Annotated in this window: 109 protein-coding genes and 2 pseudogenes (1 of these 111 only partly in view); 74 read left to right on the forward strand and 37 right to left on the reverse strand. The window is 67.1% G+C overall.

Annotation, left to right across the window (positions count from 1 at the left end; translation table 11 throughout):
* Positions 1-132: 132 nt before the first annotated feature.
* Positions 133-795: a ferredoxin-NADPH reductase gene (locus C0012_RS06505; RefSeq protein ID WP_110589372.1), complete on the forward strand. Its 663-nt coding sequence runs from the start codon at positions 133-135 to the stop codon at positions 793-795.
* A 58-nt stretch (positions 796-853) separates the two neighbouring features.
* Complete coding sequence (locus tag C0012_RS06510) at positions 854-1360, forward strand: flavin reductase family protein (protein WP_110589371.1); 507 nt, start codon at positions 854-856, stop codon at positions 1358-1360.
* A gap of 1 nt (position 1361) precedes the next feature.
* Here the strand turns inward: C0012_RS06510 and C0012_RS06515 are convergent, their stop codons facing one another.
* Entirely contained in the window at positions 1362-2954 is a 1593-nt protein-coding gene (locus C0012_RS06515) for a cation:proton antiporter domain-containing protein (protein WP_232527810.1), read from the reverse strand.
* A 60-nt stretch (positions 2955-3014) separates the two neighbouring features.
* Here C0012_RS06515 and pepN point away from each other — a divergent pair, with 60 nt between their 5' ends.
* Positions 3015-5522 (forward strand): aminopeptidase N, encoded by a 2508-nt coding sequence (pepN, locus tag C0012_RS06520; protein ID WP_110589370.1) that lies wholly within the window; start codon positions 3015-3017, stop codon positions 5520-5522.
* A 45-nt stretch (positions 5523-5567) separates the two neighbouring features.
* Here the strand turns inward: pepN and C0012_RS06525 are convergent, their stop codons facing one another.
* Together C0012_RS06525 and C0012_RS06530 are read right to left on the reverse strand one after the other, a co-directional pair.
* Positions 5568-6578: an NADP-dependent oxidoreductase gene (locus C0012_RS06525; RefSeq protein WP_110589369.1), complete on the reverse strand. Its 1011-nt coding sequence runs from the start codon at positions 6576-6578 to the stop codon at positions 5568-5570.
* A gap of 39 nt (positions 6579-6617) precedes the next feature.
* Positions 6618-7004, reverse strand: a complete 387-nt coding sequence (locus C0012_RS06530) for a DUF1304 domain-containing protein (protein WP_110589368.1) — start codon at positions 7002-7004, stop codon at positions 6618-6620.
* Positions 7005-7064: 60 nt separating this feature from the next.
* Here C0012_RS06530 and C0012_RS06535 point away from each other — a divergent pair, with 60 nt between their 5' ends.
* Positions 7065-7643 carry a TetR/AcrR family transcriptional regulator gene (locus tag C0012_RS06535; protein WP_110589367.1) on the forward strand — a complete coding sequence of 193 codons (579 nt, stop codon included), beginning with the start codon at positions 7065-7067 and terminating at the stop codon, positions 7641-7643.
* 37 nt (positions 7644-7680) lie between these two features.
* Here C0012_RS06535 and C0012_RS06540 read toward each other — a convergent pair whose 3' ends face one another.
* A complete protein-coding gene (locus tag C0012_RS06540) occupies positions 7681-8280 on the reverse strand; it encodes a TetR/AcrR family transcriptional regulator (protein WP_162621868.1) in 600 nt (199 codons plus the stop codon).
* 140 nt (positions 8281-8420) lie between these two features.
* On the opposite strand from C0012_RS06540, the gene ftsE reads away from it, so the two are divergent.
* From ftsE to C0012_RS06575, 7 genes are all read left to right on the forward strand, one after another.
* Entirely contained in the window at positions 8421-9446 is a 1026-nt protein-coding gene (ftsE, locus tag C0012_RS06545) for a cell division ATP-binding protein FtsE (protein WP_110589450.1), read from the forward strand.
* Positions 9443-10354 carry a permease-like cell division protein FtsX gene (gene ftsX / locus C0012_RS06550; protein ID WP_110589365.1) on the forward strand — a complete coding sequence of 304 codons (912 nt, stop codon included), beginning with the start codon at positions 9443-9445 and terminating at the stop codon, positions 10352-10354. Before ftsE ends, ftsX begins: the two co-directional genes overlap by 4 nt.
* A 66-nt stretch (positions 10355-10420) precedes the next feature.
* Complete coding sequence (gene smpB, locus C0012_RS06555; RefSeq protein WP_110589364.1) at positions 10421-10897, forward strand: SsrA-binding protein SmpB; 477 nt, start codon at positions 10421-10423, stop codon at positions 10895-10897.
* Positions 10898-10958: 61 nt separating this feature from the next.
* Positions 10959-11144 (forward strand): DUF1918 domain-containing protein, encoded by a 186-nt coding sequence (locus C0012_RS06560; RefSeq protein ID WP_110589449.1) that lies wholly within the window; start codon positions 10959-10961, stop codon positions 11142-11144.
* A 52-nt stretch (positions 11145-11196) separates the two neighbouring features.
* Complete coding sequence (locus tag C0012_RS06565) at positions 11197-11667, forward strand: prepilin peptidase (RefSeq protein WP_232527811.1); 471 nt, start codon at positions 11197-11199, stop codon at positions 11665-11667.
* Positions 11664-12770, forward strand: coding sequence for a YihY/virulence factor BrkB family protein (locus C0012_RS06570; RefSeq protein WP_162621867.1), 1107 nt, complete (start codon positions 11664-11666; stop codon positions 12768-12770). The genes C0012_RS06565 and C0012_RS06570 overlap by 4 nt, the downstream gene beginning before the upstream one ends.
* 41 nt (positions 12771-12811) lie before the next feature.
* Entirely contained in the window at positions 12812-13411 is a 600-nt protein-coding gene (locus C0012_RS06575) for a CYTH domain-containing protein (protein WP_110589361.1), read from the forward strand.
* A 532-nt stretch (positions 13412-13943) separates the two neighbouring features.
* On the opposite strand, the gene lpdA is transcribed toward C0012_RS06575, so the two are convergent.
* Positions 13944-15341 carry a dihydrolipoyl dehydrogenase gene (lpdA, locus tag C0012_RS06580; RefSeq protein WP_110589360.1) on the reverse strand — a complete coding sequence of 466 codons (1398 nt, stop codon included), beginning with the start codon at positions 15339-15341 and terminating at the stop codon, positions 13944-13946.
* A gap of 45 nt (positions 15342-15386) precedes the next feature.
* Positions 15387-16112, reverse strand: coding sequence for a copper resistance CopC family protein (locus C0012_RS06585; protein ID WP_162621866.1), 726 nt, complete (start codon positions 16110-16112; stop codon positions 15387-15389).
* A 152-nt stretch (positions 16113-16264) separates the two neighbouring features.
* On the opposite strand from C0012_RS06585, the gene C0012_RS06590 reads away from it, so the two are divergent.
* The 3 genes from C0012_RS06590 (at position 16265) to C0012_RS06600 (ending at position 18114) form a co-directional block, all read left to right on the forward strand.
* Positions 16265-16738: an FHA domain-containing protein gene (locus tag C0012_RS06590; RefSeq protein ID WP_110589447.1), complete on the forward strand. Its 474-nt coding sequence runs from the start codon at positions 16265-16267 to the stop codon at positions 16736-16738.
* Complete coding sequence (ftsR, locus tag C0012_RS06595; RefSeq protein WP_110589359.1) at positions 16738-17436, forward strand: transcriptional regulator FtsR; 699 nt, start codon at positions 16738-16740, stop codon at positions 17434-17436. Before C0012_RS06590 ends, ftsR begins: the two co-directional genes overlap by 1 nt.
* A 135-nt stretch (positions 17437-17571) precedes the next feature.
* Positions 17572-18114, forward strand: a complete 543-nt coding sequence (locus tag C0012_RS06600) for a MerR family transcriptional regulator (protein ID WP_110589358.1) — start codon at positions 17572-17574, stop codon at positions 18112-18114.
* Between the two features lie 556 nt (positions 18115-18670).
* Here C0012_RS06600 and C0012_RS06605 read toward each other — a convergent pair.
* Positions 18671-19486 (reverse strand): ParA family protein, encoded by an 816-nt coding sequence (locus tag C0012_RS06605; RefSeq protein ID WP_110589357.1) that lies wholly within the window; start codon positions 19484-19486, stop codon positions 18671-18673.
* A gap of 81 nt (positions 19487-19567) precedes the next feature.
* Here C0012_RS06605 and C0012_RS06610 point away from each other — a divergent pair, with 81 nt between their 5' ends.
* From C0012_RS06610 to def, 3 genes are all read left to right on the forward strand, one after another.
* Complete coding sequence (locus tag C0012_RS06610) at positions 19568-22975, forward strand: pyruvate carboxylase (protein ID WP_110589356.1); 3408 nt, start codon at positions 19568-19570, stop codon at positions 22973-22975.
* Between the two features lie 63 nt (positions 22976-23038).
* On the forward strand, positions 23039-24940 hold the full coding sequence (locus C0012_RS15680; protein ID WP_232527812.1) for a nucleotide-binding protein: 1902 nt from the start codon (positions 23039-23041) through the stop codon (positions 24938-24940).
* Positions 24937-25428, forward strand: coding sequence for a peptide deformylase (gene def, locus C0012_RS06620; RefSeq protein WP_110589355.1), 492 nt, complete (start codon positions 24937-24939; stop codon positions 25426-25428). The genes C0012_RS15680 and def overlap by 4 nt, the downstream gene beginning before the upstream one ends.
* A gap of 226 nt (positions 25429-25654) precedes the next feature.
* Here the strand turns inward: def and C0012_RS06625 are convergent, their stop codons facing one another.
* Positions 25655-27484, reverse strand: coding sequence for an AMP-dependent synthetase/ligase (locus tag C0012_RS06625; RefSeq protein WP_110589354.1), 1830 nt, complete (start codon positions 27482-27484; stop codon positions 25655-25657).
* A gap of 202 nt (positions 27485-27686) precedes the next feature.
* Between C0012_RS06625 and C0012_RS06630 the strand changes: the two genes are divergently transcribed.
* Positions 27687-28397 carry a lysophospholipid acyltransferase family protein gene (locus tag C0012_RS06630; RefSeq protein ID WP_110589353.1) on the forward strand — a complete coding sequence of 237 codons (711 nt, stop codon included), beginning with the start codon at positions 27687-27689 and terminating at the stop codon, positions 28395-28397.
* A gap of 64 nt (positions 28398-28461) precedes the next feature.
* The gene (locus tag C0012_RS06635) at positions 28462-29799 is read left to right on the forward strand and encodes a class II 3-deoxy-7-phosphoheptulonate synthase (protein ID WP_110589352.1); all 1338 of its coding nucleotides are present in this window, start codon (positions 28462-28464) and stop codon (positions 29797-29799) included.
* Positions 29800-29852: 53 nt separating this feature from the next.
* Here the strand turns inward: C0012_RS06635 and pknB are convergent, their stop codons facing one another.
* On the reverse strand, positions 29853-31844 hold the full coding sequence (pknB, locus tag C0012_RS06640; protein ID WP_232527813.1) for a Stk1 family PASTA domain-containing Ser/Thr kinase: 1992 nt from the start codon (positions 31842-31844) through the stop codon (positions 29853-29855).
* 41 nt (positions 31845-31885) lie between these two features.
* Positions 31886-33127: a LysM peptidoglycan-binding domain-containing protein gene (locus C0012_RS06645; RefSeq protein ID WP_110589351.1), complete on the reverse strand. Its 1242-nt coding sequence runs from the start codon at positions 33125-33127 to the stop codon at positions 31886-31888.
* A 141-nt stretch (positions 33128-33268) separates the two neighbouring features.
* Between C0012_RS06645 and C0012_RS06650 the strand changes: the two genes are divergently transcribed.
* A complete protein-coding gene (locus C0012_RS06650) occupies positions 33269-33622 on the forward strand; it encodes an Rv2175c family DNA-binding protein (protein WP_408631133.1) in 354 nt (117 codons plus the stop codon).
* A 25-nt stretch (positions 33623-33647) separates the two neighbouring features.
* On the opposite strand, the gene C0012_RS06655 is transcribed toward C0012_RS06650, so the two are convergent.
* Positions 33648-34763 carry a polyprenyl synthetase family protein gene (locus C0012_RS06655; protein WP_110589350.1) on the reverse strand — a complete coding sequence of 372 codons (1116 nt, stop codon included), beginning with the start codon at positions 34761-34763 and terminating at the stop codon, positions 33648-33650.
* A 68-nt stretch (positions 34764-34831) separates the two neighbouring features.
* Between C0012_RS06655 and C0012_RS06660 the strand changes: the two genes are divergently transcribed.
* The 25 genes from C0012_RS06660 to C0012_RS06780 all read left to right on the forward strand — a co-directional run bounded on the left by C0012_RS06660 (position 34832) and on the right by C0012_RS06780 (position 62127).
* The gene (locus tag C0012_RS06660; RefSeq protein ID WP_110589349.1) at positions 34832-35218 is read left to right on the forward strand and encodes a DUF3040 domain-containing protein; all 387 of its coding nucleotides are present in this window, start codon (positions 34832-34834) and stop codon (positions 35216-35218) included.
* A gap of 336 nt (positions 35219-35554) precedes the next feature.
* Complete coding sequence (mraZ, locus tag C0012_RS06665; RefSeq protein ID WP_110589348.1) at positions 35555-35986, forward strand: division/cell wall cluster transcriptional repressor MraZ; 432 nt, start codon at positions 35555-35557, stop codon at positions 35984-35986.
* A 106-nt stretch (positions 35987-36092) separates the two neighbouring features.
* Complete coding sequence (rsmH, locus tag C0012_RS06670) at positions 36093-37037, forward strand: 16S rRNA (cytosine(1402)-N(4))-methyltransferase RsmH (protein WP_110589347.1); 945 nt, start codon at positions 36093-36095, stop codon at positions 37035-37037.
* On the forward strand, positions 37034-37609 hold the full coding sequence (locus C0012_RS06675; RefSeq protein ID WP_110589346.1) for a hypothetical protein: 576 nt from the start codon (positions 37034-37036) through the stop codon (positions 37607-37609). Before rsmH ends, C0012_RS06675 begins: the two co-directional genes overlap by 4 nt.
* Positions 37610-37645: 36 nt before the next feature.
* The gene (locus C0012_RS06680) at positions 37646-39442 is read left to right on the forward strand and encodes a peptidoglycan D,D-transpeptidase FtsI family protein (RefSeq protein ID WP_110589345.1); all 1797 of its coding nucleotides are present in this window, start codon (positions 37646-37648) and stop codon (positions 39440-39442) included.
* 31 nt (positions 39443-39473) lie between these two features.
* Complete coding sequence (locus tag C0012_RS06685) at positions 39474-40886, forward strand: UDP-N-acetylmuramoyl-tripeptide--D-alanyl-D-alanine ligase (RefSeq protein WP_110589344.1); 1413 nt, start codon at positions 39474-39476, stop codon at positions 40884-40886.
* Complete coding sequence (gene mraY, locus C0012_RS06690) at positions 40883-41995, forward strand: phospho-N-acetylmuramoyl-pentapeptide-transferase (RefSeq protein WP_110589343.1); 1113 nt, start codon at positions 40883-40885, stop codon at positions 41993-41995. Before C0012_RS06685 ends, mraY begins: the two co-directional genes overlap by 4 nt.
* Complete coding sequence (murD, locus tag C0012_RS06695) at positions 41992-43536, forward strand: UDP-N-acetylmuramoyl-L-alanine--D-glutamate ligase (protein WP_232527814.1); 1545 nt, start codon at positions 41992-41994, stop codon at positions 43534-43536. Before mraY ends, murD begins: the two co-directional genes overlap by 4 nt.
* Complete coding sequence (gene ftsW, locus C0012_RS06700; protein ID WP_110589341.1) at positions 43502-44713, forward strand: putative lipid II flippase FtsW; 1212 nt, start codon at positions 43502-43504, stop codon at positions 44711-44713. The genes murD and ftsW overlap by 35 nt, the downstream gene beginning before the upstream one ends.
* Before the next feature lie 9 nt (positions 44714-44722).
* On the forward strand, positions 44723-45814 hold the full coding sequence (locus C0012_RS06705; protein ID WP_110589340.1) for a UDP-N-acetylglucosamine--N-acetylmuramyl-(pentapeptide) pyrophosphoryl-undecaprenol N-acetylglucosamine transferase: 1092 nt from the start codon (positions 44723-44725) through the stop codon (positions 45812-45814).
* Positions 45811-47205 (forward strand): UDP-N-acetylmuramate--L-alanine ligase, encoded by a 1395-nt coding sequence (murC, locus tag C0012_RS06710; protein WP_110589339.1) that lies wholly within the window; start codon positions 45811-45813, stop codon positions 47203-47205. Before C0012_RS06705 ends, murC begins: the two co-directional genes overlap by 4 nt.
* Before the next feature lie 7 nt (positions 47206-47212).
* A complete protein-coding gene (locus tag C0012_RS06715) occupies positions 47213-48187 on the forward strand; it encodes an FtsQ-type POTRA domain-containing protein (RefSeq protein ID WP_162621865.1) in 975 nt (324 codons plus the stop codon).
* A gap of 165 nt (positions 48188-48352) precedes the next feature.
* The gene (gene ftsZ / locus C0012_RS06720) at positions 48353-49552 is read left to right on the forward strand and encodes a cell division protein FtsZ (protein ID WP_110589337.1); all 1200 of its coding nucleotides are present in this window, start codon (positions 48353-48355) and stop codon (positions 49550-49552) included.
* The gene (locus tag C0012_RS06725; RefSeq protein WP_110589336.1) at positions 49549-50226 is read left to right on the forward strand and encodes a YggS family pyridoxal phosphate-dependent enzyme; all 678 of its coding nucleotides are present in this window, start codon (positions 49549-49551) and stop codon (positions 50224-50226) included. Before ftsZ ends, C0012_RS06725 begins: the two co-directional genes overlap by 4 nt.
* A 35-nt stretch (positions 50227-50261) precedes the next feature.
* Complete coding sequence (locus C0012_RS06730; protein WP_110589335.1) at positions 50262-50726, forward strand: cell division protein SepF; 465 nt, start codon at positions 50262-50264, stop codon at positions 50724-50726.
* Between the two features lie 74 nt (positions 50727-50800).
* Positions 50801-51106: a YggT family protein gene (locus tag C0012_RS06735; RefSeq protein ID WP_110589334.1), complete on the forward strand. Its 306-nt coding sequence runs from the start codon at positions 50801-50803 to the stop codon at positions 51104-51106.
* A 38-nt stretch (positions 51107-51144) separates the two neighbouring features.
* Positions 51145-51768 carry a DivIVA domain-containing protein gene (locus tag C0012_RS06740; RefSeq protein WP_110589333.1) on the forward strand — a complete coding sequence of 208 codons (624 nt, stop codon included), beginning with the start codon at positions 51145-51147 and terminating at the stop codon, positions 51766-51768.
* Positions 51769-51781: 13 nt separating this feature from the next.
* Complete coding sequence (gene lspA / locus C0012_RS06745) at positions 51782-52348, forward strand: signal peptidase II (RefSeq protein ID WP_110589332.1); 567 nt, start codon at positions 51782-51784, stop codon at positions 52346-52348.
* Complete coding sequence (locus C0012_RS06750) at positions 52341-53270, forward strand: RluA family pseudouridine synthase (RefSeq protein ID WP_110589331.1); 930 nt, start codon at positions 52341-52343, stop codon at positions 53268-53270. The genes lspA and C0012_RS06750 overlap by 8 nt, the downstream gene beginning before the upstream one ends.
* Before the next feature lie 143 nt (positions 53271-53413).
* Positions 53414-53986 carry a GNAT family N-acetyltransferase gene (locus C0012_RS06755; protein WP_110589330.1) on the forward strand — a complete coding sequence of 191 codons (573 nt, stop codon included), beginning with the start codon at positions 53414-53416 and terminating at the stop codon, positions 53984-53986.
* Between the two features lie 316 nt (positions 53987-54302).
* Positions 54303-57815: a DNA polymerase III subunit alpha gene (gene dnaE / locus C0012_RS06760; protein ID WP_110589329.1), complete on the forward strand. Its 3513-nt coding sequence runs from the start codon at positions 54303-54305 to the stop codon at positions 57813-57815.
* Positions 57816-57887: 72 nt separating this feature from the next.
* Positions 57888-59264 carry a hypothetical protein gene (locus C0012_RS15685; protein WP_232527815.1) on the forward strand — a complete coding sequence of 459 codons (1377 nt, stop codon included), beginning with the start codon at positions 57888-57890 and terminating at the stop codon, positions 59262-59264.
* A 34-nt stretch (positions 59265-59298) separates the two neighbouring features.
* Complete coding sequence (gene hisD, locus C0012_RS06770) at positions 59299-60600, forward strand: histidinol dehydrogenase (RefSeq protein WP_110589328.1); 1302 nt, start codon at positions 59299-59301, stop codon at positions 60598-60600.
* Positions 60601-60638: 38 nt separating this feature from the next.
* Complete coding sequence (nrdR, locus tag C0012_RS06775) at positions 60639-61100, forward strand: transcriptional regulator NrdR (protein WP_110589327.1); 462 nt, start codon at positions 60639-60641, stop codon at positions 61098-61100.
* Positions 61101-61104: 4 nt separating this feature from the next.
* A complete protein-coding gene (locus tag C0012_RS06780; RefSeq protein ID WP_110589326.1) occupies positions 61105-62127 on the forward strand; it encodes a quinone-dependent dihydroorotate dehydrogenase in 1023 nt (340 codons plus the stop codon).
* Positions 62128-62143: 16 nt separating this feature from the next.
* Here C0012_RS06780 and C0012_RS06785 read toward each other — a convergent pair whose 3' ends face one another.
* The gene (locus tag C0012_RS06785; protein WP_110589325.1) at positions 62144-62710 is read right to left on the reverse strand and encodes a DUF3043 domain-containing protein; all 567 of its coding nucleotides are present in this window, start codon (positions 62708-62710) and stop codon (positions 62144-62146) included.
* A 47-nt stretch (positions 62711-62757) separates the two neighbouring features.
* On the opposite strand from C0012_RS06785, the gene C0012_RS06790 reads away from it, so the two are divergent.
* The 6 genes from C0012_RS06790 to C0012_RS06815 all read left to right on the forward strand — a co-directional run bounded on the left by C0012_RS06790 (position 62758) and on the right by C0012_RS06815 (position 68744).
* The gene (locus tag C0012_RS06790; protein WP_110589324.1) at positions 62758-64212 is read left to right on the forward strand and encodes a dipeptidase; all 1455 of its coding nucleotides are present in this window, start codon (positions 62758-62760) and stop codon (positions 64210-64212) included.
* Between the two features lie 49 nt (positions 64213-64261).
* The gene (erpA, locus tag C0012_RS06795; protein WP_110589323.1) at positions 64262-64627 is read left to right on the forward strand and encodes an iron-sulfur cluster insertion protein ErpA; all 366 of its coding nucleotides are present in this window, start codon (positions 64262-64264) and stop codon (positions 64625-64627) included.
* Between the two features lie 161 nt (positions 64628-64788).
* Positions 64789-65700, forward strand: a complete 912-nt coding sequence (gene ctaC, locus C0012_RS06800) for an aa3-type cytochrome oxidase subunit II (protein WP_110589322.1) — start codon at positions 64789-64791, stop codon at positions 65698-65700.
* A 2-nt stretch (positions 65701-65702) separates the two neighbouring features.
* Positions 65703-67421: an aa3-type cytochrome oxidase subunit I gene (gene ctaD / locus C0012_RS06805; RefSeq protein ID WP_110589321.1), complete on the forward strand. Its 1719-nt coding sequence runs from the start codon at positions 65703-65705 to the stop codon at positions 67419-67421.
* Positions 67421-67840, forward strand: a complete 420-nt coding sequence (gene ctaF / locus C0012_RS06810; RefSeq protein ID WP_110589320.1) for an aa3-type cytochrome oxidase subunit IV — start codon at positions 67421-67423, stop codon at positions 67838-67840. Before ctaD ends, ctaF begins: the two co-directional genes overlap by 1 nt.
* A gap of 64 nt (positions 67841-67904) precedes the next feature.
* A complete protein-coding gene (locus tag C0012_RS06815; RefSeq protein ID WP_110589319.1) occupies positions 67905-68744 on the forward strand; it encodes a UbiA family prenyltransferase in 840 nt (279 codons plus the stop codon).
* Here C0012_RS06815 and C0012_RS06820 read toward each other — a convergent pair.
* The 7 genes from C0012_RS06820 to ctaE form a co-directional block, all read right to left on the reverse strand.
* Positions 68722-69924, reverse strand: coding sequence for an FAD-dependent oxidoreductase (locus C0012_RS06820; protein ID WP_110589318.1), 1203 nt, complete (start codon positions 69922-69924; stop codon positions 68722-68724). The two genes, C0012_RS06815 and C0012_RS06820, sit on opposite strands and share 23 nt — an antisense overlap.
* Complete coding sequence (locus C0012_RS06825) at positions 69921-70625, reverse strand: methyltransferase domain-containing protein (protein WP_110589317.1); 705 nt, start codon at positions 70623-70625, stop codon at positions 69921-69923. The genes C0012_RS06820 and C0012_RS06825 overlap by 4 nt, the downstream gene beginning before the upstream one ends.
* Positions 70622-71716: a type III polyketide synthase gene (locus C0012_RS06830; protein WP_110589316.1), complete on the reverse strand. Its 1095-nt coding sequence runs from the start codon at positions 71714-71716 to the stop codon at positions 70622-70624. Before C0012_RS06830 ends, C0012_RS06825 begins: the two co-directional genes overlap by 4 nt.
* A gap of 113 nt (positions 71717-71829) precedes the next feature.
* Complete coding sequence (qcrB, locus tag C0012_RS06835) at positions 71830-73530, reverse strand: cytochrome bc1 complex cytochrome b subunit (protein WP_110589315.1); 1701 nt, start codon at positions 73528-73530, stop codon at positions 71830-71832.
* Positions 73527-74582, reverse strand: coding sequence for a cytochrome bc1 complex Rieske iron-sulfur subunit (qcrA, locus tag C0012_RS06840; protein ID WP_110589444.1), 1056 nt, complete (start codon positions 74580-74582; stop codon positions 73527-73529). The genes qcrB and qcrA overlap by 4 nt, the downstream gene beginning before the upstream one ends.
* 35 nt (positions 74583-74617) lie before the next feature.
* On the reverse strand, positions 74618-75421 hold the full coding sequence (gene qcrC, locus C0012_RS06845; protein ID WP_110589314.1) for a cytochrome bc1 complex diheme cytochrome c subunit: 804 nt from the start codon (positions 75419-75421) through the stop codon (positions 74618-74620).
* 21 nt (positions 75422-75442) lie between these two features.
* Entirely contained in the window at positions 75443-76111 is a 669-nt protein-coding gene (ctaE, locus tag C0012_RS06850; protein WP_110589313.1) for an aa3-type cytochrome oxidase subunit III, read from the reverse strand.
* 176 nt (positions 76112-76287) lie between these two features.
* Here ctaE and trpD point away from each other — a divergent pair, with 176 nt between their 5' ends.
* From trpD to ilvA, 4 genes are read left to right on the forward strand one after another with little or no spacing between them, the layout of a single operon-like run.
* On the forward strand, positions 76288-77349 hold the full coding sequence (gene trpD, locus C0012_RS06855; RefSeq protein ID WP_110589312.1) for an anthranilate phosphoribosyltransferase: 1062 nt from the start codon (positions 76288-76290) through the stop codon (positions 77347-77349).
* A gap of 56 nt (positions 77350-77405) precedes the next feature.
* Positions 77406-77972 carry a LemA family protein gene (locus C0012_RS06860; protein ID WP_110589311.1) on the forward strand — a complete coding sequence of 189 codons (567 nt, stop codon included), beginning with the start codon at positions 77406-77408 and terminating at the stop codon, positions 77970-77972.
* A 48-nt stretch (positions 77973-78020) separates the two neighbouring features.
* A complete protein-coding gene (locus C0012_RS06865) occupies positions 78021-79226 on the forward strand; it encodes an AI-2E family transporter (RefSeq protein ID WP_232527816.1) in 1206 nt (401 codons plus the stop codon).
* On the forward strand, positions 79223-80458 hold the full coding sequence (ilvA, locus tag C0012_RS06870) for a threonine ammonia-lyase (protein ID WP_110589309.1): 1236 nt from the start codon (positions 79223-79225) through the stop codon (positions 80456-80458). Before C0012_RS06865 ends, ilvA begins: the two co-directional genes overlap by 4 nt.
* Positions 80459-80519: 61 nt before the next feature.
* Here the strand turns inward: ilvA and greA are convergent, their stop codons facing one another.
* On the reverse strand, positions 80520-81005 hold the full coding sequence (gene greA / locus C0012_RS06875) for a transcription elongation factor GreA (RefSeq protein WP_110589308.1): 486 nt from the start codon (positions 81003-81005) through the stop codon (positions 80520-80522).
* A 55-nt stretch (positions 81006-81060) separates the two neighbouring features.
* Positions 81061-81453, reverse strand: a complete 393-nt coding sequence (locus C0012_RS06880; RefSeq protein ID WP_110589443.1) for a DUF4307 domain-containing protein — start codon at positions 81451-81453, stop codon at positions 81061-81063.
* A gap of 74 nt (positions 81454-81527) precedes the next feature.
* Between C0012_RS06880 and C0012_RS06885 the strand changes: the two genes are divergently transcribed.
* Complete coding sequence (locus C0012_RS06885) at positions 81528-81827, forward strand: hypothetical protein (RefSeq protein ID WP_110589307.1); 300 nt, start codon at positions 81528-81530, stop codon at positions 81825-81827.
* Here the strand turns inward: C0012_RS06885 and trhA are convergent.
* Positions 81811-82503 (reverse strand): PAQR family membrane homeostasis protein TrhA, encoded by a 693-nt coding sequence (trhA, locus tag C0012_RS06890; protein WP_110589442.1) that lies wholly within the window; start codon positions 82501-82503, stop codon positions 81811-81813. The genes C0012_RS06885 and trhA overlap by 17 nt on opposite strands.
* A gap of 135 nt (positions 82504-82638) precedes the next feature.
* Between trhA and C0012_RS06895 the strand changes: the two genes are divergently transcribed.
* Both C0012_RS06895 and C0012_RS06900 read left to right on the forward strand, forming a co-directional pair.
* The gene (locus C0012_RS06895) at positions 82639-83427 is read left to right on the forward strand and encodes an isoprenyl transferase (RefSeq protein WP_232527817.1); all 789 of its coding nucleotides are present in this window, start codon (positions 82639-82641) and stop codon (positions 83425-83427) included.
* Between the two features lie 248 nt (positions 83428-83675).
* Positions 83676-84965 (forward strand): PhoH family protein, encoded by a 1290-nt coding sequence (locus tag C0012_RS06900; RefSeq protein ID WP_232527858.1) that lies wholly within the window; start codon positions 83676-83678, stop codon positions 84963-84965.
* A gap of 75 nt (positions 84966-85040) precedes the next feature.
* On the opposite strand, the gene C0012_RS06905 is transcribed toward C0012_RS06900, so the two are convergent.
* From C0012_RS06905 to xseA, 5 genes are read right to left on the reverse strand one after another with little or no spacing between them, the layout of a single operon-like run.
* The gene (locus C0012_RS06905; protein ID WP_110589304.1) at positions 85041-86429 is read right to left on the reverse strand and encodes a class II fumarate hydratase; all 1389 of its coding nucleotides are present in this window, start codon (positions 86427-86429) and stop codon (positions 85041-85043) included.
* A gap of 16 nt (positions 86430-86445) precedes the next feature.
* Positions 86446-87105, reverse strand: coding sequence for a carbonic anhydrase (locus C0012_RS06910; RefSeq protein ID WP_110589303.1), 660 nt, complete (start codon positions 87103-87105; stop codon positions 86446-86448).
* Entirely contained in the window at positions 87102-87752 is a 651-nt protein-coding gene (locus C0012_RS06915; RefSeq protein ID WP_110589302.1) for a DUF4245 family protein, read from the reverse strand. The genes C0012_RS06910 and C0012_RS06915 overlap by 4 nt, the downstream gene beginning before the upstream one ends.
* Positions 87752-87991, reverse strand: a complete 240-nt coding sequence (locus C0012_RS06920) for an exodeoxyribonuclease VII small subunit (RefSeq protein ID WP_408631134.1) — start codon at positions 87989-87991, stop codon at positions 87752-87754. The genes C0012_RS06915 and C0012_RS06920 overlap by 1 nt, the downstream gene beginning before the upstream one ends.
* A gap of 10 nt (positions 87992-88001) precedes the next feature.
* Positions 88002-89294: an exodeoxyribonuclease VII large subunit gene (xseA, locus tag C0012_RS06925; protein WP_110589300.1), complete on the reverse strand. Its 1293-nt coding sequence runs from the start codon at positions 89292-89294 to the stop codon at positions 88002-88004.
* A gap of 52 nt (positions 89295-89346) precedes the next feature.
* Between xseA and C0012_RS06930 the strand changes: the two genes are divergently transcribed.
* From C0012_RS06930 to C0012_RS06940, 3 genes are all read left to right on the forward strand, one after another.
* A complete protein-coding gene (locus C0012_RS06930; RefSeq protein ID WP_110589299.1) occupies positions 89347-90390 on the forward strand; it encodes a 4-hydroxy-3-methylbut-2-enyl diphosphate reductase in 1044 nt (347 codons plus the stop codon).
* Complete coding sequence (locus C0012_RS06935; protein ID WP_110589298.1) at positions 90387-90920, forward strand: DUF6264 family protein; 534 nt, start codon at positions 90387-90389, stop codon at positions 90918-90920. Before C0012_RS06930 ends, C0012_RS06935 begins: the two co-directional genes overlap by 4 nt.
* A gap of 70 nt (positions 90921-90990) precedes the next feature.
* The gene (locus C0012_RS06940) at positions 90991-91941 is read left to right on the forward strand and encodes a D-alanyl-D-alanine carboxypeptidase family protein (protein ID WP_162621864.1); all 951 of its coding nucleotides are present in this window, start codon (positions 90991-90993) and stop codon (positions 91939-91941) included.
* 55 nt (positions 91942-91996) lie between these two features.
* On the opposite strand, the gene fbaA is transcribed toward C0012_RS06940, so the two are convergent.
* Entirely contained in the window at positions 91997-93028 is a 1032-nt protein-coding gene (fbaA, locus tag C0012_RS06945) for a class II fructose-bisphosphate aldolase (RefSeq protein WP_110589296.1), read from the reverse strand.
* Between the two features lie 171 nt (positions 93029-93199).
* Here fbaA and glpX point away from each other — a divergent pair, with 171 nt between their 5' ends.
* From glpX to C0012_RS06975, 6 genes are all read left to right on the forward strand, one after another.
* On the forward strand, positions 93200-94201 hold the full coding sequence (gene glpX, locus C0012_RS06950; RefSeq protein ID WP_110589295.1) for a class II fructose-bisphosphatase: 1002 nt from the start codon (positions 93200-93202) through the stop codon (positions 94199-94201).
* Between the two features lie 94 nt (positions 94202-94295).
* Positions 94296-94496 (forward strand): UDP-N-acetylmuramyl pentapeptide phosphotransferase, encoded by a 201-nt coding sequence (locus tag C0012_RS06955; protein ID WP_110589294.1) that lies wholly within the window; start codon positions 94296-94298, stop codon positions 94494-94496.
* A gap of 38 nt (positions 94497-94534) precedes the next feature.
* On the forward strand, positions 94535-95632 hold the full coding sequence (gene ychF / locus C0012_RS06960; RefSeq protein WP_110589293.1) for a redox-regulated ATPase YchF: 1098 nt from the start codon (positions 94535-94537) through the stop codon (positions 95630-95632).
* On the forward strand, positions 95629-97179 hold the full coding sequence (locus C0012_RS06965; RefSeq protein ID WP_110589292.1) for a type I restriction-modification system subunit M: 1551 nt from the start codon (positions 95629-95631) through the stop codon (positions 97177-97179). Before ychF ends, C0012_RS06965 begins: the two co-directional genes overlap by 4 nt.
* Entirely contained in the window at positions 97176-98372 is a 1197-nt protein-coding gene (locus C0012_RS06970; RefSeq protein WP_110589291.1) for a restriction endonuclease subunit S, read from the forward strand. The genes C0012_RS06965 and C0012_RS06970 overlap by 4 nt, the downstream gene beginning before the upstream one ends.
* Entirely contained in the window at positions 98372-101716 is a 3345-nt protein-coding gene (locus C0012_RS06975) for a type I restriction endonuclease subunit R (RefSeq protein WP_110589441.1), read from the forward strand. The genes C0012_RS06970 and C0012_RS06975 overlap by 1 nt, the downstream gene beginning before the upstream one ends.
* On the opposite strand, the gene C0012_RS06980 is transcribed toward C0012_RS06975, so the two are convergent.
* Both C0012_RS06980 and C0012_RS06985 read right to left on the reverse strand, forming a co-directional pair.
* Positions 101653-102285, reverse strand: a complete 633-nt coding sequence (locus tag C0012_RS06980) for a hypothetical protein (RefSeq protein WP_162621863.1) — start codon at positions 102283-102285, stop codon at positions 101653-101655. The genes C0012_RS06975 and C0012_RS06980 overlap by 64 nt on opposite strands.
* Before the next feature lie 222 nt (positions 102286-102507).
* Positions 102508-103763, reverse strand: a pseudogene (locus C0012_RS06985) (IS3 family transposase).
* Positions 103764-103991: 228 nt separating this feature from the next.
* Here C0012_RS06985 and C0012_RS06990 point away from each other — a divergent pair.
* Positions 103992-104189, forward strand: coding sequence for a hypothetical protein (locus C0012_RS06990; RefSeq protein ID WP_232527818.1), 198 nt, complete (start codon positions 103992-103994; stop codon positions 104187-104189).
* A gap of 9 nt (positions 104190-104198) precedes the next feature.
* Here the strand turns inward: C0012_RS06990 and C0012_RS15865 are convergent.
* Together C0012_RS15865 and C0012_RS07000 are read right to left on the reverse strand one after the other, a co-directional pair.
* Positions 104199-105063 (reverse strand): annotated as a pseudogene (locus C0012_RS15865) (IS5 family transposase).
* Between the two features lie 188 nt (positions 105064-105251).
* Positions 105252-106301, reverse strand: a complete 1050-nt coding sequence (locus C0012_RS07000) for a serine/threonine-protein kinase (protein WP_110589288.1) — start codon at positions 106299-106301, stop codon at positions 105252-105254.
* A gap of 23 nt (positions 106302-106324) precedes the next feature.
* Here C0012_RS07000 and C0012_RS07005 point away from each other — a divergent pair, with 23 nt between their 5' ends.
* The 4 genes from C0012_RS07005 (at position 106325) to C0012_RS07020 (ending at position 109059) form a co-directional block, all read left to right on the forward strand.
* Positions 106325-106774 (forward strand): hypothetical protein, encoded by a 450-nt coding sequence (locus C0012_RS07005; protein WP_110589287.1) that lies wholly within the window; start codon positions 106325-106327, stop codon positions 106772-106774.
* Positions 106775-107852: 1078 nt separating this feature from the next.
* Positions 107853-108086: a FitA-like ribbon-helix-helix domain-containing protein gene (locus tag C0012_RS07010; RefSeq protein ID WP_110589286.1), complete on the forward strand. Its 234-nt coding sequence runs from the start codon at positions 107853-107855 to the stop codon at positions 108084-108086.
* On the forward strand, positions 108083-108508 hold the full coding sequence (locus tag C0012_RS07015; protein ID WP_110589285.1) for a type II toxin-antitoxin system VapC family toxin: 426 nt from the start codon (positions 108083-108085) through the stop codon (positions 108506-108508). Before C0012_RS07010 ends, C0012_RS07015 begins: the two co-directional genes overlap by 4 nt.
* Positions 108505-109059 carry a GNAT family N-acetyltransferase gene (locus C0012_RS07020; RefSeq protein WP_110589284.1) on the forward strand — a complete coding sequence of 185 codons (555 nt, stop codon included), beginning with the start codon at positions 108505-108507 and terminating at the stop codon, positions 109057-109059. The genes C0012_RS07015 and C0012_RS07020 overlap by 4 nt, the downstream gene beginning before the upstream one ends.
* A gap of 104 nt (positions 109060-109163) precedes the next feature.
* On the opposite strand, the gene C0012_RS07025 is transcribed toward C0012_RS07020, so the two are convergent.
* The 3 genes from C0012_RS07025 to C0012_RS07035 form a co-directional block, all read right to left on the reverse strand.
* The gene (locus C0012_RS07025; protein ID WP_110589283.1) at positions 109164-109376 is read right to left on the reverse strand and encodes a helix-turn-helix transcriptional regulator; all 213 of its coding nucleotides are present in this window, start codon (positions 109374-109376) and stop codon (positions 109164-109166) included.
* Positions 109377-109378: 2 nt separating this feature from the next.
* The gene (locus tag C0012_RS07030; RefSeq protein ID WP_232527820.1) at positions 109379-109882 is read right to left on the reverse strand and encodes a hypothetical protein; all 504 of its coding nucleotides are present in this window, start codon (positions 109880-109882) and stop codon (positions 109379-109381) included.
* Positions 109883-110240: 358 nt separating this feature from the next.
* Positions 110241-110819 (reverse strand): dihydrofolate reductase family protein, encoded by a 579-nt coding sequence (locus C0012_RS07035; RefSeq protein WP_110589281.1) that lies wholly within the window; start codon positions 110817-110819, stop codon positions 110241-110243.
* A gap of 58 nt (positions 110820-110877) precedes the next feature.
* On the opposite strand from C0012_RS07035, the gene C0012_RS07040 reads away from it, so the two are divergent.
* The gene (locus tag C0012_RS07040) at positions 110878-111402 is read left to right on the forward strand and encodes a winged helix-turn-helix transcriptional regulator (RefSeq protein ID WP_232527821.1); all 525 of its coding nucleotides are present in this window, start codon (positions 110878-110880) and stop codon (positions 111400-111402) included.
* Between the two features lie 94 nt (positions 111403-111496).
* Here C0012_RS07040 and C0012_RS07045 read toward each other — a convergent pair whose 3' ends face one another.
* Together C0012_RS07045 and C0012_RS07050 are read right to left on the reverse strand one after the other, a co-directional pair.
* The gene (locus C0012_RS07045) at positions 111497-111955 is read right to left on the reverse strand and encodes a 3-keto-5-aminohexanoate cleavage protein (RefSeq protein WP_198411092.1); all 459 of its coding nucleotides are present in this window, start codon (positions 111953-111955) and stop codon (positions 111497-111499) included.
* A 15-nt stretch (positions 111956-111970) separates the two neighbouring features.
* The gene (locus tag C0012_RS07050; protein WP_110589279.1) at positions 111971-112381 is read right to left on the reverse strand and encodes a VOC family protein; all 411 of its coding nucleotides are present in this window, start codon (positions 112379-112381) and stop codon (positions 111971-111973) included.
* 23 nt (positions 112382-112404) lie between these two features.
* On the opposite strand from C0012_RS07050, the gene C0012_RS07055 reads away from it, so the two are divergent.
* Positions 112405-113073: the 5' portion of a helix-turn-helix transcriptional regulator gene (locus C0012_RS07055; protein ID WP_232527822.1), read on the forward strand. Its footprint extends 417 nt past the window's final position; 669 of the gene's 1086 nt are visible here — the first part of the coding sequence; its start codon is at positions 112405-112407; its stop codon lies off the right edge, out of view.

The following is a 113073-nucleotide window of genomic DNA, read 5'->3' on the forward strand; positions in this document are numbered from 1 at the left end:
GTATGACGTGGATTACGGGGTGTTGTTCGCGGGGTTGGTGATCTCGGTGGTGCCGATCGCGGTGATCTTCTTGCTGGGTCAGCGGTTCTTCGTCGAGGGCATCGCGACGAGCGGGATGAAGGGCTGAGCCCCATGCGCCGCATCTCCCATTCGATGTACGAGTCGCTGTTCAGCGTCGCTCAGCTCGTCCTGGTGACGAACGCGCTGCTGCTCGTTATGTGCGCGCCGCTGATCGTGCTGCTCGCCACGACGGATCCGTCGCTGTCGTGGCCGCTTCTCGCGGCCGCGGCGGCGCTCACGGGCCCGGGCATCGCGGGAGCCTTCGCCGCGTTCCGCGCGCACCGGGAGGGGGAGCGGGGCGTCATCCGGCCGTTCTTCCGGGGCGTCGCGCGGAGCTGGGCGCGCGCCCTCGCCGTCAGCGCGATCGTCTCGGCGATCGTCGTCGTCGCCGTCGTCGACCTGTTCGTACTCGTTCCGACGGGGCCCGGAGCGCTCGCGGGCCCCGTGCTCGTCGTGATCGCCGTCATCGCGCTCGCGACGGGCATGGTCGCGATCGCGGCGCTCGTCGAGGCGCCGTCCGCACGGCTGCTCGATGTGCTGCGGGCCTCGGCGGCGACGGCCGTGCGGCGCTGGCCGTTCTCGCTGGCCTCTCTCGCGGTCGCGGCGGCGCAGATCGGCGTGTTCGTGATGGCGCCCGCGCTCGCTGTCGGCATCACGGCTGCGGCGTGCCTCTACGTCGTGTGGGCGGGAGCCCGGTACAGCCTGCAGCCTGTCCTGCGCCCGGCGGCGGCCTGACGCCGCGGGGTCCGCGTTCTCGGCGCCCTCTCGCTCGGAAGCGAGTAGCGTCGAGAGCATGCAGGAGAATGCACCCACCCTCGCCGACGACTTCAAGACGGTCTTCCGCTACCACCCGCTTGCCGTGACGCTCGTTACGGCGGTGACACCCGATGGTCCGGTCGGGCTGACGGCGTCGAGCGTATCCTCGGTCGCTGTCGACCCGCCCGCGCTCTCCTTCTCCGTGACGCGCGCGACGGGGACGGCGGGTGCGCTGCTCGGCGCCGACAATCTGCAGGTGCACTTCCTCACGCCGGACCACCTCGACACGGCGGGCCAGTTCGCGCGCTCGGGCGGCGAGCGCTTCGTCGACGGGCAGGGGTGGAGCTTCGACCCCGACGGTGCTCCTCGCCTTGCCGGGACCCGCGCGCGTCTGACCGGCCGGATCATCGACACCGTCGCGGTCGGTGGATCCGTTCTCGTGGTGGCCGAGGTGACGGGTGTCGACGCGGGGGCGCAGGATGATCCGCTGCTCTACGTCGACCGGCGCTTCCACCGATTCGATCCCGAGCACGCGGGTCTCTGAGTCAGTCGGAGAGGTCTTCGAGGGATTCCATCGTCTGGTCCGCGAGGGCGGTGCCGGCGCTGCCATAGAGATGGAAGACGGCGTCGGCGCCATGTGCGATCAGTTCTTCACGGTCGTGGTCGCTGCGGACGACGGCAGCGACGGTGCCGGAGAACCCGCTCTCACGGAGCATCTCGAGCGCGTCGAGGTTCGAGGTGTGGAACGGCATAGCGAGGATCGCGATCTTGATCTGATGTGAGCTCGTCACGCGGTTCCAGAAGTCTGAGTCCGTGGCATCGGCCTGCACGACGTCGAGGTCGGCCTCGCGCAGGCTCTTCACGCGCATCGCGTCGTGTTCGACGCCGATCGTCGCGATCCCATGCTCATCCCGCAGACGCACGAACGCGGCGCGTCCCACGCGCCCCATGCCGAGCACGAGAGCCGTCGCGTGCCCGATGTCGATCGGGCGATCCTCCGGATGCATGCGCGCCGGGTTCTGTGTGGGCATTCGGGATGCGAGCGCCTCCGCGATGCGCACGCCGCGCGCGTTGAGCAGGGAGGACAGCACGAAGCTGATCGCGACGGCGAGGGCGAGAACCGTCACCCAGTCGTCGGTGATGAGGCCGAGAGCAGACCCCGTCACGGCGACGATGAGCCCGAACTCCGAGTAGTTCGCCATGACGAGAGAGGTGAGCCACGACGTCCGGTGTCGCATGCCCATCGCCCACAGGAGCCCCACGTACATGAGGGTCTGCAGGGGAAGCAGGAGCAGCACGAGTCCTGCCATCCCGACGTGCTCCATCGTGGGCACGCCACCGAGCCCGATGTCCAGGAAGAACGCGATGAGCAGAAGCTCCTTCACGCTCAGCAAGCGGTGAGACAGGCCGCTCGCACCGTGGTGGCTTGCGAGGAGCACCCCGATGATGAGCGCGCCGAGATCGCCCTTGAGGCCGACCGCCTCGAACAGGGCGTATCCCGGGACGAGCGCGAGGACGATGCCGTAGAGCACCTCGAGATCGGGCGAGTCGATGAGATCCCAGACGCGCCGGAACACCCAGGCGGCGGGAATCAGGCCGACGAGAGCGAGCGCCCAGGGCGAGGGCATCTCGCCCTTCGCGATCGTGAGGAACGCGACGGCGGCGATGTCCTGCATGACGAGCACGCCGATCGCGATGCGGCCGTAGGTCGCGGTGACGTCGGAACGATCGTCGAGAACCTTGACGACGAACACGGTCGACGAGAACGACAGTCCGAATCCGAGAAGCGCCCAGGTGCCGAGGTCCGTGCCGTCCAGGAGGCCGACCCCGAGAGTCGCGAGGAACGCGAAGAGGCCGATGCCGAGCGCCGTCGACACGAGCATGTGCGTGCCGTTGGTCAGCCAGATCTCCTTGCGTATGAGGGTGCGCACATCGAGCTTGAGCCCGATGCCGAACAGCAGGAGCGTGACGCCGAGACTCGCTGCCTCCTCGACGAGAGGGAGATCGTCGATGCCGCTCGCGCCGAGCGCGAAGCCGGCGGCGAGGAAGCCGACGAGTGGGGGAAGGCGCAGCAGGACAGCACCGAAGCCGAGCGCGAAGGCGACGGCCAGGTAGATAGCGGCCGTCATCGTGAACATATGCGGATTCTATGACAGCGGGCGGGCGGGGAGCACGCGTGTTCTCCATACGATGGGGGGATGAGCGCACATCTCGCAGCCAATCTCTCCCGCGAGGAGACGGCCTCTCGTTCCGCCGCGATCCGGCCTGACGGCGTCCGCGTCGAGCTGGACGTCTCGGGCGCTCGCGCGCCGGAGAACACCGGCTTCCTCACGACGACCACCCTCCGATTCGGAGCGACGAGAGATTCGACCTGGATCGACTTCCTCGGCGAGGACGTGCACAGGGTCGTCGTCAACGGCGTCGATCATCCTGTGATCTGGGACGGAGCGCGCATCACGGTCTCCGGCCTGTCGGAGGCGAACGAGGTGCGCATCGAGGCGACGGGCGCTTACAGCCGCTCGGGCGAGGGCCTGCATCGTTTCGTCGATCCGGTTGACGGCGAGACGTATCTCTACACGCAGTACGAACCCGCCGACTCCCGTCGCGTCATGGCCTGCTTCGAGCAACCCGACATGAAGGCGGCCTACACCTTCGTCGTGACGGCCCCGGCCGGGTGGCATGTGCTCTCGAATCAGCGCTCCGTGCTCACGACCGGCGGTGGCCAGGCGCAGACCGTCGAGTTCGCGCCGACGCTGCCGATCTCGTCGTACATCACGGCGATTGCGGCCGGCCCGTATCACCGCGTCGCATCTGAGTGGAGCGGTGGCGGCCAGAGGATCGAGCTCGGCGCATTCTGCCGCGCATCGCTCGCCGAACACCTCGACAGCGACGAGATCTTCGAGGTCACTCGTCAGGGGCTCGATTTCTTCTCCGAGGCTTTCGCGGTGCCGTATCCGTGGGGCAAGTACGATCAGATCTTCGTTCCCGAGTACAACCTCGGCGCGATGGAGAACCCCGGGCTGGTGACGTTCACCGAGAGCTACGTCTTCCGCGGGGCGTCGACCGATGCGCAGCATGAGGCTCGCGCGAACACGATCCTGCACGAGATGGCCCATATGTGGTTCGGCGACCTCGTCACGATGACGTGGTGGGATGATCTCTGGCTGAAGGAATCTTTCGCCGACTACATGGGCTCCCACGCGTCGGTCGCCGCGACGAGGTTCTCCGATGCGTGGGCATCCTTCGCGAACCGCCGCAAGGCTTGGGCCTATGAGCAGGATCAGCTGCCGACGACGCACCCGATCGTCGCCGACATCCCCGATCTCGAGGCCGCGAAGCTGAACTTCGACGGGATCACCTACGCGAAGGGCGCGTCCGTCCTCAAGCAGCTCGTTGCGTTCGTCGGCGAAGAATCGTTCTTCGAAGGCGCACGGGCGTACTTCCGCGATCACGCATACGGCAACACGACTCTCGACGACCTGCTGCGTGCCCTCGAGTCGGCGTCGGGTCGCGATATGCGCGCCTGGTCGGCGGCGTGGCTCGAGACGACGGGCGTCTCGCTGCTGAGCCTGGAGCGCACCGACGACGGCGTCGTCCTGGAGCAGACGGATCCGCGGCCGCACCGACTGCGCCTGGGCCTGTACGCCTGGCGTGACGGTGCTCTGGTGCGCGGCGACAGCGTTGATCTCGACATCGTCGATGAGCGCACGCCGGTTGATCTCCCGCTTCTGGACGGCGAGGAGGCGGCCCTCGTCCTCATCAACGACGGAGACCTCACCTACGCGAAGGCGCGCCTCGACGCGCGCTCGCTTCGCGCCGTCGAGCGGGGCCTGTCGTCGATCGACGACGCGCTCGCTCGGGGACTCGTCTGGTCGGCGCTGTGGAACGCGACGCGCGACGGCGAGCTGGCAGCGTTGCGCTACCTCGAGATCGTGCGCCGCCATGCGCCGGCGGAGACGAACGTCGGACTCCTCGCGGGCACACTCGGGAACGCCGCGCACGCGGTCGAGCACTTCGTCGCTCGGGAATCGCGCGACGATGCCCGGGCGATGTGGCTCGAGACGAGCTGGGAAGGCCTAGAGGCAGCAGCCCCGGGAAGCGACGCGCAGCTCGCGTGGGCGCGGGCGGTCGGGCGTGCGGCATCGTACGCGGTCGGGCGTGCCGAGGAGTTCAGGAGGATCCTCGCGGGGGAGGACGCGGGGCCGGAGGGTCTGCCCCTCGACGCGGATCTGCGCTGGATCTGGACGCAGGCGCTTGCTTCGACGGGCTACGCGGACGAGGGAACGATCCGAGCCGAGCTCGCGCGCGACGACACGATGTCGGGCCGTACAGCGTCGATCGAGGCCCTCGCCTCGCGGCCGGACGCCAAGGCGCGCGCTGCTGCATGGGAGGCCGCCTGGACCGATGCGAGCCTCACGAACGACCATCTGGGGGCGACGATCTCGGGGTTCCGCGCCGGCGGGCGGCGTGATCTCATCGCGCCGTTCGACGAGAGGTACTTCGCCGCAATCGGGGACGCGTGGAAGACGCGCTCCATCGAGATCGCTCGGCGGCTCGTACGCGGATTGTTCCCCCAGACCGACTCGCTCGATCTTGTGGATGCGTGGCTCGAGGACAATGCGGACGCGCCAGGTTCCCTGCGCCGACTCGTGATCGAGCAGCGCGACCATCTCGCGCGCGATCTGCACGTGCGCTCGCTGCAGTAGCGAACCTGCGCAGGGCGGAGCCCGGTGGCCCCGCCCTGCGTGCGATCAGATGCGGACGAGCATCTTGCCGGTGTTCGCGCCGCGCATCATGTCGAGGAACGCGTCGACGGAGTTTTCGATCCCGTCGACGATCGTCTCGTCGTATGCGATGCGCCCCTCGGACAGCCACGCGCCCATCCGCTCCTGGAACTCAGGAGCGGCCGAGAGGTGATTGCCGATCGTGAAGCCCTCGAGGCGCAGTCCGCGCGTGACGATGTTCGCGAGGTTGTCGGGCCCGGGAACGGGCCCTCCGGAGTTGTACGAGGCGATCGCGCCGCACAGCGCGGCCCGTCCACCGTCCTCGAACGCGTCGAGGGCCGCCTCGAGGTGATCCCCTCCGACGTTGTCGAAGTAGACGTCGATGCCCTCCGGGGCGGCGTTCGCGAGCTGTTCGCGGACGGGGGCGGCCTTGTAGTCGAAGGCTGCGTCGTAGCCGTACTTCGACGTGAGCAGCTCGACCTTCTCCGGGCTGCCGGCCGAGCCGATGACGCGCTTCGCCCCGAGGAGGCGTGCAATCTGTCCCGCGGCAGTGCCGACGGCGCCTGCGGCGCCCGAGATGAACACCGTGTCGCCCTCCTTCATCTCGGCGATACGGGTGAGGCCGACGTAGGCGGTGAGGGCCGTCATGCCGAGCACATGCAGGCGCAGCGAGAGGGAGACGCCCGGCAGATCCGGAACCACGCGGAACTCCGACGCGTCCGCCTGCGCGACGTCGCGCCAGCCGAGCTGATGCACGACGACGCTGCCGACGGGCACGTCGGCAGCGGCCGAGGCGACAACGCGGCCGACCGCGCCGCCCGTCATGGTCTCGCCGAGTGCGTACGGCGCGACGTAGCTGCGGGCGTCATTCATCCGTCCGCGCATATACGGGTCGACGGAGACGAATGCGTTCTCGACGCGCACCTCGCCAGGAGCGGGGTCTTCGTAGCTCACCTGGACTGTGCGGAAGTCGTCATGCGTGGGCCACCCCTGTGGGCGGGAGACGAGCTGGATCTGGGTGCTGATAGCGGAGGTCATCGTTCGGTGTTTCTCCTTGCGGGTCGGGGGAGGTGCGGATCAGAGGCTGAGGCCGACGGAGAGCGCGATCACCGCGAGGGCCGGGACGACGCCCTGCTTCAGCGCGGCTGCGGTCTTGTCGGGGCTCGAGATGAGGAGGACGAGGCTCGCGGCGAGCATCGATCCCGTGCCGGCGAATACCAGCGTCGCACCGATGACGGCGTGACCGACGGCGAAGAGGACGACGCCGATCGTGGTCAGTACCGCGAGGAACAGGTTGTAGAAGCCCTGGTTGAAGGCAAGTGTCTTCTGCGCCTCGGCCTCCTCACGTGTCTGGCCGAACGTTGCGAGAGCGCGCGGGCTCGTCCAGGCGATCGACTCCAAGAAGAAGATGTAGACGTGCACGAGCGACGCGAGGGCGGCGAGCGTCAGGCCGATGATGATCACGAGTTCCCTTTCTGTAATGTTCGTTACACTATAACCAGACAGCAGCGAGACGAGGGCGGTATGGGGCGGAATCCAAGATTCGATCGCGCGGAAGTGGCACGGGCCGCACGTACGGTGTTCTGGCGTCAGGGATATGAAGGTGCCGCGGTGCCCGCTCTCGAGGAGGCCACGGGGCTCGGTCGATCGAGTCTGTACCACGCATTCGGATCCAAGCGCGGACTCTTCGACGCGGCTGTCGACAGCTATCTCGAAGAGGTCGTGCGCCCTCGGCTGCGAACGATGCAGGCGTCTTCTGTGCAGCCCGAGGCGGCGCATGCCTATCTCGCAGGGCTGCGCGATGCGCTCCGCGACGGAGGGACGCTGCCCGCCACGAGCGGCTGTCTGCTCATCAACTCGGCCGCGGCGCCGATCGGAGAGGACGAGGCTGTGGCCGCGACGATCACCGCGTACCGTGCGGAGCTGCGAGGCGCGCTCGCGACGGGAGTCGCGGCGCGCCACCCGGGGCGCGACGAAGGGGAGTGCGCGCGCCTCGCGGACGCCCTGACGGGGCTCGTGATCGCCGCGCTCGCGACCGTTCGCGTGGATGCGGAGGCCGCCGCGCGCACGCTGGACACCGCGATCGATCTGCTCGAGGGATGACGTACCAGCCGCCGCGCGGACGCGGACGGCGGTCTGGTCAGTTCTCCGGTGTCGGCCACCAGCGCGGCATGTTCACGAAGATTCGCTCGGCGAAAGCATCGGCGTCGTCGCTGTCGATGCTCGCCCAGAGTTCGATCGCGCTCACGACGCCGCCGGCGGCGTAGGCGGCGGCGACATCGGTGTCCTGCGGGACATCGACGCCGCTGTCGCGGACCACGGACAGTGCGGAGGTGGCTCGTCGCAGGAAGTGATCGCGGAGACGTTTGCGGAAGCCGAGAGAGACCGGGGAATCGAGGAGCGCGCGAACCGCTCGCCGATCGCGGGCGACCGCGCGAAGCACCGAGATGATCGCCTCGTGATAGGCGCGGCCGATGATCTCCGGGGGTTCACCGTGGCGGGGCGACGCCGCGGCCGCCTCATCGATCATCGATGCGTACACGTCGACGGCGAGCGCGCCGACGCTGTCATAGTGCCCGTAGAAGGTCGTGCGGTGTACGCCGGCTTCGCGGCACAGCTCTGCGACGCCGATGCTCGAGAGGTCTTCGCGCGCGAGCATGCGCACGAGGGCCTCGCCGAGACGCTGACGGCTGCGGACAGCCCGCGGGTCATCTGACGAGGGGTCGGGGGAGGTCGCCATGCAGTAAGTCTGCCGCAGATCGCGCTTCTCGTGCACCCGTCTTCGTGCGTCGCTCACCGCGAACTGTCAGGCACATCGGCGGTGGCGCGCCCGTGTCGGTTCCCTCGTCGGCAACACGCAACACGTACTCTCGTGAGGTCATGATCCGGTTCGAGAACGTCACCAAACGGTACCGCGGCACGAAGGCGCCCGCGCTCGATGGCGTCGACTTCGAGATCTCGCGTGGCGAGTTCGTCTTCCTGGTCGGCGCGTCGGGATCGGGGAAGTCGTCCTGCCTGCGCCTGATGACCCGGGAAGGGGTGCCGAGCGACGGCCGAGTGCTCGTGCTCGGCCGCGACACGAAGACGCTGAGCGATCGCCGCACGCCGTACTTCCGCCGCAACATCGGAACCGTCTTCCAAGACTTCCGACTGCTGCCATCGAAGACCGTGGCGCAGAACATCGCCTTCGCGCTGAAGGTCATCGGGCGCTCCCGGGCCTTCATCCGATCCGCTGTCCCCGAGGCGCTCGAACGCGTCGGCCTCGAAGGGATGGGCCGCCGCATGCCGCACGAGCTCTCGGGTGGTGAGCAGCAGCGCATCGCGATCGCGCGCGCGATCGTCAACCGCCCCCAGATCGTGCTCGCGGACGAGCCGACAGGAAACCTCGACCCGACGACCTCGGTCGAGATCATGCGCGTGCTGGAGTCCATCCACGCGGCTGGCACGACCGTCGTGATGGCGACGCACGAGGCCGCTTTCGTCGACAAGATGCGTCGCCGAGTGATCGAGCTGAGGCACGGGCGCCTGATCCGAGACGAGATCGGCGGGGCCTACGGCGACACATCGGCGCTCAGCACGCTGCGACCCGAGGCCGAGCGCGGCGCGTCGGCGCTCGCAGCCTTCACCGCTGCGCTCGAGGTGCAGCGAGAAGTGTCAGGCGGCGCCGCGGATCCGCGTGCTCATGTGGATCCGTTCGAGACCTCGCGCGACGATGAGGCCGCCGCGGCACCACCCGTGGAGGAAGAGCCGAGCGGGGCAGTGGATCCGGGCGCGACGGCGGGACCGGACGACGCGGCGAAGCCGGAAGACGCCGAGCGCGCCGCCGAACCCGAGATCGACGAACTCGGCATGGCCGACCGCCTGGGGCTCGCGCATCGCGACGACGAAGTGGGTCCGACCTCGTGAATCTCTCCCTCATCCTCTCCGAAGCGCTCCAGGGTCTTCGACGCAACGCGTCGATGGTCGTCTCCGTCATCCTCGTGACGTTCGTGTCCCTCACCTTCGTCGGAGCCGCGGTCCTCATGCAGGCCCAGATCGCGAAGACGAACTCCTATTTCCAGGACCGCGCGCAGGTCGATGTGTACATGTGCTCGGATGCCTCAGTGGTCGACACATGCGTCGATGGATCCGCGACGGACGAGCAGATCTCCGAAGTGCGGGGGCTGCTCGAGGGGTCCATGCTCGCGCCGCTGATCCAGGACTTCTCGTACGAGTCGCAGGAGGAAGCGCACGAGGCGCTCAGCTCCGTCGTTGACGAGGAGATCGCGAACATCATCTCCGTCGAGCAGACGAGTGCGATCTTCCACGTCAACCTGATGGATCCCGACCAGACGAACGTGATCCGTGAGGCCTTCAACGGTGTGCAGGGAGTCGAGGAGGTCGCGGATCAGCTCGAGTACCTCGACCCGCTGTTCGCGACTCTGACAATCGCGACGTATATCGCGGTCGGCATCGCCGTGCTCATGCTCATCTCGGCGGTCCTCCTGATCGCCACGACGATCAGATTGTCCGCGTACGCGCGGCGCCGCGAGGTCGGAATCATGCGACTGGTCGGCGCGTCGAACGCGACGATCCAGACGCCGTTCGTCCTCGAAGGGGTCCTCGCGGCGTTCATCGGCGCGGCGCTCGCGAGCGGCGCCGTGCTCGTGGGAGTACGCATCGGCGTGCAGGACTACCTCGCGCGCGAAGCCGGCGCGATCCCGTGGATCACGCTCGCAGACGCCTGGTACGTCGTGCCCGTCATCGTCGTTCTCGGCGTTACGCTCGCGGCGCTTTCGGCGGGGGTCGCGATCCGTCGCTGGCTCCGCGCCTGACGCACTCGGGTCCGCGTGGCATAGGATGAAAGGCTGTGCGAGACAAGAGTCTGAGGAGGTGAGCGCATGGCTCGTGAGAAGGGCGAGAAGGTCGTCGCGGTGAACCGCCGCGCGCGCCACGAATACACGTTCGAGAAGACGTACGAAGCCGGCATCGCGCTCACCGGCACCGAGGTGAAGTCGCTGCGCGCCGGTCATGCGAACCTCACCGACGGGTACGCGTTCATCGACCGTGGCGAAGCGTGGCTCGACCAGGTGAACATCCCGCAGTACTCGCAGGGCACGTGGACGAACCATGCGGCCAAGCGTCAGCGCAAGCTGCTGCTGCACAAGGATGAGATCACGAAGATCGGGCAGAAGGTCGCGCAGGGCGGCTACACGCTCATCCCGCTCAAGTTGTACTTCGTCGATGGCCGCGCGAAGGTCGAGATCGCGGTCGCGAAGGGCAAGACTCAGTACGACAAGCGCCAGACGCTGCGCGAGCGGCAGGACAAGCGGGAGGCCGAGCGCGCGATGCGCAGCCGCAACCGCCTGGGCGAGTGAGAACCCCGTAGCGCGTCCGACCTCATCGGCGTACCGTCGAAGGTACGCGGAGGTGAAGAACATGCACGCAACGGTGGGTGCGCGTCTCGTCGTCCATTCCCCGCATGTCGGCGAGTCGGAGCAGCACGGAACGGTTCTCGAGGTGCGCGGCGACGACGGAGGTCCGCCGTACCTCGTGCGGTACGACGACGGGCGCGAGTCGCTCCTGTTTCCCGGCGCCGACTGCGAGATCGAGCACGCCGGCTGACGTCGTACACAGGCATCTACGCGACCCCCTGCGCAGTCCCTAGTGTGGGCGCGTGCACCTCGCTCATGCCCTGATGATCGCGGCGCAGGCGGGCTTCGTCGGCGTGGGGGCCGTCCTGACACATATCGATATCCGCGAGCATCGGCTGCCGAATCGGATCCTCGCGCCGGCGACGTTCGCCCTTCTGGCGCTCGCCGTGCTCGCCGCGCTCGCAGAGGGGTCCGCCGATCTCCTTCTTCGCGCCGCCTTGGGCGGATTCGTGCTGGGCGGCATCTACCTGGTGTTGCGCGCGGTCAGCAGGGGCGGTCTCGGCGGGGGAGACGTGAAGCTCGCCGTCCCGGTCGGCATCGTGCTCGCGTGGGATGGATGGGCGGCGCTCGCCGCGGGCGGTGCGCTCGCCTTCGCCGTCGGCGGCCTGTGGGCCGCGGGGATGATCGCGGCCCGGCTCGGCACCGCCTCAACCCATATCGCATTCGGTCCGTGCATGATCCTCGGCGCGGTGGGCGGACTCGCGCTCACGTGAGCCGTTCTCCCGCCCAGAACCTCGATACCGTGGACCTCATGGGCGGCATGCTGCGGATGATCGATCAGGTCGTGAAGCGCGTGCTGCGCCTGCGGCTCGTGCGTGCGTTTCTTCTCTACAGCGACCATCGCGGGGGGCTCCTCGCGGCGGCGATCACCTTCCGCATGCTCTTCGCCGTCTTTGCCGCGGTTCTGCTCGGGTTCTCCGCCGTGACGATCTGGCTCTCGGCGCGCAGCGACCTCGTCGACGCGCTCATCGAGACTGTCAACGACGTCGTTCCGGGACTGCTCGAAGTCGACGGACAAGGGCTCATCGATGTCAGCGCGGCGACGCAGTTCGGCGCAGACAACGTGATCGCGGGCGTCGTCTCGGTGCTCGCGCTCGTCTGGGCCCTTGTGAGCGCCGTCGGCAACCTCCGCATGTCGATCCGAACGATCGCGGGGACGCGTCACGAGAACTCGAATGCCCTTATCATGCGCGCGTTCGACCTGCTGTTCGCCCTGTCGATCGGTGTCCTCCTCATCGCGTCCGCCGCTGCGACGTTCCTCGGGACGGCGTTCGTCGACAGCGCTCTCGAATGGCTCGGGGTGACGCAGGGAGGGGTCGCCGAGGTCCTGACACGCGCCGGAACTGTGTTCGCGACCTTCGTACTCGACGCCGTGGTCATCGCGTGGCTGTTCTGGTTGCAGTCGGGGATGAAGATGGGGGTGCGCACGATGCTCCCGGGGGTTCTCGTCGGCGCGGCGGGACTCGTGCTCCTGCAGCAGGCGTCCAGCCTGTTCGTCGGAGGCGCCGACAACAACCCGCTGCTGAAGTCGTCGGCGTCGCTCATCGCGCTTCTGCTGTGGTTCAACTTCTCCGCGCAGGTCGTGCTGATCGCGTCGGCGTACATCGTGGTGACCGTAGAAGAACAGGACAACCGCGTCGCTGAACGATACGGCGCGGAGAACTTCCACCAGCGCCGTGTGCGCGCGGCTGAACGCGATGTGCGCGTCGCGGATGACGCGCTCCGAGCGGCACGGGCCGAGGAGCGTGCCGCGCGCGAGAAGGCGGCCGAGCGGTCGCGCCGGCTCGCCGCGCGAGCGGAGCGCCGGGGGCGTTGAACGAGGGCGGCGGGATCCGCGGAGACCCGTAGGCTGGATCCATGGCCGCGCAGCGCTCTGTGGAGATCGAGAAGAAGTTCGACGTCGACGCGGGAACGCCGGTGCCCGACTGGACGCAGGTCCCGGGCGTCGCGCGCGTGGGCGCGGGGGAGGAGCGACACCTCGATGCCCGCTATCTGGACACCGCCGATCTCGCTCTCGCCCGCGCGGGCGTTGCTGTCCGACGCCGGACGGGCGGGCCTGATGCCGGCTGGCACATCAAGGGCCCGCTTACAGACGGCGGTCGCGTCGAGCTCGGGTGGCCCCTGAGCGACGACGTTCCCGCGGAGCTACGCAGCGAGCTCGCGCAGTGGACGACCGGTCCGCTCGAGCCCCTCGCGCGCATCGTCAACGACCGCACGGCCTATGCGCTGTTCGATGGTGAAGGCGGGGTCATTGCCGAGTTCGTCGACGACCAGGTTCGCGCGACCGATCTGCGCGAGGGCATCGAGCGCGCCTGGTGCGAGTGGGAGATCGAGCTCGGCCCGGCGGCCCCCGAAGACCGCGACGCGTTCTTCGCGGAGATCGCGCGCGTGGCGACGGCCGCGGGGGCCCGAGACGCCGGCTCCGCGTCGAAGCTCGCCCGCGCCCTCGGGCGGTAGGTCACGCCCCTCCGGGGGGGGGGTAGCGCAGCACCACAACACAACGCAGTCAATCCGGCCCGTCCGTGTCCCGGACCATGGCGTGTCGGCCCCGCGTGTGCGGGAATGACTGCGTTGTGCTGCCGGCGGCACGCCGACGCGGCGAGACGGGAAGCGGGCGGTCACCGACGGCGGAGGCATCTGATTCCACTCCCGTGGCGAGGCGTCGTCGTGTTCTTCGTCATTCGGTTTCGTCATCGCAGCCCACCCATCACCCGCAGCTGAACAGTGGTCGCCGAGTGCCTGCGTGCCCTCGGGGGTGAGAGCGAATCTCCCCTCCGATCGGCCGAGGCGGAGTGCCTGATGGCTTCTGAGAGGCGGAGTCGACGACGCGTCCAGTGTGGCATGAGCGACATGTGTTGCCACGTGTTGCGAGGACGGGCGCTCGGACGTCCACGGGGCGGACAGGTGGGGCAGGTCCGAGGGTGCCCCGTCGCCGAGACGAAGAGGCCCGGATCCGTGTGGGATCCGGGCCTCTTCGCGAGCGGGTCTGTCACATGTTGATCATGTGACCGGCGAGGCCGTGGAAGCCCTCCTGCAGCGCCTCCGACAGGGTCGGGTGCGTGTGGACGTTGCGGGCTGCCTCGAGCGCCGTGAGATCCCACTTCTGCGCGAGCGTGAGCTCGGGGAGCAGTTCGGAGACGTCGGGCCCGATGAGGTGGCCGCCCAGGAGCTCGAGGTGCTCAGCGTCGGCGATCAGCTTGACGAATCCGACGGGCTCGCCGAGGCCGTTCGCCTTGCCGTTCGCGCTGAACGGGAACTTGGCGACCTTCACGTCGTGTCCCTCGGCCTTGGCCTGCTCCTCGGTGAGCCCGAAGCTCGCGACCTGGGGAGAGCAGAACGTGGCGCGCGGCATCATGCGGTAGTCGCCGAGCGTCTGCGTCTCGGCGCCGCCGATCGTCTCGGCCGCGACGACGGCCTGTGCCTCAGCAACGTGCGCGAGCTGCAGCTTGGCCGTGACGTCGCCGATCGCGTAGACGCCGTCGACGTTCGTGCGCATGTGGTCGTCGATGTCGATCGCGCCGCGGTCGGTGAGCTTCACACCGGTCTTCTCGAGGCCGTAGCCCTCGGTGCGCGGCGCGAAGCCGACCGACATGAGCACCTTGTCGGCGTCCAGCTCGCCCGTCGTGCCGTCGGACTTCTTGTAGGTGACGTGCACACCCTGGCCGTTGTCGTCAGCGGAGGTGACGCCCGTCGAGGTGAGGATGTCGATGCCGAGCTTCTTATAGGCCTTCGCGATCTCCTTCGAGACGTCGGCGTCCTCGTTCGGCAGCACGCGGTCGGCGAACTCGACGATCGTGACCTTCACGCCGTAGTTCGACAGCACGTACGCGAACTCCATGCCGATCGCGCCGGCGCCGACGATGACGATCGAGTTCGGCAGATCGCGCGAGAGGATCTGCTCCTCGTACGAAACGACGTTCTCGCTGAGCTCGATGCCCGGCAGAGAGCGCACGACCGATCCCGTCGAGATGATGACGTTGTCGGCCGTGACGCGCTCGGACGTCCCGTCGCTCTTCGCGACGTCGATCGTCTTGGCGTCGACGAAGGATCCGCGCCCGGAGTACTCCGTCACCTTGTTCTTCTTCATGAGGAAGTGGATCCCCTTGACATGGGTCTCCGCGACCTTGCGACTACGGTCGAAGGCCTTCCCGAAGTCGAAGGACACCTCGCCCGACATGCCGAAGAAATCGGCCTTGTGCGTGAAGGTGTGGGCGACTTCCGCGTTCTTGAGGAGCGACTTCGAGGGGATGCAGCCCACGTTCAGGCACACACCGCCCCAGTACTTCTCTTCGATGATCGCGGTGTTGAGGCCGAGCTGGGCGCTGCGAACGGCCGCGACGTAACCGCCGGGGCCCGCGCCGAGGATGACGACGTCGTAGTGAGGCATGCTCTCAGCCTAATGGGCGTGATCGAACCGTGGGATCGGCGCGTCTCAGGGACGCCGCGCGCGGACGATCATCGTCACGATGAACGCGATCAGGGCGAGCACGACGATGCCGCCGACGATCGCGATGATGGCCGGCGTGCCGAGTCCGGAGTCGGCGGGCGGCGCCGAGGCATCGGGGGCGTCGGTCTCGGTGGGCGCGCTCGGCACCTCGCTCGGTGCGGGAGAACTAGTCGGATCCGGCGTCGAAGTGGGCTCCGGGCTCGGCGTTGCCGCGGCGCTCTCGGCCGTGAAGGTGAACATCTGGCTGTCGGCGTGGCCGTCGCCGTACACGACCTGCCAGACGACGGTGTAGACCCCGGCCGGGGCATTCGCATTGTCGAGTGCCTGTGTGACCGTCGGGCCGTCGACGACTGCGTTGCCCGATGCATAGTCGGTGCAGTCACGGGTGTCGGCGTGGCCGGGGTCGGCGATGAGCAGGCCGGCGTCCTCGCACGACGCATCGTAGACCTGCACCTGGGTGTTCGAGCGGCCGCCTGCCTGCTGATCCTCGGGAAGGGGCTCGGTCAGGTCGTCGCTGAAGGTCAGCGACACCTCAGCCGGCAGTGCGGCGACCGTGCCATCTGTCTCGGGCGTCGTCGATACGAGGCTCGAGTGTGCCGCGGCGGGCGCGGCGACGGCGAACGGGGCGAGCAGCGCCGCGCCAGCGACGAGCGCCGCGACGAGGGCGCGCGCGGCGCGGGGATGGGAATGGGGGGAATCACGGTGCTTCACGAACGACACGGTACGCCTCGTCCCGAGAGGATCCTCCGAACCTCCCCGTGCCCCGCTGGATCCGCCGAGATTCCCGCGCGTCGCACGATGCTGATCGGCTAGGCTTGGGGGATACGGAAGGAGCGCGCGTGTCTGAGCAGCAGTACGAGCCGATGTCGACGGCCACAAGGCACATCCCGAGCGCGTCCGGTCACGACGGGACCGGCGACCACACCCAGACGTTCGGGCATGATTCCGATTTGTCATTCGTTCCCTTCCACGGCGAGTTGTCGCAGGCCGAGCTCGATGCGGTCGCCGCACTTCCGGCGAGCGCCGCGCTCCTGCTCGTGCGTTCCGGTCCGCAGGCGGGCGCGCGTTATCTCCTCGACAGCGACGCGACCATCGTCGGTCGCCACCCTGAGGCCGACATCTTCCTCGACGACGTGACCGTGTCGCGGCGTCACGCCGAGATCACCCGAAACCGCGGCAGCTTCGAGCTCGTCGATCAGCGTTCGCTCAACGGCACGTATGTCAGTGGCGAGCGCGTCGACCGTGCCCAGCTGCGCAACGGCGACGAGGTGCGCATCGGCAAGTTCCGGCTCAACTTCTTCAGCTCCCCGCGCGACCTTCCGGCGGCAGGTTCCTGATGGGTGCGGCGGCCGCGAAAGGCGGATCCGCCGCGAAGGGGTCGCAGTCGCTGCTCTCGATCGGGCAGGTGCTGTCGAAGCTCTCGGGCGAGTTTTCCGCACTCACCTCGAGCAAGCTGCGCTTCCTCGAAGTGCAGGGGATCGTCTCACCGCAGCGCACTGCGTCCGGATATCGGAAGTTCTCGCCGTCTGACGTCGAGCGGCTGCGCCTTGCGCTGACGCTGCAGCGCGACCACTACCTGCCGCTCAGTGTCATCCGCACGTACCTGGATGACATCGACGCAGGCCGTTCGCCCGATCTCCCGCAGGCACCCGCGTCCATCCACCCGCAGGGGCGCACCTTCTCCCGCGCGGAGCTTCTCGAAGCTGCCGAGGCGCCTTCGCAGCTGCTGAACGACGCGTTCAGCCTCGGTCTCATCGCTCCGGCAGAGATGTACGACAATCGGCACGTCGCGCTGCTGCGCGGTCTCGTCGCGCTCGAGAGGCACGGCATCGATCCGCGCCACGTCCGCGCGATGCGCCAGAGCGCCGATCGAGAAGTGGCGCTCATCGAAGCCTCCCTGTCACCCATGCTGCGCCGGGCGGACCACGTGTCGCGCGCTCGTGCGAACGAGCTGGCGCCGCAGCTCGCGGAGCGCCTCGACGAGGTTCGCAGCATCTTCGTGCAGCAGGCTCTCGACCGGATCCTTCCCGGATAGACCGGGATCGTGCGGGTGCGTGGATCACGATTGATAACGCTTGATCGACACGCCGCTTCGTCGGAAGCGGATGTCGTTGATGGGGGCCCTCAGCGGCCGTACTGTGGGGGAGACACCTTCGCAGAGAGGACGATGATGAGCGCGGGACACCCCCACGACAGCGGCTTCGCCGTCGACCTTCTCTTCACCGACGGCCTGCCGCAGCTCGATCCCGATATGGGGTATCGCGGCGCCGTCGCCGCGAAGGCCGCGGGCATCACCTACCGCCAGCTCGACTACTGGGCACGTACGGATCTTGTCGTTCCGACGATCCGCAGCGCGCACGGATCCGGCTCGCAGCGCCTCTACGGGTTCCGCGACATCCTCGTCCTCAAGCTCGTCAAGCGACTCCTCGACACCGGGATCTCGTTGCAGCAGATTCGGGTCGCGGTGGAGCAGCTCCGTGCCTCCGGTATCCGCGACCTCGCGGGAACGACGCTCATGAGTGACGGTGCGTCGGTCTACCTCTGCACCTCGAACGACGAGGTGATCGACCTCGTCAGCCGCGGTCAGGGCGTCTTCGGGATCGCCGTCGGCAAGGTCCTGCGCGAGGTCGAGTCGACGCTCGTCGAGTTCGACCCGGCCACGCCGGATCCCGTTGACGAGCTCGCCGCTCGCCGGGCCAAGAAGACCGCGTAACGGGGCGCCTCACGCCCGTCGACCGGTCGCACTTGCGATCGTTCCCGTATCAGCGTTCGCGGGTGCGTTGTGGTTGTTCCGGTGCGCGTTGGTGACCGTTTGGCACCGGTAGCGCGTGGGTACCCGTGCGGCACCGGCGGGGTGGGGGCTAGCAGTGCGTTGTGGTCGTTCCGGCGCACGTCGACGACCGTTTGGCACCGTCAACGCGTGGGGTACCCGTACGGCACCAGCGGGCGTGGGGGACCGTGCAAGCTAGCGGTGCGTTGTGGTCGTTCCGGTGCACGTCGATGACCGTTTGGCACCGGTGGAGCGTGGGTAGCTCGGCGGCACCAGTGGGCGTGGGGGAGCGTGCGGGCTAGCGGTGTGTTGTGGTCGTTCCGGTGCACGTCGATGACCGTTTGGCGCCGGTGGGGTGTGGGTAGCTCGGCGGCACCAGTGGGCGTGGGGGACCGTGCGGGCTAGCGGTGTGTTGTGGTCGTTTCGGTGCGCGTTGGCGACCGTTTGGCACCCGTGGGGCGCAAGCGACCGTTCGGCACCGGTGGGGCGGGTGGCCCCGTCAGTGTGCCTGCGGGCCCGATTCGGGGATCTCGATGTGACCCGCCTCGACGATCCGGTCGAGAAGCTGGTCGAAGTCGGCCGCGAGCTCTTGCGCGGACTCGCCGGGCCAGACGTGCAGCGGCTTCGCGGCGCCCTGAGCCTGCTGCAGGGAGGTGCGCTCGGGCAGCTGCGGCTCGAGGACGAGCGGACCGAACATGTCGCGCAGCTCTTTGATGCGGAACTGGTGCTCGACCGACTGAGGGCGTACGCGATTGACAATGATGCCGAGGGGCTGCAGGCGCGACGACAGACCGCGGCGGATCTCCTCGATCGCACGCAACGCGCGGTCGGCGGCCGCGACGGAGAACAGGCCCGGCTCGGTGACGACGCACACGCGGTCGCTCGCCGCCCAGGCGGTGCGCGTCAGGGCGTTGAGAGAGGGGGCGCAGTCGATGAGCACGAGGTCGTACTCGTCCTCGATGAGGGCGAGGGCCTCCTCCATCTTCCACACATCGCGCACGGAGGGGTGCGGTCCGTCGTAGTTGATGGCAGAGGGGCTGCCCAGCATGATGTCGATCTTGCCGGGGTGCACCTTCGTCCAGCCGCTCGACGCGATCGCCTGCCGGACGGTCTTCTCCTTCGGGTTCTCGAGCACATCGGCCACGTTGAGTCGGCCGGCGGTCTGCACATCGAGACCCGTCGACACATCGGACTGCGGGTCGAGGTCGACGACGAGCGTGCGGATGCCGCGGGCGAACGCGGCGGAGGCGAGGCCCAGGGTCACCGTCGTCTTACCGACGCCGCCCTTCAGAGAACTGACGCTGAGTACGTGCACATCCCTACGCTACCGTCCCCTATGCTGTGAGCCGTCCCCATCTGTCGAGGAATCGGCGGAGAATCTGCCCGAGGGAGGCACATGTTCTCGAAGGTCCTCGTCGCCAATCGCGGAGAGATCGCGATCCGCGCATTCCGCGCCGCCTACGAACTCGGCGCCCGAACGGTCGCGGTGTTCCCGATCGAAGACCGGAACTCGCTGCACCGACTGAAGGCAGACGAGGCGTATCAGATCGGCGAAGAAGGTCATCCGGTACGCGCGTATCTCGACGTCGATGAGATCGTGCGCGTGGCGGTCGAATCGGGCGCCGATGCGATCTATCCGGGCTACGGGTTCCTCTCGGAGAACCCGGATCTCGCCGCGAAGGCCGCCGAGAACGGCATCACTTTCATCGGTCCGCCCTCGCATGTGCTCGAGATGGCGGGCAACAAGGTCACGGCCAAGGAACACGCGATCGCGGCGGGAGTCCCCGTCCTGCAGTCGACGGAGGCGACGGACGACGTCGACGCGCTGGTGGCGCAGGCCGACGATATCGGCTTCCCGCTTTTCGCGAAGGCGGTCGCGGGCGGCGGCGGTCGCGGAATGCGCCGCGTCGACGCCAAGGACGACCTCGCGCCTGCGCTTGAGGAGGCCATGCGCGAGGCCGGCAGCGCCTTCGGGGACGCACGCATGTTCCTCGAGCAGGCCGTTCTGCGCCCCCGCCACATCGAGGTGCAGATCCTCGCCGACGGCGACGGGAGCACGGTGCACCTGTACGAGCGCGACTGCTCAGTGCAGCGCCGCCACCAGAAGGTCGTCGAGCTCGCCCCCGCACCGAACCTCGACCCTGAGATTGCCCGGGAGCTGCACCGCCACGCGGTCGCCTTCGCCGAGTCCATCGGATACGTCAATGCGGGCACCGTCGAGTTCCTCCTCGAGACGGCCGGGCCGCGCAGCGGCGAGGTCGTGTTCATCGAGATGAATCCGCGGATCCAGGTCGAGCACACCGTGACGGAGGAAGTCACGGACGTCGACCTCGTGCAGACGCAGATGCGCATCGCTTCGGGCGAGAACCTCGTCGCGCTCGGACTCACGCAGGACGAGATCGTCCTGCACGGCGCGGCGCTGCAGACCCGCATCACGACCGAAGACCCCTCGAGCGGCTTCCGCCCCGATACGGGGAAGATCACGACCTACCGTTCCCCGGGCGGCGCGGGGATCCGTATCGATGGCGGGACGACGGCGGCCGGATCGCAGGTGTCGCCGCACTTCGATTCGATGCTCGCGAAGCTCACGGTGCGCGGGCGCGACTTCCCGGCTGCCGTGGCGCGCGCTCGACGCGCGCTTGCGGAGTTCCGGATCCGTGGCGTTGCGACGAACATCCCCTTCCTTCGCGCCGTCCTCGATGACCCCGCCTTCGTGGCGGGCGATCTGTCGACGTCGTTCATCGACGAGCGTCCCGAACTACTCAAGGGGCGCGTGTCGAAGGACCGCGGAACGAAGCTGCTGCGATGGATGGCCGACACGACCGTCAACAGGCCTCACGGCGAGCGCCCTGCGCTTGTGGATCCGCGGATGAAGCTGCCCGCGATCGATCTCGATGCGCCGGCGCCCGCGGGAAGCCGACAGCGGTTGCGCGAGCTCGGCCCCGATGGTTTTGCCGCAGCCCTGCGCGAGCAGAAGGCTCTCGCGGTCACCGAGACGACGTTCCGCGACGCGCACCAGTCGCTGCTCGCCACGCGAGTGCGCACGCGCGATCTCGTCGGCGTCGCCCCCCACGTTGCCCGCCTCGAGTCGCAGCTGCTCTCGGTCGAGGCATGGGGTGGGGCGACCTACGACGTCGCGCTGCGTTTCCTCGCGGAGGATCCCTGGGAGCGGCTCGAACGCTTGCGGGAGGCGCTGCCGAATGTCGCGATCCAGATGCTGCTGCGTGGGCGCAATACCGTCGGCTACACCCCGTACCCGACCGAGGTCACCGACGCGTTCGTGCGTGAGGCCGCCGAAACGGGCATCGACATCTTCCGCATCTTCGATGCGCTCAACGATGTCTCGCAGATGCGCCCCGCGATCGACGCGGTCAGGGAGACGGGGACGGCGGTCGCTGAGACGGCGCTCTGCTACACCGGCGATCTGCTGAACCCGGCCGAGGATCTGTACACGCTCGACTACTATCTGCGGCTCGCGGAGCAGATGGTGGACGCAGGGGCGCACGTCCTCGCGATCAAGGACATGGCTGGTCTTCTGCGCCCCGCGGCCGCGGCGAAACTCGTCACCGCGCTGCGTCGCGAGTTCGCGCTCCCGGTGCACGTGCACACGCACGACACCGCGGGCGGTCAGCTCGGCACGCTGCTCTCGGCGAGCGCGGCCGGCGCGGACGCTGTCGACGCGGCTGCCGCGCCGCTGGCCGGAACGACGAGCCAGCCCGCGCTGTCGTCGCTCGTCGCGTCCCTCGCCCACACGTCTCGCGACACGGGACTCGATCTCCAGAGCATCGCCGACCTCGAACCATATTGGGAGGCTGTCCGCCATCTCTACGCCCCGTTCGAGTCGGGCCTGGCCGGGCCCACGGGGCGCGTCTACACTCACGAGATCCCGGGAGGGCAGCTGTCGAACCTGCGCCAGCAGGCGATCGCACTCGGCCTCGCCGATGATTTCGAGCTGATCGAAGACATGTATGCGGCCGCGGATCGCATGCTCGGACGGATCCCCAAGGTCACGCCGTCGTCGAAGGTCGTCGGCGACCTCGCTCTGCACCTCGCGGCCGTCAAGGCGGATCCGGATGACTTCGAGCGAAACCCCGAGAAGTACGACGTGCCCGACTCCGTCGTCTCCTTCATGGCCGGCGAGCTCGGGGAACTCCCCGGAGGGTGGCCCGAGCCCTTCCGCACGAAGGTGCTGGCGGGGCGGGATGTCGGTGTCGGCACCACGCCGATCTCGGACGAGGATCGTGAGGCTCTCGACGCCGACTCGGCGACGCGGCGCGGGCGGCTCAATCAGCTGCTGTTCCCGCAGCCGACGACGGTCTTCGACGAGAACCGGCGCGCGTATGGAGACATCTCCGTCCTCGACACGGCCGACTACCTGTACGGTCTCGAATCGGGCCGTGAGCACGTGGTCGAGTTGGAGAAGGGCGTCGAGCTGTATCTGGGCCTCGAGTCGATCGGTGATGCTGACGAGAAGGGCATGCGCTCCGTCATGACGACGCTCAACGGTCAGCTGCGTCCCGTCGAGGTACGTGACCGCTCGATCGAGGTCGATGTTCACGAGGCGGAGAAGGCCGATCGCGCGAACACAGGGCATGTCGCGGCGCCGTTCTCGGGTGTTGTCACGCTCAAGGTCGCCCCCGGAGACGCCGTCGAGGCAGGTCAGCCCGTCGCCTCGATCGAGGCGATGAAGATGGAGGCAGCCGTCGGCGCGACGGCGACGGGAATCGTCGAGCGCGTCGCGATCGCCGCAACGCAGCAGGTTGACGCCGGCGACCTTTTGGTCGTTATCGCGCCGTCCGAGTAACCTTTCCGCGGCGGGAGCCTCCCGCCGCGGGTGGATCCCGCCCCGGTACCTCAGGAGTTCCCCTTGGCAGCAGATCGCACGTCGTCGCCTGACGACCAGAACGAGCACGGTGTGCTCGACGACGCGGGCATCGACACGACCGCCATCGACCTTGGCATCACGGCGCAGGTTCCTGTGACCCTCCCCGCGGGTTATCGCGACGACGACGCCGACGACGAAGTCACGGCCGACGAGCTCTCCGCGGAGGAGATCGCGCGTCGTGACGCGGAGTCGGATCCCGAAGACGACGAGACCGACCGCGTCGAAGAAGGCACCGACGGATCCTCGGGGTCCGACGAAGCGCCGACACAGGGCGACGACGAGTCGGGCGCTGATGCCGACGAGGATGAGTCGGGCGCCGATGAGGACGAAGCCCGATCGGACGAAGAGCGGGACGAGGGCGACGTCGTTCCCGTCGACACCGACGATGACGAGACGAAGATCGGATCCGGTGACGAGGCTGCGGTCGACGGCGAGCCTGTCGGTGCGGGCGTGGATGGCGAGCCTGTCGCCTCGGACGCAGATGACGAGCCGGTCGCGGCCGCGGACGCACCGGGTGCGGAGGATGAGCGGGACGCCGAAGGCGCGGTCGCCGCAGATGCTGAGGCGCCGACCGATGCTGAGGCGCTGACCGATGCTGAGGCGCTGACCGACGCCGAAGTATCGACCGACGCTGATGAGGCGGCGGAGCCAGATGTCGCTGGCGACGCCGATGACCTTTCCGCGGGTGAGGACGTTCCCGCAGCCGATGACGCGCCCTCGGCGGAGAAGACGACCGAGTCCGTGAACGGCGACACGCCGCGTGGGGAGACGCCCTCGATCGCCGTTCGCGAGCCGAGCCCCGTCCCGGCAGCCGTCTCGGAGGGGACGGCCAACCGGGTGCAGGCGGCTGCGCGGGTCGGACGTTCGTCGTTCCTCAAACCGCCGGCGCGTTCGATGACGCCGGAGACGGCGGCCCTGCGCGCCGACCGGATGAGCATCGACGCCGACCGCGAACCGAGCGAAGTCCTGACCGACGAGCGCCTGCTTGACACGGGTGCCATCCGGCGTCCCGAGCCCGAGGACCCGTGGCGCCGCATCGTGTACGCGATGACGCGGGGCGCCATCAACCTCGGTGACGGCAAGCGCACGCGCGCCCGCCGAGAGCTCATGAGCCGCATCGCAGCGCCGCTGCCGGGACGCGCACGCTTCGTCCCCGTTCTCAGTCGCAAGGGCGGCGTCGGCAAGACCACCGTCACGGCCCTGCTCGGCATGGCGCTCGCCGATGCGCGCGACGACCGTGTCGTCGCCGTCGACGCCAATCCTGACCGTGGGACGCTCGCCGAACGCATCGCGAAGCCGTCCGGGAAGACGGTGCGCGATCTCGTGCGAGGACGCGACGAGGTGCAGGGCTATGGCGACATCTCAGCGCACGTCGTCCGAGACGCCACCCGCCTCGATGTCCTCGCGTCGGACGCGGACCCGCACATCGCCGACGCATTCAGCGACAGCGACTATCGCGAGGTCGCCGAGATCGCGCAGCACTTCTACTCGATCGTCCTCACCGATACGGGCACCGGCATCGTGCACTCTGTCATGGATGCGACGCTCGACCTCGCCGATCAGATCGTCATCGTCTCGGGAACGAGCGTCGACGAGGCGCGCCTCGCCTCCGAGACCCTCACCTGGCTCGAGACGAACGGCCACGCTGACGCGGCGCGACGGGCTGTCGTCGTCATCAATGAGGACTCGCCCGCCAAGTCGCACGTTCGCGTCGACGAACTCGAGACGCACTTCCGCTCGCGTGTCGGCGCCGTCGTGCACATTCCGTACGACGCGCAGCTCGCCACCGGCAGCGCGATCCCATTCCACGAGCTCGGGCGTTCCACGCGCGACGCCGCGCGGAGGCTCGCTGCTCTCGTCGTCGAGGGGATCCGCACCGCATGACTGTCCGCGAGATCCGCCTCTACGGGGATCCCGTGCTCCGCACCCCGTGCACCGAGATCACCGACATCGACGACGGCGTTCGCGCTCTCGTCGACGACCTCATCGAGACCGTGAAGGTGCCGGGGCGCGCTGGCGTGGCTGCCCCGCAGATCGGCGTCGGACTCCGCGCGTTCAGCTACAACGTCGACGACCGCGTCGGCGCGATCCTCAACCCGAGGATCGTCGAGGTGAGCGGTGAACCCGTCCCGACGGGGGAAGGCTGCCTGTCCGTGCCGAACCTCTGGCACGAGGCGCTCCGTCACCCCTACGCGCGCGCCGAAGGCATCGACGTCGAGGGTCGACCCGTCGTCCTCGAGGGCGAGGGGCTGTTCGCTCAGATGCTGCAGCACGAGACCGATCACCTCGACGGCGTCGTCTACCTGCAACGGCTCACGAAGGACGCCCGCCGCATCGCGATGCGCGAGGTGCGCGAGAGCGACTGGTTCTGAATCTCGCCGCCAAAGGGGCGACGAGATTCAGCGCCATTGATGGGGCGGATCCGGCTTCGCCGTCCGCCTGGTCTCGCTGCCAAAGGGGCGATGAGGTTCAGCGCCTCTGATGGGGCGGATCCGGCTTCGCCGTCCGCCTGGTCTCGCTGCCAAAGGGGTGACGAGGTTCAGCGCCTCTGATGGGGCGGATCCGGCTTCGCCGCTCGACGGATCCGCCCGTCGTCGTTCAGCCGATCGCGATATTGGACGTGACGTCCTTGGGGCCCGAATAGATGCGTTCGATCTCCTCGGCGAAATCCGCGAGGATGATGGCGCGTTTGATCGACAGCTTCGGCGTCAGATGGCCCGAAGCCTCCGTCCACTCGGTGGGCAGGATGACGAACTCGCGGATCGACTCGGCCCGTGACACGCGCGCATTCGCCCCGTCGATCGCCCGCTGGACCTCCTCACGGACGACGGCGGTGCGCGCAGCCTGTTCGAGGGTGAGGTCGCTCGACTCGCCGTGGGTCGCGAGCCAGGCGGGGAGCATCTCGGGGTCGAGGGTGACGAGCGCCGAGATGAACGGCTTCTGATCTCCGACGACGACGACCTGGCCGATGATCGGATTCGCGCGGATCGGGTCCTCGAGCATGGTCGGGGCGACGTTCTTGCCGCCCGCTGTCACGATGATCTCCTTCTTGCGGCCGGTGATCGACAGGCAGCCATCCTCGTCGAGTGCCCCGAGGTCGCCTGTGCGGAACCAAGAACCGTCGAACGCTTCCTCCGTCGCCTCGGGATTGCGCCAGTACTCGCGGAACACATTCACACCCTTGACGTGGATCTCCCCGTCTTCGGCAATGCGGACCCCCACTCCCGGCAACGGGGTGCCGACTGTGCCGACGCGGATGTGGTCCGGGCGGTTGACAGTCGCGGGGGCCGTGCTCTCGGTGAGCCCATACCCCTCAAGGATCTTGATGCCGAGCCCGCGGAAGAAGTACCCGAGGCGGGGGCCGAGGGGAGCGGAGCCGGACACCGCGTATGTTACGCGCCCACCCATGAGTTCGCGCAGCTTGCCGTAGACGAGCTTGTCGAAGAGGCGGAACTGGAGTGCGAGCACGGGACCGATGCGCTCGCCCTCCTGCTCTCGGCGAGCATGTTCGATCGCGACCTTCGCCGCGCGCTGGAAGATCGCGCCCTTGCCTTCCGACGTCGTCTTCTGATCAGCCGAGTTGTAGACCTTCTCGAACACCCGGGGGACCGCGAGCAGGACTGTCGGGCGGAAGGAGCCGAGCGTCTTGACGAGGTTCTTCGTGTTGGGCTCGTGGCCCGTGCGCAACCCCGCGTGCACGTAGAGCACGGACATGAAGCGCGCGAACACGTGAGCCGTCGTGATGAAGAGAACAGTGGACGCCCCGGGCTGCTCGAAGACTTCGGACAGGGCGGCGTACGCATTCTGCGCGGTGTCGACGAAGTTGCTGTGGGTGAGCACACACCCCTTCGGGCGTCCCATGGATCCAGAGGTGTAGATGATCGTCGCGACATCGTCGCCGCGGGCGAGATGGCGGCGTCGCTCGATCTCATCGTCTTCGACCTCGGCGCCCAGCTCGACCAGTTCGTCGAGCGCGCCGGTATCCATGCGCCAGTACAGTCCGACGAGGGGGAGAGCATCGCGCACCTCGGCGAAGCGCTCGTCGTGCTGCTCGGTCTCGACCATGAGGGCGACGGCGCCCGAGTCGGACAGGATCCACTGAATCTGATCGGAGGAACTCGTCTCGTAGACGGGAACCAGGATCGCCCCGGCGTAGTGCAGCGCGAAGTCGACGAGTGTCCACTCGTAGGTCGTCCGGGCGAGGAGCCCGACCTTGTCTCCCGGGCGGATCCCGGAGGCAACGAAGCCCTTCGCGAGGCGGATCACTTCCGTTTCGAACTCGCGCGCGGTCTTGTCGCGCCACCCGTCGCCGTCGGGGATCCCGAACAGAGCCTTGTCGGGCGTCTTCTTCACGCGGTCGGCGAGGATGTCGCTGATATTGCGGTTCGGGTCGGTCGGCACGATGAGATCGGCGGAGAACTCGATCACGGCAGCTCCTTTGATACCGGACGGGGGATGCGCGCGTCGTCATCCGCGCGGGTCGTGATGTTCCGCCGAGTCTAGGGCCGGGTGGAAGAGGACCGCCAGTGGCTTGTCTACGAACGACAATCAGAGGAGGCATCGCGCGCGGGCGCGCTGGCCGTGTCGGGCTAGACTCATCGCCGTCCCCACCGTCTGGAGTGTCGCCGCAGTGATTTACTGGATCCTCAAGTACCTGGTCATCGGCCCGGTGCTGAAGGCCGTGTTCCGTCCTTGGATCACCGGCGTGGAGCATGTGCCCAAGCAGGGCGCGGCGATCCTCGCGAGCAATCACCTGTCGGTCGTCGACTCGATCTTCCTGCCGCTCATGCTCGATCGCACGATGTCGTTCCTCGCCAAATCGGAGTACTTCACAGGGAAGGGACCGAAGGGCTGGGCCACGAAGTGGTTCATGAAGGGGACGGGCCAGATCCCGATCGACCGATCGGGCGGATCCGCTTCGGAAGCGGCACTCAACACGGCGCTGCAGGTCATCGGCCGCGGCGACCTGCTCGGCATCTATCCCGAGGGCACCCGCAGCCCGGACGGGCGTCTCTACAAGGGGCGAACCGGCCTTGCACGCATGGCGCTCGTGGCGAAGGTTCCCGTGATCCCGGTCGTCATGGTCGACACCGACACGATGCTGCCGATCGGAGCGTCGATGCCGCGGATCATGCGCGTGGGCATGGTCATCGGTGAGCCGCTCGACTTCTCGCGCTATGAGGGACTTGAGGACGATCGTTTCGTGCTGCGAAGCGTGACCGACGAGATCATGGTTGCGCTGCAGCAGCTCGGCGGGCAGGAGTACGTCGACGAGTACGCGTCGAAGCACCGCCAGCGCGCGGAGGAGGAGGGGAAGGCGGCGAAGAGTACGTTCTCTTGAGCCCGTCGTGTCTCTGGCCGTCACGAGGCACCGAGGTGTGGGCGCAGGCCGATAGGCTGTTGGCATGCAGCACTCCCTCGACGCGCTCGATGCATGGCGCGAACTTCCCATCAAGCAGCAGCCGCAGTGGCCCGATCGGGCCGCAGTCGAGCTGGTGTCGGCCGAGCTGGCGACTCTTCCGCCGCTCGTCTTCGCGGGCGAGGTCGACGAGATGCGCTATCGCCTCGGTCGCGCCGCGGCCGGCGAGGCGTTTCTGCTGCAGGGCGGCGACTGCGCCGAGACCTTCGCGGGGGCGACGGCCGATCAGATCCGCAACCGCATCAAGACTGTCCTTCAGATGGCTGTCGTCCTCACCTACGGCGCCTCGATGCCCATCGTCAAGATGGGGCGTATGGCGGGGCAGTTCGCCAAGCCGCGTTCGAAGGATACGGAGACGCGCGGCGATGTGACGCTGCCGGCGTTCCGCGGTGAGATCGTCAACGGCTTCGACTTCACGGAGGAGTCGCGCACGGCGGATCCGCAGCGCCTACTATCCGCGTACCACACGGCGGCGAGCACGCTGAACCTCATCCGCGCGTTCACGCAGGGTGGCTTCGCCGATCTGCGCGAGGTGCACTCGTGGAACAAGGGCTTCGCCGAGAATCCCGCCAACAAGCGATACGAGCACATGGCCACCGAGATCGACCGCGCGATCAAGTTCATGGAGGCGGCCGGTGCCGACTTCGAAGAACTCAAGCGCGTCGATTTCTACACCGGCCACGAGGGCTTGCTCATGGACTACGAGCGGCCGCTCACGCGCGTGGATTCCCGCACGGGAGAGGTCTACGACACGTCGGCGCACTTCATCTGGGTCGGTGAGCGCACCCGCGAGCTTGACGGCGCGCACATCGATTTCTTCTCCAAGGTGCGCAATCCGATCGGCGTGAAGCTCGGGCCGACGACGACGCCCGAGACGGCGCTTTCCCTCATCGACAAGCTCGATCCGGAGCGCGAGCCCGGTCGACTCACCTTCATCACGCGCATGGGGGCCGGGAAGATCCGCGAGGCGCTGCCGCCGCTGCTCGAAGCTGTCAAGGCATCGGGGGCGCAGCCGCTGTGGGTGACCGACCCCATGCACGGCAACGGTTTCGCGACGCCGACCGGCTACAAGACGCGCCGCTTCGACGACGTCGTCGACGAGGTGCGCGGGTTCTTCGAGGCCCACCGCGCCGCGGGGACGCACCCGGGCGGCATCCACGTCGAACTCACGGGAGACGATGTGACCGAGTGCCTCGGCGGGTCCGAACGGATCGACGAGCAGGCCCTCGCGACACGCTACGAGTCCCTGTGCGATCCGCGTCTCAACCACATGCAGTCGCTCGAACTGGCGTTCCTCGTCGCCGAGGAGCTCGAGAAGCGCTGAGCCGGAGCCTGAAACGGCCCCGCCGCCCGAGAGGGCGCGCGGGGCCGTTCGTGTCAGACGGCGCCGGTGTTGTCGATGTAGATCGTCACGGTTGTCTGTTCCGGAACGTGCTCGGATCCTGCTTCGGGGTCGGTCCCCGTGACCGTCGTCCAGGCGTCCGGCCAGGCGTTCCAGAGGCCGTTGTACGTCACCTCGAAGCCCTCCGCTTCGAGTGCGGCGACGGCTGCGTTCCTCGTCATTCCGGCGACATCGGGGACTGCGACGGGTTCCGGCCCCAGCGATTCGATGAGCGTGACGGAGTCACCGGGGCGGAGGGATTCGCCTTCTGGGATGTCGACGAGGCCGATCACGAAGCCGGCCGCATACTGATCGCTGTACCACTTCTCGGTCTGCTCTGAGACCTCGAGGCCGGCTTCCTCGAGGCGCTCCCGCGCCGCATCGATCGAGAGATCCTGCACGTCGGGGACGGGACCGGCCGACACGGTGAGGGCGAGTGTGTCGCCCTGGTGTGCTTCGCAGCCCTCGAGGCAGCCGTAGCTTTCGTCGGACCCGGCGGGCGTGATGCGCGCGCCGATGACCGTTCCGGCGTCGCTGTCGTCGAAGACCTGAGAAGGTTCGTCCGGCACGTCGATCGCCGCGTCGGTCGCGTAGTCCTCGACCTGCTCGCGGGTCATGCCGCGGAATGAGCCGAGACGCACGCTCGCGGGGCCGACGGAGGTGGTGATGGTCACCTCGTCGCCGGGGTACACCTGGGTGCCGGGCGCGGGTGAGACCTCGAGGATCCGGCCTGCGGGCACGTCAAGGCTGTTCGCCGTCTCCTCGACTGCCGTGAGCTCGAGTGCGGCAAGCTGCTGCGAGGCCTCGTCGAACGTCGCGTTCTGGGCGAAGTTCGGCACGAGCACACGAGAGCCGGGGCCCGATCCGAACCACCATCCGGCGCCGCCCGCGACGAGGGCGAGAATCAGGATGATGCTTGTCGCCCACGCACCGCGGACGCGGCGTCGTCGGGTCTTCACGCGCAGGCGTTCGGCGTTGCCCTCGTTTGCGGGGGCGGAGCCCACGGGCGCCGTCCCGCTGAGGACACTCGTGACCTCTCCCGTGTTGAGCGAGGGTGGGAGGAGCTTCGTCTCGCCTTCCTCGTCAGCGCCGTCATCGTGTATCGCCGGTGCAAGGCGGCTGCGGGGTGCCAGCGGAACGATGCCGAGCTGATCCTCGATCTCGAGCAGCCGGTCGAGCATCTCCTGGGCATCGGCGGGCCGCTCATCGGGGGAGCGCTCGGTTGACCAGAGGACGAGTTCGTCGAGCTGTTCGGGCACGGCGGGGTTCAGGAAGCTCGGGCGCGGCACCTGCTCGGTCGCGTGCTGATACGCGATCTGCATGGGCTGCTCGCCCTGATACGGCTGCTCGCCCGTGAGCATCTCGTACAGCATGATGCCGAGAGCGTAGATGTCGGTGCGCGCGTCGGCCGTTCCCTGCGTGACGAGCTCGGGTGCGAGGTATGCGATCGTGCCGAGGAGCTGCTGTCCGGACGCCGTGTTGGCCGTTGTCGCGCGCGCGAGGCCGAAGTCGCCGATCTTGATGCGGCCGTCCTCGGCGATCAGCACGTTCTCGGGCTTGACATCGCGGTGGATGAATCCGGCCCGGTGAGCGGACGCGAGGCCTGAGAGGACGGCATGCATGACCGTCACGGCATGGTCGACGGGCAGGCGGGTCTGATCCGTCAGCAGGTCCCGCAGGGTGACGCCCGGAAGGTACTCCATCACGAGGTAGGCGATGTCGCCGTCCTGTCCCTGATCGAACACGCTCACGACGTGCGGATCGCTCAGGCGCGCGGCGGCACGGGCCTCCTGGATGAACCTGCTCTGGAATCGGTCGTCGTCACTGAGATGGTGGTGCATCACCTTCAGAGCGACGCGCCGCTCCAGACGCAGATCGGTCGCGAGGTAGACCGTCGCCATCCCGCCGCGCGCGACGCGGCCGCGCACGCGGTATCTGCCGTCGACGAGCCGCCCCACGAGGGGGTCGGCGACAGGGCGAGGAGACACGACTCGATTCTAGGGACACCGCCTCCGGGGACCCGGAGGACTCACCTGTGCTGGGCGAGCCAGCCGTATGCGGCGACGCGCCAGCGGTCGTATCGTTCCGGGAAGGCCGAGATCTGGACAGCCTGCGCGGCCTCGCCGAATCCCATGGACTGCCAGCCGGGGATGTCGAGCAGGCCGCGCGTTGCGCCGTCGCTCGCGCCGACGAAGAATGTGCGGGTCGAGATCCCGCGGTCGAGGAGATCCTCGGCATCTCCCCATCCTGCGCTCGGACGCTGCTGGAACAGGCCCACGGAATCGCGGTCGCCCCAGTCGAGATTGCGCAGTCCCGACTCGACCATCGCGGTCGCGAGGGCGATCGCGATGCCGCTTTCGGGAACGCCGAGGCTGCGGCCGACGCCGATGATGAGCGCGGCGTTCTCGGCCTGGGGTGCGTTGAGCGTCGCCTGCAGGTCGTATTCGGGCGAGTCGTAGATCGACGGCACGCGGTCGGGCTTCGGATCGGCGCGCGCGACGATGATGTCCTGGCCAGGATAGATGATCGCGCCCTCGTCGAGGCCGTTGAGGTCGAGCAGTGCTCCGACCGTCAACCCGTGCTCGGCGGCGATTGCCCAGAAAGTGTCGCCCGCTTCGACGGTGTAGGACGTGTCGGTGCCGGCCGGCGCGGCTGGCTGCTCGGCACCAGAATCGGCGGATCCGGAAGCATCCGTGCCGCCCCCAGAGGAGCCGTCGCCCGCCCCGGGGATCGTGAGCTCCTGCCCGGGGAAGATGACCGCGGCCGCACCGAGATCGTTGGTGTCGGTGAGATCGCGGACGGTCACGCCGTAGTGCTGGCCGAGGGCCCAGAGAGTGTCTCCGGCCTTCACGATGTGCGTAGCGCCCGAGGGCTTCGTGGTGCGGTCCTGGCCGCCCCCGTCGGGAGCCGCAGCAGTCGCGCGAAGCGTGAGCTCGTCGCCGGGATGGATGATGCTCGACCAGCTGAGACCGTTCCACGTGATCAGATCGACGGTTCGCAGCCCGTGTCGGATGGCGATCCCCGTGAGCGTGTCGCCCGATTGCACCGTGTAGGTCGCACCGCCTGCGGCGCCGCTCGCGTAGCCGGGGCGCGGCTCGGACGTCGCCGTGACGGTCGAGGACATGCTCGTGGCCGCCCGGTCGGGCAGCGTGCGCGCGTGCGTCCGTGGATTCGATTCGGCGGCGACGGCAGGCGCCGAGCCGAGGGCGAGTGCGACGGCGCTCGTCATGGCGACGGGGGCGGTAGTCAGGGCGCGTGCAGTGGGGGGCATCGGATCTCCCTCAGATTCGGCCGATCACACACATCGGCAGAGATCACGGTGTCACGGACGTATAGGGGTGTCAACTGGTGATAACGGATGTGACTGGTGTGACGAACGGGACTCGCAAGGGCGGCGTGCGAGAATCGAGGGGTGACTGATGATGCGGTGTCCGGTGCGGACGCGATGGACTGGTTGACGCTCTCCGATGTCGCCGAGAGGCTGGGCGAGACCCCTGGGCGAGTGAACCGGATGCTCGACGACCGCATGCTCGTCGCGGTGCGCCGGGAAGGCGTCCGCGTCGTTCCGGCGGCGTTCATCGACGGCGACCGCCCCCTGGCCTCGCTGCGCGGCACGGTGATCGTGCTGCAGGATGTGGGGCTCGACGATGAGGAGATCATCGAGTGGCTCTTCGCTGAGGAGCCGAGTCTCGGGAACGCACCGATCGAGTCGCTGCTGGCGGGACGCAAGGCTGAGGTCCGTCGCGTCGCGGTCGCCCTCGGCTGACGGAACTCCGCCTCGGCGGGCGCGGCTATGAGGTCCGCGCCGTGGCGGCTTCGAGAAGTGCGCCCAGTTCGGCGCTCGTCGTCTCGTCGAGGTCTGCCCGCTCGAGGGCGCGTTCCGCGACGCCGCGCTGGCGGGAGATCAGCTCCTCGACACGCGCGAGCGCGCCCGAGGCGCGCACGATGTCCTGAAGGTGGGCGATCTCGCCGTCCGAGAGATCGTCGGCGCCGAGACGCGAGTCGAATCGCTTGCGCTCGGACCCGTCCATGCCTTCACGGGCATACGCAACGAGGAGGGTGCGCTTTCCCTCACGGAGATCGTCTCCGGATGGCTTGCCCGTGACGACGGGGTCGCCGAAGACGCCGAGCACGTCGTCGCGGAGTTGGAACGCGAGTCCGAGCGGCGGTCCGATGTCGGTGAGCGATTTCCGCGTGTGAGCCTCCGCGCCGCCGAGCTCGGCGCCGATCAGCAGGGGCTGCTGCACGCTGTATCGCGCCGACTTCAGGACGGCGATGCGGAGGGCGCGGTCGGCGTGGGCCTCGTCCGGGAGGGTGGGCCATGCCGACTCCTCCGCGATGTCGAGGAACTGCCCGAGGATCACGTCGCGCCGCATCCGCGCGTACACGGCGCGCGCCGCGTCGGCGTGCCGAGCATCGTCAAGGGCGGCGAGGGCTCGCTCGAGCAGGTCGTCGCTCCAACCGAGCAGCAGATCGCCGAGGAGGATCGCTCCGGAGCGACCGAAGGCCTCTCCCGAGCCCGACCAGCCACGCTCGTCGTGAGCGGTCTCGAGCGCTCGCCACGATGCGGGGCGTCCGCGGCGTGTGTCGGAATTGTCGACGATGTCGTCGTGCACGAGCGCGGCGGCCTGGAAGACCTCGAGCGATGCGCCGAGGTCGAGGACGTGCGCGGGCGGCGCGCCCGGCGTGCGCGTCGCGGCACGCCATCCCCAGAATGCGAATTGCGCGCGCAGTCGCTTGCCGCCTGCGAGCGCCTGTTCCGCATGTTCCAGGAGCAGGAGGGCCGCGGGATCGCCGTGAGGAGCGCCTGCGAAGACCTCGTCGAGCTCCACTTCTCGGCGTCGTGCGCGGGTGAAACCCTCCAACCGCTCGGAGATGGCTGAGATGATGGCATGAGCGGGCGACACACAACTAGCCTAGGTGGACGCTTCGGCGATAGAATGTAAGTCGACCTTTCCACCCGAGGGGGTTACCGATGCCACTCTCCGAGCAGGAGCAGCGACTTCTCGATGAGATGGAGCGCCAGCTCATGCACAACGACGCCGACGTCGTGCATCCTGGCGCCAATCGCACGCTCAGCTACCGCAATCTGCTGATCGGCGCGCTTCTCGTGCTCTTCGGCCTCGCAGGCGTGATCGCGGGCATTGCCCTGTGGAACGTCGCGGTCACGGTGAGCGTGATCGTCGGGGTCGTCGGCTTCGGCGCCATGCTTGGCGGTGTCATCCTCGCGGTGGCGCCGGGCAAGTCGACCTCGCCGGGTTCTGAGGCGGGCCGTGAACCACGTGCCCCGCGCTCTTCGCCGTCCGACGGGTCCTTCATGGACAAGATGAACGACAGGTGGGATCGACGGCAGCAGGGCTGACCGCCGACGCACCCACGCAAAGAACGCCGTCCCTTCGGGGGCGGCGTTCTTTGCGTGTGCGCACGGTGACGCGCCGCTCCCGGTGAACGGCGCGTTTCGTCGTCCCCCCCACATCTCTCCACCCATGCGTGTCGGGGGCCGCGACACGCCGTCGTGAGGCGGGCTCATTGACTTCTCCTTCCACTTCCCTCCACTGCGCCTCTTCCGCGTGATTTCGCGGGTTCCGAAGTGTGGTATTGCTGCCGATCACCGGTTTGACCCTGGCGCGTGGGGGAAAGTGGAGTAATGTGGTGCGCACCTCACGGAGGGGCGATCACGTCAGGGGGTGAACGGCCGATGCTGCTGGGCACGCACACACCGAAGCTCGACGACAAGGGCCGCGTCATCCTGCCCGCGAAGTTCCGCGAGGAGCTCGCGGGAGGCGTCGTCGTCACCCGTGGGCAGGAGCGGTGTCTCTACGTCTTCTCGACGTCGGAGTTCGAACAGGTGCACGAGCGGATCCGCCAGGCCCCCCTCAGCAACAAGCAAGCCCGCGACTTCATGCGCATGTTCCTCTCCGGCGCGAGTGCCGAGACGCCCGACGGCCAGAACCGCGTCACGATCCCGCAGCACCTTCGTCAGTACGCCGGGCTCAGCAAGGAGCTCATCGTGACGGGCGTGGGGGCACACGCTGAGATCTGGGACGCGAACGCCTGGAACAGCTACCTCGAGAGCAATGAGGATTCGTTCGCCGAGATGCAGGAGGAGGTGATCCCGGGACTGTTCTGATCCGGCGGCTGCGACTCCCAGCCGCGACCCTGTCGTCACTTCCCCGGTGACAGGTCGCGCGGATGGGGATCACAGCCTCCGGGCCCCGAACCTCTTCGGAAACATCATGAGCCTCGATGACATCCACATTCCGGTGATGCTCGATCGCTGCATCGAGCTGCTTGCGCCCGGGCTCGCCGCAGACGACGCGATCTACGTCGATGGCACCCTCGGCATGGGCGGCCACGCGGCGGCCGTCCTCGAGAGGTTTCCGAGGGCGCGCCTCGTCGGGCTCGACCGCGACCAGCAGGCGCTCGGGATCGCGGGGGAGCGGCTCGCCGAGTTCGGCGAACGGGTCACGCTCGTGCACACCGTCTACGACGGCATCCTCGATGCCCTCGCCGGCGAGAGGGCGGGTGCCGTCCTCTACGACCTCGGCGTCTCTTCCCTGCAGCTCGATGAGGCGGATCGCGGTTTCGCATACGCCCAGGACGCGCCGCTCGATATGCGAATGGACCAATCGTCCGGAGTCACGGCGGCGGACATCGTCGCGAGCTACGGCGAGGGCGATCTGCGTCGCATCTTCGAACGCTATGGCGAGGAGAAGCTCGCGGGTCGCTACGCGCGGGCGATCATCGAGGCGCGGAAGACGACGCCCCTCACACGATCGGGCGAGCTCGTCGATGTGCTGCAGGCGGCGACGCCCGCCGCCCTCAAGAACGCGGGGCATCCGGCGAAGCGCGTGTTCCAAGCGCTTCGCATCGAGGTCAACGGCGAGCTGCGCGCGCTCGAACGGGCGATTCCCGCGGCGCTGGATTCGCTCGACGTCGGGGGGCGACTCGTCGTCCTGAGCTACCAGTCGCTCGAGGACCGATTCGTGAAGCGACTGTTTCAGGAAGCGACTCGATCGACGGCACCGGCGGGGCTGCCGGTCGAGCTGCCCGAGCACGCGCCGCGATTCCGCCTGGTCGTTCGCGGAGCAGAACAAGCTTCGGATGCGGAAGCCGAGCGCAATCCGCGCGCGAAGCCGGTTCGCCTGCGCGCCATCGAGAGGGTGAGGGAAGACCTATGAGCCTCGCAGACCTCGACCTCCTTCCATTCGACGAGCCGGAACCGCGGCCGTCGAGAGAGCGCGATCTCCACGCTGTCGCGAAGCCGGCGAAGAGGCGTCGGCCGCGCGTGGCCTACGCCCTCACGGCCGTAGCGGGCGCCGCTCTCATCGCAGCCGCGCAGCTGGGTTTGTCGATCCTCACGGCGCAGAGCAGCTACGAGCTTGCGGCTGTCGAAAGCCAGCAGCGTCAGCTCACCCTCGACCACCAGGAGCTGTCCGATGAGATCGCGGGCCTTGCGTCTCCGCAGTACCTCGCGGCGAATGCGTCGGCCCTCGGGATGGTGATCGACGCGTCCCCGAGCTACCTGCGCCTGAGCGATGGTCGCGTGATGGGATCCGGTGAGCCGGCCGGATCGCGGTCGACCGTCGACGTCGGCGCCGGCAGCGGCGCGGCGAATGCACTCATCGCCGACGTCCCCCTCGTGACCGACGTCGAAGCGACGGTCGGGGGGCCGTCGACGCCAGACCTGCCCGCAGAGGTGCCCGAGGCGCCCGTCATCGACGGGGGCCTCCCGTCGCCCGCGACCCACTAGCCGAGACCGCGACCGCATCGGAACACGAGGAGCCCCATGAACACGAGGGTCAGCCGCAGCGCCCGGCGGCGTACGACCATCGCCGCCGTCGTGATCCTCATCGTGCTGCTGGCCTTCGCCGTGCGCCTCGTCGACATTCAGGTCGTCCGGGCGCAGGAGCACATCGACGACTCGCTGAAGGTCGGGAACTTCGTGGGATCCGACACGCTCTACGGCGTGCGCGGCGAGATCGTCGACGATCAGGGACAGGTGCTCGCGAGCAGCTCGGTGCGCTACACGCTCGCGATCGATCCGAGCCTGGCCGACGACGTGAAGCGCATCGACGAGGCGGGGGATGTGTACGTCGAATCGTGGGGCCGCATCGCCGAGCGCATCGGCGACGTGATCGGGATGTCCGGTTCCGAGGTCGAGCGGATCGCGGCGGACGCCCTCGAGAGCAATCCCGATGCCCAATGGGCACTCGTCGACCGCGGTCTCACGACCGAGCAGTACCGGGCGCTCCTCGAGCTGGATGCGCCGATGATCACGTTCGAGACCGACCGCTCGCGCACCTATCCCAACGGCGCCGTGGCCGGGAACCTCGTCGGCTTCACCCGGACGAGCGACGATACGCCGCTCGCCGGGTACGAATTGCTGGAGAACGCCTGCCTCGAATCGACGGATGGCAAGGTCGAGTACCAGCGCTCCGGAGACGCGGGCGTGCGGATCCCCGGGACGACGACCGAGACGCCCGCGCAGGACGGCGGGACGCTGCAGCTCACGATCGACACGGACCTCAGCTGGTATCTGCAGCAGATGCTGAAGGAAGAGGTCGAGGCCCAGCAGGCGAAGGCCGGATCCATCATGGTCGTCGAGATCGCGACGGGCGAGGTGAAGGCCGCCGTCGACTACCCGACGCTCGACCCGAACGATCCGTCTGCCGTCGACGAGGAGTATCGCGGGGCGAAAGTCTTCACGCGGTCGTTCGAGCCCGGATCCACCTTCAAGGCGATCACCGCGGCCACCGTCCTCGATCAGGGCGCCGCGACGCCGCTCACCGAGATCGTCGCGTCTGGCTACGAGCAGTTCCCGAACGGCGCGGTCGTCGGCGACAGCTTCGACCACCCCACCTACCGGTACACCGTCAACGGAGCGCTCGTCGACTCGTCGAACGTGGCATTGTCGAAGATCGGCACGCTCGTGCCGGACGAGACGCGCCACGACTACCTCGAGCGCTTCGGCGTCGGTACGCCGACGCCGATCGGATTCACGGGGGAGCAGTCGGGCGTCCTGCACCCCGTCGATGAGTGGGACAACCAGAGCCGCTATGCGACGACGTTCGGCCAGGCGTTCACGGTCACGATGCCGCAGGTCGTCAGCGCCTATCAGACCCTCGCCAACGATGGCGTGCGCAAGCCGCTGCACATCGTCGACAACTGCACGGGTGCCGACGGCGAGGTCACGGAGCCCGACCTGCCCGACGACGAACGCGTGGTGAGCGCCGAGGCGGCGCAGCAGACCGTGTCGATCCTCGAGAACGTCGCCAACGAGGGGTCCGTCTCGGAGATGATCCAGGTGCCCGGCTACCGCATCGCCGCGAAGACAGGCACGGCGCAGAAGACGGACGGCAACGGCAGGTACAAGGCGGGCGTGTACTTCACGAGCCTCGTGGGGATCGCTCCCGCAAACGATCCTCAGTACGTCGTCATGGTCAGCCTCGATGAGCCGCGTAGAGTAACGTCGTCTGCGGCCACGGCCCCGGCATTCCAGAAGGCGATGACGCAGGTGCTCAAGACCTACCGTGTGATGCCGTCCGAGGAGCCGTACGAGCCGCTCCCCAAGTTCGCAGAATGACGCGCCCGATGCGCGAAGGATCTCTCACGACATGATCGCTCTCACACTCGCCGAGATCGCCGCCGTCACCGGCGGCGATCTGATCGAGTTCGGTGACGACACACCCGAGACGCTCGTCTCGGGCACGGTCGACACCGATTCCCGCAACATCTCCCAGGGCGGCATCTTCGTCGCGAAGCCCGGTGAGGAGACCGACGGCCACCTGTTCGTCGGTCGCGCTGCCGAGGCCGGTGCGGCTCTCGCGATCGTCGAACACCGAATCGACGCGCCGGTCTCGCAGATCGTCGTCTCGGACGCGGTGGCGGCTCTCGCGGACCTCGCGCGCGAGGTCGTCGCGCGCGTGCGTGCGCGCGGTCTGCTGAAGATCGTGGGGATCACCGGATCCAACGGCAAGACGACCACGAAGAACATGCTGCGCGCCATCCTCGAGGCCGAGGGGGAGACGGTCTCGCCCGTTGCGTCTTTCAACAACTCTGTCGGCGCGCCGCTCACAATGCTGCGCGTGACCGAGAGCACCGAGTTCCTCGTGTGCGAGTTCGGCGCCGATGGAGCGGGGCAGATCGCGCGGCTTGCGGGTCTCGTCACTCCCGATGTCGGCGTCGTGCTCATGGTGGGGATGTCCCACGCGGGTGGCTTCGGCGGCCTCGAGCAGACGGCGATCGCCAAGCGCGAGCTCGTCGAGCAGGTGCGAGCGGGCGGCGTCGCGGTGCTGAACATCGACGATCCGCGCGTGGCGGCGATGGCGCCGACCGCCGAGGAGCGCGGAATCGGGGTTCGCTGGTTCGGCGAGGGCGAGGGCGCCGACGTGCGAGCCCGCGATCTGTCGGTCACGGCGAGCGGCACCGACACGGTCCTGGATGTCGACGGTGAGGTGATCCCGCTGCACGTCCAGGTGCTCGGCGCTCACCACGTCAAGAACGCGCTTGCCGCGCTCACGGCGGCCATCGCACTCGGTGTCGAGCCGCACGCGGCCGTCAAGCAGCTCGCGAAGGTCGAGCTCGCCGAGCGCTGGCGTATGCAGATCCTGGGTTCCGAGCGCGTCACGATCATCAACGACGCCTACAACGCGAGCCCCGACGCCATGCAGGCGGCGCTGCGCACCCTCGCGCAGATCACGGAGCCAGACGAGCGGATGGTCGCGGTGCTCGGAGCGATGAGCGAGCTGGGCGAGCGCGACGTCGAGGAGCACCGCAGCATCGGCCTCCTCGCCGTGCGCCTGCGAATTCCGCGCATCGTGGTCGTCGGAGCCGAGGCGCGGCCTCTCTACCTGTCGGCGATCGCCGAGGGATCATGGAGCGGAGAAGCGGTGTTCTTCGAGACCTCGGATGAGGCGTACGACTATCTGACTGACGAACTGCGCGACGGCGATCGCGTGCTCGTGAAATCATCCAACGCGGCTGGTCTGCGGTTCCTCGGCGATCGTCTGGGAGAATCGTTCTCGTGAGATCACTTCTGGCGGCGGCGGCGATCTCGCTCGCGTTCACACTCCTGCTCACCCCCGTGTTCTTCCGGATGTTCCGCGCATGGGGCTGGGGACAGGTCATCCGCACCGACGGCAAGGGCTTCAACGCACCGAAGCACGAGACGAAGCGCGGCACGCTCACCATGGGCGGCGTCATCTTCATCCTCGGCACGATCGTCGGATACGCGGCAGGCACCTATGCAGGTGGCAATCCGCCGACACTCTCGGGATGGCTCGTCATCTGGGCGATGCTCGGTTTCGGCACCGTGGGCTTCATCGACGACTACATGAAGGTCAAGATGCAGCACTACGCGGGGCTGAGCGGATGGAAGAAGATCGTCGGCCAGATCCTCGTGATGGTGCCGTTCGGCATCGTCGCGCTCAACTTCCCGAACAGCTTCGACCTCACGCCGAGCAGTGGATACATCTCGTTCATCCGCGACATCGACGTTCTGTCGTTCATGGCGCTCGCGCCCGTGCTCGGCTGGTTCCTCTACCTCGCGTGGCTGTCGCTGCTCGGCACAGGATTCAGCAACTCGGTCAACCTCACAGATGGCCTCGACGGGCTGGCCGCCGGCGCGAGCATCTTCGTCGTCGGCGCCTACAGCCTCATCGCCTTCTGGCAGTTCAATCAGGCCTGTGTCTCGAGCGGCACGCTGCCCGACAACCTCTCGGCCTGCTATTCCGTGCGCGACCCGCTCGATCTCGCCATCGTCTCGGCCGCGTTCGTGGGAGCACTCGCTGGATTCCTGTGGTGGAACGCGCCGAAGGCGAAGATCTTCATGGGCGATGTCGGCTCGATGGCGATCGGCGGCGTGATCACCGCGATGGCCGTGCTCACGCGTACCGAGCTGCTTGGCGTGCTCATCGCCGGCCTGTTCGTCATGTCGAGCGGATCCGTGATCCTGCAGCGCCTGTACTTCAAGCTCACGCGAGGCAAGCGACTCTTCCTCATGAGTCCCATCCATCACCATTTCGAGCTGCGTGGATGGCATGAGTCGACGATCGTCGTGCGGTTCTGGATCATCGCGGGCCTGTTCGCCATCACGGGCGTCGGCCTGCTCTACATCGAATGGCTTTCTCGCGTATGACCGTTCTGTCTGATCGTCTCGACACGCTCACGAGCTGGCGCGCCGACTGGACGGGGCTCCGCGTCGCGGTGCTCGGCCTGGGGGCGACGGGTTTCTCGGTCGCCGACACGCTGGCCGAGCTGGGGAGCGATGTGCTCGTCGTGGCCGAGAGCGCACCTGACGAGTACGCGCGCCTCCTGCCCGTGATTGGCGCGCGGCTCGACGAGACGTCGCTCGATGACATCCCCTCCTCGCTCGTCGACTTCGCGCCCGAGGTCGTCGTCGCTTCTCCCGGTTTCCCACCGACCCACCCGGTTATCGAGTGGGTGCGCGCGCAGGGGATCGCGCTCTGGGGCGACATCGAGCTCGCCTGGCGCGTGCGCGACAAGGTCGTGCGCGATGACGGACGTCCCGCCGAGTGGCTGCTCGTCACGGGGACGAATGGGAAGACCACGACGACGAGGCTCGCTGCGACGATGCTCGTCGAGGGCGGTCTGCGAGCCGCTCCCTGCGGCAACATCGGTGTGCCGGTCCTCGACGCGGTACGGGATCCAGCGGGCTTCGACGTTCTCGTCGTCGAACTGTCGAGTCACCAGCTCTGGTACCTCGGTCTCGACGACGGCGTCGGCGCTCTCGTCCCGCACTCGTCTGTGTGCCTGAACCTCGCCGACGACCACCTCGCCTGGCACGGGTCGGCGGCCGCCTACCGCGACGCGAAGGCAATCGTCTACCGTCACACGAAGGTGGCTTGCGTCTACAACAAGGCAGACGAGCAGACGATGCGCATGGTTGAAGAGGCTGAGGTCACCGAGGGCGCGCGCGCGATCGGCTTCGACCTCGGCGTTCCGGGCCCGAGTGATCTCGGCATCGTCGACGGCATCCTCGCCGACCGCGCGTTCGTGGAGAATCGGCGCACCTCGGCGGCCGAGCTCGCCACAGTGGAAGAGCTTCGCGAGCGTGGCCTCGCGATGCCGCACATCGTTGCGAACATCCTCGCCGCCGCTGCTCTCGCACGCGCGGTCGGGATCGAGCCGTCGGCCGTGCGACGCGCGCTCGCGGACTTCGAACTGGATCCGCATCGCATGCAGCTCGTCGCGCACGCCGACGGCGTCGCATGGGTCGACGATTCCAAGGCGACGAATCCGCACGCCGCGATCGCCTCGCTCACGGCCTTCCCGCAGGCCGTGTGGATCGTCGGGGGTCTGTTCAAAGGCATCGACATCGGTGATCTCGTGCGCGAGCGCGGCGGCTCGGTCACGGCGGCGATCGCAATCGGCGTCGACCGGGATCCCGTGCGCGAAGCGTTCGCGCGACACGCGCCCCACGTGCCGCTGTATGAGGTCGACGACGCTCAGACTGAGGGCGTCATGGCGCGTGCGGTCGAGCTGGCTGCGCGGGCCGTAGGGGCGGACGGCGTCGTGCTTCTCGCCCCGGCCGCGGCCTCGTTCGATCAGTTCGCGAGCTATGGCGAACGCGGAGACAGGTTCCAAGACGCGGTGCGAGAGCGGATCGAGAGGGGGAGCTCGGATGACTCAGACGGCTCGGCCCCCGAAGCGGGCTGAACGAGGTCCTCTCGCGGCGCGGATCGCGCTCGGTCGCGGCTTGGCGCCGCTTCCGATCGAGTTCCTCCTGATCGGATCCTCCGCGATCCTCCTGACGGCTTTCGGTGCCGTCATGGTGTTCTCGGCCACGACTGTCGAGTCGATCGCCGAGACCGGCGGTCCGTACAACGACGGCGTCAGCCACCTCATCTATGCCGCCGTCGGCATCCCGCTCATGTTCGTGATGAGCCGATTCTCGGTGCGCTGGCTGCAGCGGATCGCCTGGCCGGTCTTCGTGCTCGGCCTGGTGCTGCAGCTGCTCGTGTTCACTCCGCTCGGATTCGGGTCCGGTGGCAATCGGAACTGGCTGAATCTCGGTGTCGCGACGATGCAGCCGTCCGAGTTCCTCAAGCTCGCGCTCGTGCTGTGGATCTCGTTCATCCTGTACCGCAAGCGCGACCGGCTCACGAGCTTCTGGCAGTTCGCGATCCCGGTCCTCCCGGGCGCGGCGTTCGCGCTGGCTACGGTCCTCGGGGGTGACGACCTCGGCACGGCGACGATCATGGCGATGCTCGCCCTCGGTGCGCTGTTCTTCGCGGGGGTGCGCCTGCGCTTCCTCGTGCCGATCGTGCTCGCTGGGTCCGCGGCCGTCGCGATCCTCGCGATCACGAGCCCGAACCGCATGACGCGCATCCTGTCGGTGTTCGATCCCGACTGTGACCCGCTGAGGGAGTGCTACCAGCCGTATCACGGCCTCTGGGGTCTCGCCGGCGGGGGGATCCTCGGACGGGGGCTCGGCAACTCGCGCGAGAAGTACAACTGGCTTCCCGCCGCGGCGGACGACTACATCTTTGCGATCGTCGGGGAGGAACTCGGCCTCGTCGGCTGCCTCGTCCTGTTCGCGCTTCTCGCTGTGCTTGCGGTCGGCATCTTCCGCATCGTGCGTCGCACCGATGACCTTTTCGTCCGCGCGACCGCGGGTGGGATCGGCGTGTGGATCATCGGACAGGCGCTCGTCAACATCGGCGTCGTCATCCGCGTCCTGCCCGCGCTCGGTGTGCCTCTGCCGTTCCTCTCGGCGGGCGGTTCCTCGCTGCTCGCGGTGCTCCTCGCGTGCGGCGTGCTCCTCGCGCTGGCGCGCACGCTTCCCGACGGGAGTGCGCCTGTCGGGGCCGTTCCCGCAGCTCGCAGGTCGTAAGATCGTCCGGTGACGACGTACCTGCTCGCCGGCGGAGGAACCGCCGGACACGTGAACCCGATGCTCGCGGTCGCCGATGGCCTGCGGGCACGCCGTCCCGACGACGAGATCCTCATCCTCGGCACGGCGGAGGGCCTCGAATCGCGTCTCGTTCCCGAGCGCGGCTACGAGCTGCTGATCGTGCCGAAGGTGCCGTTCCCTCGCCGTCCCAACGGAGACGCACTCCGCTTTCCGGTGCGATTCTCGCGAGCGGTGAAGACCGTGCGCGGCTACCTGCGCGATCGCGGTGTCGACGTGGTGCTCGGCGTCGGAGGCTATGCGGCGGCACCCGCCTACGTCGCGGCGCGTCGCGAGCGGATCCCGACCGTCGTGCACGAGGCGAACGCGCGCCCCGGGCTCGCGAACGTCCTCGGCGCACGGGGCGCGGCCGCGGTCGGCGTCGCGTTCGAGGGGACACCGCTCAAGGGCGGTGAGGTCGTCGGCATGCCCCTCCGCCCTGAGATCGTCTCGCTCGACCGCGCCGCGACGAGGGACGAGGCGGCCCGCGCGTTTGGTCTCGACCCGGCGCGCCCCGTGCTGCTCGTATTCGGCGGCTCGCTCGGCGCGCGGCGGCTGAACTCGACGCTCGCCGAATCGTGGCGTGACATCTGCGCCTCCGGTTGGCAGATCCTTCACATCACGGGGGAGAAGAACGCCGTCGATGCGTCGGACGAGCCGGGGTACCAGGTTCGCCCGTACGTCGATCGAATGGACCTCGCTTTCGCCCTCGCCGACGTGATCGTCGCGCGCTCGGGCGCTTCGACCGTGTCTGAGGTCTCGGCGCTCGGGATCCCTGCCATCTATGTGCCGTATCCGGTCGGCAACGGCGAGCAGCGGCTCAACGCGGCCTCGGCCGTGCGCCGCGGTGCGGCGCGCCTCGTGGAGGATGCCGCGTTCACCCCCGAATGGGTGCGTCGCGAGCTCGTGCCGCTCCTCTCCGACCCCGAGCAGCTTGCCGCGGCTGCGGCAGCCGCGGAGGGCGAGGGGACGCGCTTCGGCACCGAGAACGTCATCGCTCACCTTGACCGCGCCCGCGACGCTCACCCGGAGGACCGCTCATGATCGCTCCCGACCTCACGGTTCCGATCCCCGACGACATTCGATCGGTGCACTTCATCGGCATCGGCGGATCCGGCATCTCGGGGCTTGCGCGCATGTTCCTGCAGGCGGGCGTGCCTGTCTCAGGATCCGACCGCGCGGAGAGCCAGAACACGCGCGACCTCGCCGAACTCGGAGCGCGGGTGCACATCGGGCATGACGCGGCCAATCTCGGTGATGTGGATGCCGTCGTCTACACGGGCGCGATCTGGCCCGAGAACCCGGAGTATCTCGCGGCCAAGGAGCGGGGCATTCCCGTGCTGCATCGCTCGCAGGCGCTGAAGCACCTCATCGGGGGCCGACGCCTCGTGTCGGTTGCGGGTGCGCACGGCAAGACCACGTCGACGGGCATGATCGTCACGGGCCTTGCGGAGCTGGGGGGCGACCCGAGCTTCGTCAACGGCGGCGTCATCCAGCAGTTCGGCGCGTCGAGCCGTGCCGGCGGGGACGATCTCTTCGTCATCGAGGCGGACGAGTCGGACGGTACCTTCCTCCTCTATGACACGGCGATCGCGCTCATCACGAACGTCGATGCGGATCACCTCGATCACTACGGCTCGTATGAGGCATTCGATGACGCGTTCGTCCGGTTCGCCGAGGCGGCGAGCGAGGCCGTGGTGATCTCGGCGGATGACGAGGGCGCCCGCCGCGTCGGCGCACGTCTCGCGCACCCGCACGTCGTCACGTTCGGCGAGTCTGCGGGTGCGGACCTGCGCGTCGTCGACATCGACACCGAGGGGCCCGTGTCCTTCGCGCTCGAACGGGACGGGGAACGGGCAGAGGTGCGCCTCTCGGTGCCTGGACGCCACAATGCGATCAATGCGGGCGGCGCCGTCGCGGTTCTCGTCGCCCTCGGTCACGAACTCGCAGACGCCGCGCGGGCGATCGAGGCGTTCGGTGGCACCGTACGGCGATTCGAACTGCACGGTACGGCCCGCGGCGTCCGCGTGTATGACGACTACGCGCACCATCCGACCGAGGTCGCGGCGGCGCTGTCCGGTGCCCGATCGGTCATCGGCCAGGGGCGGATCATTGCGCTCCACCAGCCCCACACCTATTCGCGGACCCAGCTCATGGCGGGTGAATTCGCGAACGTTCTCGAGGAATACGCCGACCATTCGGTCGTGCTCGACGTCTATGGTGCCCGCGAGGACCCGATCCCCGGGGTCACGGGGCGCCTCGTCGAGGAGGGATTCGCGGATCCTTCGGCCGTGACGTATGCGCCCGACTGGCAGCAGGCCGCTTCCTGCGCTGCGGGGGTCGCGCGCGACGGCGACATCATCATCACCCTCGGCTGCGGCGACGTGCACCGGATCATTCCCCAGGTGCTCGAGGCGCTGGGCCGCGAGGAGTGACGGGCGCGTGAAGCGTCCCGGACCGCTGCCGCCGCCAGCGCGGCGCCCTCGGCCGGAGGAACCGGTCGAGGAGGAGGGCGACGCGTTCGCCGAGCCGGAGCGCGGCAGACTCGCGTCGATCCTGCCGTTCGCCCGTCGGCGCGGACCGGCGGGATCGGAGGAAGCCGTCGACGAAGGTGATGCGCCCTTCGAACGGAGAGAAGAATCCGACGCGTCAAAGGGGCCGTTCGGTGTGTGGCGTGCGGAGCGCCGACGCCGGAAGGCAGAGCGTGCCGAGGTCCGTCGATTCACGGCTCGTGCGAGACGGCGCCGGATCATCTGGCTGAGTTCCCTCGGCGTCCTCGCCCTGCTCGTCGCGGGCACGGTCGGCGCCGCGTACAGCCCGCTCTTCGCGGTCGAACGCATCACCGTCCGCGGCGTATCGGCGCTCGACTCCGAGGCGGTCGCCGATGCGCTCGAGGGGCAGCTGGGGCGCCCGTATCCGCTCGTCGATCACGATGAGATCCGGTCGGCGCTCATCGGCTTTCCCGTTGTCGAGACGTACTCGGTCGAGTCGCGCCCGCCCCACGATCTCGTCGTGCGGATCGTGGAGCGCACACCGGTGGCTGTCGTCGACACCGATGCGGGGTTCACGACCGTCGACGCGGCGGGGGTCGCGCTGCGAACGACAGAGCAGCAGCCCGACGGCCTGCCGATCGCCGAAGTCGAAGGCGGGCTCGCTTCGGAGGCATTCGGGGCGGCGGGACAGGTGCTCCGGTCGCTCCCGGCCGATCTCGCGGAGCGGGTGACGGCTGTGCGCGCGACCTCTCCCGAGGACGTCTCATTCGATCTGCCGGACGGCGGCGGGGTGACGATCGAATGGGGGAGCGCCGAGGCGACGGCGGAGAAGATCGACACTCTCAGGGCCGGATTCCTGGCCGCCCCTCCCGAGACGGTTTCGACCTACGACGTGTCGTCGGCCGGCGTTCTCGTCGTGGACTGACGCGAGTTTTCTTGACACGCCTCGGCGCGTTGCCGCAGTGTGCGCACCTCGCCCCGTACCGTCGAGGGCGAGCAGAATACATGCCGGTGAATACTTTAACCCTCTCATTAAGGTTGAAGGTTTGAGGTTCCCGGTGGCAGCCCAGGTTCCGTCGATGGAGGCAGCATGAGCCAGAACCAAAACTACCTCGCCGTCATCAAGGTGGTCGGCGTCGGCGGTGGCGGCGTCAACGCCGTCAACCGAATGATCGAGCTCGGGCTGCGTGGCGTCGAGTTCATCGCGATCAACACTGACGCGCAGGCACTCCTCATGAGCGACGCCGACATCAAGCTCGATGTGGGGCGCGACCTCACGCGAGGCCTCGGTGCGGGAGCCGACCCCGAGGTCGGGCGTCGCGCCGCGGAGGATCACCAGGAAGAGATCGAACAGGCCCTCGCGGGTGCTGACATGGTCTTCGTGACCGCTGGTGAGGGCGGTGGCACGGGAACGGGTGGTGCGCCCGTCGTCGCCCGCATCGCGAAGTCGATCGGGGCGCTCACGATCGGCGTCGTGACGAAGCCGTTCTCGTTCGAGGGCCGTCGCCGCCAGCAGCAGGCCGAGCAGGGCGTCTCCGTCCTGAAGGAAGAGGTCGACACGCTCATCGTCGTGCCGAACGACCGTCTGCTCGAGATCAGCGACCGCGGGATCTCGATGGTCGAGGCCTTCGCCACGGCTGATCAGGTTCTGCTTGCCGGTGTGCAGGGCATCACCGATCTCATCACGACGCCGGGTCTCATCAACCTCGACTTCGCAGACGTCAAGAGCGTCATGCAGGGTGCAGGGTCGGCCCTCATGGGGATCGGATCCGCCCGCGGTGCGGATCGGGCGATCAAGGCTGCCGAGCTGGCCGTCGAATCGCCGCTGCTCGAGGCTTCGATCGAGGGCGCGCACGGCGTGCTGCTGTCGATCCAGGGCGGGTCGAACCTCGGCATCTTCGAGATCAACGACGCGGCGCGCCTTGTGCAGGAGGCCGCGCACCCCGAGGCGAACATCATCTTCGGAACCGTCATCGACGACACGCTCGGCGACGAGGTGCGCGTGACGGTCGTCGCCGCAGGCTTCGATGGAGGGGAACCGCAGCCGCGGGTCGATGTTCCGGCATTCGGCGGACGCGGCGAAGAGCCGTCGCGGCCGACCCTGCCGGGCGATGCCCGAACGTCGGTCACGGTTGCCGCATCCGAGAAGTCGGAGGACGCCGCTACGAGCGAGGAGCGCGAGACCACGGCGGCCGAGCCCGCCGTTCCTTCCGTCCCCGCGACTCCCGCACTCAGCGAGTCGAGCGGTTTCGACGACGATGACATCGACATCCCCGAATTCCTGAAGTGACGACGCTCGCCTCCCGCCTGGCCGAGGTCGACGGATCCATCGCCGAAGCGGCGAGGTCCGCCGGCCGCGATCCGGGGGAGATCGCACGCATCGTCGTGACGAAATTCCACCCCGCCGCGCTCGTGCGCCAGCTGCACGATCTCGGTGTGCGCGACATCGCAGAGAATCGTCAGCAGGAGCTGACGGCCAAGCGGGATGAGCTCGTCGATCTCGGCGATATGCGTTGGCACTTCGTCGGGCAGATTCAGTCGAAGAAGGCCCGGGCCGTGCGCCGAGCCGCGTCGGTCGTCCATTCGGTCGACCGCGAGAAGATCGTGCACGCTCTCGAAGATCCGGCGGCAGACCCGATCGACGTCCTCGTGCAGGTTAACCTCACGGACGATCCGCAGCGCGGGGGTGTTGCGCCGGAGCATGCCTCACGCCTCGCTGAGACGATCGCCGCCGCCGATTCCCTGCGCTTGCGGGGTGTGATGGCGGTCGCTCCGCTCGACGAGCGGCCTGCTGCGGCGTTCGAGCGCCTGGCGCACTGCGCCGAAAACGTGCGCGCCGTAGACGCGGGGGCGACGTGGATCTCGGCCGGCATGTCGCAGGACTTCGTCGAGGCGATCGCGTGCGGCGCGACACACCTCCGGATCGGCACGGCAATCACCGGTCCGAGGCCCCCGCAGGATTAGCCTGCAGACAAGACGAGCATCAACCGGAGGACGCCATGGCGAACGCGCTCAAGAAGACGATGGTCTACCTCGGCCTCGCCGACGAAGAGGAATACGTCGAAGAGGAGGCCGCGCAGGCTCCCGCCCGCACCCCTCAGCGTGAGGAGAAGCATGACGACGAGAAGCCGGCTCCCGTGACCCCCCTGCGTCGCCCCGCCGTTGTGCGGCAGCCCGCGGCTGACACGGTCAACGAGATCGTGACTGTGCACCCGAAGCAGTATCGCGACGCGCAGACGATCGCGGAGCAGTTCCGCGACGGCCTGCCGGTCATCATCAACGTCTCGCAGATGTCCGACGCAGACGCGCGTCGCCTCATCGACTTCGCGAGTGGTCTTTCCCTGGGGCTGTATGGGCGCATCGAGCGCGTCACGAGCAAAGTCTTCTTGCTCAGCCCTGAGAACATCGCCGTCTCGGGTGACGGGGGCATCGCCCCCGCTGAGGCCGGGGCATTCGACAGCTGACCTTGCGGGATTCGCTCGTCGGGCCCGGTGCGCCGTTCGGCGTCACCGGGCCCTCTCGCGTAGGCTGACTTCTCGTGGCTGTCATCGGATTCGTCGCGTCGGTTCTGCACCTTCTGCTCTCGCTGTACGTGCTGGTGCTCTTTGCGCGTCTCATTCTCGAGTACATCCCGATGTTCAATCGGGAATGGCGGCCCCGCGGCGGAATGCTCGTCGTCTGCGAGATCGTCTACACGGTCACGGACCCGCCGATCCGTTTCTTTCGGAAGCACATCCCGCCGTTGCGTATCGGCCCGGTCGCGATCGATCTGGGATTCGCGATCACGATGCTGCTCTGCTTCATCGCCATGTCGATTCTCCGAGTCATCGCCATCGCCAACTGAACTATCATGATGTCCACCATCGAAAGAGGGGCCACAACATGTCACTGACGCCGGAAGACGTCGTCACCAAGCAGTTCCAGCACGTCCGTTTCAAGGAGGGCTTCGACCCCGATGAGGTCGACGACTTCCTGGACGAGATCGTCGTCGAGTGGCGGAAGACGATCGAGGAGAACGAGCAGCTGAAGGCGCGTGTCGCCGAGCTCGAGGCGGGTGGCGCTGAGGCCCCCGCCCCCGCCGCCGAAACTCCCGTGACCGAGGTTCCCTCGAAGGACTCCGCTCCCGCCGACGAGACGGCAGAGCCGGCTGCGCCAGCCGAGGCAGGAGTGACGTCGACGGCGTCGAGTGCGGCAGGCATCATCGCCCGCGCGGAGCGTCTGCACGACGAGCACGTCGCCGAGGGGGAGGCGAAGTCCAAGAAGCTCGTCGAAGAGGCCGAGATGAAGGCTGCCGGCATCGTGTCGGCCGCTGAGGCAAAGCAGCGCGAGATCTCGCAGAAGCTCGACACCGAGCGGAAGAGCCTCGAAGGTCGCATCACCGAGCTTCGTCAGTTCGAGCGCGACTACCGCCAGCAGCTGCGCGGCTACTTCGAGCAGAAGCTCGCCGACCTCGACGCGCCCGAGTCGGGCACGGGCAGCGCGCCCGTCTCGACCGTCGGGCTCTGAGCTCGCGGCACGCGTGAAGGGACGCTCCCCCCTCTCTGCGCCGGCGGCCGGTATCACGATCGCGGTCCTCGCGATCGTGGTGCTGGCCGCCGACCAGTTGAGCAAGCAGCTTGCGCTGGCGAACCTCGATGAAGGCGTGGCTGTTCCGGCCATCGGCGAGGCGCTGCAGTGGCTGCTCGTTTTCAACCCCGGCGCCGCCTTCTCGATGGGAGAGGGCGTCACATGGATCTTCACGATCGCTCTCGCTCTCGTCGCGGGCGCAATCGTCTTCCTCGCGATCACGCGCGTGCGCTCCCGGATCTGGGCACTCGTGCTGGGTCTGCTGCTGGGCGGCGTCCTCGGCAACCTCACGGATCGACTCGTGCGTGAGCCGGGCTTTGCCGTCGGCCACGTGGTCGACTTCATCCTCACGCCGTGGATGTGGTTCTGGACGACGCCGGCGATCTACAACGTGGCCGATGTGTTCATCGTGGGCGGCATGATCTCGGTCGCCCTTCTCGTGCTCGTGGGCATCAACTTCGATGGCACGCGCGGGGAACGCCCGGCAGCCGAGGCCGAGACCGGCGGTGCGGATGACTGAGTCGCGTCGTCTCCTCGTTCCCGACGGGCTCGAGGGCGTGCGCGTGGACGCGGCCCTCGCGAAGATGCTCGGATTCTCGCGTACCTTCGCCGCCGAGGTCGCGACCGAGGGGGGCGTCGAGCTCGACGGGCGCCGTGTCGGAAAGTCCGATCGCGTGACCGGCGGAGCGTGGCTCGACGTCGCGTGGACCCCGAAAGAGGAGCCGTCCGTCATTCCTGTCGACGTGCCTGAGCTCGGCATCGTGTTCCAGGATGACCACCTCGTCGTGGTGGACAAGCCGACGGGTGTCGCCGCCCACCCCTCCGTCGGGTGGGAGGGGCCGACGGTGCTCGGCGCGCTGGCCGCAGCCGGCATCCGCGTCGCAACGACGGGCGCCGCAGAGCGCCAGGGCATCGTGCACCGCCTCGATGTCGGGACGAGCGGCCTCATGGTCGTCGCGAAGTCCGAACACGCCTACACGCTGCTGAAGCGCGCGTTCAAGGAGCGCACGGTCGACAAGATCTATCACGCGGTCGTGCAGGGTCATCCGGATCCGCTGACGGGGACGATCGACGCCCCCATCGGCCGTCATCCGAACCACTCCTGGAAGTTCGCCGTCACACCCGATGGCAAGGACTCGATCACGCACTACGAGACGCTCGAGGCGTTCCCAAGAGCCTCCCTGCTCGACGTGCACCTCGAGACGGGCCGCACCCACCAGATCCGCGTGCACATGGCCGCGCACCGCCATCCGTGCGTGGGCGACCCGCTGTACGGATCCGATCCGACCCTCGCCGAGCGCCTGGGCCTCACACGCCAGTGGCTGCACGCGCACGAGCTTGCGTTCGATCACCCCGCGACGGGGGAGCGAGTGTCGTTCCGCTCGGAGTATCCGGCCGATCTCGAGCGCGCGCTCGAGCTGCTGCGAGACGGTTTGCTGTAGCGGGGGCGGTGCCGAGATTCTGACTTCGCGCCGAGGTGCTGACGTTTCGGGCGGCCCCGTCAGCACGTCGGCGTTTTCTCAGCACCTCGGCGCGCGGCGCCCCCCCCCTCGCGCCGAGGGTGCCGGCGCGGCAGGATGACCGTATGGCGATCGACGTGCGGCCGGCGACCGACTTCGCGAGCGTGCGTGCGCTCATCGGGCCGAAGCGCGCCGACGCGAGCGTGTGCTGGTGCCTGAGTCACCGCTTGCCCGCCAAGGAGAACCGCGCCCTCATGGGGGCCGCCCGCGGCGAGTACGTGCGCGGCATGTGCGAGTCGGACAGGCCGCCGGGCGTGCTCGCCTATGACGGCGATGAGCCGGTCGGATGGGCGGGCGTCGCGCCGCGATCCGAAACGCAGTTCGCGCGCAGCCGGAGGATCCCGCACGTCGACGACCTCCCGGTCTGGTCGATATGGTGCTTCCGCGTGCGGCCGGGGCATCGCAAGACGGGGATCCTGGACCCCCTGCTCGCGGGCGCGGTCGAGTTCGCGCGCGAGCGCGGCGCCCCGGCGGTCGAGGGGTATCCCGTCGATAACCGCGGCGAGAAGGTCGACCTGACGATGGGCTTCGTCGGCTTCCGCGCGACGTTCGAGCGCGCGGGCTTCGCGTGGGCCGCCGACACTGAGTCCGTTGCGGGCGGCTTCCCGCGCATCCTCATGCGCCTTCCGCTTGCGTGAAGCTCGGCAATCTCGGCGCGTCCCGAAGAATCCGTGAACCTGATCCGGTCTCACGTGCAACACCGGGGATGAGTACAGACAGCGCGGACATCGCCGCGTCGGTCGACGCCCCGGATCGCGGGCGCGCACCGGGCGATCGAATGCCTTCGCCGGGATTCTGAGATGCCGCCGAGATGCTGACGGATCTGTCGATTCCGTCAGCATCTCGGGCGATCGTCAGAATCTTGGCGACCGCTTCGACTGCGGCGTCGGGACGGCACCCGCGCAGCGGCGACGTCGTGCTCGAGTGTCGGTGGTCGAATCTAGACTGGAACGCATGGCATCCGACTCCTTCGTGCACCTCCACGTCCACAGCGAGTACTCGATGTTGGACGGTGCGGCGAAGCTCAACGACATGACGAAGGCTGCGGCCGAGATGCAGATGCCGGCCATCGCGGTCACCGACCACGGCAACAACTACGCGTCGTTCGAGTTCTACAAGGCCGCGAAGGCGCAGGGCGTGAAGCCGATCGTCGGGCTCGAGGCGTATGTCACGCCGGGCACGCACCGCTCTGACCGGACCCGCGTGGCGTGGGGAACGTCCGAGCAGAAGAGCGACGATGTGTCGGGTTCGGGCGCGTACACCCACATGACGATGTGGGCCGAGAACACCTCCGGGATGCACAACCTGTTTCGGCTCAGCTCGCTCGCCAGCATGGAGGGCTACTACTTCAAGCCGCGCATGGACCGCGAGCTGCTCCAGACCTACGCGAAGGGGATCATCGCGACGACGGGGTGCCCCTCGGGCGAGATCCAGACGCGCCTGCGCCTGGGCCAGTACGACGCCGCCCGGGAGGCGGCAGCTGAATTCCAGGACATCTTCGGCAAGGACAACTACTTCTGCGAGCTGATGGACCACGGGCTCGACATCGAGCGGCGGGTACGCGAGGACCTCATCAAGATCGCGCGGGATCTTCAGATCCCGCTTGTCGCGACGAACGACTCGCACTACACGCATCAGCACGATGCGAACGCGCACGAGGCGCTCCTGTGCGTGCAGTCGGGCTCGACCATGGACGACCCGAACCGGTTCAAGTTCAACGGCGACGGGTACTACATCAAGTCGGCAGCGGAGATGCGTCAGCTGTTCCGCGACCTCCCTGATGCCTGCGACAACACGCTCCTCATCGCCGAGCGCTGCGAGATCGAGTTCGACACCGATGCCAACTACATGCCGCGGTTCCCCGTGCCGGAAGGCGAGACGGAGGAGAGCTGGTTCGTGAAGGAGGTCGAGAAGGGCCTCCACTACCGGTACCCGAACGGCATCCCCGACGACGTCCGCAGGCGGGCCGAGTACGAGATCGGGATCATCACGCAGATGAAGTTCCCGGGCTACTTCCTCGTCGTCGCCGACTTCATCAACTGGTCGAAGGACAACGGGATCCGTGTGGGGCCGGGGCGCGGATCCGGCGCGGGATCCATGGTCGCGTACGCGATGCGCATCACCGATCTCGACCCGATCGAGCACGGCCTCATCTTCGAGCGCTTCCTCAACCCCGACCGCGTTTCGATGCCCGACTTCGACGTCGACTTCGACGACCGCCGTCGCGGCGAGGTCATCGACTACGTGACCGAGAAGTACGGCGACGAGCGCGTCGCGATGATCGTCACCTACGGCACGATCAAGTCGAAGCAGGCGCTGAAGGACGCCTCGCGCGTGCTCGGACATCCGTTCAGCATGGGCGAGCGACTCACGAAGGCGATGCCGCCGCCCGTGATGGCGAAGGACATGCCGCTCGACGGCATGTTCGATCGCGACCACCCGCGCTACAAGGAGGCGAGCGAGTTCCGCTCCGTCATCGAGACGGATCCCGAGGCGCGTACCGTCTACGACCGCGCGGTGGGCCTCGAGGGGCTGAAGCGCCAGTGGGGCGTGCACGCCGCCGGCGTCATCATGTCGTCGGATCCGCTCATCGACATCATCCCGATCATGCGGCGCGATCAGGACGGCCAGATCGTCACCCAGTTCGACTACCCCGCGTGCGAGTCTCTGGGCCTCATCAAGATGGACTTCCTCGGGCTGAGGAATCTCACGATCATCTCCGACGCGCTCGACAACGTCCGCACCAACCGCGGCGAGGAGATCGATCTCGAGACGCTCGCGCTCGACGACCGCAAGGCGTACGAACTGCTTGCGCGTGGCGACACCCTTGGCGTCTTCCAGCTCGACGGCGGCCCCATGCGCTCCCTGCTGCGCCTCATGAAGCCCGACAACTTCGAGGACATTTCGGCCGTCATCGCCCTCTACCGGCCGGGGCCGATGGGTGCGAACTCCCACACGAACTACGCGCTCCGTAAGAACGGCGAGCAGAAGATCACGCCGATTCATCCGGAGCTCGAGGAGCCGCTGAGAGACATCCTCGACACGACATACGGCCTCATCATCTACCAGGAGCAGGTGATGGCCATCGCCCAGAAGGTCGCCGGCTTCTCGCTCGGACAGGCCGACATCCTCCGTCGTGCGATGGGCAAGAAGAAGAAATCGGAGCTCGACAAGCAGTACGTCGGCTTCGCCGGCGGGATGAAGGAACGCGGATACTCCGATGCGGCGATCAAAGCCCTCTGGGACATCCTTCTGCCCTTCTCCGACTATGCCTTCAACAAGGCGCACTCGGCCGCCTACGGCGTGGTTTCCTACTGGACGGCCTACCTCAAGGCGCACTATCCCGCCGAGTACATGGCGGCGCTGCTCACGTCCGTCGGCGACTCGCGCGACAAGCTCGCGCTGTACCTCAACGAGTGCCGCCGAATGGGCATTCAGGTGCTGCCGCCCGATGTCAGCGAGTCGATCGAGTTCTTCGCCGCCGTCGGCGACGACATCCGCTTCGGCCTCGGGGCGGTCCGCAACGTCGGGCACAACGTGGTCGAGGGCATCATCGTCGCGCGCGAGGAGGGGCCCTACACGGGATTCCACGACTTCCTCGACCGTGTTCCGTCCCAGGTGACGAACAAGCGTGCCATCGAATCCCTCATCAAGGCGGGCGCCTTCGACACGATGGGGTCGACGCGGCGTGCGCTCGCCGAGATCCACGAGGATGCGGTCGAGCAGGCCGTCCTCGACAAGCGTCGCGAGGCGAACGGAGAGGTCGGCTTCGACTTCGACAGCCTCTGGGACGAGCCCGAGTCGGTGCAGAAGGTGCCCGAGCGGCCCGAGTGGACGAAGAAGGACAAGCTCGCGTTCGAACGGGACATGCTGGGCCTGTACGTCTCGGATCACCCACTTGCCGGTCTCGAGGTGCCACTGGCGAAGCACCGCTCGATGACGATCAACGATCTCGTCAACTCCGAGGATCTCGAGGACGGCGACCAGGTCACGATCGCGGGCCTTGTCACGACGGCTCAGCATCGTGTCGCGAAGTCGAGCGGCAATCCCTACGGGATGGTCACGATCGAGGACTTCGAGGCCGAGGTCACCGTCATGTTCATGGGGAAGACCTACACCGAGTTCCAGCCGATCCTCACCCAGGACTCGATCCTCGTGGTGCGTGGTCGCGTGTCCCGTCGCGACGATGGACTCAATCTGCATGCTCAGGCAGCGTTCGCGCCGGACATCGCCCAGGCCGATGCCTCTGGGCCGATCACGCTTCTGATGCCCGAGCAGCGTGCAACCGAACGCGTCGTCGGAGATCTCGCGGAGGTGCTGCATCGGCATGCGGGGGACACCGAGGTGCATCTGAAAATGCATCGCGGACGAGCCGCGAAGGTGTTCGAGGTGCCGATCCCGGTGAGGGTCTCGGCGGAGCTCTTCGGAGACCTGAAAGCGCTCCTCGGACCGCAGTGCCTCGGATGAGGCGCTCGGCTGCACACGCGTAGGATCGTGGGAGCGCGGGTGTCGCCGCGCACGAGGGAGAGGACGTCCGCTGTGAGCGACCAGAACGCGCCGTATCCGTGGCCGCAGGGCCACGCCGCACCCGAAGCCTCGCCCGTCGCGGGGACGCCGACTCGCTTCGTCGACCAGGCCCTGTCTGAGCCACCTACGACCGATGAGCCCGTCCGGGGTCAGCGCGGCCTCGGCCCGTTCACGTTGCGCGAGTGGTTCGTCATCGCGCTCGGCACTGCGCTCGTCGTCCTGTCGTTCTTCTCGCTCTTCTCGGGCGCCATCGGCGGCGGTTACGCACCCGTGTGGTCCTTCGGTATCGCGTGGATCGGCGCCGTGGGGCTTCCCCTCGCCGCGGTCGTGCTCATCGTGCTGCGCCGCATGCTGCCGCGCTTCCGCAACGTCGGAGGTCTCAGCATTGACCAGGCCGCGTCGGTCGCCTTCTCGGTCGCTGCCTTCGTCTGGCTCGACATCGGCATCATCCTGACCCAGATGTCTGCCGGCATCGGTGAGATCGTCTCGCAGTTCGCAGGCGGGCTCCCGTTCAACGTCGGCAGCGTGTTCGGTGTGGGGGCGATCGTGTGGATCTCGTTCGTCGTGGCTCTCGCCGGGGTCTTCTTCACGGTGTTCGCGAGGTTCGTGCCGCCGTTCGCGGAGGACTTCGTTGGCCGCGAGGAGGTACCGGCGCACGCGACCGCGCGCCCCGTGCGTCCGATCCTGGCGACGCCGCGCCCGCAGCCGGCACAGGCGAGCTGGCCGGCCGCCGCACCCGGGATGGCCGACGGGTCGCTGTACTCGCAGCAGCCCGGCGACGGCGCACCGCACGCGTGGCAGCAGGCACCCGGGGCATACGGTGTGCCGCGCCCGCACGCGCACGAGCCGTCCGGCCAGCACACGGGAGCTTCGTTCTCGGCGCAGGATCCCTTCGGACAGCAGCCATCCCCGGCCCAGGAACCGTTCGCGGCGTCGGCCCCGGAGGTGCGTCCGAGCGAGCAGCGCACCGACACAGTCGGTGCGACCCCAGCAGTCCAAGAGCCCGCGGGTACGCAGGAGGATGGTGCCGCGGCGCCCTCGCCCGAGCCGGAGCAGACGGCGAGGCCCGCCGAGCAGGGCCCCGGCGACGCCGCGGGCGGTGTCGACCAGATCGCGCCCGAGACGACGTCGATCGCGAGCGTCGACCCGATGACGGACGCACCGCGCGATGAGGCCCCGCAGCCGGAGCCTGTCCCCGCCCCGCAGCCGTTCTGGGCCCTCGCACCCGTCGAGCGCGATGTGCACGATTTCGAGGGACGCCCGATCTTCCGGATCGGACCGACGGCGTGGGCCCTCGTGCTGGAGGATCGCAGCTCCTACTTCGTCATGCGACATGACGATGGCCGCATCGGATACCTGCACGACACAACCGGCGTCACGCGCGGCTGACGCCGCCCCTGCACATCCCTGAGAAGGACTCCTCATGCGCACGATCGACCTGCGAGGTCAGACACTGACGCCCGCCGAACTGCTCGCCGCCGTTCCGCGGGCGAATGAGGCACTCGCCGCTGCTCACGAAGCGGCCGCCGGAATCGTGGCGGCCGTGCGCGATGAGGGCGAGCCCGCGCTGCGCGCCCAGGCCGCCCGCTTCGACGGCGTCGAGGAACACGCGATCCGTGTGCCGCAAGCGCACATCGACGAGGCCCTCGGCGGCCTTGACGCGGAGGTTCGTGCCGCGCTCGATGAGTCGATCGCGCGCGTGCGGGAGGGATCCGCGGCGCAGGTTCCGGCACCCCGCACGACCGACATCGCTCCCGGCGCCCGCGTCTCTCAGCGGTGGCAGCCGGTCGCCCGCGCCGGGGTCTACGTGCCGGGTGGCAAGGCCGTCTACCCGTCGAGCGTCGTCATGAACGTCGTCCCCGCCCAGACCGCCGGTGTCGGCAGCATCGCGCTCGCCTCGCCTCCGCAGCGTGCGCACGGCGGGCGCGTGCACCCGACGATCCTCGCGGTCGCCGGGCTGCTCGGCATCGACGAGGTCTACGCGATCGGCGGAGCGGGGGCGATCGGCGCCTTCGCACACGGTGTCCCGGGGCTGGGGCTCGCGGCCGTCGACGTCGTCACGGGGCCCGGCAACAACTTCGTGGCGGCGGCGAAGCGCATCGTCTCGGCGACGGTTGGCACCGACGCCGAGGCGGGAGCAACGGAGATCCTCATCGCGGCCGACGACACCGCCGACGCCCGGCTTATCGCGTACGACCTCGTCAGCCAGGCCGAACACGACGAACAGGCGGCGTCCGTGCTCGTGACAACGTCGCCGGAGCTCGCCCGTGACGTACAGCAGCGGCTCGAGACGATCGCGCCGGCGACGCGCCACTCCGACCGGGTCCAGACGGCGCTCGACGGCCCCCAATCGGCGATCGTGCTCGTCGACGATGCGGAGACGATGGAGCGATTCAGCAACGCCTACGGGCCCGAGCACCTCGAGCTTCACGTTGCGGATGCTCGGGCGGCGGCCGCACGGTATACGAACGCAGGCGCGCTGTTCGTCGGCTCCGCCACACCGGTCAGCCTCGGCGACTACCTGGCCGGCAGCAATCACGTGCTCCCGACGGGCGGACAGTCGCGGTACGGCTCGGGTCTGGGCGCTTACACCTTCCTGCGGCCTCAGCAGGTCGTCGAATACGATCGCGCCGCCCTCGAATCGGTCACCGATCGGGTCGTCGCTCTCGCGAATGCCGAGGCCCTGCCGGCGCACGGTGAGGCCGTTGCGGCGCGCTTCTCGTGACGCGGTCCGAAGCAGCGGCGCGGTAGGCTGACGAGGCTATGCACTGCCCTTTCTGCCGCCATCCCGACTCCCGCGTCATCGACTCGCGCACCACCGACGACGGCCTCGCCATCCGGCGGCGACGGCAGTGCCCCGAGTGCGGCGGAAGGTTCTCGACTGTCGAGACGGCGAGCCTCAGCGTTGTGAAGCGCTCCGGCGCGGTCGAGCCCTTCTCACGTGACAAGGTCATCATCGGAGCTCGCAAGGCCTGCCAGGGTCGGCCCGTCACCGACGGAGACCTCGCGATCCTCGCGCAGAAGGTCGAGGAGGCGCTCCGGCAGACGGGGCAGAGCACGTTCGAGGCGAACGACATCGGGCTCGCGATCCTCGATCCGCTGCGAGAGCTGGACGAGATCGCCTTCCTCCGCTTCGCGAGCGTCTACCAGGCGTTTGAGTCTCTCGAGGACTTCGAGGACGCGATCGCAGATCTGCGCGCCGACCATCACGCGACCGAGGAGTGAGCCGATGCTCTACGACCTGATCTTCCGTCTCGGTTTCCGGCGCCTCGATCCGGAGCGCGCACATCATCTCGGTATGGCTGCCGTGCGCGTGCTCGGATCCCGCCCGCTCGCACCGATCGTGCGCCGCGTCACACGTCCGGACCCATCGTTGGCGGTCTCGGCGCTCGGTCGCACGTTCCCGACCCCGTTCGGTGTCGCCGCGGGATTCGACAAAGACGCAGTCGGCGTGCGCGGCCTCGACGCGCTCGGCTTCGGGCACGTCGAGATCGGGACAGTGACCGCGATTCCTCAGCCCGGCAACGACAAGCCGCGTTTGTTCCGGCTCATCGCCGACAGGGCGCTCATCAACCGCATGGGCTTCAACAACTCTGGCGCGGCGGCGGCTGCGCGACGTCTCGCGCGTCTGCGCCGCGGGGGAGCGGTCGTCGGCGCGAACATCGGCAAGAGCCGTGTCGTCGACGTCGAGAATGCGACAGCCGACTACGTCCGCAGCGCGCGGCTCCTCGCGCCGCTCGCCGACTACCTCGCGGTGAACGTCTCGTCGCCGAACACCCCGGGTCTGCGCGGGCTCCAGGCGGCCGAGACTCTGCGGCCGCTCCTTGAAGCGGTGCGCGACGCGGCGGGCGCGACACCGCTGCTCGTCAAGATCGCGCCCGATCTGCCCGACGATGAGGTCCGCGCGATCGCACTGCTCGCCGCGGATCTGCGCCTCGACGGGCTCATCGCGACCAACACGACGATCTCCCGCGACGGACTCGAGACAGATCCGAGTGAGGTCGAGGCCATCGGCGCGGGCGGCCTCTCGGGTCCTCCCGTGAGGGAGCGCTCACGCGAGGTGCTGGCGATCGTGCGCGAGGCCGTGCCGGATCCGTCGTTCTGCGTCATCTCCGTCGGCGGCGTCGAGACCGCGCGGGACGTGCGCGAACGAATCGACGCGGGTGCCACGCTCGTGCAGGGGTACACGGGATTCATCTACCGTGGCCCGCTCTGGGCCCACGAGATCAATCGCGGTCTGACGCGCCGCTGACGCGCGGCGTGCCGGATCAGACGCGCGGGTACTCGCCGCGCTTCGCCTGCGGCTTCGGCATGCGCATGAAGCGCATCTGGATCGAGCGCATGGCGGCGTACCAGCCGAGGCCCTTCTCGCGACGATCCTCGCCGAACTTCTCCGCGGCGAGCTTCTTCACGCGCCGAGACAGCAGGATCATGTCGCCGATCACGAACAGGATGAACGCCCACAGCGCGACGAACGACCAGAACTGCGTGAACGTCGTGGGGATGAACGTCAGCACGATGACGACGACCATCATCGGCATCAGGAACTCACCGAGGTGCCAGCCTGCGTCGGTCCAGTCGCGCACGAATCGCCGCTGCGGCCCCTTGTCGCGGGCGGGCAGATAGCGCTCTTCGCCGTTGGCCATGCCGAGGCGCGCGCGGTCCTGGCGCTCGCGCATCTCGGCGCGCGCGGCGCGCTTTGCGTCCTTCGTCGTCGCGACGAGGGGGCGCACGCGCTTCGCCTCCTGCTCGGCGCGCTTCGGCGTCGGACGCCCCTTGCCCTCTCGCTGCGGCGTGACCGCGTCGTCGTCGGCAGGAGAAGCGTTCTTCGGCATCGGGAACCTCGGGTATCGGGGCAGGGGATCCACATAAGATTACCCGCATGACTTCCACGGCACCTGACGGACCCGTTTCCGACGACGATCAGAGGCTGCTCGAGGCCGTGGCGGGCGGCTTCCCCGCGGCCGTCGACGACCTCGGCCGACTCGTGAGGATCCCCGGCATCGCGTGGCCCGCGTTCGACCAGTCGGCCCTCGTGCGCAGCGCAGAGGAGATCGCCGAGCTTGCGCGGGATACGGGCTTGTTCGACACGGTCGACATCGAGCGTGCTCCCGTCGCGGACGGCGACGGTGACGAACTTGGCCAGCCCGCCGTTCTCGCGGTGCGGCGCGCGAAGGCCGGGCGGCCGACGATCATGCTCTACGCGCACCACGACGTGCAGCCGCCGGGTGACGACGAGCTGTGGGAGACGCCGCCGTTCGAGCCGACGGTGCGCGACGGGCGCATCTACGCGCGCGGCGCCGCCGACGACAAGGCCGGCGTCATGGCCCATATCGCCTCGCTCCGGGCGCTCGCCGAGACGATCGGCCCCGATGCGGTCGATCTCGGCATCGTGCTGTTCGTCGAGGGGGAGGAGGAGTACGGCTCGCGCTCGTTCGCCCCGTTCCTGGAAACGCATGCCGAGACGATGCGCTCCGATGTCATCGTCGTCGCCGATTCCGGAAACCTCGATTCCGAGACACCCGCTGTCACCGTCTCTCTGCGTGGGAACGCGAAGTTCCACCTCACGGTGCGCACGCTCGAGCACGCCTCGCACTCGGGGATGTTCGGCGGTGCCGTGCCCGACGCGATGATGGCGGCCGTGCGATTACTCTCGACGCTGTGGGATGAGAACGGTGCCGTCGCGGTGGACGGCCTCGTCGCCCGTGAGGCCGAGACGCCGCCCTACGACGAGGAGCAGCTCCGGGACGAGACCGGCCTGCTCGAGGGCGTCCGCCCTGTGGGCAGCGGTTCGATCCTCGGGCGCATCTGGAATGGCCCGACCGTCACCGTGACGGGCATCGACTTCACAACGGTGGAGGCTGCGAGCAACACCCTCGCCCCCGAGGTGACGCTCGTCCTCAGCTGCCGCGTGGCTCCCGGGCAGTCCTCGGCGGATGCGTATGCGGCGATCGAGCGCCACCTCCGGGCGCACGCACCCTTCGGGGCGCAGCTCGCCTTCAGCGAGGTGGATCTGGGCGACAGCGTTCTCGTCGACACTGACGGATGGGCGATCGGCGAGGCGCGGCGGGCCCTCTCCGACGGATACGGCCGGGAATCGGTCGACTACGGCGTCGGCGGATCGATCCCCTTCATCTCGGACCTCGCCGAGCGCTATCCCGATGCCCAGATCCTCGTGACGGGCGTTGAGGATCCGCATTCCCGCGCACACAGCCCGAACGAATCGCTCCACATCGACACCTTCCGAAACGCGATCCGCTCTGAGGCGCTGCTCCTCGCGCGTCTGAATCGACGCGAGATGACTTCGGCGGGTCCCATCGACGACAACGGCCGATAGAATCGACGCATGCCGCCGCGAGCGGCGACACACGGAGAGGAGAACTGTCATGACCGATACCACGATGACGGCGCCCGCCACGGATCGTGCGCACGGGGTCAGCCTCACCGACGCCGCCGCGGCCAAGGTGAAGAGCCTGCTGGACCAGGAGGGCCGCGACGATCTGCGTCTGCGCGTCGCAGTGCAGCCCGGAGGCTGCTCGGGCCTGATCTATCAGCTGTACTTCGACGAGCGCTACCTGGACGGCGACGAGACGGTCGACTTCGACGGCGTCGAGGTGATCGTCGACAACATGTCGGTGCCGTACCTCGACGGCGCGTCGATCGATTTCAAGGACACGATCTCGGAGCAGGGGTTCACGATCGACAACCCCAACGCGGGCGGCAGCTGCGCCTGCGGCGACAGCTTCCACTGATCAGCCCCGCAAAACGCCCCGCGTGCCTTCGGCGCGCGGGGCGTTCTTCGTGTGCCCGCGGTTTCGACGTCGTGTCGAACTCGCTGGGAGAGTGGCATGAACCGCGTGAGCGGTTGCCATAGGATGGTTCTCAGCCACATCCATGTTCGAAAGGTGAATTCGTGCCGTCGAAACGCCGAATCCGCTGGGCCGCGGCCTCCGTGCTCGCCGCGGCTGCTGCTGCACTTGCGGGGTGCACTCCCACAGAGCTTCACGGTTACCTCCCGGGCTTCGACAGCTCCGGGCAGGCGACGACGAACCAGACTGAGGGCATCGCCTCGCTGTGGGTCGGATCGTGGATCGTGCTGCTGATCGTCGGCGTGATCACCTGGGGCCTGATGCTCTGGGCGATGATCGTGTACCGCCGCCGCAAGGGTCAGACCGGCCTCCCGGTGCAGCTGCGCTACAACATGCCGATCGAGATCTTCTTCACCTCGGTCCCGATGATCCTCGTGATCGGACTGTTCGCGTTCACCGTTCGCGAGCAGACCGCCATCGAGCGGCCCTGGGGCGAGGACGAGGTCGAGGTCCAGGTCACGGCGATCGCCAAGCAGTGGGCATGGGACTTCCAGTACGACGAGGCCACCTCGGGCGGTGAGACCGTCCACACGATGGGCGTGCAGGCGCAGCCCGACGAGGACGGCAACATCGATCAGAGTGAGTTGCCGACGCTCGTTCTGCCGGTCGACAAGAAGGTCACGATCGACCTGCAGTCGCGCGACGTGATCCACTCCTTCTGGATCATCGACTTCCTCTACAAGAAGGACATGTACATCGGCCACGACAACTCGTGGTCGTTCATCCCGACACGTGAGGGAACGTACGCCGGCAAGTGTGCTGAGCTCTGCGGCGAGTACCACTCGATGATGCTCTTCAACGTCGAGGTCGTGAGCGAGTCCGAGTACGAGCAGTACATTGCTGAGCTCGAGGCGGACGGCAACACGGGCGACGTGAGCGACGCATACGACCGTCTGCAGAACAACCCCGGAACCGACGGGACGCGGTCTGAGACCGAGACCGAGGAAGGACACTGAGCATGGCCACCGAGCTCGCTCCTGCTCCGCTTCCTCCGCGCCAGGCTGCTCTTCTGAGCAGCTCGCGCACGGGTGAGAAGGGCAACATCATCGTCAAGTGGATCACCTCCACTGACCACAAGACGATCGGGTACATGTACCTGATCGCGTCCGTGATCTTCTTCCTCCTCGGCGGCGTGATGGCGCTCGTCATCCGCGCAGAGCTGTTCGCGCCCGGGATGCAGATCGTCCCGACGAAGGAGCAGTACAACCAGCTGTTCACGATGCACGGCACCGTGATGCTGCTGATGTTCGCGACCCCGCTGTTCGCGGGCTTCGCGAACGCGATCCTGCCGCTGCAGATCGGCGCGCCCGATGTGGCGTTCCCGCGTCTGAACGCCTTCGCGCTGTGGCTGTTCATCTTCGGATCCCTCATCGCGATCGCCGGGTTCCTCACCCCGCAGGGTGCCGCCTCGTTCGGCTGGTTCGCCTACCAGCCGCTCGCGAACGCGTCATTCTCTCCGGGTGTCGGCGGCCATCTCTGGATGGTGGGCCTCGGTCTGTCGGGTTTCGGCACCATCTTCGGCGCTGTGAACTTCATCACGACGATCATCACGATGCGCGCGCCGGGCATGACGATGTGGCGCCTGCCGATCTTCTCGTGGAACACGCTCATCACGAGCCTTCTGATCATCATCGCGTTCCCCGTCCTCGCGGCCGCGATGCTCGCGGCGGCGAGCGACCGCATCTTCGGCTCGCACATCTACGACCCGCAGAACGGCGGCGTGCTGCTGTGGCAGCACCTGTTCTGGTTCTTCGGGCACCCTGAGGTGTACATCATCGCGTTGCCGTTCTTCGGCATCGTGTCCGAGATCTTCCCGGCCTTCAGCCGCAAGCCGATCTTCGGCTACAAGACGCTCGTCTATGCGACGATCGCGATCGCCGCGCTGTCCGTGTCGGTGTGGGCGCACCACATGTACGTCACGGGCGCTGTGCTGCTGCCCTTCTTCGCCCTCATGACGATGTTGATCGCGGTGCCGACCGGCGTGAAGATCTTCAACTGGATCGGCACGATGTGGCGAGGCTCGATCACGTTCGAGACGCCGATGCTCTTCTCGCTCGGCTTCCTCGTCTCGTTCGTCTTCGGTGGGCTCACGGGCGTGATCCTCTCGGCGCCGCCCCTCGACTTCCACCTCAGCGATTCGTACTTCGTCGTCGCCCACTTCCACTACGTGGTCTTCGGAACCGTCGTCTTCGCGATGTTCGCCGGCTTCTACTTCTGGTGGCCGAAGTGGACAGGGAAGATGCTCAACGAGCGTCTCGGCTACGTGCACTTCTGGCTGCTCTTCATCGGCTTCCACATGACGTTCCTTGTGCAGCACTGGCTGGGCGTCGACGGCATGGTCCGTCGCTACGCCGACTGGTCGGCCGCTGACGGCTGGGCATGGGAGAACCAGCTCTCGACGATCGGTTCGATCGTGCTCGCCACGTCGATGATCCCGTTCTTCCTCAATGTGTGGATCACGGCCCGCAAGGCGCCGAAGGTCACGGTCAACGACCCGTGGGGCTACGGCGGATCGCTCGAGTGGGCGACCAGCTGCCCGCCGCCGCGCCACAACTTCACGTCGATCCCGCGCATTCGCTCGGAGCGCCCGGCGTTCGACCTGAACCATCCCGAGGCGGCGGACGACTTCGATCCCGCACGCACTCCGGAGCCCGCACCGCAGGGAGGAACGAAGTAATGAAGTCGCAGATCGGACTCTGGTGGCTGCTCGCGGTCTTCTTCTTCGTGTGCTTCGCCGGCTACACGGTGTGGAACCTCCTCGATGGCGGGCACGTCGAGTGGATCGGCTCGGTCGCGCTGCTCTTCTCGATGTTCATGGCCGCGATGATCGCGTTCTTCGTGCAGCGCATCCACAAGAGCCAGCAGGGCGTCGAGCTTCCCGAAGACCGGCTCGACGTCGGCATCGACGACGGCGAGCAGGAGCAGGGTGAGTTCAGCCCCTGGTCCTGGTGGCCTCTCGTGCTTGCCGCAGCTCCTGCGGTCGGCATGATCTCGCTGGCGACGGCGCACTTCCTCATCCCGGTGGCTGCGGGACTGCTCGTCCTCGGTCTTGTCGGCTGGGTCTACGAGTACTACCGCGGGAACTTCGCGCGCTGAGCGCTCCCCGTGACGACGGCCCCCGACCTGCACGGTCGGGGGCCGTCGTCGTTAGCATCAGGGGATGCGCACTCCAGAGGTCCTCTGGCGATCGGCTCATCCAGGTCCGACGCTGGTCGTAACGACGATCGCGCTCGGACTGGGGATCTCCGTTGGGCTGGGCGCAGGCAGGCTTGCATTGCTTGTGGCGTCAGTGTTCGCGGGGCAGCTCTCCATCGGGATCTCGAACGACGCCATCGACGCGCCACGCGACCGCATCGTCGGGCGCGCCGACAAGCCGCTTTCGGTGTCGGGCGCACCACTCCGGACGGCCTGGGCCGTGGCTGTTTCCGCGGGCGCTCTCGCTCTTGTCCTGTCTGCGGTACTCGGATGGCAGATGGCGCTGGCGCATCTCGTGTTCGTCGGAGCGGGTTGGGCGTATAACGCCGGGTTGAAGTCCACCGTCTGGTCTGCGCTGTGCTTCGCCGTTGGATTCGCCGTTCTGCCCTCTCTCGCTCCGCTCAGTCTCCCGCGGCCGGAGGTGGCGCCCGCCTGGGCGTGGGGCGCCGGTGCTGCTCTCGGACTCGCCGTGCACTTCTCCAACGTGCTGCCGGATCTCGGTGACGACGCGCGCACGGGGGTGCGCGGGCTGCCCCACCGGATCGGGGGCCGTGGCTCGGCGATCCTCGCCTTCATCGCGCTCTTCGGAGGGGCGGTTGTCGTCGCCGTAGGGTCGTCTGCGCCGGACCGTCCGGTCGACGCAATCGCGACCTGGATTGGCCTCGCGGCGGTGACGGCGCTGGCCGTGTGGGGACTCCTCGTGTCGCTGCGCGGTTCTGTCGGACGCGTCGCGTTCCGTCTCGTGATGCTCGCGGCGCTGCTCCTGGCGGCACAGCTGGTTTTCACGAGCGCGATGGCGGCCTGATCTTCGCGGCGCAATCGAAGCCCATCGCGAATGCGCGTGCCGCCACAGAACCGAACGGTCCGGTGAGCCCGGCGCTGAGCGCGCTCGTGACGACCCGGTGCGGAAGAGCCGCGCGGGCCCGCCCGAGGGCAGTGTTGAGATTGGCGAGTCGGTCCGCAGTCCGGGCCGAGGCGAGCCGCGCTCGTTCCCAGTGATGGAGCGACTCATCGATTTCGGGATCGCCGATCCGGGCGGCGAGGAGCGGGGCGAGGGTCGCGGCATCCAGCAGTCCAAGGTTCATGCCCTGCCCGCCGATGGGGCTCACCTCGTGGGCGGTGTCGCCGATCACGAGGATCCGCCCGACCCGCATTCGCGGGACAAGGGCGCGCTGAACGCGAAAAGCCGTCGCCTGCTCGATCTCGGACGCTGCCTCGTCCGATCCCGTGAGGGAGGCGACCGTACGTCGTAGCTTCTCCGTGTCTGCGGTCCCGCTCCCTCCGTCTGACGCGGCCTCGCGGCGACTGATCCGACGATCCCAGGCGACGTAGCGGCGGGCGCCGTGGGGGAGTGGGAAGGATTCCAGTACGCCGGCGCGATCCAGCGTGACGACGGCGGTGTGGTCGACCGAGTGGGATCCGCCGGCGACGTCAGCCATGAGGTAACAGTCGCGGCCCGGGCGGAGCCTCATCCGCGCGCCCGCGGGGACAAGCGCCCGCCCGCTGGAGCCGGCAGCGACAACGACGAAACGGGCACTGATCTCGTCATCTGAGGAGCGCGTGCGGGTCAGAATCTCGACGCGGCCCCCGCGCTCGTCCAATGCGACAGCGCGCACCCCGCGTCGGGGGACCGGAGCCTCCGCGGCGACCGCGGCAGTGGTGAGGGACTGAGGAAGCGACGCGACGAACGGGAAACGTGTCCGGAGGCGATCGAATCGGACTTCGCCGAGGACGTTTTCCCGAGTTCGGGCGACGCCGCGCGGGATCCGAACGGCCTCGGAGAGGATCCGCTCCGTCGCTCCCGAGTCCTCCAGCGCCGCGAGGACCGGCGGATGCACGCCGATCGCGCGGCTGCTGGACCGGCCGTCGGATCTCCGCTCGAGCAGGGCGACATCGACGCCGCGCCGGCGCAGCTCAGAAGCCAGGAGCAGCCCCGTGGGTCCTGCTCCGATGACGACGACGTCGTGGTCGGGCGCGCCGCTCACGATGATCTCGCGCCCGGCGCGTGGACGGCGAGGAGCCGGAAGACGCCTGCCTGCTCACTTCGCCAGCCGTCAGGCAGCGCCGCGTCGAGCTCCGAGCGTGTGTAGCTGCGTCGAATGCTGCGCAGCCCGTCCGTGCGTAGGAGGGACCCGGGAGCCAGGGGAGTGATGCCGATGGCGTAGGCGGCGTAGGCGAGGTGGCTTCGGGCGATGTCGGAGTGGACGCACAGCCCGTCAGTGAGCGCGTTGGAATCGGCGAAGAGTCGGCCGAATCCCGAGGTGGAGAGATGATGCAGCAGATGGTTGGAGATCACGATGTCGAAGCGTGCGCCCTCGGCGACGAGTTCGCTGCTGTCGGCTCGGCGAAATCGGAGGCTGCTCGGTTGTTCGGCTCGCGCGGCGACGGCCAGAGCACGCTCGTCAGGGTCGATGCCCAGTGCATCGACGGCGAACCCATCCGCGTGTGTGAGGCGCACGAGGCGCCGCAGGACGTCGCCCGCGCCGCACCCGATGTCGAGAATGCGGGCGGGGCGGTCCAGCCTCGCGAGAGCGGAGCGCAGGTGGGAGCGGTAGACCCTGCCCCAGCCGGAGACGACGCGGTTCACGACCGCGAAGCGGTGCAGCGTACGCCGGAGGAGCACGGGATCACAGGAAGCGTCGTCCATCAGCTCGGTGAGCTGGGTGTCGCGCTCCGAGAGGTTCACGCGGCTCCCGTGCGGCGGGTGAAGAGGGCCGACTCGACGGTCAGACCGGGGCCGAAGCAGAGCCCGGCGACCCGTGCCGCGTCACCGAGACGTGCGTCTTCGAGGATCCGGCGCAGGATGAAGAGCACGGTGACGCTCGACATGTTTCCGTACTTGCGGAGAACTTCTCGCGAGTCCGACATTGCGGAATCGGGGAGATCGAGCCCCGACTGCACCCGATCGAGCACGCTCCTGCCACCGGGATGCACCGCCCACGCGTCGGGCATCGGGTCGTCGCCGAGCATCTCGCGGACGACCGTGCGGATCTCGCGCCCGATGATACGGGGGACCTCGGCAGTGAGAGTCATCTCGAACCCCTGGTCGCCGATCGTCCATTCCATCGCGCCCTCGCCTTCGCTCGTGATCGACGTTGAGAACCGGCCCATTTCGAGGACCGGGCCCGGCGATCGAAGATCTGCGGACGAGACGACCGCAGCGGCGGCCCCGTCGGCGAAGACCGCTGATGCGACGATCTGCTCGGGATCGGACGATGAACGGATATGCAGGGAGCACAGCTCGGCGCACACGACGAGGACGACGGATCCGGGTTGCGCGTCGCCGATGCGGGTTGCGGCACGGAGTGCAGGAAACGCCGCCGCGCATCCGATGAAGCCGAGGTGGTAGCGCTCGACGGTCGGGGGAAGACCGATGTCCCGCACGAGGCGAAAGTCGGGGCCGGGAGCGAAGAAGCCGGTGCACGAGACGGTGATCACGTGGCTGACGTCGCCGGCGGCGAACCCGGAGCGTGCCAGCGCATCGGACGCAGCTGCTGCGAAGAGCGGCGGAGCCTCGCGTCGGTAGATCTCGTTGCGCTCGCCCGTCGTCGGCGAGCGCAGCTGAGCATCTTCGTCGACGAATGCACCGGCACCCCCGCCGAGCTCGTCGACGACCGTATGGCGTCCTTCGATTGCTGAGTGGTCGAACGCGCCTCGGATCAGTCGTGAGGCGCGGCGATCGATGTCGCTCTGACCGGCGAGGAAGTCGCGGATCTGCGACTGCGGGAGCCTCGTCGAAGGGACCGCCGTGCCGATGGATCGGAGCGTGGTGACCATACTTCAACCTAAACCGGATGGCCGGCTACGGGGGAGGGGGAGCGCTCCGGGGAAGACGAAACGGGCCCGGATCCCTGAAGGATCCGGGCCCGTTTCGTGTGCACAGGCCTGCGTCAGCGCTTGTCGTCGGCGTCCGGGAGGTGCTCGTCGATTTCGCCGTGCTCGCCGTGCTCCGGCGATCCGTACTCCTCGAGCACGTGCTTCTGGTGCTCGAGCGACGCCTCGTACTCCGCGTTCGTCACCGGCTGCAGGCGGTCCTCGAAGAACCAGCGCGACAGGGCGCCGCGCATCTTCTGGGACGCGCGGATCCGGCCGTGCTCGTCGGGGCGGACGATCAGGGGCTCATACGTCTCGTCTGCGACGAGCTTCCACCGCTCGTACTCGTCGACGGGCTTGTGGACTTCCTTGTACTCGCCGCCTGGCAGGCGGACGATGCGGCCCGACTCGTAGCCGTGCAGGACGATCTCGCGGTCCTTCTTCTGCAGCGCGATGCAGATGCGCTTCGTGATGAAGTACACCGCGACGGTGCCGAGGATCAGCATCGCCTGCAGGCCATGGATCACGCCCTCCATCGTGAGGCGGAAGTGCGTCGCGATGAGGTCGGACGATGCCGCCGCCCACAGGACCGCGTAGAACCACACGCCGGCTGCACCGATCGCGGTGCGCGTCGCGGCCGTGCGCGGACGCTGCGCGATGTGGTGCTCCCGCTTGTCGCCCGTGACCCACGCCTCGAGGAAGGGGTAGATCGCGACGGCGATGATGAACAGGACGAGCACGATGAGCGGCAGGAGGATACCGAACGGATACACCTTGCCGAGGATCTCGATGTCGAGATGCGGCGGCGCGAGGCGCAGGGCGCCGTCGGCGAAGCCGATGTACCAGTCGGGCTGCGTACCGGCCGACACGGGGGAGGGATCGTACGGCCCGTATCCCCAGATCGGGTTGATCTGCACGAGCGACGCGACGAGAACGAGCGCGCCGAAGACGATGAAGAAGAACCCGCCCATCTTCGACATGTACACGGGCATCATCGGGTAGCCCACGACGTTGCCGTTCGTGCGTCCGGGACCCGCGAACTGCGTGTGCTTGTTCACGATCATCAGCACGAGGTGGATCGCGATGAGTGCGATCACCATGAGCGGGAGGATCAGGATGTGCAGCGCGTACAGGCGTCCGACGATGTCCGTTCCGGGGAACTCGCCACCGAACATCAGGTAGGAGGTCCACGGCCCGATGACGGGGAAGGCCTTGATCATGCCGTCGATGATGCGCAGGCCGTTGCCCGAGAGCACGTCGTCGGGGAGCGAGTAGCCCGTGAAGCCCTCGGCCATCGCGAGGACGAAGAGCAGGAAGCCCACGACCCAGTTCAGCTCACGGGGCTTGCGGAAGGCGCCCGTGAAGAACACGCGCAGCATGTGCACGCCGATACCCGCGACGAAGGTGAGCGCTGCCCAGTGATGCAGCTGACGCACGAGCAGGCCGCCGCGCAGATCGAAGCTGATGTGCAGCGTCGACTCCATGGCGACCGACATCGGGATGCCGCGCATGGGCTCGTAGGCACCGGTGTAGTGGGTCTCGACCATCGAGGCCTGGAAGAAGAACGTCAGGAACGTGCCCGAGATGAGCACGACGACGAACGACCACAGCGCGATCTCGCCGAGCATGAACGACCAGTGGTCGGGGAAGACCTTGCGGCCGAGTGCCTTGACGAGGCCGGACAGGCTCGTTCGCTCGTCGAGGTAGTTCGCGGTCGCGCCGACGAAGCGACCGCCAAGCGGGGCCTTCTTCTCTTCAGTGGCGGTGGCGGTGCTCAATGCATCTCCCAGAAGCTCGGTCCGACAGGCTCCGTGAAGTCGCTCCTGGCGACCAGATAGCCCTCGTCGTCGACGGTGATCGGCAGCTGCGGCAACGGACGGGATGCGGGGCCGAAGACGACCTTCGCCTCGTCGGAGACGTCGAACTGCGACTGGTGACAGGGGCACAGCAGGTGGTGCGTGTGCTGCTCGTAGAGCGCGACGGGGCAACCCACGTGCGTGCAGACCTTCGAGTACGCGACGATGCCGTCGTACGACCAGTCCTTGCGCTCCTCGCGCTCCGTGATCTGCTCGGGGCGCATACGGACCATGAGGACCATCGCCTTGGCCTTCTCGTTGAGGAAGCCATCGTCGTGCGACACGTCGAGCAGTGTCTCTGGGATCACGTGGAAAGCGGATCCGAGCGTCACATCGCTCGCCTTGATGCGCGTGCCGGAGGGGTCGCGTGTCAGGTGCACGCCCTCGTCCCACGTCGTCTGCTTGAGCAGCTGCACGGGATCCTTGCCGTCGTTCGGCGCGAGGCCACGGAACAGCGTGATGCCGGGGAGGATCGATGCGACGAGCGCGGCGAAGAGCGAGTTGCGGATCATCTTGCGACGACCGAAGCCCGACTCCTCATTCGCGGTCTCGAACTCCTTCACGACGTGGGCGCGCGTGTCCTCCGAGCCGCGTGTCGCGTGGCGCTCCTCCACGTACTCCTTGTCGCTCATGAGCGTCTTGGACCAGTGGATCGCGCCGACGCCGATCGCGAGCAGCGCGAAGGCGATGCCGAGGCCGATGTACATGTTGTTGTTGCGGATCGAGGTGAACTCCATGTCCTCGATCGGGAACAGCATGTACGCCGCGACGGCCCAGATGCTCGCCGCCACCGACAGGTAGAACAGCGTGTATACGGTGCGCTCCGCGGCCTTCTCAGCCTTCGGATCCTTGTCGGTGATGCGCGCGCGGTGCGGGGGGAGACCCGGGTTCTTCACCGGATCGTCGACCGAGACGGCGAGGCCCGCGGAAGGCTGAGCAGCCTTCTCTACAGCCTGCGAATCGTCGTGTGCCATCGTGCTCCTTGTCACGTCCTCTTCGTTCGACATGCTCAATTCGACTTCGCCGTGATCCAGACGGCGACGGCGATGAGACCGCCGATGCCGAAGATCCAGATGAAGAGGCCTTCGGAGACCGGGCCGAGCGAACCGAGCGTGAAGCCGCCGGGGGCCTGCATCTCCTGCTGGTAGAGGAGCGCAGAGACGATGTCGCGCTTGTCCTCTTCGGTGAGGTTCATGTCGTTGAACACGGGCATGTTCTGCGGACCCGTGATCATCGCCGCGTAGATGTTCAGCGCCGACGTGTCGTGGATGTCCGGCGCGAACTTGCCCTCAGTAAGTGCGCCGCCGGCCGCGGCCACGTTGTGGCACATCGCGCAGTTGATGCGGAACAGCTCGGCGCCGCGCGACACATCGCCCTCGCCATCGAGCACGCGCGCGGACGGGTAGTCGGGCCCCGGGGCCACGGACTGCACGTACTGCGCCATCGACTCGGTCTGCACGTCGGTGAACTGGACGGGCTTCTGGTCGGCCTGGGGTCCCTGCATCTGCATCGGCATGCGGCCGGTCGATACCTGGAACTCCACCGCGAGCGCACCGACGCCGTTGAGCGACGGGCCGGTCTCGGTGCCCTCGAGGTTCAAGCCGTGGCAGGTGGCGCAGTTCGCCTGGAACAGCTTCTCGCCCTCCGCGACGCTCGCCGTCGTGGTGGTCGACGACTCGTCCGTGGAGGCGACCGCTGCAGACGCGCCCGCATAGAGGCCTCCGGTCATGAGCAGGCCGACGGCGATCAGCGCTGCGGCGGCGAAGGGGCTGCGGCGACCGCGCGAGCGGCGCTGTGTCTTCTCTCGTGCCATGAGTGTGGTGTTGCTCCGCTCTTACTGCAGGAAGTAGATGACGAGGAACAGGGCGATCCAGACCACGTCGACGAAGTGCCAGTAGTACGACACGACGACGGCGGTCGTGGCCTCCTTGTGCGTGAACCGCTTGACGGCGAACGCGCGTCCCAGGGTGAGGAGGAAGGCGATGAGGCCGCCGGTGACGTGCAGCGCGTGGAAGCCGGTCGTGAGGTAGAACGCAGAGCCGTACGGGTCGCTGCCCAGCGTCACGCCTTCGGCGACGAGCTGTGCGTACTCCCAGACCTGGCCGGAGACGAAGATCGCTCCGAGCGCGAACGTCAGCCAGAACCACGGGATCATGCCCCACGACTTCCAGCCCTGCCCCTTGACCGTGTGCGGCTGCATGCGCTCGGCCGCCCACACGCCGAACTGACAGGTGACGGAGGACAGCACCAGGATCACCGTGTTGATGAAGGCGAACGGCACATTCAGAAGTGTCGTTTGCTCTTCCCACAGGCCCGGAGAGGTGCTCCGGAGTGTGAAGTAGATGGCGAAGAGGCCCGCGAAGAACATGACCTCGGAGCCGAGCCACACGATCGTGCCGACGCTGACAGGATCGGGGCGCTTCACCGTTCTGGGCGCAGGGGCATACGTAGCTGGGGTCGTCACCCGTCCATTATTGCCGATACCGCGGGGTGATTTTTGCATCTCGTGCGAAGGTAGGTGCGCCTTACCACCTCTGAGGTCCTGATGAATGCCCTCTGGTGGGCATGAGAAACCGCCGGTCATGCGGTCAGAATCGAGTCGTCGACAGGTGTGTGCACGCGATGCGGATGGATTTCTACGCCGTGTCGAGACTGCGTGAATCCCCTAACATCGCCCCTATGACGCATCCGACGTGGCCCGAGCTCCTGACCGCCGCCGTCTCCGGCACCGACCTGACCGTTTCGCAGGCCGAATGGGCGATGCGCCAGGTGATGCAGGGCGAGGCGACGAACGCGCAGCTCGGAGGCCTTCTGCTCGCGCTCCGTGCGAAGGGCGAGTCCGTCGAGGAGGTGATCGGCTTTCGCGATGCGATCCTCGACGCCGCCGTGCCGCTTCCGGTCAATCCGAACGTTCTCGACATCGTCGGGACCGGCGGCGATGGCTACGGCACCGTGAACATCTCGTCAACCGCATCGATCATCGTTGCGGCGATGGGCGTGCCGGTCGTGAAGCACGGCAACCGTGCGGTGAGCTCGAAGACGGGTGCGTCGGACGTTCTCAGCGAGCTCGGCATCGATCTGCGCCTCACGCCGGAGTCGGTCGCCCAGGTGCTCGACGAGGCGGGCATCACGTTCGCGTGGGCCGCCGCGTTCCACCCCGGATTCCGGCACGCCGCTCCCGTGCGCGCCGAGCTCGGCGTGCCGACCGTGTTCAACTTCCTGGGTCCGCTCGTCAATCCGGCGCGTGCCGAGGCGAACGCCGTCGGCGTGTCTTCGCTCGAGACGGTCCCGATCGTCACGGGTGTCTTCCGGACTCGTGGCGCGACGGCGCTCGTGTTCCGAGGGGAGGACGGTCTCGACGAGCTCACGACGACGGGGTACAGCCGCATCTGGCAGATCTCGAACGGTGATCTGCATGAGTTCGACATCCATCCGCGCGACCTCGGGCTCCCGACGGCCTCCATCGACGACCTGCTCGGTGGCACACCGGCTGAGAACGCCGACACGCTCCGCCGTACTCTCGCAGGTGAGCAGGGGCCCGTCCGTGACATCGTCCTTCTCAACGCGGCGGCAGGGATCGTCGCGTACCGACTCGCTCAGGATCCGACGCAGGCTGACCGCAACATGATCCAGCGGCTCGTCGAGGCCTTCGCCGAGGCTGCGGCAGCCGTCGATGACGGCCGCGCCACGGCGAAGCTCGCCGCGTGGGTTGCGGCATCTCGTCAGGCGGGGTCCGACTGACGATCAGGCCCGGCACGTAGGATCGTCGAGAAGACCACAATTGGGGGGACCTCACCATGGAACTGCTCGTACCTCTCCTGATCGTCGTCGCGGTCGTCGTGATCGCGGGCATCTACCTCTGGGCGACGTACAACTCGCTTGTCTCGCTCGGAACGCGTGTCGAGGAGGCATGGAGCGGTATCGAGGTGCAGCTCAAGCGCCGTGCCGATCTGATCCCGAACCTCATCGAGACGGTCAAGGGATACGCCGCGCACGAGAAGGCGGTCTTCGAGAATGTCACCCGTGCGCGTGCCGAAGTGCTCGGCGCGGATGGTCCGGCTGAGGCCGGCGTCGCCGAGAATCACATGCAGCAGGCGCTGAAGAGCATCTTCGCCGTTGCAGAGGCATATCCCGGCCTGCAGGCGAGCCAGAATTATCTGCAGCTGCAGAACGAGCTCGTCGACACGGAGGACAAGATCCAAGCGTCCCGCCGCTTCTACAACGGGGGCGTGCGGGAGCTGAACATCAAGATCAAGCAGTTTCCGAACAACCTCTTCTCGCGTGGACTCGGCTTCACGGAGCGCGAGTTCTTCGAGGTCGAGGACGCGGCATCCGTGCGGCAGCCGCCGCGCGTGCAGTTCTGACGCGCTGCGCGCAGCATCACGCCGCCGTCGGGGAATAGACTCGCTGAGATGAGCGATAGGTCCCGGCGGCGGCGTGGTTTTTTCGGACGTGCGATGCCGACCGAATCCGTCGAGCATCACGAGGTGCCGTCTGTGTCTGAGACGGTTCCGCGGCCCCTGCGCATCGCGGCCGCGTACGCGTGGCGGCTGCTGTTGGTCGCCGGTGTCGTGGCGCTCGCGGTGTGGTTGATCATCCAGTTCAAGATCATCGTCGTCCCCGTGCTCGTCGCCATTCTGCTCTCGGCGCTCCTCTGGCCGGCGCTCGGGTGGATGCTCGCGCACCGCGTGCCTCGTGTGATCGCGATCATCGCGTCGCTCGTCGGAACGCTCGCGATTGTCACGGGCCTCGTCTGGCTCGTGGTCTGGCAGGTCTCAGAGCAGTCGGAGAATGTGCGCACGCGGGCGCTCGAACGCTGGGCCGATCTGCAGGAGTGGATCCTGTCCATCGGGATCTTCCCCGAAGAGCTCGTGACCGAGGTCGTCGGCTTCGTGACCGACTTCATCGGGGAACAGAGCGACGTGCTCGTCAGCGGAGCCCTGTCTCTGGGATCGACGATCGGCCACGTCGGCGCGGGTGTTCTGCTGGCTTTCTTCACCCTTATCTGCCTGCTCTTCGACGGCGAGGGGATCTGGCGGTGGACGACGCGGCTGTTCCCGCGGCAGGCGCGCGTCGCGGTCGACCGGTCCGCTCGCAACGGATGGGCCACCCTCATCAACTACGCGCGCACGCAGATCTTCGTCGCATCGATCGACGGCATCGGCATCGGTCTCGGCGCTGCACTTCTGGGCGTTCCGCTCGCGATCCCGATCGGCGTGATCGTCTTCCTGGCCTCGTTCGTGCCGTTCCTCGGCGCGATCGTGTCAGGGGCTTTCGCGGTGCTGATTGCCCTCGCCTACAACGGCCCGCTGATCGCGATCGCGATGCTGGCGGTCGTGCTCGCGGTCCAGCAGATCGAGAGCCACGTCCTGCAGCCCCTCGTGATGGGCGCCGCCGTGAAGGTCCACCCGCTCGCCGTCGTGCTGGTTGTGCTCGCGGGGGCAATGGCGGGCGGTATCGCGGGAGCCCTGTTCGCCGTGCCGCTCGCGGCTTTCGTGAACGTCGTGGCAGTGACGCTGTCGACGGGATCCTGGCGGACGGGCGATGTGCCGGAGAACGATCTGATCTGGAGAACCGAGCCCCGAACGATCGGGCGCGCAGACGAGGAGGAGAAATGACGCACGTCGATCTGCCGACGCTGAACGAGTTCGAAGAGGCGGCCGAGGGGCTCGCTCCGGTCATCGAGCGCACCCCGATCCAGCCATCTCAGCACCTGAGCGACGTGCTCGGTGCGGAGGTCGTGCTCAAACTCGAGAATCTGCAGCGCACGGGATCCTTCAAGGTGCGTGGGGCGACGCACCGACTCTCGCGCCTCACCGACGAGGAACGCGCTCGCGGTGTCGTCGCTGCTTCGGCAGGCAACCATGCGCAGGGCGTCGCGCTCGCGGCACAGCAGCTCGGCATCCCCGCGACCATCTACATGCCGCTCGGTGTGCCCGTGCCGAAGCTGCTCGCCACGCGCGGATACGGTGCTGAGGTCGTGCTCGAGGGCGAGGCCGTCGACGTCGGCCTGCGCCTGGCCGCTGAGCACGCGGAGCGCGAGGGGGCCGTTCTCATCCACCCGTTCGACCACCGCGACATCATCGTGGGGCAGGGCACGCTCGGGCTCGAGCTGTGCGAGCAGGTCGACGACGTCGAGACGATCGTTATGGGCATCGGCGGCGGCGGTCTGATCGCGGGGGTGGCGGCAGCCGCGAAGGCCAAGGCGGCGGCCGAGGGGCGCGAGGTGCGCATCATCGGCGTGCAGGCCGAGAACGCAGCCGCGTACCCCGTATCGCTCGGGGCCGGTGAACCGGTCACCATCACGACGCAGCCGACGATCGCAGACGGGATCTTCGTGTCGCGGCCCGGCGACGCGCCGTTCGCGATCATCCAGGATCTCGTCGATGAGGTCGTCACGGTCAGCGACGACGATATCGCGCGCGCGCTTCTGTCACTGCTCGAGCGCGCCAAGCAGGTCGTGGAGCCGGCCGGCGCGGTCGGCGTCGCCGCGATCCTCGCCGGCAAGATCCGGGCGCAGGGGAAGACGGCCGTCATCCTGTCCGGGGGCAACATCGATCCGCTCCTCATGCAGCGGGTCATCGCGCATGGCCTCGCCGCCGCAGGGCGGTACATGACGATCCGCATCCCGCTGCCGGATCGTCCGGGGCAGCTCGTGCAGGTGTCCGAGCTGCTCGCACAGACCGGTGCGAACGTCATCGAGGTGCTGCACACGCGCCACGGCCAGGGCATGCAGATCAGCGAGGTCGTCCTTCAGATCTCCGTCGAGACGCGCGGAGAGGAGCACCGGGCGCTCGTGCTCGAGGCGCTGCGCGGAGGCGGCTACCGCCCCGACATCGTTCCCGACTGACCCGAGCGGTACGACAGAAGGGGCCCGGTTCCCATGGAACCGGGCCCCTTCTGGGTGTGGATCAGCCGGTGAAGGTCTCCACTGCGACGATCTCGACGGGGATGCTCTTGCCGTTCGGCGCCTCGTACGACCCGGTGTCGCCGATCTTCATGCCGATGATGGCCGATCCGAGCGGGCTCTGCTCGCTGTAGACGTCGAGCTCAGTGCCGCCGGCGATCTCGCGGCTGCCGAGGAGGAACTTCTCCTCGTCGCCGAGGATGAGTGCCGTGATCACGGTTCCGGGGCGAACGGTGCCGTCGGCCTCCGGAGCGTCGCCGATCTCGGCGTCCTTGAGGATGGCGGTCAGCTGGCGGATCCGCGCCTCCTGCTTGCCCTGTTCGTCCTTCGCGGCGTGGTAGCCGCCGTTCTCGCGCAGATCGCCCTCTTCGCGGGCCGCCTCGATGCGCTTCGCGATCTCCTCGCGGCCGACGGTCGAGAGGTGCTCGAGCTCGGCGGCCAGGCGGTCGTATGCCTCCTGGGTGAGGAAGGGCACAGTCTCATTCGACACGATCGTTCTCCTTACACAGATCCATTGATCCGAGAGCTTCCGTATCCGATCGAATCTACCGGAGTGAACAGCTGTTGACGTAACCGGTGGTCGCCGTGTCGACGGTTCGGATGGTCCGGGTGTGGTCGGCGGCGATCGAATCGCTCGGCGGGAGCTCGACGATCTCCCATCCGACGACGCCGAAGCTCTCGTCGAGCGCCTCCAGAATGCAGACGACGGCAGTTCCGCTCGCCGACGTGACGCGGAACGATACTTCGACGGCGCGCTCGCTCGTGACCTCGTATCCCAGATCGTCGACGTCGACCTCTGCCGCGCTCGTCGAGATCACCATCCAGCTCGCGATCCCGACGATCGCGACCGCGACCATGCCCACAAGGATCCACCAGCCGCGCAGAGCTCCGCGTCGGGCGCGACCGTAGCGGTCGGCGAGCTGCTCGGGAGTCGTCACGCGCACCTCTCAGGTGAGGGAGGAATAGGGTGGGGAGATTCCAGGTTAGTCGCCCTCATCTCGGGAGTCGCTCGATGCATGTCTTCTCCGTCCTTCCCGCCGGTCTCGAGGAGACCCCCGTCCCGAGCCCGACGGTCGACCCTGACAGTGTCACGCCGGGGCCGATGGGATTCCTCGTCATCGCTCTCCTCGCGGTCGTCGTCGCCCTGCTCGTCATCGACATGCTGCGCCGCGTGCGTCGGGTGAAGTATCGCGCGGAGGTGCAGGAGATGCTCGACGCCGAGGAAGCAGAGGCGGCCGAGGAGGGCCGGCCGCGGGACGACTCGGCGGAAGACGCGGAGGACGAGGATCCGGGGGCTACGAGCCCGCGTTGAAGGCGGGGTCGAGCGCGATCAGCAGCGAACCCGTCCAGTGGCACAGGAACGCCAGGACGGTGCACACGTGGAAGATCTCGTGGAAGCCGAAGTGGTTCGGCGACGGGTTGGGACGTTTGATCGCGTACACGACGGCGCCGGCGGAATAGAGCAGGCCGCCGACGATGACGAGGATCATCATCGCCAGGTTCGCGGCGAGCAGATCCGGCATGTACATCACGGCGGCCCAGCCGAGCACGAGGTAGAGCGCGACGTACAGCCAGCGCGGGGCGCTGATCCACAGCACGCGGAACAGGATCCCGAGCGCGGCGCCAGCCCAGACGAGGCTGAGAAGGATCACGCCCTTCTCCGGGGGGAGGGCGAGGACGCCGATGGGCGTGTACGTTCCCGCGATGAGCAGCAGGATGTTGGCATGGTCGATGCGCTTGAGCACGCCCTTGACGCGCGGTCCCCAGTGGAATCGGTGGTAGACGGCTGAATTGCCGAAGAGCAGCAGCGACGACACCATGAACACGGCCGACGCCCACTTCGCGGGGGCGCCCTGCGCGAGGCTGATGAGGACGATCCCCGCGGCGAGCGCCACGGGTGCCGTCCCGGCGTGGATCCAACCACGCCAGCTCGGCTTCACGTCGTCGATCAGGGGCGCGTCCGCCTCGATGAGGGGGAGCCGTGGCATGTGAGCACCGTCGTCGGGAGAGGTCGGCGTCTCGGGCGAGGTCATCTGCCGAGTTTACGTGCGCGCACATTCCGGAGGCGACACATGACGTCTCACTGAGCGATGCGTTCGCCCGCCGCGCGGTATCGTCGATGGGTGGTCAGCAGCTCGCGGTCGAACGAGGGGACGGGGCCTCTCTATCGTCTCTACGCCTCTCGCCTGCGTCGACAGATCGATCCCGATCGCGTACCCCACCACGTGGCGATGATGATCGACGGCAATCGCCGGTGGGCCCGCCAGCTGGGATTCGAGACTCCTGCGCACGGCCATCGCGCCGGGGCCGACAAGATGGTCGAGTTCCTCGGCTGGTGCGATGAGCTGGGCGTCGACGTCGTCACGCTCTACCTCCTGTCGAATGACAACGTTGTCAAGCGGGACAGTGCCGAGCTGCAGGACCTCATCGAGATCATCGCGGGGCTCGCGGGTCGTTTGTCGCGGCGTGGCGACTGGCGTGTGCAGCACGTCGGCCGCGACGACAACCTTCCCGACTTCCTGCTGAGCGCGCTGCGGGACGCGGCCGCGCGCACGCGCGCCAATGCAGGGCTCCATGTGAACCTCGCGGTTGGATACGGCGGCCGCTACGAGATCGTCGATGCCGTGCGCAAGATCATCCAGAAGCACGACTCGCACGGCGGAACTCTCGAAGAACTGGCCGGCAGTCTCACGCCCGAGGTGATCGGCGAGCACCTCTATACGGGAGGGCAGCGCGATCCCGATCTCGTGATCCGCACCTCGGGCGAGCAGCGGCTGAGCGACTTCCTGCTCTGGCAGAGCGCGCACAGCGAATTCTACTTCGTGGAGGCGCTGGGGCCCGATCTGCGCGAGGTCGATCTCCTCCGTGCGATCCGCGACTACGGCTCGCGCGACCGTCGCTTCGGTAAATGACGTCTCGTGTGAACGGCGGGTGAAATCCGCGCGGGGACCTTTCGAATCACACTCGTGTGATTTACGTTCGTCCCATCGGGCAGAGCGCCCGTTCGAGTCGGCCTCACGGATCGCGACTCGTGGCCCACAGGTCGACTCGTGACACCGGGTGACAGCCCGGCTGAGGGGAGTGGGCCGTGACCGCAGCCAACACGAAGACCACCCGCAGGCACGCTGAAGCGCCGACGTCGGCCGAGCAGGAATCAGACCTGCGTGCCTATGTTCTCGACACCTCCGTCCTGCTCAGCGACCCTCGAGCTCTGTTCCGGTTCGCGGAGCATTCGGTTGTGATCCCGGTCGTCGTCGTCTCCGAGCTCGAGCAGAAGCGTCATGATCCGGAGATCGGCTATTTCGCACGCCAGGCGCTGCGCTATCTCGACGACATGCGGGTCGAGCACGGGCGGCTCGACTTCCCGGTCCCCACCCCCTCGGGCGGCACGGTACGGGTTGAGCTGAACAACTCGGATCCGTCGGCACTGCCGAGCGGCATGCGGCAGGGAGACAACGATTCGCGGATCCTCGCGGTCGCCGCGAATCTCGCTTCGGACGGTCAGACGGTCACCATCGTGTCGAAAGACATGCCGATGCGTGTCAAGGCCGCGTCGCTCGGCCTCACGGCGGAGGAGTATCTCGCTGAGCAGGCCGTCGACTCGGGCTGGACCGGCCTCACGTCCCTCGCGGTGGCGGGGGACGACATGTCGGATCTCTACGAGTCCGAGGTCGCGATGCACGAGGACGCGCGGGGCCTGCCGCTCAACACGGGCCTCGTGATCTCGTCCGAGCGGGGATCGGCGCTCGGGCGGGTGACGGGCGAGGACGGCGAGTTCCGGCTCGTGCGCGGCGATCGCGACGTCTTCGGGCTCCACGGTCGCTCGGCGGAGCAGCGCATCGCGATCGATCTGCTGCTCGACGCGAACGTCGGCATCGTCTCGCTGGGCGGACGCGCGGGGACGGGTAAATCGGCGCTCGCGCTGTGCGCGGGGCTCGAAGCCGTGCTCGAGCGTCAGCAGCAGAAGCGGATCATCGTCTTCCGCCCGCTGTTCGCCGTCGGAGGGCAGGAACTCGGGTATCTGCCGGGCGATCAGGGGGAGAAGATGACCCCGTGGGGCCAGGCGGTATTCGACACGCTCGGTTCGGTCGTCTCCGAGAACGTCCTCAACGAGGTCGTCGAACGAGGCCTCCTCGAGGTGCTGCCGCTGACCCACATCCGCGGGCGCTCACTGCACGACGCGTTCGTGATCGTCGACGAGGCGCAGTCGCTCGAGCGCAACGTGCTCCTCACCGTGCTGAGCCGCATCGGGCAGAACTCGAAGGTCGTGCTGACGCACGATGTGCAGCAGCGCGACAATCTCCGCGTCGGGCGGCACGATGGCGTCGCGAGCGTCATCGAAACGCTGAAGGGGCAGGGGCTGTTCGGGCACGTCACGCTGACCCGCTCCGAGCGCAGCGAGATCGCGGCGCTCGTGACCAGCCTCCTCGAAGGCGACGAACTCTCTTGAGACAGGAGAAGCGGGCGGTGAGCGCGATGCTCACCGCCCGCTTTCGTCTGCGGGGCGCCGGATTCGCCTCTCAGCTCACCCGGGGTGCGTCATCGAGAGCAGGTCGAGCTTCTCGTCGAGCTGCTCCTCGGTGAGCTCACCGCGCTCGACGTAGCCGAGGTCGAGAACGGCCTCGCGCACCGTGATGCCCTTGGCGACGGAGTGCTTCGCGATCTTCGCCGCGGCCTCGTAACCGATGAGCTTGTTCAGCGGGGTGACGATCGACGGGCTCATCCCGGCGAGTGCGGTGACGCGCTCGTGGTTGACCTCCAGGCCGTCGATGGTCTTGTCGGCGAGCACGCGCGTCGCGTTCGCGAGCAGACGGATCGACTCGAGGAGGGCAGTCCCCATGACGGGGATCGCGACGTTGAGCTCGAATGCTCCCGATGCGCCGCCGTAGGTGATCGTCGCGTCGTTGCCGATGACGCGCGCGCAGACCATGAGCGTCGCCTCGGGGATGACGGGGTTGACCTTGCCGGGCATGATCGACGAGCCGGGCTGCAGATCGGGCAGGCGCAGCTCGCCGAGGCCCGTGTTGGGTCCGGAGCCCATCCAGCGCAGATCGTTGTTGATCTTCGTCAGGGAGACGGCGATGGTGCGGAGGGCACCGGAGGCCTCGACGAGGCCATCGCGGTTGGCCTGCGCCTCGAAGTGGTCGACCGCCTCGGTCAGCGGCAGGCCCGTCTCGGCGACGAGGTTCGCGATGACCTTCTGGGGGAAGCCCTTCGGGGTGTTGATGCCGGTGCCGGTGGCGGTTCCGCCCTGGGGAACCTCGGCGACGCGCGGGAGGGCCGCCTCGACGCGCTCGATGCCGAGGCGCATCTGCCGGGCGTATCCGCCGAACTCCTGGCCGAGCGTGACCGGCGTCGCATCCATGAGGTGGGTGCGGCCGGGCTTGACGACGTCCTTCCACGCGGTGGCCTTCTTCTCGAACGCCGTGGCGAGATGGTCGAGCGCGGGGATCAGGTCGGTGAGGAGGGCCTCGGTCGCGGCGACGTGCACGGAGGTCGGGAAGACGTCGTTCGACGACTGCGATGCGTTGACGTGGTCGTTGGGGTGGACCTCGGCGCCGAGCTTCTCGGTCGCGAGCGACGAGAGCACCTCGTTCATGTTCATGTTCGAGGACGTGCCCGAGCCCGTCTGGTAGGTGTCGACGGGGAACTGGTCGTCGTGCTCGCCCGCGACGACCTGGTCGGCAGCCCACGCGATGGCGTCGGCGATGTCGCCGTCGAGCGTGCCGAGATCCTTGTTCGCGAGCGCCGCGGCCTTCTTGATTCGCGCGAGGGCGGCGATGTGGCGCGCTTCGAGGCCCGATCCGGAGATCGGGAAGTTCTGCACCGCGCGCTGCGTCTGGGCGCGGTAGAGCGCGTCGGCGGGGACGCGCACCTCGCCCATCGTGTCGTGTTCGATCCGGTATTCGGTCACGTCGTCGTTCCTCCGATCAATCGGTCGCGGTATCGCCCGCGACTCCCAGCGTGACGTCGGGCACGGCCGTGCCCTCGGCAAGTCGATAGTTGGCGCCCACGAGCCCGAGCCGGCCGCTCGCGACGGCGTCGCTGATCAGCTCGGACGAGTGGAGGACCGCCGTGATCGTGTCGCGCAGGTGCAGCTGGCCGACACGCCAGGCGTCGATCTCGGATGCGTCGTCGCCGCGTTCGATCTGCTCCTGGCGCGCGCGCCGCGCGGCCGGGACGATCGGGGAGACCTGGCGCCAGATCGCGGGCGCGAGCAGGGGTGCGTCGGGGTGGAGACTGTCGATCGCTGCGCCGACGGCTCCGCACGAGTCGTGGCCGAGCACGACGATGAGGGGAACCTCCAGAACATCGACCGCGTACTCGAGCGACCCCATGATCGACTCGCCCGTCACCTGCCCGGCATTGCGCACGACGAAGAGGTCTCCGAGACCCATGTCGAAGATGATCTCGGCGGCGAGGCGCGAATCACTGCAGCCGAAGAGCGCGGCAGTCGGGCGTTGCGCGCCGGCGATCTCGTGCCGACGCTCGACATCCTGGTGCGGGTGATTCGGGTTTCCGGCGACGAAACGGGCGTTGCCCTCCTGCATGCGCTGCCAAGCCTGTGCGGGGGTGAGTGCGTCGGTCATGGGGTGTCCTCCTTCTGAAGAGCGTTCACGTCGTCGGCCACGGCGGACGCGATCACGGCTGCGGCGTCGGCATCGATCGCGCCGTAGAGCAGGATGTGATCGGATCCGGCCTGGGTGCCAAGCGCGTATGAGATGTTGCCGGTCGCATCGGGGTCGCCGATCTCGTACTCGTTCCATTCGATGCCGTCGATCGTGACGGATCCGGTGGGGGCGGCGCCGCGCAGGATCTGGGACGCCCACGCGTCGTCGGCGTCGAAGGCCTGCGCGAAGCGCAGGAACGAGCGCGCGGCATCAGGGATCCCGTTGAAATTGACCGTCCAGACGACGGGAGATCCGGAGTCGATCTCGGCGATGTTGACGCTCCAGTCGTCAGGGGCATCGGGAATGACGACGGTGCGCTCGAACTGGTCGGAAGCCTGCGCAGCAATCTCGGAGACGTCGGGGGCGGGCGGCTGTGCCAGGTCGCCGCGCGGGACGACGAAGTAGACGATCGCGACGACCGCGAGGCTCACGGCAAGGGCGACGATCAGATTGCGGAAGCTCTGGCTCTGCCGGTAGCGGCGCGAGTTCTCGGCCTTGCGTGCGGCCTCTTCCTCGGGCGTCTCGGGGCGGCCGAGGTGCGCGGCGACGCGCGGATCGCGCGCCATCAGTCGTCGGACCCGTCAGCGGCGGCATCGTCGGCGTCGGCTCGTGCGGCATCGAGTCGACGCTTCGCGCCGAGCAGCCATTCCTCGCACCGAGCTGCCAGCGCCTCACCGCGTTCCCACAGTGCGAGGGAGTGCTCGAGCGTGGGCGCGCCCTGTTCGAGTTCGGACACGACGCGCACGAGCTCATCGCGCGCCTGCTCGAAGGAGAGGGTCGAGACGTCGGGGGCCTGTTCGGTCATCGGGTCCATCCTACTTTTCGGTGCGAGAGGTGACGGACGCCGTCTCGCCGTGCGATGTCGCGGCGATCGCACCGCGGTCCAGGGTCAAAGTGAGAGGCGTTCCATCGGGCGCCTGCGCGGCGTCGCGGAGGATGGAACCGTCGTCGCCCTGAGCGATCGCGTACCCGCGCGCAAGCGTTGCGGCGGGTGAGAGGGCGCGAACGGACGCGCGCAGCTCGGCGGCCCGTCTCTCGGCGCGGTCGATGAGGCGCGCCGTAATCTCGCGCCCGCGGGAGACAGCGAGGTAGATCTCCTGCTGCCGGTCGCGCACGATCGACTCGGGATCGCGCAGCGCCGGGCGCGAGCGCATTTGGCCGAGCTGCTGGATTCCGTGCTGCACCTGCTGCTGCAGGCGCATTGTGAGGCGCGAGCGCAGCTGGTCGACGAGGGCGCGCTGCTCGCCGACATCGGGCACGACGCGCTTCGCCGCGTCGGTCGGTGTCGAAGCACGCACATCGGCGACGTCGTCGAGCAGGGGGCGGTCGTTCTCGTGTCCGATCGCGCTGACGATCGGCGTCGTGGCGGCCGCGACGGCGCGGAGCAGCCGCTCGTCGCTGAAACCGAGCAGTGTCTGGGGATCGCCCCCGCCGCGGGCGATGACGATGACGTCGACCTCGGGATCGGCATCGAGAGCCTCAAGCGCCTCGAGGATCTCGGGAACGCTGCGCTCGCCCTGGACGGCGGCGTGGGTCGTGCGGAAGCGCACCTGCGGCCACCGCAGCTGCGCATTGCGCAGAACGTCTTTCTCGGCATCGGACTGGGCACCGGTGATGAGGCCGATGCAGTCCGGCAGGAAGGGTGGGGGCGTCTTGCGCGACGGGTCGAAGAGACCCTCGGCCTGCAGCTGCCGGCGCAGGCGCTCGAGTCGCTCGAGCTGGGCGCCGAGGCCGACGTGCTTCATTGACGTGACCTGGAACGAGAACGAGCCGCGCTTCGTGAAGTAGTCGGCCTTGAGGCACGCGACCACGTGGTCGCCGACGTGGAACTCGTCGCCGAGGCGCTGGATGACGTTCGACCAGATCTGGAGGTTCACCTGCGCGTCGGAGACGAGATCCTTCATCCCGCCGAACACGTTGCGACCACGACGGTTCCACTGCGTGATCTCTCCCTCGACCCACACCGTGCCCCATGCATCGATCGCCGTCTTGATGGTCTGGTTGAGGCGGCCGACGGAGGTGGGCTGATCGGGGCCGGAGTCGCGAGGCGCGACCGCGTCGCCGCCGGGGGCGTCGTCGGGACTCGGATTCGGCTGGAAGGAGGTCACGGATTCAGGTTATTCGGGCGGACTGACAATCGAAGACACGTACTCTGGAGAGATGAGCGCTACCGCCGTTTCGCTGCCCGTTCCGCGCATCCCCGTGCGCCGAGAACCGCTTCGCGATGTGCCCGTCTCGGGCGACAAGAAGGTCCTTCTCGCGGCGCCGCGTGGTTATTGCGCCGGAGTCGATCGCGCCGTGATCACCGTCGAGAAGGCTCTCGATCGATACGGGGCGCCTGTGTACGTGCGCAAGCAGATCGTTCACAACATCCATGTCGTGCGCGAGCTCGAGGCCAAGGGGGCGATCTTCGTCGAAGAGGTCGACGAGGTTCCCGAAGGGGCGCACGTGGTCTTCAGCGCGCACGGCGTCTCGCCGATGGTCGTGGATTCGGCAGCAGAACGCGGACTGCAGGCGATCGACGCGACATGCCCTCTTGTCACGAAGGTGCACCGCGAGGCCGTGCGTTTCGCACGTGACGATTTCCAGATCCTGCTCGTCGGACACGAGGGGCACGAAGAGGTCGAGGGGACGGCGGGAGAAGCGCCCGACAACGTGACCGTGGTGAACAACCCGGAGGAAGCCGACACTGTTGAGGTCGACGACCCATCGAAGCTGGTCTGGCTGTCGCAGACGACGCTTTCGGTCGACGAGACGATGGAGACGGTCGATCGTCTCCGCGCGCGCTTCCCCGAGCTTCAGGATCCGCCGTCGGACGACATCTGCTATGCAACGCAGAATCGCCAGGTCGCAATCAAGAAGGTCGCTGAGGGGGCGGATCTCGTGATCGTGGTCGGGTCCGCGAATTCCTCCAACAGTGTGCGCCTCGTCGAGGTCGCGCTGCAGTACGGCGCGAAGGCCGCATACCGGATCGACTATCCCGACGAAGTGCGACAGGAGTGGCTCGAGGGCGTTCGGACGGTCGGGATCACGAGCGGTGCGAGCGTGCCCGACGTGCTCGTTCAGCAGCTGATGCGTGAGCTCGCGCAGGCCGGTTACGCCGAGGTCGAGGAAGTCCGCACGGCGGAGGAGGACCTCATGTTCTCGTTGCCGAAGGAACTGCGCGGGGATCGCCCGCGCGGGGGACGCGGGAGCGCGTCGTGAGTGACGATGCGGCGCAGCGTCCTCGCCCCCAGTTCGGAGAGTATGCCCGTCCCGAGGACCAGGCGGCGCGGGCCGGTCGTCCCGTGCCCGATATCGATCCCGCGCTGATTCCGCAGGACGGGCCTCCCGAAAGCGGCCCGTCGAAGCCCCCGAAGCGGTCTCGTCTCGGCGACCGGGTCGTGACCATCGCACTGCTCGCGTTCGGCCTCTACTACATCGTCAGCGGCATCGGCCTCTACACGGATCCGTCGGCCCTGCTCGATGCCATGGGCCTCGACGGCGTCGAATTCTCCGATTACGCGGCGCAGCAGACGGCTGGTGTCGTCGCCGTCGTTGTGGTGCTCGCCGGATGGCTCGCCACCACCTGGTTCGTATGGCGCCGCGGTGCTGCCGGGAAGACGATGTGGTGGATCGCGCTGCTCGCGGGCGTGGTCTTCAACCTCGTCAGCGCGCTCATCGTCGCGGTGCCGTTCTCGATGGATCCGAACGTCCTGAACGCGATCCTCGAGATGCAGGGGATCGAGCAGTAGGGACGTTCCTCATCCGAGATCGGGGAGATCCCGGATGCGCGGACCTCGTCGGATCGGCGAGCATAGGAAGATGGACACCCGCCCGATCTCTGTGCCGAACCGTCGGCGGTTCCGCCCTGCGCGCGCTCTCGCCCTTCTTGCGCTCGCCGCGGTCGTCGTGTCGGGCGGGACGGCGCTCGCCGTGCAGATCATCGGGCAGGGGGCCGCTCCGAGCGCCGCATCGTCGCTCGCGCCGTCGAGCGAAGTGAGCGAGGCGAGTTGGTCTCCGGACTGGCCCGCGTCGGGGGCCGCCGCGTTCGCCGTCGGGGACGGCGAGATCGTCGCGTCCTCGAACGCGGCGCTGCCCATGGCGTCGGTCAGCAAGGTCGTCACCGCGTTGCTCGTGCTTGAGGCGCGCCCGCTCGAGGTCGGACAGCAGGGCGGCGACTACTGGTTCACGGAGCAGTGGAATCGTGAGTACGAGGAGTACCTCGCGCGCGGAGAGTCCGCTCTGAAGGTGCCCGTGGATGGCATGCTCACGCAGCACCAGCTCCTGCAGGGCATGCTGATCGGATCGGCATGCAACTACGCCGACATTCTCGTGGAGAGCATCTGGGGCGATCAGGCCGCGTTCGCGACGGCCGCGGCGGAATACCTGGAGGATCGCGGGATCGACGGGATCACGATGGTCGAGGCGACGGGGATCGATCCGCGCAACACGGCGACGGCGACGGCGCTCATCGAGGTGGGTCGTCTTGCGCTTGCGCACCCGGTCATCGCGGAGATCGTCGCGACGGCCGAGGTCGACCTCCCGGGCGCCGGGCGCGTCGAGAACACGAACGAGTTGCTGGCGGATCCGGGGGTCGTCGGGCTGAAGACGGGAACGCTCGACGGGAGCAATCTGCTGTCGGCGAAGGAGATCCCGGCGGGAGGCGAGACGGCGCGCGTGTGGGCGGTCGTGCTGGGCCAGCCGGACGATGAGGCCCGCTTCTCCGCGTCGCGGGAGTTGTACGCGTCGATCGAACGCGGAATCGCGGGGTGACGCGAGACGCCCCGCGGACGGATCCGCGGGGCGTCTGCAGTGAGAAGCAGGCCGGTCAGGCGCTGATGGAGTGACCGTGCGAGCCGAGCTGCTTCGTCGACTCGACGACGCGGGCGGCCATGGCCGACTCCGCGACCTTGCCCCAGGCGCGGGGGTCGTACTTCTTCTTGTTACCGACCTCGCCATCGACCTTGAGCACGTCGGCGTAGTTCTCGTACATGTAGCCGGCGATCGAGCGCGTGAACGCGTACTGCGTGTCGGTGTCGATGTTCATCTTGATGACGCCGTTCGCGACCGCCGTGGCGATCTCCTCGTCGGTCGAGCCGGAGCCGCCGTGGAACACGAGGTCGAGCGGCTTCTCGCCCGTGCCGAACTTCGCGGCGATGCCCTCCTGGATCTCGCCGAGCAGCTCGGGGCGGAGCTTGACCCCGCCCGGCTTGTACACGCCGTGGACGTTGCCGAAGGTGAGAGCCGAGATGTACTTGCCCTTCTCGCCGAGACCGAGGGCCTCGACGGCCTTCGTCACGTCGCCGACGGTCGTGTAGAGCGCCTCGTTCGATCCCTCATGCTTGACGCCGTCTTCCTCGCCGCCGACGATGCCGACCTCGATCTCGAGGATCGATCCGATCGCGTGCGTGCGGGGGAGGAGCTCCTGCGCGATGGCGATGTTCTCGTCGAGCGGCACGGCCGAACCGTCCCACATGTGCGAGTTGAAGATCGGCTCGCCGCCGGCCTTCACCTGCTCCTCGCTCGCGGCGAGGAGGGGGAGGAGGAAGCTGTCGAGCGCGTCCTTCGGGCAGTGGTCGGTGTGCACGGCGACGGTGATGGGGTAGCTCTTGGCGACCTGGCGGACATACTGCGCCATGGCGATCGCGCCTGTCGCACGCGCCTTGACCGTGTGGCCGGCGAAGTAGTCGGCGCCGCCCGTCGTGACCTGGATGATGCCGTCGGAGCCGGCCTCCGTCAGGCCCTGGAGGACGGCGTTGATCGTCTGAGAGCTGGAGACGTTGAACGCGGGGAAGGCGAAGCCGCCCTCCTTCGCGCGCGTGAACATCTCGGCGTACTGGTCCGGGGTTGCGACCGGCATGGCGCGGCTCCTTCGTGTCGAATGGTGAAAGCCCTCACAGCCTATGGTGTGGACGCGGTCGACGGAACTCGAGGGCCTTCGCGCACGGTAATCGAAAGAATGTCGATTCCTTCATGCACATCGGTGCATCGGGCTCGTCCTGCGAGCGTCTGCGTGGCTACTCTCGGGAGCATGACCGCCGATCACGAGATCCACGACACCGACGACCTCATCCCGCTGCAGCCGGATCGCAACATCGCGCTCGAGCTTGTGCGCGCCACGGAAGCCGCCGCGATTCGCTCGTCGCCATTCATCGGGCGGGGGCAGAAGGAGCTCGCCGACGGCGCGGCTGTCGACGCCATGCGCGCCTTCCTCACGACCGTCGAGTTCGACGGCGTCGTCGTGATCGGCGAGGGCGAGAAGGACGCCGCGCCGATGCTTTTCAACGGCGAGCACGTCGGTACGGGGAGGGGACGCTCCTATGACATCGCCGTGGATCCGATCGACGGAACGACGCTCACGGCGGAGGGGCGCAACAATGCGCTCTCGGTGATCGCGATGTCGGATCGCGGCACGATGCTCGATGCCTCGAGTGTGTTCTACATGGACAAGATCGTCACGGGGCCCGCGGGTGTCGGCGTCGTCGACATCCGGCGTCCGATCCAGGAGAACATCCGGTTGCTTGCGAAGGAACTCGGCAAGCCTGTCGAGGAGATGGTCGTCTCGGTGCTGAACCGACCCCGGCATGAGCAGCTGGTCGCCGACATCCGGTCGACAGGTGCGGGAACGCGTCTGATGAGCGACGGCGATGTCGCGGGCGGAATCAATGCGGCGCGCCACGATGCCCGCACGGACATGTGTGTCGGCGTGGGCGGCAGCCCGGAGGGAATCGTCACCGCGTGCGCGATCAAGGCGCTCGGCGGGCACATCCAGGGGCGCATGTGGCCCCGGGACGACGACGAGCGACAGAAGGGGATCGACGCGGGGCTGCCGATGGACGACGTGCTCGAAGCCGAGGACATGGTGACGGGCAGCAACACGATCTTCGTGGCGACGGGCGTCACGGACGGTGCGCTCGTGGCCGGCGTGAAGCGTCAGGACGGCTATCTCTACACGGAGAGCGTCGTGCTGCGCGGCCATTCGGGCACACTGCGTCGCATCTCGAGTGACCACCTCGAGTCGAAGTGGCTGTGAGCCGCGGCCCGGCCTGTGCGGTTCCCAGTGGATCCGCGGTTCACGAGTTGATCACGTTCCCGGTCGGTGGCGCTCCCCGTGCGATAATCGCCCTATGAGTGAGCAGTCGGAGAAGTCGCCGTCGGCCGGAGCGCGCGCGGTGGTGGCAGACGCGCAGGACCCGGCTCGTCGCCCCGACGTGCTCTTCCGTGTGCGGCGCCCGGCCGGCACAGAACCGAGTGTCTGGTGGTCGATCGGCGGCTTCATCGTCGTCTCGGCTGGAGTCCTCGCGGCGCTCAACCTGCTTCCGGGCTGAGAGGGGCGGCCCGGCCGGGCCGCGTAGACTGCTCTCCCGTGGCTCTGACTATCGGCATCGTGGGACTGCCCAATGTGGGCAAGTCGACCCTCTTCAACGCACTGACCAAGAACACCGTGCTCGCGGCGAACTACCCGTTCGCGACGATCGAGCCGAACGTCGGCGTCGTCGAACTGCCGGATCCGCGTCTCGATCGTCTCGCGGAGATCTTCGGATCCCAGAAGATCCTCCCGGCGCCCGTGTCGTTCGTCGACATCGCGGGCATCGTTCGCGGCGCGAGCGAGGGAGAGGGGCTCGGCAACCAGTTCCTCGCGAACATCCGCGAGGCCGACGCGATCGCGCAGGTCGTGCGCGGCTTCACGGACGGCGATGTCACGCACGTCGACGGGGCAGTCGACCCGGCGAGTGACATGGAGACGATCAACACCGAGCTGATGATCGCCGATATGCAGACGCTCGAGAAGGCGATCCCGCGCCTCGAGAAGGAAGTCAAGGGCAAGAAGGTCGATCCGGCCGTTCTCGACGCCGCGAAGGACGCGCTCGCGATCCTCGAGGCGGGAAAGACGCTGTTCCAGGCGGGCTTCGACACGACGCTCGTGAGGGAGCTCGGCCTGCTCACGGCGAAGCCGACGCTGTTCGTCTTCAACGTCGATGAGGGCGTGCTGACGGACGAGGCGCGCATGTCCGAGCTCGCCGAGCTCGTGGCGCCGGCGAAGGCCGTGTTCCTCGACGCGAAGGTCGAGTCCGAGCTCATTGGCCTCGACGCCGACGAGGCGCTTGAGCTGCTGCAGTCGCTCGGCCAGGAGGAATCGGGTCTCGACCAGCTCGCCCGCGTCGGATTCGAGACGCTCGGCCTGCAGACCTACCTCACGGCGGGCCCGAAGGAAGCGCGCGCCTGGACGATCCGCAAGGGCGCGACGGCCCCGCAGGCGGCGGGCGTCATCCACACCGACTTCGAGCGCGGCTTCATCAAGGCCGAGATCGTCTCGTTCGCCGACCTCGACGCTCTCGGCTCGATGAGCGAAGCGAAGGCCGCAGGCAAGGTGCGCATGGAGGGCAAGGACTACGTCATGGCCGATGGGGATGTGGTGGAGTTCCGACACGGAATAACCTCTGCCGCACAGGGCAAGAAGTGAAGACGACTGACCTCGCCAAGGTACGCGCGGCCCTTTGGGCCGCTGCTGACGAACTGCGTGCCAACTCCAAGCTCACCCCTGTCCAGTACCGCGACCCGGTGCTCGGGCTCGTGTTCCTGGCCTACGCCGAAAACCGGTTCGAGGCCGTCAGGGGTGACGTCGAGGCCAAGGCCAGTGCTCGCAACCCGGCGACGATCGCCGACTACAAGGCGAAGTCGGTGCTGTACGTCCCCGACGAGTCACGCCTTTCCAACTTGGTGGAATTGCCCGAGGCCGAAGACATCGGCAAGGCCACCGACGAGGCGATCAAAGCCATCGAGGCAGCCAACCCTGAGCTGAAGGACATCCTCCCGCGCGGCTACCAGAAGCTGGAGCGCTCGACCCTGATTGAGCTCCTACGCCTCTTCGCGTCGCTACCGACCCAACTCGAAGGCGATGCCTTCGGTTTCATCTACGAAGACTTCCTCTCCAACTTCGCGGCCCAGGAAGGCAAGGGCGGCGGAGAGTACTTCACGCCTTACTCGATCGTCCGCCTCATCGTCGAGATCCTGCAGCCGTTCCAAGGCCGCGTGTTTGACCCTGCGTGCGGCTCGGGTGGCATGTTCGTCCAGTGCGGGAAGTTCGTCGAGCGCCACCACGATTCTGCTAGTCGTAAGCTCTCGGTCTTCGGCGCGGAGAAGACCGAGGACACCGTCCCGTTGGCGAAGATGAACCTCGCCCTCCACGGGCTTTCCGGTGACATCCGCCAGGCCAACAGCTATTACGAGGACCCACACAGCGCCGTTGGAGCGTTCGACTATGTGATGGCCAACCCTCCCTTCAACGTCGACAAGATCAAGAAGGACCAGCTGGCCGGCGACAAACGGTTCCCCTTCGGACTGCCGAAGGCCGACAACGGCAACTTCCTGTGGATCCAGCAGTTCTACGCGGCGCTCTCGCCGAAGGGGCGCGCTGGCTTCGTCATGGCCAACTCGGCCGGCGACGCGGGCCACTCGGAAAAGGAGATCCGCAAACAGTTGGTCGAGTCCGGCACCGTTGACGTGATGGTCGCGATCAGCTCGAACTTCTTCTACACCGTCACTCTGCCGGTCACGCTGTGGTTCCTCGACAAGGCCAAGGTGGGCACGGCGCGCGAGGACACGGTGCTGTTCCTGGACGCCCGTCACATCTTCCGTCAGATCGACCGCGCCCACCGCGACTTCACTGCTGAGCAGATCGAGTTCTTGGCCAACATCGTGCGGCTCTACCGCGGCGAGGACATCGAGACCGCTGACGGCAGCGACACCTTGCTCAAGGAGAACTTCCCCGAAGGGAAGTACGTCAACGTCGGAGGCCTGTGCAAGGTTGCCACCCGCGCCGAGATCGAAGCGCAAGGCTGGAGCCTCAACCCCGGCCGATACACCGGCACCGCAGCAGTTGACGAGAGCGATGTCGACTTCATGGGCGACCTCGAAGCGCTATACGAGGAGTTCACGAAGTTGAGCGACGAGGCGGACGTGCTCCGTACGAAGGTTGAAGCTGCCGTTCAAGGGATCCTCGGCGCATGAGCGAGTGGCGGGAGGTCACGCTCGCGGAACTGGGGAAGTTCTCGAGCGGAAAGCCAATCACGCCCGGACAGCGAGGTGAGTTCAATGCTTACGGCGCGAACGGCGTCATTGGCGGCTCCGATGAGGCGCGATACGGATCAGGCATCATCGTCGGCCGCGTCGGTGCCTATTGTGGAGCGGTAGCAGTTAGCCACGAACCGTTCTGGGCCTCGGATAACACCATCGTCATCGAACCGGCGATCGATGACGATCTCGACTACTTGGGCTATCTCCTGCGTTCCGCACATCTTCATCGCTATGCCGGCGGGGCGGCTCAACCTTTGGTTACGCAGGGAATCCTGAAGGCGCTTCGATTCCGTGTTCCTGAGCCGAACGTGCGCGTCCGCATTGGACGGGTGTTGGCCGATTTCGACGACCTGATCGAGAACAACCGACGTCGGGTTGAGATCCTGGAAGAGAAGGCCCGGTCCATCTACCGTGAGTGGTTCGTGAAGTTCCGCTACCCCGGACACCAAGACGTGCCCATCGTCGAGTCTGCCCTTGGCCCGATTCCAGAGGGGTGGGTAGTGCGAGCCGTGGGTGAAGTCTCGGCCGTCGTCGTGCGCGGCATCTCGCCCAAGTACGCAAAGGATGGTGAGTGGATCGTACTCAACCAGAAGTGCATACGTAATGGTCGTGTCTCGCTTGCGCCGTCGCGGCGTCAGGAGCGCTCGGTCTCGGAAGCGAAACGAATCCGATCCGGGGATGTGCTAATTAACTCTACTGGAGTAGGAACTCTGGGGAGGGTGGCAATGTATCGCGGTCTCTCCGAGGGCGTCACCGTTGATTCCCACGTAACCATATGCCGACCAGTGCAAGGTTCTTTGAACCCCTGGTATGCGATGAGCTTGCTAGCCAAGCAGAGCGACATCGAACGGCTGGGCGCGGGGGCGACAGGACAGACAGAGTTGCGGAAGTCAGATGTCGAAGCGCTGGAGTTGGTTCGGCCCGCCGCTCCCGTCGTCGAGGCGTTCAATGCCGTGATCTCTCCGCTTCTGGAGCAGATCGATTTTCTTTTGGCCAGCAGCGAGACGACGTCTGCGCTGCGTGACCTCCTGCTGCCAAAACTGGTGACGGGGCAGATCGACATCTCGACGCTCGACCTGGATGCGCTGATCGCGGCAGAACGCGCCGGTGAAGGTGCGGTGGCGTGATGAGCCCGACCGGTCCAGAGTACTGGTACGTGGAGAAGCCAAGCATCGAGCTTCTTGAGCAACTTGGCTGGACCGCTGTTGATGCCTTCCAGGAGACTCTGGGAGCCCAGGGCACGCTGGGTCGCGACTCCCGACGCGATGTTGTTCTCACGCACCGCCTGCGAGCCGCGATGCGCAAACTCAACACTGAGCATGTGCCGGACACCTCGATCAACGAGGCGATTGAGGTACTCACCAAGGACCGAGCAGCCATGGACCGGGTGCGGGCCAACCGCGCGGTCCATGACCTGCTACGCGACGGGTACCGCGCTGAGTGGGTAGACGGCCGCGGAGACAAGCAGATCGAGACCCTTCGGTACCTCGATCTGAGCAATCCTTCGAACAATGACCTGTTAGCCGTACAGCAGATGTGGATCAAGGGCGAATTGCACAGCCGCCGACTCGATCTGGCTCTGTTCGTCAACGGTGTCCCACTCGTGCTGATGGAGTTCAAGGAGCCGAACGAGTCGGTCAAGGCGGCATACGACAACAACCTGACTGACTACCGCGACACCATCCCGCAGCTCTTCATACCGAACTGTTTCGTGCTGCTGTCCAACGGCAGCCACGCCAAGGTCGGGTCGACGTATTCGCCGTACGAGTTCTTCAACGACTGGAAGGTGATCGACGCCCAAGGCACGCGCGGGGCGATTGCCCTGGAAACCGCGCTGCGTGGCACTTGTGACCCAGCGGTGCTGCTGGACCTGGTGGAGAACTTCGTCGCGTACATGGAGCGGCCCGGTGGCCTGATCAAGGTCATGGCGCGGTCGCACCAGTTCCATGGGGTCAACGCGGCGATTGAGAACCTTCACCGGTCGCGGGCCGAGCATGACAAGCGCCTCGGTGTCTTCTGGCACACCCAAGGTTCGGGCAAGTCACTGTCAATGCTGTGGTTCACCCAAAAGGTGCTGCGTCAGGTGGCCGGCAAGTGGACGTTCGTCATGGTGACGGACCGCAAAGAGCTCGACACTCAGTTGCATGGTGAGTTCGCCGACGCAGGGGCGATCTCGCCCGAGGCGCGGGTGCACGCGGAGTCCGTGGTGCACCTGCGTGAACTGCTGGCTGCTGATCACCGGTATGTGTTCACGCTGATCCAGAAGTTCCAACCCTCCAAGGGTTTGGGGGAGCAGCAGATGCCGGTCCTGTCCACAAGGTCTGATGTCATCGTCATCACTGACGAGGCACACCGCAGCCAGTACGACACGCTTGCACTGAACATGCGCACGGCGTTGCCGAACGCGTCAATGATGGGCTTCACCGGCACACCGTTGATTACCGGGGAGGAGCAGGCCACGCGCGAGCAGTTCGGTGACTACGTCAGCGTCTATAACTTTCGCGACGCGATCGATGACGGCGCGACGGTTCCGCTGTACTACGAGAACCGCATCCCCGAACTTCAACTGGTTAACGAGAACTTCTCCGAAGAACTCGAGGAACTCCTCGAGGATGCTGAACTCGACGAGGACGCCGAAGGCCAACTCGCCCGCGTCTTCGGCACGCAGTACACGCTGCTGACACGGCCCGACCGCCTCAAGACCATCGCGAAGGACCTCGTCTCCCACTTCGTGGGCCGTGGCTTCTCCGGCAAGGCGATGTATGTCGGGTTGGACAAGGCCGCTGCCGTGCGTATGTTCAACCTCGTGCAGGAGGCCTGGACCGAGCACCTGGCCGAGTTGAGGGCCGCGCACGACGCCCTCCCCGAACTTGAGCGGCCCTGGTTGGCCTCACGTATCGAGTTGATGGAGACCACCGACATGGCGGTGGTGGTTTCGCAGAGTCAGAACGAACTGAAGATGCTCGACGACCTCGGCCTCGACATCCGCCCGCATCGTGAGCGGATGAACCGCGAGGATCTGGCCGAGAAGTTCAAGGACTCCGACGACCCTCTGCGGCTGGTGTTCGTGTGTGCCATGTGGATGACCGGTTTCGACGCGCCGAGCGTCTCGACGGTCTATCTCGACCGGCCGATGCGCAACCACACGCTGATGCAGACGATCGCTCGCGCCAACCGTGTCTTCCCGGAGAAGGACAACGGCCTGATCGTTGACTACGTCGGGGTTTTCCGGAATCTGGAGAAGGCCCTGGCGATTTACGGGGCCGCCGACGCGGGCGAGTCACCCATCGAGATCATTGACGCCCTTGCCGGTGAGCTGGACGCCGCGGTGGCTGAACTGTTCATCTTCTGCTCCGGCGTGGGAGTGGACCTTGCCGCGATGCGCGATGCCGAAGGGTTTGACCACGTCGCCAAACGTGATGCCGCTGTCGAATCGCTGCTGGTCGACGAGGAGACCCGCACTGACTTCCAGCAGCGCGCTCGGCAGGTCCGCAAGCTCTTCAAAGCCCTGCTGCCGGATCCCAAGGCCGCTGCCCAACAACGCAATGTTGCTGCGGTCAGAGTTCTCGCCGAACGCATCGCAGAGGTCACACGTCCACCGGAGGTCGACCTGGGGACGGTGCCGGATGCGGTGGATGCCCTGCTTGACCGATCCGTGGGTGCCGAGGAGTACGTTATTCGGGCCGCTGCCGAGGGAACGAAGCCGGACCCGCTCATCGATCTGTCGCAGATCGACTTCGAGGGGCTGGCAGCCAAGTTCGCTGGGCGAAAGCGAGCGGAAACAGACCGGATGGCCCAACTGCTCCGCCAGCAGGCCATCAGCGCAGCGACCCGGAACCCGACCCGCTACGAGCTGGTTGAACGAATCGAGAAGCTGATCGATGAATACAACGCGGGCAGTGTGAACATTGACGAGTACCTTCGTCGCCTGATCGAGCTCTCGGAGACACTGACGGTCGAAGAGGAGCGCTCGGTACGCGAAGGCGTGACCGAGGAAGAGCTCGCGATCTTCGACCTGCTGACCCAGCATGATCCTGTTCTTAGCGCCGATGAGCGCGAGACTGTGAAGGCAAGCGCCAGGAAGCTCCTGGAGCACCTGCACGAGAAACTCGTCCAGGACTGGCGTCGCAAGGTCGACGTTATGAACGACGTCGACAGCACGATCCGCCAGGTCCTCGACCAGGGCCTGCCCGAGAAGCCCTACACGCTGGATATTTTTACCTCGAAGATGCGGCTGGTCTTTGATCACGTCCTTACCGCCTACGGTGACGACGGTGAGAGCGCCTACGCGCCCAGAATCGACTTTCACTGGCCGGCACCATCCGTGGAATACGTTGGCCCCCTTGATGTGGACAAGATCGCTGATGACGTCGTTGCCCGCATTCACGATGACCCGGCCTTCGCCGCTCACGTCGCGGTGCAACTGGGTGCCACTGACGCGAACGACTCACTGGGGTACCCAGGCACCTGACCATCAAGCGTCCTGAAGTCGCGGGTCTCTGCTTCACAGACGAGACCATCGTGACCGTCATCGCCCGGCTGTTCGAGTTCCTCGGTGCTCGCAGCCATTTCCGCCAAGATCCTCTGGCGGCTCCTGGTGCTCCTATTCTTTCGCTCGGCGCGCTTCTGGGCCTGCCACGCCACTACACGCTGGCGACTGGCCTTTCGCTCTGCCTCTGCCACCTCGGCCTTCTCTCGGTCTCGCCGGGCTTGTCCCTCCTTGGCGGCCTCGGCCTTGGCCTTCTTCTTCGCGTCGATGGCAAGACGGAATCCGGGAACCGGCTCGGCCTCCACATCAGAGCCGCCGTCCTCGTCCTCGACAATCGAATCCCACGCCCAGGCCGCAATGGTCTCCCGACGGCACAGCAAGTCCTCGGCCCCCGCAGCCGCCAGCTCCTCCGAGCTATCCTCGACACTAATCGCGCCGATCTTGCCCGACCGCCCGACCTCCTCAGCGACGCAGAAGCCGTCAATAAGGCCCCGGACGCCGGGCAAGTACAGCACCTCCCTCCGGACCCAGCGGAAAGTCTCGTCGGACACCGGCAGCTCTCCGAGCGCCTCCAGAGCCTCGGCAAGGTGTCCGCGCCAAAGACGACGCAGCAACATTCCCGGCGTTACCGACCGAGCCCGCCGTAGCCTCTTCGTCTTCGCCAGCAGTCGCTCGATAGCCTCGCCCTGACCTTGCACGATGGCGTCGACGTCGAAGCCAAGGTCCGCGAGGCGGATCGCCGAGAGCTCAGTGAATCGCCCTGGGTTTCGTTCCTATCGGGTTCCCTGTCCAGCGAGCGCTGGTTGGGCTGATTCGGTTTCAGCGTGGTACGCGGCCTCGACTTCGACCGGCGTGCGGTAGCCGAGCTCGCCGTGGAGGCGCGCGTTGTTCCACCACCACACGTACTCGAGCGTCGCCAGCTCGACCTGCCCGACCGTCCGCCACGGGCCCTTCCGACGGATCAGCTCGGTCTTGTAGAGTCCGTTCACGGCCTCGGCGACGGCATTGTCGAACGAGTCGCCTACCGTCCCCGTCGACGGTTTCGCGCCGAGCTCGGCGATGCGGTCCGTGTAGACGATCGAGAGGTAGTTCGACCCGTGGTCGGCGTGATGGACGAGCTCGTCCAGCGACCCGGTCGCGTTGAACGCGGCCATGTTCAGCGCCTGCAGCGGCAGCACTTCGGCGCGAAGCGTCGACGCGACGTTCCAGCCGACGATCATCCGGTCGAACACGTCGATCACGAACGCGACGTACGCGAACCCCGCCCATGTCGCTACGTATGTGATGTCGGCGACCCAAAGTCGGTTCGGCGCGGACGCGGTGAAGTCGCGCTTCACGAGGTCCTTCGGCTTCTCCTGCGCCGGATCGGGAGTCGTGGTGAACACCTTCTTCGACCGCGCCACCCCGCGCCACCCCGCGCACCCCCGCGAGCGTCATCAACCGCGCGGTCTGGTCGCGACCGACATCCCACCCATCGCGCTTGAGCAGGGCATGCATCTTCCTGGCCCCGTAGATTCCGTAGTTCTCCTCATGGAGGCGCTGGACCTCCGGGACGAGCAGCTCCTCCTTCAACTGCCTCGCGGAGGGCACGCGCGCCTTCGCCGCGCGATACCCGCGCGCGAGGTGAGGAACCCTGGCACCGCGCCCTTCAGTACGCAGCACAGGAGCTCGACCCCGAAACGATCCCGATGCTCATCGATGAAGCGGATCATGCTCGTCAGGGACGGTCGAGCTCCTTCGCGAAAAACACGCTCGCAGCCTTGAGGACCTCGTTCGCCTTCCGCAGCTCGGCGACCTCGCGCTGCAGGCGCTTGTTCTCCTCAGCGACGTCGGTCGGCACACCCGGGTGCTGACCCGTGTCGACCTCGCGACGGCGATGCCACACACGCAACGTCTCCGCGCTCATGCCGAGCAAGCCGGACACATGCCGCACCGCGGACATCAGGTTCAGACGATCGCCGCTCGCGCGCGCTTCGTCGAGCATCCGGAGCGCGCGCTCGCGCATCTCGGGCGAGTACTTCTGATTCATCGGTTCCATCCTTGCTTGAAGAACGGAACGAAACCCAGGGCGATTCATCGAGCGTCTGGACGAACCTCGCCGCATATGCTCGATTAAGTTGTAGCGCTCGGGATGGGTCAGCCCGTCGAAGTGATTGGAGTATTCGTGGGACTGTTTGACGCTTTTCGTCGCAAGACTTGGGAAGAAGAAAATGCCTACGAGGGTGACACGCCGCCGTGCCCTCGCTGCGGTACGTCGTTGACTAAGCGTTACGTGTTCTCCGAGATGTACTGCGACAACTGCAAGTACGGACTCGACGATGTCGAGCACGACGACCAGAGCGATGAGTCGTTGAGCGTCTACGAGGCTGCAAATATCTGGGCGTCGAACGGGAAAGACGAGGACTACACCTTTGGCTACTCTGAGGCTGAGCTCGAAGCAGCACTGGGCAGCTAGGCCGTGTTGCTAAATCCATTGCAAGGCGGCGGAGAGGCAGAGCCCTGCCGCGTATGACCGGGCGGTCTTGTCGTAGCGGGAAGCGAGTCCTCGCCACTGCTTCACGAAGTTGAAGCACCGCTCGACGACGTTGCGGCCCTTGTAGCGCTCCTGCTGCTCGTCACCGAAGTCGATCGGACGCCCCGGACGCTTGCGGCGGTGAGCGATCTGGTCGTCGCGTTCGGGGATCGTGGCCTTGACGCCGCGCTCGCGCAGCCAGGCCCGGTTCCTCTTCGACGGATAGCCCTTGTCCGCGAGCACCCGATCCGGCCTCGTGCGCGCAGGTCCTCGTCTGGGGATGTGGATCTCGTCGAGCACGTCGGTGAACATGCTCGTGTCTGCGACCTGCCCGCCGGTGAGGACGAACGCCAGAGTGCGCGCCTGCCCGTCGCAGACGAGATGGATCCTCGTCGTCAAACCACCCCGTGACCGGCCGATCGCGTGGTCAGGAGGCTCCGGCCCCGACTTCTTGTAGTTCGATGGAACCGCCTGCGACCCGGGGCAGGGCCGCGCCATGCTGATGGACACGCGCGATCGAGGAATCCACCGACACGACCCAGTCGATCTCGCCAGCGAGCGACGCCCGCTTCTGCATGTGCGTGAGCAGATCCTCCCAGACGCCGTCGGTCGCCCATAGGCGGAAGTTCTTGTAGATCGTGTTCCAGCTCCCGAACCGGTCGGGCAGGTCTCGCCACGCCGATCCCGTCCGGAACCGCCACGCGGTCGCCTCGACCACCGTGCGCCGATCCGCCGGAGGGCGACCCCGCGTCCTCACCGGCGGGAACACGTCCCGGATCAGCTCCCAGACCTCGTCCGTGATGACATCTCGCGACACGTCTCAAGGATCACCCGAAGGGCCCGAACCAGCATCTAGCAACACGGCCTTGCCCGGCGTCGGCAGAGTGGCCTAAACATGGTCATCAATGATCGACGACCACAGCTTGGTATGTGCCGGAACCCGGTGGAGTGGAGGTTCGCTCTGTGATTCGCTGCGTCGTTGCCTGACTTGACCGCGTACCGGTCTCAGAGGCTCGCTGTCAGTTGCTGCAGCGTAACGGTTAGCTTTCCCGGGGCGACGCGAGTATCCGGCGTGCCTGGGACCTGACGTCCGCTTCCGACCATCCGGGTACTGACCTCGATGGAGCGTTTGTCGATTTGCGTGCAACAGACTCGGACTTCCTTCTTAGGGCCATGGCTCGCCCCGAAGACACAATGCAGGTGTCCTGCATGCGTCACGCGGTGCCAGTCTCTGCTGCCCTGGGCGGCACCCACCAAAGCATTGGCGAAGTCTGTTGCGCTCGTATGGCGCTTTGCCGGGTCGCAGTTGAGCGACTTCCGTACCACGGCTCCGACCGCTCGAGACACGTGCGGGGCGATGGTGCGAAGCTCGCGGATTGAACCAGCCACGATTTGATCATGCTGTTCCTGCTTCGAAATCCGGTGGTCAACCGGATACTCGCCGCTCAGGAGGTAATACGCCGTCGCGGCTAGGGAATAGACATCGCTCGCTGGGGAGCATTTGCCACTCTCTCCGAGAACCTCAGGGGCAACGGTGCAGAAGGTTCCGTTCGGGGGTGCTGTTCCGTCGTCACCAAGGAGGTGGCAGAAGCCCAGGTCGGCGAGAATGGCCTCATTGTTGCTTACCAGGACGTTGCCCGGCTTGACGTCTCGGTGAACCATGCAAGCCCGGTGGATACGGTCGAGTCCCGAGGCGATCTGTTGCACCAAGTGAGCTGCCGTCGACGGGGGTAGGCCGTTCCGTTCGGCGATTCCTTCCAAGTCGCCACCGCTCATCACAGGAGTGACGATGAACCGGATGTCGCTGTTGATCACGACGTCGGCGTTCAGCACATTGAGTAGGAATCGCGACTTGAGTTGCTCGAGCAGTTGGGCCTCGCGCCAGGGTCCTGCCGAGCCCTCCTCCAGCGGGTTGAGCAGCTTCACCGCGATCAGAGCGTCGAGGTGTCTGTCGTGGGCCTCGTAGACGGAGCCGCCAGCCCCGGCACCGAGGTTACTCACTAGCTCGTAGCGGTCGTTTATGGTCGTTCCCGGGGGAAACTCCGACAGATTCACATATCAAAGGATAAGGTCTGCGTATGCACGTGCTGGGAATCTCCGTGGAACCCGCGGCTGGAAGTCCGAAAGTCAACGTCGCGACCGTCGAACTGCAGCCGTCTGGCCCCGTTCTCGTCGAGAGCTTCACGCTCAAGACGATGGAGACTGAGCCCGGCGCACAGGCGGTCAGTCTGGCTCGGCTTCTCCAAGGGCGGCTCCCGGGGCTGTCGTTCGAGGCCGCCGTGATCAAGACTGCGGGTGCATCCCCAGTTGCGCGTAGGAACCGTGCTGGATTCCATCGGGCTCATGCTGAGGGGGCTCTTCTCTTCATCCTGCACGATGTCGCGGACGTCCGAGTGGAGGCCAGGGATGCCCAAGGACTCGCGACGCTGTCAGGAAAGAAGAAGGCCGACTTGGAAGCCATCGCAGCGGGCTTATCAGTGCGCAAGTACCGTGACGCGGTGTACGCCGCACTGGTCCTCTTGCCGTAGCGGACCTCGCATGGGCTCGACGTGGACACAATCGAGCTCTGCGACATGAATCTCGGTGCCTGCATCGAACAGTGGGTTGAGCACGATGCCGACGAGCGGTGATTGGTTACCGCGGTCCCGCAAGCGTCGAGCTGCGCGGGCGAGCAGGGTCCCGCTTGCGAAGTTCACGTCGAAGACGATCGACGGGCCACTGCTGTCCCCATGCATGGCCGGAGCTAGCATCATCGCGGCCCCGAGCACTCGCTCGGCCTGCGGGCTGGCGGCGACTACGCCGAAGCCTTCGTATGCAGACGCTGCACTCACCAGAGCCTCGGCCGAGCGCCGCAGATGGTCGGCCGCATTATTCTCGCGAACAACTGCTGAGGCACGGTTCATGATGCTTACAAGGTCCACGACCGTCTCCGTCCATTTCTCATCGCAAGGATGCTCGATTAGGTGAGAATACCGCGCCAGGTGTCGAGCCTCATGGAAACAGTGGAGCTTCGTCCAGACTTCAGATGTGTGTCGTTGTGGGCTCACTGGGCATCCCGAATCAATAGGCTGGGTGGCGGCAGCTTTCCCGGCTGCTGGGCCACGGAGCTTTGGGACTGTTCTGACTTGGCATGTCGTTCTATCATCCGATCCTATTCCCCGACCAGGCCGGCTCGGAAGTCGACACGTTGGTCTGCGGCAACTCCAATCCGACCAGTGTCGCCGGAGTGCTCCTCAACTTGTGGCAGGCCCCCACAACTGGATTTGCCGAAGGGGTCGGACGGCTCAGGCGGGTCGCCGCTCGACCTGTTGGGCTCCGTCGCCGAGTAGGAGTTCACTTCAGCGGTCAGCCGAGGCGAACGCCAAGAGTAGCTTCGTCGTGCCGATCGGCAGCACCAGTGGCCGCATCTCAGATGGTTCTCCGTGCCGGAACTCGGTGGGGTTCCGGTTCAACGTGTAGTAAGTGCACGAAGCTAGCATTGCTCACCGCCCCTGTCGCCTCATGGCGAGATGGCCGGGCGGCTTTGTGCTGACTGAGCCTCGCGGGCACTGGTGTGGTGCGATCCGGCAGTGCTATCATAGTTGATAGCAGAGGAGGTGATCGCCGATGTCATCCATCATCGTTCGCGGTCTCGACGACGCCGTGAAACAGCAGCTCGCCACGCAGGCGAAGGAGCATGGCCGGTCCATGGAGGCTGAAGTCCGGGAGATCCTCACGAAGGCCGCGACGCGGCCACACATCGGGATGGCGCTGCTGGCTGCAGCGCAGGACATCGGCGGTGTCGATGAGCTGATGATCCCAGAGCGCGGTGACGTCGCGCAGGTGGCGGACTTCGAGTGATCGTCCTCGACACGAACGTCATCTCGGAGATCTTCCGGCCGTCGCCGGAGCCGCGCGTCGTGGACTGGCTCGCGTCGTTGGCGGGTGATGTTGCGATCACGTCTGTCACGCTCGCGGAGCTGTTAGCGGGTGTGCGGCGGCTGCCGGATGGCCGGCGCAAGGGTGAGTTGACCAGGCGCATCGACGCAGCGCTCGAGCCGTACCGGGGTAGTCGCGCTGTGCTGCCGTTCGATGACGTGGCGGCCGACCGCTATGCAGACGTGCTCGTGGCTCGAGAGGACACGGGCGCGCCGATCAGCACGGCCGACGCGCAGATCGCTGCGATCTGCCTGGCGCACAGAGCGACCTGCGCTACGCGCAACGTGAAGGACTTCGTGTACACCGGCGTCGAGCTGGTCGATCCGTGGAAGGTCGACGCGTGAAGCATCATTCGATCGAGGTCATCGCCCATAAGGAGATCACTGAGACCGATCTGGGTGAACTTCGACGGCTCTTCGATAGCGAGTATCTCGAGGATTTCGGAGAATGGGATCAGGAACAGCCCTACGGCTACGCACCGCATGATGCCCACGTCATGGCGCGGATCGATGATCGCGTCGTAGGCCACGTGGGATGGACACGCCGTGAGATCGCTGTCGGCACAGAAACCGTCGCGATCGCGGGGGTCGGCGGTGTCCTGGTCTGCGATGAAGCACGAGGGCAGCGTCTCGGGGTCGATCTCATGGAGCTGGCCGCGCGGTCGATGCGCGATCACGGCGGCGTCTCATTCGGCTACCTGGGCTGTCGAGAGCAAGTCGTCCCGTTTTACTTGTCATGTGGTTGGGCTCGGATCGTTGCCAGTGAGAGGTCGATCGGGCGCGATGGTGAACCTGTCGTGGACGAGCCAGGCCAGCCGATCCTCATCCGCCCGATCACCACGTCGCTCGAACTTTGGCCGGAAGGTGACATCGACCTGCGCGGACGGGCTTGGTAGCCGCTGACTCCAGATGGTCCTACGTGCCGAAACTGGGTGGAGTTCCGGTTCAACGTGTGATCGCGATCCCGCTCGACCTCTCGTGGCCCCTCGCAAGCCGAACCTCAATTCGGCTGCGTTCCTGCGGCTTTCGGATCGAAGAGTTCGTCGATCCGGCAATCGAAAACCTCGGCCAAGCGGAAAGCCAGTGGCAATGAGGGGTCGAACCGTCCGCGCTCGATGGAGATGACGGTCTGGCGGGAGACTCCGAGTTCATCGGCGAGGCGCTGTTGTGACCAGCCGCGGTCCAGTCGGCGTTCGTGAAGCGAGTTCCTCATCGTCAGCTGCGCTTCTTCGCCATGAGGTATCGCACGAGGGTGCTGGAGAAGGCGATCAGGATGACTCCGACGAGTGCCCATAGCGCGTCGATGTCGAAGCCAGTGATGGCGAGAGTTGCGAGTGCAAACCCTGTCAGCATGATCGTGTCGCGGAGTGCACCAGCCATGGCGGTGTCCAGCCACTTCGACTCGATCGACTCTTCCGGGTTGTCAATTGCACCCTGGAGGCTCGCGCGATCGACGACGAGGGCCCAGGTGAGGCCTATGAGCCCCCAAGACATGACGAGAGCGGTCACGCCGGCGACGACCAGGGCGTGCTCGCCCTCGGAAACTTGAGTCAAAAGAGTGAGCGCACCAGCTGCGACGGCCAGAACCAAGCCTGCCGGGATCGCAATAGCCATGGCGGGGACTCGCCCTCCGGCGAACTTGATCCGGCCCCAGCGTGTTCGCGCGTCGGTTGTTGGCTTGGTGGTCATACTCTCTCCCGTGTGAAGCAGGTTTGACATGTGAAGCTAGCTTGACATGTGAAGTGCGCTTTGCACAAGGTGCGGTTCAGGGATCCTTGGGTCGTCGCGTGGGCCCCGCGCGTTCGCCGGTGTATTACGTGGTCGGTAGACCGCACGACGTTGGCGGCTTTGGCTGCCGGGTCGGAGGTCCCAGCCCTTCGGGTCGGAAGGACGCCTTCGGAAGGCAGTGGTTGCACCATGCGGCGCGCGCAGGGCCCCACAGTGCAAGGTCGTGATTGAGCGCGACGGCCATCACTGCCGATGCGTACCCCTGTGGCTCGGAGCGCGCCGGCTGCACGACATTCCACGCGGTGTCGAGATGGAGTTGTCGTTTGGCGTGCAGTGCCGGGCGTGCTGGCTATGCGCTGATCTCGCGAGAAGTGATCACGTCATACCGCAGCTGCACCATGCCATTATCGAATCTCTGTTCGTGCTGCAGGCTGAGATCTAGGCGGCGATCCGGCAGGAATCGCAGTCCGCCACCGACGACGACGGGGCACACGAGCATGTCGATCCGGTCGACAAGACCGTGTCGAATCGCTTGTGCAGCCACAGTTGGCCCGTCGATCGTCACGTTTCCTCGCGCATCAGCTTTTATTTCCGCGACCTCTTCCGGGTCGAACTGTGCGCGCAGTTGCGTGCGCGATGTGGCGACTGTTTCAAGAGTGCGGGAGAAGACCACTTTGTCTGCCCGTTGCCAGATCCGTGCAAACTCCGTGGACTGCGGCGACTGTTCGATGACTTCGGGGTTCGTCTCCCAGACAGCCATCATCTGGTACATCCGCCGACCGAGCAGATAGGTCGAGACCTTCGAGTACTCGTCGTTGACTGCGGCAAGAACCTGCTCGTCAGGCATGGCCCACGAGGTGAATTCGCCCGTAGTGTCTGCGACGTAGCCATCAAGCGACACCTGCATGGAGTACACCAACGTGCCCATAGCTATCCTCGATCTGGTTGCATTGTAGGAGCAGTTTCAGGCTACGTAGACTGATTGCGTGTTGCAACCAGATGGCGTGGAGAAGCTGCAAGTTGAACGCGGTCGCTCTGGGTGTCCGATCAACATGACGGTTGAACTGCTGGGCGACCGCTGGAGTCTGGTCGTGCTGCGCGACATCATGTTCGGCGACCGTCGGCGTTTCCGGGAGCTGCTGCATCATTCCGAGGAGCGGATTGCCTCCAACGTGTTGGCGAGCAGGCTCAAGCGCATGTCGGACGTCGGTCTGCTCACGCGACATGGCGATCCGAGTCATCGCCAGAAGGTCGAGTACCGCCTCACCGAACCGGCGATTCAGCTGGTGCCGGTGATGGCGCAGCTTGGCGACTGGGGTGCTCGCTGGTTGCCCACCTCTGCAGAGCTGGCCGTTCGCGCGGAACTGCTGGCAGACGGAGGGCCCGAACTCTGGTCGAGATTCATGAGCGAGCTCCGCGAGGTGCATCTGCGGGGCGGCATCTTTTCCAAGGATGGCGTCCTGGCTGAGCTGACTGCTGCGTACGAGCGCGTCGTATCAGCGCATGGGTAGCTGGGGCGGGTTACCGCTGCAGATGTCTCCATGCGCCGGAACTCGGTGGGGTTCCGCTTCGATTTCTCGGTGGCCTCGGGTACGTCGATGACGCCTATGTCCTCCCTCGCGTCGACTCCACCTCGCTCTGGATGATGTTCCTAGCTGCTTCGATGAGGGCGCGGTTATCGGGAGTCGGTTGGCCGTCAGGCAGCAGTATGGTGTCCTCGAGCCCTATCCGCGTCGAAAGGCCACGTCGAGCCGCGCGGCGAATCGCCGCCAGAGTCTCAGCCAGTGGTTCCGCCGCGAGCGTGTCGATCCCGGCGGCATCCTTGACGTGTACGTGGACCGCCTCGGCACCGGCGGCACCTGCCGCCACAGCGTTGGCCGCAAGCTCAGACGGGGTTGTCGGCAGTGAGGGGTGCTCGCTCGGCAACCGAGCGCCGTTCAGACATGCCTTCAGGATCATCCCGAAGATGGTGGCACAGAGGTCCGACTGACGAGCGGTCTCGCCGTTGCTTCGGATGCCCCTACGTGCCGGAACACCGTGGAGGACCAGTTCGACGTGTGGCACGTCGGGCGTCTCGTGCTAGCCGCGCGTCTCCTCCGCGAATCGGGTCTGGGCTGCCTCACTGGTCGGAGTGAAGAAGTTGATGAGATTGCTGTCCGGATCCCGCACGAGGAGCGAGCGGTTTCCCCAGGGCATGTCGGTCGGCGCATTGACGAACACGTCGACGACGCCTTGAAGGCCCCTGTAGGTTGCGTCGACGTCGTTGACGAGGAAGTCCAGGGTGACGCTGCGATTTGCTCGAGCCTCGGCGGCATTGTCTCCGAGGAGCGGGACCGTGGCGGAGCTCGCGATGGCGAGTGTGCCCGATGGTGTGCGAAGTTCCGCAAACATCGGGTGAAGCCGCTCAGCGGTGATGCCGGTGGCCGTCTCGTAGAACGTGACGAGTGCGTCGACGTCGTCGGTGATGAATCGGGTGGCTGCGAGCTGCATGCCCTTCTCCTTCAGTCGCTGATGTGGCCGACGGACTCGGACACGGGCATCACGGTACGACTTATACCGGGCAAAAACTGTCCTGTATGAGGGTGACAATGGGTCTTATGGCTGACACGACCGCTCGAGCGCTGCGAGTGCTCGAGCTCCTGCAGTCCGCGCAGCAGCGCACTGTTGCCGAGCTGGCAGAACGCCTCGGCGTCGACGAGCGGACTATCCGCAGAGATATGGCGCGGCTGGTTGGTCTGGGGCTGCCCGTGGAAACACTGAGGGGGCGCTATGGCGGCTACCGGCTCGCGTCCGGGCAGCGTGTTCTCCCACTCATGTTCAGCGCCGAGGAGGCCGTCGCTGTCTATCTCGGATTCGCCCGCGCGCAGGCGGCATCGCGCGAGCCCGAGATCGCCGCGCAGACCGCCCTGTCGAAGATCAAACGAGCGCTGCCGAGCGCTGACGCGGAGCGGGTCGATGCCCTTCTCGGGGTGATGGCGCGTACTTCCCAGGACGGCGACACTCCTCCCGACCCTGCCGTGATGCTGACCTTGGCGGAGGCCGTCGCGCTTCGACAGGGACTCGACCTGCGCTACGTCAGCCGCGCGGGTGTCTCATCCAGGCGTTCGGTCCATCCATACGGCCTGGTGGCGCACTCGGGTCGGTGGTATCTCGTCGCCTTCGATACGGACCAGCAAGAAGAG

Source organism: Microbacterium suaedae (assembly GCF_003254645.1).
GTDB classification, from domain to species: Bacteria; Actinomycetota; Actinomycetes; order Actinomycetales; family Microbacteriaceae; genus Microbacterium; species Microbacterium suaedae.

Excerpts from the sequence above, each read along its gene's own strand:
- C0012_RS07030 (WP_232527820.1), bottom strand. The coding sequence starts at position 109,882 with ATGTCAAACCTGCTTCACACGGGAGAGAGTATGACCACCAAGCCAACA.
- dnaE (WP_110589329.1), top strand. The coding sequence starts at position 54,303 with ATGGCATCCGACTCCTTCGTGCACCTCCACGTCCACAGCGAGTACTCG.
- C0012_RS06675 (WP_110589346.1), top strand. The coding sequence starts at position 37,034 with ATGAGCCTCGCAGACCTCGACCTCCTTCCATTCGACGAGCCGGAACCG.
- C0012_RS07050 (WP_110589279.1), bottom strand. The coding sequence starts at position 112,381 with ATGCAGCTCGCAGCCACCCGATTCATCACCGACGACGTCGACGCACTC.
- C0012_RS06645 (WP_110589351.1), bottom strand. The coding sequence starts at position 33,127 with ATGCCCCCCACTGCACGCGCCCTGACTACCGCCCCCGTCGCCATGACG.
- C0012_RS06685 (WP_110589344.1), top strand. The coding sequence starts at position 39,474 with ATGATCGCTCTCACACTCGCCGAGATCGCCGCCGTCACCGGCGGCGAT.
- C0012_RS06505 (WP_110589372.1), top strand. The coding sequence starts at position 133 with ATGCGCCGCATCTCCCATTCGATGTACGAGTCGCTGTTCAGCGTCGCT.
- C0012_RS06635 (WP_110589352.1), top strand. The coding sequence starts at position 28,462 with ATGCAGCACTCCCTCGACGCGCTCGATGCATGGCGCGAACTTCCCATC.
- C0012_RS06540 (WP_162621868.1), bottom strand. The coding sequence starts at position 8,280 with ATGGCGACCTCCCCCGACCCCTCGTCAGATGACCCGCGGGCTGTCCGC.
- C0012_RS06590 (WP_110589447.1), top strand. The coding sequence starts at position 16,265 with ATGTCGACGGCCACAAGGCACATCCCGAGCGCGTCCGGTCACGACGGG.
- C0012_RS06955 (WP_110589294.1), top strand. The coding sequence starts at position 94,296 with ATGAGTGAGCAGTCGGAGAAGTCGCCGTCGGCCGGAGCGCGCGCGGTG.
- C0012_RS06790 (WP_110589324.1), top strand. The coding sequence starts at position 62,758 with ATGACTTCCACGGCACCTGACGGACCCGTTTCCGACGACGATCAGAGG.
- C0012_RS06930 (WP_110589299.1), top strand. The coding sequence starts at position 89,347 with ATGAGCGCTACCGCCGTTTCGCTGCCCGTTCCGCGCATCCCCGTGCGC.
- trhA (WP_110589442.1), bottom strand. The coding sequence starts at position 82,503 with ATGCCACGGCTCCCCCTCATCGAGGCGGACGCGCCCCTGATCGACGAC.
- mraZ (WP_110589348.1), top strand. The coding sequence starts at position 35,555 with ATGCTGCTGGGCACGCACACACCGAAGCTCGACGACAAGGGCCGCGTC.
- C0012_RS06660 (WP_110589349.1), top strand. The coding sequence starts at position 34,832 with ATGCCACTCTCCGAGCAGGAGCAGCGACTTCTCGATGAGATGGAGCGC.
- ftsE (WP_110589450.1), top strand. The coding sequence starts at position 8,421 with ATGATCCGGTTCGAGAACGTCACCAAACGGTACCGCGGCACGAAGGCG.
- ftsW (WP_110589341.1), top strand. The coding sequence starts at position 43,502 with ATGACTCAGACGGCTCGGCCCCCGAAGCGGGCTGAACGAGGTCCTCTC.
- C0012_RS06785 (WP_110589325.1), bottom strand. The coding sequence starts at position 62,710 with ATGCCGAAGAACGCTTCTCCTGCCGACGACGACGCGGTCACGCCGCAG.
- murC (WP_110589339.1), top strand. The coding sequence starts at position 45,811 with ATGATCGCTCCCGACCTCACGGTTCCGATCCCCGACGACATTCGATCG.
- trpD (WP_110589312.1), top strand. The coding sequence starts at position 76,288 with ATGACGCATCCGACGTGGCCCGAGCTCCTGACCGCCGCCGTCTCCGGC.
- ctaD (WP_110589321.1), top strand. The coding sequence starts at position 65,703 with ATGGCCACCGAGCTCGCTCCTGCTCCGCTTCCTCCGCGCCAGGCTGCT.
- nrdR (WP_110589327.1), top strand. The coding sequence starts at position 60,639 with ATGCACTGCCCTTTCTGCCGCCATCCCGACTCCCGCGTCATCGACTCG.
- murD (WP_232527814.1), top strand. The coding sequence starts at position 41,992 with ATGACCGTTCTGTCTGATCGTCTCGACACGCTCACGAGCTGGCGCGCC.
- C0012_RS06750 (WP_110589331.1), top strand. The coding sequence starts at position 52,341 with ATGACTGAGTCGCGTCGTCTCCTCGTTCCCGACGGGCTCGAGGGCGTG.
- C0012_RS06885 (WP_110589307.1), top strand. The coding sequence starts at position 81,528 with ATGCATGTCTTCTCCGTCCTTCCCGCCGGTCTCGAGGAGACCCCCGTC.
- C0012_RS06780 (WP_110589326.1), top strand. The coding sequence starts at position 61,105 with ATGCTCTACGACCTGATCTTCCGTCTCGGTTTCCGGCGCCTCGATCCG.
- C0012_RS06600 (WP_110589358.1), top strand. The coding sequence starts at position 17,572 with ATGAGCGCGGGACACCCCCACGACAGCGGCTTCGCCGTCGACCTTCTC.
- fbaA (WP_110589296.1), bottom strand. The coding sequence starts at position 93,028 with ATGCCGGTCGCAACCCCGGACCAGTACGCCGAGATGTTCACGCGCGCG.
- C0012_RS06560 (WP_110589449.1), top strand. The coding sequence starts at position 10,959 with ATGCACGCAACGGTGGGTGCGCGTCTCGTCGTCCATTCCCCGCATGTC.
- C0012_RS06680 (WP_110589345.1), top strand. The coding sequence starts at position 37,646 with ATGAACACGAGGGTCAGCCGCAGCGCCCGGCGGCGTACGACCATCGCC.
- C0012_RS06975 (WP_110589441.1), top strand. The coding sequence starts at position 98,372 with ATGAGCCCGACCGGTCCAGAGTACTGGTACGTGGAGAAGCCAAGCATC.
- hisD (WP_110589328.1), top strand. The coding sequence starts at position 59,299 with ATGCGCACGATCGACCTGCGAGGTCAGACACTGACGCCCGCCGAACTG.
- C0012_RS06860 (WP_110589311.1), top strand. The coding sequence starts at position 77,406 with ATGGAACTGCTCGTACCTCTCCTGATCGTCGTCGCGGTCGTCGTGATC.
- pepN (WP_110589370.1), top strand. The coding sequence starts at position 3,015 with ATGAGCGCACATCTCGCAGCCAATCTCTCCCGCGAGGAGACGGCCTCT.
- ftsZ (WP_110589337.1), top strand. The coding sequence starts at position 48,353 with ATGAGCCAGAACCAAAACTACCTCGCCGTCATCAAGGTGGTCGGCGTC.
- C0012_RS06510 (WP_110589371.1), top strand. The coding sequence starts at position 854 with ATGCAGGAGAATGCACCCACCCTCGCCGACGACTTCAAGACGGTCTTC.
- C0012_RS06730 (WP_110589335.1), top strand. The coding sequence starts at position 50,262 with ATGGCGAACGCGCTCAAGAAGACGATGGTCTACCTCGGCCTCGCCGAC.
- rsmH (WP_110589347.1), top strand. The coding sequence starts at position 36,093 with ATGAGCCTCGATGACATCCACATTCCGGTGATGCTCGATCGCTGCATC.
- C0012_RS06815 (WP_110589319.1), top strand. The coding sequence starts at position 67,905 with ATGCGCACTCCAGAGGTCCTCTGGCGATCGGCTCATCCAGGTCCGACG.
- C0012_RS06515 (WP_232527810.1), bottom strand. The coding sequence starts at position 2,954 with ATGTTCACGATGACGGCCGCTATCTACCTGGCCGTCGCCTTCGCGCTC.
- C0012_RS06610 (WP_110589356.1), top strand. The coding sequence starts at position 19,568 with ATGTTCTCGAAGGTCCTCGTCGCCAATCGCGGAGAGATCGCGATCCGC.
- smpB (WP_110589364.1), top strand. The coding sequence starts at position 10,421 with ATGGCTCGTGAGAAGGGCGAGAAGGTCGTCGCGGTGAACCGCCGCGCG.
- C0012_RS06755 (WP_110589330.1), top strand. The coding sequence starts at position 53,414 with ATGGCGATCGACGTGCGGCCGGCGACCGACTTCGCGAGCGTGCGTGCG.
- C0012_RS06865 (WP_232527816.1), top strand. The coding sequence starts at position 78,021 with ATGAGCGATAGGTCCCGGCGGCGGCGTGGTTTTTTCGGACGTGCGATG.
- erpA (WP_110589323.1), top strand. The coding sequence starts at position 64,262 with ATGACCGATACCACGATGACGGCGCCCGCCACGGATCGTGCGCACGGG.
- C0012_RS06970 (WP_110589291.1), top strand. The coding sequence starts at position 97,176 with ATGAGCGAGTGGCGGGAGGTCACGCTCGCGGAACTGGGGAAGTTCTCG.
- ilvA (WP_110589309.1), top strand. The coding sequence starts at position 79,223 with ATGACGCACGTCGATCTGCCGACGCTGAACGAGTTCGAAGAGGCGGCC.
- def (WP_110589355.1), top strand. The coding sequence starts at position 24,937 with ATGACTGTCCGCGAGATCCGCCTCTACGGGGATCCCGTGCTCCGCACC.
- C0012_RS06575 (WP_110589361.1), top strand. The coding sequence starts at position 12,812 with ATGGCCGCGCAGCGCTCTGTGGAGATCGAGAAGAAGTTCGACGTCGAC.
- C0012_RS06915 (WP_110589302.1), bottom strand. The coding sequence starts at position 87,752 with ATGGCGCGCGATCCGCGCGTCGCCGCGCACCTCGGCCGCCCCGAGACG.
- C0012_RS07010 (WP_110589286.1), top strand. The coding sequence starts at position 107,853 with ATGTCATCCATCATCGTTCGCGGTCTCGACGACGCCGTGAAACAGCAG.
- C0012_RS06830 (WP_110589316.1), bottom strand. The coding sequence starts at position 71,716 with ATGGTCACCACGCTCCGATCCATCGGCACGGCGGTCCCTTCGACGAGG.
- ctaF (WP_110589320.1), top strand. The coding sequence starts at position 67,421 with ATGAAGTCGCAGATCGGACTCTGGTGGCTGCTCGCGGTCTTCTTCTTC.
- ftsR (WP_110589359.1), top strand. The coding sequence starts at position 16,738 with ATGGGTGCGGCGGCCGCGAAAGGCGGATCCGCCGCGAAGGGGTCGCAG.
- C0012_RS07005 (WP_110589287.1), top strand. The coding sequence starts at position 106,325 with ATGCACGTGCTGGGAATCTCCGTGGAACCCGCGGCTGGAAGTCCGAAA.
- glpX (WP_110589295.1), top strand. The coding sequence starts at position 93,200 with ATGACCGCCGATCACGAGATCCACGACACCGACGACCTCATCCCGCTG.
- C0012_RS06920 (WP_408631134.1), bottom strand. The coding sequence starts at position 87,991 with ATGACCGAACAGGCCCCCGACGTCTCGACCCTCTCCTTCGAGCAGGCG.
- C0012_RS06535 (WP_110589367.1), top strand. The coding sequence starts at position 7,065 with ATGGGGCGGAATCCAAGATTCGATCGCGCGGAAGTGGCACGGGCCGCA.
- C0012_RS06910 (WP_110589303.1), bottom strand. The coding sequence starts at position 87,105 with ATGACCGACGCACTCACCCCCGCACAGGCTTGGCAGCGCATGCAGGAG.
- lpdA (WP_110589360.1), bottom strand. The coding sequence starts at position 15,341 with ATGCCTCACTACGACGTCGTCATCCTCGGCGCGGGCCCCGGCGGTTAC.
- qcrA (WP_110589444.1), bottom strand. The coding sequence starts at position 74,582 with ATGGCACACGACGATTCGCAGGCTGTAGAGAAGGCTGCTCAGCCTTCC.
- C0012_RS07025 (WP_110589283.1), bottom strand. The coding sequence starts at position 109,376 with ATGAGGAACTCGCTTCACGAACGCCGACTGGACCGCGGCTGGTCACAA.
- ctaE (WP_110589313.1), bottom strand. The coding sequence starts at position 76,111 with ATGCAAAAATCACCCCGCGGTATCGGCAATAATGGACGGGTGACGACC.
- qcrC (WP_110589314.1), bottom strand. The coding sequence starts at position 75,421 with ATGGCACGAGAGAAGACACAGCGCCGCTCGCGCGGTCGCCGCAGCCCC.
- C0012_RS07035 (WP_110589281.1), bottom strand. The coding sequence starts at position 110,819 with ATGGGCACGTTGGTGTACTCCATGCAGGTGTCGCTTGATGGCTACGTC.
- C0012_RS06740 (WP_110589333.1), top strand. The coding sequence starts at position 51,145 with ATGTCACTGACGCCGGAAGACGTCGTCACCAAGCAGTTCCAGCACGTC.
- C0012_RS06940 (WP_162621864.1), top strand. The coding sequence starts at position 90,991 with ATGGACACCCGCCCGATCTCTGTGCCGAACCGTCGGCGGTTCCGCCCT.
- C0012_RS06525 (WP_110589369.1), bottom strand. The coding sequence starts at position 6,578 with ATGACCTCCGCTATCAGCACCCAGATCCAGCTCGTCTCCCGCCCACAG.